The sequence below is a fragment of the Streptomonospora halophila genome (assembly GCF_039542725.1).
In the GTDB taxonomy this organism is placed as follows: Bacteria; Actinomycetota; Actinomycetes; order Streptosporangiales; family Streptosporangiaceae; genus Streptomonospora; species Streptomonospora halophila.
This window is the reverse complement of the sequence record NZ_BAABIK010000019.1, coordinates 1-112,723: the sequence shown is the minus strand read 5'-3', so window position 1 is coordinate 112,723 and position 112,723 is coordinate 1. Positions and strand designations below refer to the sequence as shown.

The window sequence follows — 112,723 nt, the reverse complement described above, 5'->3', positions numbered from 1 at the left end:
TCAGCGAGTACGGCATCTGCTCGTAGATCCACATCAGGCGCCCGAACCGGGCGGTCACCACGATCAGCACCTGCGGCGTGCCCGGCGTCGGCGCTGCGCGCAGCGCCGTGCGCAGCAGCCGCCGGACGTCGGGCCCGGCCTCCTGCACCAGCCGCAGCCGGTGCGCGTGCGCGTCGTAGTGGTACATCCCGGCGTCGAGCCCGGAGGCGAAGCGGACGACGGGGTACAGCTCCAGCTCGTAGACCGAGCCGCCCGAGGGATGAGGGCGGCTCGGGTACTCGACGCCCCCGCCGGCGCGCACCGAGCGCACGCGGGCGCACCGGTACAGCAGCTCACCGAGCTGGTCGACGGTGATCGGGTTGTCGTCGTCGTGGACCCGCCGCGACCGCCGGGCCTCGACGACGGAGGTCAGCGTCGGGTCATCGCGCCTCAGCGCCTCCAGGCTCGGCCGGTGCAGCGGGATTTCCGGTCCGGGGTAGGGCTCCGGGCGCGCGGGCAGGGGATCGAGGCTCCCGCGGGCCCACATCGTGCGGCCGTAGCCCTCCGCCGCGTCCGAGCGGTCGCCCATCCGCGAGCGGCGGTGGAACCACAGCTCGTGCGGCTGCCACTGGCGCAGCCGCAGCGCGGTCTCCTCCTCGTCCGCGCTCGGCACCGCCAGGCCGCTCCGCAGCAGGTCCGCCACCAGGCGCTTCCGAACGGCGGCCGCCGGCTCCACGGCGGAGAGCTCCGCGGCGCCGCCCGCACCGGCGAGGACCCCGACCGCCGCCTGGACCGCCGGGTCGCCCGTCTCCAGGCGGGCGCTCGCCAGCGGCGACTCGGCCACGAGCCGGTCGCTCTCGCGGCGCACCACGGTGAACCGGGAGAGCACCGCCCCGTCGCCGCTGCTGCCGGGGCCGGCCCCCAGCGGGCTCTCGGGCAGCAGGACATAGAGCGGCCGGCCGGCGTAGTGGACGGCGGCGGCCAGCCACCCGCCGTCCTCCAGCTTGGCGAGGAGCGCCTCGACCTCGCCCGGCCCGGCGTCCTGGGCGGCATCGGCGACCAGGTCCGCCGGCCGAAACGCCCCTTGGGCGAGGCGGGCCAGCACCTTGCCCTTCCACGGCGTGTCGGCGCCCAGCGACGCGTTGCGCCGCCGGGTGGCGACCCGGATCTCCCCGTCGCCGCGGGCGCAGGAGACCCCGGCCACCAGGCGCAGTTCGCGGTCGAGGCCGCTGGCATCCGGTGCCCGACTCATCGGGGCTCACCCCCCGCGTCCAGCACCGGCTCCGGCGGAGCCTGCGTGATCCGCTCCATCGCGGAGACGCCGTACAGGTCCTCGACGGCGTCGGCGGCGAGGTGGCACAGCAGGTAGCGCTCCACGGGGGTGACGCCGAGCTGGGTCATGAACAGGTAGGTGTAGTTCAGCATCAGCCGGTACAGGACGAACCACTCGGCCGACATCGACGCCATCACCGCCGGGTTGCGGTAGGCGGCGCGGTGGTAGGGGCTGGCGCCGACCAGCGGCGGAGGACGGCCGTCGGCGCCGGGCGCGAACGCCGTGCCGGAGGGCAGCCGCCCGGCGGCGAGGAGTGCGCGCCCCCGGCGGCGGAACGAGCTCATCAGCGCCGTCCACTCACCGGCGAAGCCGGCTCCGCCGGACCGGCCGTCCAGCGCCCCGGTGACCCGCGCGACGCGGTCGCGCAGGGAGGCGGCGTGACCGCGGTAGTGCGCGTCCCAGGACGGCCGCAGGCGGTGCGCTCCGGGGTGGGTGGTGAGGAACGCCTCGGCGTGGGACCGGAAGGACATGAAGCCCGTGGTGATGCCGACTCCCGACAGCGCATGCGCGGTGGCCACCATCAGGTCGAAGGCCAGCCCGAGCCGCGGCGTGCCCGCGGCGACCGCCTCGGTCATCCGGAAGGCCGGGTCGGCGGTCTCCGCGTGGAAGTCGGCCAGCAGGTCCGCCGCCTCCTCGCTGCCGAGCACGTGCGCGCGCCGTTCGAACGGGGCCTCGTGGATCGTGTTGTCCGGCCGCCACGGCAGCAGCGGCCGGTGGTCCTCCTCCAGCTCCGCCAACCTCCGGTGCTCCTCCAGGTGGTCCTCGGGCACCAAGGGTGCGCGCGAGGGGCACCGCGCCAGAAAGCCGCCGACGATCTCCTCCGCTGCCGGACGCACCAGTGCCGGCACCGCCGCGGGAGCGCACCGGACGTGCATCCGCACGTGCGGACCGAGCCGCCAGTGCCGGGTGAACGACGTCGCGGCGACCTCGGGCGCCAGCCGGCGGAAGAGCGGCCGGACGCCGTCGAGTACCAGGCGGTCCTTGTCACTCGCGTAGTACACGACGTGCAGGCTGTGCCACTCCACCCCGGTCCTCCCTGTCGTCCTCGCCGTCGGCCGCCTGCTCGGCGGCGAGCGCGCCGACGGCTTCGGCGGCCGCGCCCCGGATCTCGTCCTCGCTGTCCAGCAGCACGCCGATGCGGTTGCAGAACAGGTGCGCGCCGGTGTCCAGGACCTGGAAGGGGTCCGGACCGGATGTGCCGGTCCGCGCGCGCTCCACGTCGGCGCGCAGGGTTATCGCCGACCGGGTCCAGTCGACGAACGTCCCCGAGCGCGGCACGTCGCCGGCGTGCGCCGCCAGCGGGAGGAGGCCGCGCGCGACGCCGACGGCCTGGTCGCGCCGCTGCTGCCGGCGGGCGGACGGCGGCGTGCCGCCGAGTCCGAGAAGGTCGACCGACCGGGGCGCCGCGGACTCGGCCGTGCCGACCCGTGCGGCCAGGCGCCCCAGGTCGGGCTCGGCGACCAGCCAGGCGAGCAGCACGGCCGCGAAGGCGGCGGTCGTCCGCTGCTCGGAGGAGGCCCCGCCGGCCAGGAGGCGGAGGGCGATCCGGCTGGACTCGGCGAAGTGGTGCTCCACCGCCTCGCACGCGCCGCCGTAGCGGTCGTACTCGCGCCGGTAGGGCAGCAGCGCCACCGAGTTGTCGGGACGCAGATCCGTCTCGAAGGCCTCCGCGCGCTCCCGCCGGGCGTAGTAGGAGGCCATGTGCAGGTACCGGTCCCGGCGCATCGGCTCGCGGCTGGGACGCGCGCGGAAGTACCCGGCGAGTCCCTCCAGCACGGCCCGCTCCACGCGCGCCCGGTGGCCGCGCTCGGGCAGCAGCCGCAGACGGGCGTGCGGGCCGCCCTCCCAGTACCGCAGGAAGAACCAGCGCCGCAGCGCGCCCGCGGAGGCGAGTTCGGCGGCCAGGGGCGCGATCCCCTCGGTGACGAGGAGGTCCAGGTCGCCGTGGTAGAACGCGTGCGCGCTCACCCAGTCGGATTCATCCATTGCGCCTCCCCGGTTCGGAGATCTCCACGAGGAACTCGGTCACGGCGCCGCCGCCCGTGGTGCGCGCTTCGCCGGGGTCCGGAAGCGCCTCCTCGAACACGGCCATCGCCGCCGAACCGTCCAGCATCCGCTGGAAGGCCAGCACCAGGTACCAGTTGGCGAAGTCCACGTAGACCGGCTTGTGCGCCTTGTCGACCATCCAGGTCCGGCCGGTGCCCGCGCCGCCGCCCGGCTGCGCGGGGTCGGCCCACACCCGCACGAAGCACCGTGTCGGGACGCCGTGCTCGCGCAGCCAGCGGAGCAGGCGCAGCCAGTAGTCGGTCTCGGTCTCGCCGCCCTGGCGGCGCGGCACGTGCTGCATCGGGGCCGCCCACGCGGCGCGGCGCAGTATGGCGGAGCCGACCGCGACGCGGGGGTAGGCGGTGACCGAGGCGGGCGTCCGCGGCGGCGCGTCGGCGACGAGCGAGGCACTGGGGTAGGTGTAGAAGCTGCGGCCGAAGCACTGGGTCAAGAACTGCGCGGCGGCGGGCAGGAAGAGGTCGCCGAGCATCCCCAGGTGCAGCGGCACGACCTCGGTGCCGAGCGCGTCGCAGGTGAGCCGGACGAGGCCGGTCCGCGAGTCGTGGACCGCCACGCAGTCGCCGGGGCGGATGCGCCGGCGGGCGGGGCGGCGGCTCGTCGTGAACGGGTAGTCCAGTTCGTAGGGCGCGGCGGCGCTGCGCACGTTGACCGAGGACGCGAACCGCCCGCCCAGTTCGGCCATCGCCCGGCCGCCCGGCTCCGGGGACCCCGCCACGAGGTCGCCCGCCGCGCAGCCCGCCTGGTCCAGCAGGTGCAGGACACGGCTCCTGCCGCGCCCGTGGCCGTTCTGCACCGCGTTGAGCACCAGCGACGGCGCATCGCGGGCGCCGGTGGGTTGGACGTAGCAGGCGAGCGACTCCGCCGCAGCGACCCAGGGCGGCCATCGGGCCGACAGGGCGGCCAGGCGCGCCGGGTCCGCGAGCACGGTGCCGCACTGCGCGGCCGGGCCGGTGCCGCGGCCGCCGAGGACCGCGTCGCGGGCCTCGGCCTGGATGCGCGACAGCTTGCGGAGCCGGGGGAGGGTGCTCCCGGCCACGGGGCGGACGAGGTGGGCCTTGGCGTGCAGCAGCCGTACGACCTCGCGTGCCGCCGGTGTCTGCTCGGGCGCGCCGTCCCGCCGCAGCTCATCCTGCAGGGCCCGGTGCAGGGTGAGGACCGGCACCCGCGCCGCGGTGCCGAAGCGCTCGCGGAAGTAGGCCGCCAGCGCCAGGCGGAGCGGCAGGGACGGGTCGAAGGGGGCCAGCCAGCGGCGGAGCACGTCCAGGTCGAGCAGGGCGGGTTCCCAGCGCGCGAAGGAGCACGCCGCCGCCGGGTCGGTGTAGACGGCGTTCTCGTAGAAGGTCCACTTGGACGCGGCGGAGTCCGCCTCCGTCGCCTGCGCCGCTCCCGCCTCCGTCTCCGACTGCTCCCCGCTGTCGGCGTCCCCTTCCGACAGGCCTTCGACGCGCGCCGCGAGGTCGCCTATCGCGCCCATCAGGCGGCGCTGCCGCTCGTGGTGCCCGGTGAGATCGGCGACGGGGACGTCGCGGCGCGCCTCGGAGCGCACCCGCTGCACCAACGCAAGCACCCCGGCGGGGCGCTCGCCGCCGCAGGACGAGAGCCAGTCGGCCAGTTCCCCCAAGGGGTCGCCGGCCAGGTCGGAGACCGGCGACAGGCGTTCCACCAGGCCCAGGTCGACCAGCCCGGCGACGAACGAGTCCACGCTGTCGGAGGAGGCGCGGGCACCGCCGTCCGCGGCGACGAGCGCGTCGCGCAGACCGGCCCAGGTGGGCGCGGGGCGGGTGTCGAGGAGGTCCATGCACGCGCGCACGGCCGGTGTGGCGGGCATCGTCAGGACGGGCTCGGCCGGCCGGCGGCCCGCGAAGCTGACGTGGCCGTCGCGCACGGTCGCGCTCGGGTTGAGCCGCAGCCGCAGCGCGGGTGCCAGCCGGGGATCGGTGCACAGCGCCGCCACGAGCGTCTGCACCAGCAGGCCGTCCAGTTCCACCACGCTGCGCACGCGCCGCGTCCCGATGTCGCGGACGGCGGGACCGTCGGGGGTCCACACCCCCACGCCGGTGACCATGAACGTGCTGTACGGGCTCGTCTTGGCCGAGGCCCGGGCCACGTACTTCGCCAGCGCGACCAGCGACTGGCGGCGCGGCGGGTGCGCGTCGTCGCCGAGCCACTTGCGGACCTCGGCGTAGAGTGTCGGGCTGGACTGGGACAGGGCCCGGCGCAATCCGGTGTCCTCCGCCACCGCGCGCAGTTCGCCGCACTTGGCCGCCTCCTCCTCGGCGAGGACGGCGGGCAGTTCCCCGACGGCGCGCTTGAGTGCGCCGAGGTCGGCGGTCCAGCGGCGGATCCGGTCCGCGAGGGGCCGGGGGAGTACGCCCGCCACCTGCTCGTTCCACTCGGCCGGCCGCGGCGGCCGCGACCGGTGCAGCGCCCGGCGCAGGCCGACGACTCCGGGCTTGGGCGGGCCGCCGCCCAGCGTGCCGATGACGTCGTACAGGGAGTCGGCCAGCCGCCGCCCCTCGTCCTCCACCCGCTCACCGAGGCGGGCGGCTTCGTCGACGGCCGCGAAGGACCGGGTGAACCGGAGCGCGTCGAGGACCCGGACGGGCAGGCCGGCTGTCCGGACCACCGGCGGCGTCGCCACGCGGGCCCCGTTCGGCAGGACCGGGGCCTGTTCCAGCGCCACCGGGAGCTCCCGGTCGACCGTGTCCCGACTCATTCAGCGTCCCCTCGCAGGCGGGTACTCGGGTCGGCGCCGCCGGAGGGCGCCGGCGGCCGGACGACCGGCCGCCCTCTGGCCGCAGGAACCGGTGATCCCGAGGTGAGAGCCCTCACGACCACCGGGCTCCGCGAACCCGGGAACAGTGGAAACATCAGAGCGCGGATATCAACCGCGGCGCAGACCGGACCCGGCCGGTCAACAGGCGGGGCTGCTGCAGGCGCACATCAGCTCGTTGCAGATCGAGGACGCGCCATTCTCGGGAAGCCCGTGCCCCTCGGTCAGCGTCTCCAGGGTGAGGCCCTGGTCCGCGAGGTCGAATACGTCGACCGGGACCGAGCTCAGGTCGAAGTCCAGCTGCTCGGAAACCTTGCCCTTCCGCTTCGGGTCTGCCACTCCCAGCTCCTCTCGTTCTTCCTTCCTGGAACGGCAAGAACGCCGCTCCAGGGTAATTCCACCTTCGATCTGAAAACGTATCGAAGGAGGTTGTCTCAGGTCTGTTTCGAGCTTTTTCGGATGGCGGAGGGAGGGCGGAATCGAAATGCGCTTCGCACAGATTAGGTCGGCCCTTGATGGTGGTCAAGTAGGGCGATTGATATCGCGTCGGCGTGCGGTCGGCAAGCGGACCGCAATTGTGGTTTCGGGGGAGCGCGGTCCCGGCTGTGGCTTCTGCGGCGGCGGGGCAGCCGCCTACGGGCGCCGCAGCGGGGCCGGCTCCGTTGCGCCGCCCGCGCTCACGACGACCGGCGCCCGCGCTGGCGCCGGAGCCGTCGTCCCCGCCGGGCAGGGGCGGAGTGCGGGGGAGGAGAGGGGACACGGCCGAAGGGGGAGCGGTCCGCGGTAGCGGTCGGAGGGCACCGGCCGCAAATTTCGGACGACCCTGGGACGGTTCTTGTGCGCGCACATCTGCGCACCGGCGGTCGACGCGCTGAACCCGGCCCTCCGCCCCTGCGTAGCGCGCTCCAACCGACGGGAGGTCCGCTCGCCCGCGGTGGGCGGAGCCGGCCTTCGGGCGGCGTTGCGGACGGCGCCGGTACACCGGCGGGCGTGCCGGCGGTCAGGAGGTCCGCCGATCCGGGCGCGCGTGCCGCCGGGTCGGGCCGCACCGGCGCGCGGTCCGGGCGGACGGGACGGAGGCGGTTCCGGTCACACACCGCGTTCCGGCCCGCTCCCGCTTCGGCGAACCGGGCCTCTCCACGGCCGCCGCTGCGCTTTTCCGATGGATTCCGCTCCAGGCTGCGTACGCGCCTTATTGGGACGGGAATAGCGGCTATCCGGGGCCCGGGCTCCCCACCGCGCCGGTCCATCGGGGAGCCGTGACATTCGGTAGCGGGAGACCGCCGCCCCGGCCCCGGTCACCGACAGCGGCCCCTTCGGCGAGGGATTGACACGGGGTGGCGCCGAGTGCGTAACTTGGCGCATGGGAACCGTGCGAACGCCCGTCTCCGAGAAACGGATTCCTCCCGGCCCCCAATTGCCGCGTGTGGCGCAGACCGCGCTCTGGTTCAGCAACGCGCGGCGCATGCTCGCGCAGTGCCATGAACGCTTCGGCGACATATTCCGCATCCAGATCGCCCATCAGGGCACCTGCGTTTTCATCAGCGCACCGGAAGACGTGAAACGCGTTTTCACCGCGGCGCCCGAACAACTGCACGCCGGTGACGGCAACCGCTCGATGAAACCGGTCCTCGGCGACAACTCCGTGCTGCTGCTCGACGAGGCCGAGCACCGGGAGCAGCGCAGGCTGCTGCTCCCGTCCTTCCACGGCGAGCGCGCCCGGGGATACACCGGACTCATGCGCGAAATCGCCGCCGCCGAGATCGGCGGTTGGCCGCGCGGCCGCCCGCACCGCGTCCGCGCGGGCATGCAGGCGATGACGATGGAGTACATCCTGCACGCGGTCTTCGGCGTCGCCGACGCCGAACGCCTCAGCCCGCTGCGCGCGAACCTGCAGCGCCTGCTCACCATCGGCGCCGACCCGCGCCACGCCCTGTTCCTGCTCGTGCTGGGGCCCGACCGCCTCCGCCGCTTCCCGCCGTTCCGCCGCGAGATGGACGCGATCGACCGGCTGCTCTACGCCGAGATCCGCCGGCGCAGAGCGCGGCACGACCTCGCGGAACGCTCCGACGTGCTGTCGCTGCTGCTGCACGCCCGGCACGAGGACGGCTCGCCGATGACCGACGCGGAGCTGCGCGACGAGCTGGTGACCCTGCTGGTCGCGGGCCACGAGACCACCGCCTCGGCGCTGGTCTCGGCGGTGCGGGAGCTCATGCGGCACCCGGACAAGCTGGACCGGCTCACCGAGGAGCTGCGCGCCGGCTCCGACGCCTACCTCAAGGCGGTCGTGTACGAGACGCTGCGGTTGCGGCCGGTCATCTCGGTCATTCCCCGGACCCTCGTGCGGCCGATGCGCTTCGCCGGCTACGACGTACCCGCCGGAGTCCGCGTAGTCCCCGCCATCTACCTGCTGCACCGGCGCCCCGACGTCTACCCCGAGCCCGAGCGGTTCCTTCCGGAGCGCTTCCTGGAGCACCCGCCCGGCACCTACACCTGGATCCCCTTCGGCGGCGGAGCGCGCCGCTGTCTGGGTCGGGCGTTCGCCCAGCTCGAAATGGAGACGGTGCTGCGCGAGCTGGTCCTCGGCGCCGCGATCCGCCCTGTCCCGCCCAAGCCCGCGCGGTCGTCGCGGCGCCGAAGCGCCGCCGTGCCTCCGCATGAGGCCGAGGTCATCGTCACCTAGGGCGGCGCGACCGCCGCCGGCGCGCAGCGGCCCGCGGGGGCGGGCGCGGAGAGGGAGTGAGCATGCGACCGGCGCAACGCATCGGCTGGGTGCAGCACGTCAACGGCTGGACGGACTTCTGCGGCGTGCACATCGAGGTCGATCCCGGCGTCTTCGTGCCCCGGCGCCGCACGGAGTTCCTCGTGCAGCAGGCGGCCGCCCTGGTCCGAGACGGCGGCCGTCCTAGCGCGGGGGCGGGCGGCGAAGCGGATCCGGAGGAGGGGCGCGAGGCTGGTTCCGGGGCGGAAGCCGTCGTCCTCGACCTTTGCTGCGGTGCGGGTGCGGTCGGCGCCGCCGTGGCCGCCGCCGGCCCCGTCGAGCTGCACGCTGCGGACATCGACGCGGCCGCAGTGGCCTGCGCGCGCAGAAACATCGCCCCCCTCGGCGGGCGGGCCTACACGGGCGACCTGTTCACCCCGCTGCCGCCCGCCCTGCGGGGGCGGGTCGACCTCATCGTGACCAACGCGCCCTACGTCACCAGCGACGAGAGCGTCCGGCTCCCCCTGGACGTGCGCCTGTACGAACCCCGTGCCGCCTTCGACGGCGGAGCGGACGGCCTGGAGCTGCACCGCAGGCTCATCCCCGAAGCCGCCGCCTGGCTGGCCCCCGGAGGCAGCCTGCTCGCCGAGCTCCACCCCGCTCAGACCTCCCAGGCCGCGCGCCTGCTCTCCGCCGCGGGCCTGACCCCTCGTGTCAGCACCTCCCCGTCCCTCGACGCCACCGTGATCACCGGTACGAAGCGGTCCGAGTGAGCGGGCGGCCCCGCACCGCCGCGCCGCCGGGTCGGGTCACCGCGGCCCGGGCACTCGCGTTCCGACGCTGACCGGCCGGCGGCTCAGCGCGGGGGTAGTCGATGTAGCCGCGGTCGTCGCCCCGTCCTTTAATTGTTCGAGCAATTAACGCGCACGATGCTTGGTATGGTGAACAGATTGCAATCTCTCTGCACTGGAAAGTTGCTCAGCCAAGTGTGCAGTCAGTCTTAGACTGAACGGATGAGCATGCCGAACGACGCCGACACGGCCGCCGGTGAGGAGCCGCCCCGGGCGCGCGTCTCCGACGTGGGGCCCCTGAGCCACGCGATCTTCCGGGTGGCGCGCATTCACAAGCTGCTCGCCGGACAGCTCCTGCGCGAGGTGGGCCTGCATCCGGGGCAGGAGCTGCTGATGATGCGCCTGTGGGACGAGGGGCCGCAGCGGCAGACCGACCTGGCGGCGGTGATCGACGCGGACGCCCCGACCGTCACCCGCTCCGTGCGCCGGCTGGAGCGCGCCGGGTTCGTGCGCCGCTCACCCAGTCCGCAGGACGGGCGCGTGACGATCGTCGAGGCGACCCCCGCGAGCATGGGGCTGCGAGGGGCCGTAGTGCGCATCTGGGCGGAGCTGGAGCAGATGACGGCCGCCGACCTGGGCGAAGGCGACCGCCAGGAGGTGCTCCGCGCCCTCGGTGGCCTTGAGCGCAACCTCTCCGCCGCAGAGGAGGCTCGCGCAGGCGGTAGCTGAGGGCTGCCGCCCCCTCGGTTGTACGGACACCCGTGTCCTGCCGGGCCGGGCGCGCCGCCGCGGTCGTCGAGGCGCCCGGCCCGGAGCCCGCTGATGAAGGAGGCGAGTCCGCGGCACACGGCCGCGGAAAGGACCGGGAGCTCATCGGTCGTTGCACTTGGACGACGCGGAGTCGCGTTCGGCCTGGCCCACGGGGCAGATCTGCCCCCGGTTCACGCAGGCGCTCCGGTCGCACAGGCGGCACAGCCGATCGGCGTCGCCCGGCGCGCGGTGCAGGCCGTCCAGGAGCTTGGCCAGCAGCCGGTCCAGGTCGGCGCGTTCGGACTCCTCCAGGTGGTCCACCACCTCCTTGAGGGACTCGGTGCGGGCGGTGAGCAGCCCGCGGGCGGCCTGAGTCCCGGTCTCGGTGGGCCGGACCGCGACCCAGCGCCCCCAGGTGCGTTCGCGCCGCACCATCCCCTGGCGTTCGAGTCCTTCGACCATGCGGGCCGCCGCGGGCTGGCTGAGGCCGACGCGGCGCCCGAGCTCGGTGACGCTGAGCCCCGGGGTGCGGTCCAGGACCACCAGTGCGGCCGCGGCGCTCGGGCTGGTCGGCGCCGCGGCGGTGACCGAGGACAGGAACAGGTCGCTCAGTGCCAGGGCCGTCGCACCCAACAGGTTCGCTGTACGAGCTTCATCATGCATGACTCATGCATACCATGTGGTCGGCCTGCTGGAAAACCTCGGATTTGCCGAAGGCCGCGCAGTCCGGCGGCCGCCGGCGGCTCATCGGCGGGTGACCGAGGCCGCACGCGGACGACGGTGGTCCGCTTCGAGCGGGGACCGGCCGCGGGTCGCCGGCGGGCCGCAGCCCCGCGGCTCCGCGCCGCGTTGGGACGCTCGCGGCGGCGCAGCGGTCGTCCGCACACCGCCGCTAGCGGCCCGGTGCCCCCGGCCGCTCGCCGCCCGACGGTGCCACGCGCGGCCGGCGGCGAAAGCCGGGCCGGGGACGACGGCGGCCGGCCTCAGCCGGTCACGAAGGTCGTCACGCTCCGGGCGGGAAGTGCGCCCGTGAAGGAGCCGTTCGACACGCCGGCCGCGCCCTGGGGTGCGAGGTTCCTGTCCGCGTCCGTCACCCAGGACCACACGCGGGAAGCAGCGCCGTCTCCCAGGGTGAACGGCTGGCTCACCGGCGAGGAGCCCTTGTTGACGGCGACGATCACGATCTCGGAGCCGCCGCCCTTGTAGGCCGAGACGTAGACGCCGGACCGGGGCCTCGGCGTGGCGTCGACGCGCACGTATCCCGGGCGGACGAATCGCGAGAAGTGCACCATGTTGGCGCCGCGCTTGCTGATTCGGCCGTCCTCCCGCATCGGGCCGTAGCTGCGCCGGATGTACCACCACACATAGGCCTGGAACTCGGCGTTCACCAGGGCATGGTGTATGTGTTCGCCCACCTCGAGCGCCTGGGGCCAGAGGTCCGCCGAGTCGCTGCTGTTGGGATGGTAGACCTCGGTCATCCAGAGCTCCTTTCCCCGGCCCTTCTCCTCGAACAGGGGATAGGGGAAGTCCTCGTACCGCGTGCCGTAGAGGTGGGCGCCGAGAATGTCCAGATTGGCGAGCGCTTGAGGGTCGTTGAGAATCGGGTCGGAGAAGCTCTTCACGTACTGGAACGACTCCGGCGCGATGATCCGGGTGCCGATGGAGCCGGCGTTCTCCCGCAGGAAACGGATCATCTCCTGCGGCGTCCACCACGTCCAGTCGTGCGCGTAATCGGGCTCGTTCTGCACCGAGACGGCATGCAGGTCGACCCCGTTGTCCCGCATGAACGCGTGGAATTCGTTCAGGTGCTGCGCATAGGCGCCGTACATGTCGTGCCGAAGGCGTCGCGCGTCGGTCTGATCGCCGCGGACGAAGGTCTCCACCATATGGGAGGGCGGATTCCACGGCGACGCGATGACGGTCGCGCCGTGCTCGACCGCACGCCGGGCCGTGGCCACCTCGCCGCTCCAGTCGGCCCGGTTCTCGTGAACGGGGATCCGCAGCACGGAGAAGCCCATCTGCCCCTCGCCGTCGCCGAACGCCGTGTCCCGCTGCGCAGGTGTCAGGTCGTCGATCCAGGCCGTGTGGTTCATGCCGCCGAAGCCGCGAATCGTCTGCCGCTCCGCGAAGGGGTCGACGACCACCTCGGCGGCCGCCGCGGACGGTGTTCCGGCCGCCCGGGCGGCCGGCGGCGCGGCGACGAGCACCGGTAAGGTGCCCATCGCCGCCAGAACGCTTCTCCGACTCGTGTGTCCGGGCCTGGTGGCCGCGGATTCATCGCCGCGTGGCGTCATCGTTCCTCCGTAGGTTGGGGGTGGCCCGGGAGGGGCCGGGTGCGGCTGATCGTTTGTTGCCTGCAGTGGCTTCTGCGGTGTGGCCGCCCGGATCTCCGGGGCTGCCGGGGCCGCCCACTCCCGCTTTTCGAAACGGCGGTAATTCGAAAGTCTTCGGCGGGCTGTGTCATCGGGTGGTTCTTGCCGGCGGAAATGCCGTTGGTCTTGGGAGCGCTCCCAGTCGAACGATCGAACACCCGGTCCGGCGATTCGAATAACTCGCCGTCCGCACGACCGCACCTCGATCGGGCAAGGATACGAACCGGCACCCGCCTTTGCCTAGGAGCGCCGGCGAAATCCGGTAAAGCGGCGCCGGGTCAGCGGGGGCGTTTCCTCAGCAGTTCCGGTAGAAGGCCGTGCTCCCCGGGCGTTAGCGCGTGCATCCGGCGCGCTGGGATCGATGCGGCGGGCGCCTGGGCGCGCTTGGCGCTGAGGTGGCGCGCCGCGGCGACGGACTCCAGCAGGCCCTGGTTCCGAAATGGTGGCAGACGCTCGGCGTGGTGACCCGGCCTCCTCGCCCACGTCCCGGATGGACATGGTCTCCGCACCCTGGTGTCCCAGCCTTCCGGGCAGGGCGGGCGGCGCCGGCCGCCCGCGCCTGCCGAAGCGGCTGCGCGCGCCGATCGCGGGGGCCGAAGAGCCCGGCGGGGGAGGCGTCCTGCCGGATGCCTCCCGCGGCGGCGTCCGCCTTCCGCGGTTCTTCGCGGGGGAGAAGGGCTCCGGCGAGGCCGGTCCTCCTCCCGCGGAAGCCCTTCTTCACTGCGCGGTGGAACCCGCGGTCGTGCGCTGGGTGGAGGCCCCGGGTCAGCGCTTGCGAAAGAGTTTGGCCAGCGCTCGGAACGGCAGCGTGACCACGGTGATGACGGCGTGGGCTATGGCTCGTATGACGGACGCGACGGCGCCCGCGATTGTGCGTAGTACATCTGCGATTCGCGACATGTCCGTCGGCTACCCACAGCGCGGTTTCTCTATCGCCGCCGCAGGGGCCGTCGGAACCGCGGCACCGTTCACCGCACCCCGAGGCGGTGCTTAGCGGAGCAGCGGGGCAGTGCGTTCGGCGACGGTGGCGTAGTCCGGCTCGGTGGGTATTTCCGAACCGGTCGTGATGCCGCCGTCGCACAACGAGATTCCGGGCGAGTGGAACGTGCCGAGAGGATTCTTGCCGGGGATTCCGTAGACCTTGTAGTCGTACCGGGTCCTGACCATCGGAATCTCTCCGCCGCCGGATGTGAAGCAGACGTAGATCTGCTCGTCGGACATCGTGCGGTACTCGCATATCAGCGCCGGCCGGTACGGGAAGTCGGGGGGCAGGTGGGAGTCGAAGTTGCTCGTCATGTCGTGCATGCCGTCCTCGCCCACCGCGTACAGCACCGGGCCCTCGGGCGGGCGGGAGTCCAGGTCCGAGCTGCTGTGCGGCTCGTCGTCGCCGACGTCGTCGGGGCAGAACGCGGGCGGGGTGTGGAAGGCGTCCCCGAGGAAATGCACGCCGACGGCCGCGACGACGGCGGCCGCGAGTAGTCCACCCAGCCAACGCACGGGCCAATCATGGCAGACCGGACCGGCGGCTCGGCCGAACCACCGGATCGGATATCGCGAAGATGCGGATCACGAGACCCGTGAATGCGTGCCGCCGAACAGCGGGAAATGCCGTGACCTGGCATTCGTCCACTCGGAGATCCGTCCGGAAAGGCGCCACCGCCAAGGGCCGCACCGACCGTGCGGGCGCCGGCCCGGGCCGGCGCAACCGGCCTATCCCACGTGGCCGCGGGCGGAGGCGAGGAGTTCGGCGGCCCGCTCCTCCACCAGGCGGCGCACGGTCAGAGCCGACGGCGAGGGCTGGCTGCCGCTGCGCTGCACGAGGCAGATCTCGACCGGGTCCGCGCTGCGCAGCGGGATCCAGCGCAGCCCCGGAACGTCGGTGGACGTCTCGAACGGTGCGAGGACGCCGATCCCCGCTCCATGGCCCACCATCACCTTGACGAGCCGGGCCGACATCGCCTGTACGACGACGTCGGGCTCGGCGACGTTCTCGTGCAGCCGCTCCCACATCACGGTTCCGGACCGCATGGTGACGATCGGCCACGTCGCGAGGTCCTGCCAGGCGAGTTCGTCGCGCTGGGCGAGCAGGTGGTCCGTCCGCACCACCGCCCCCACGGGCGCGGTGAGCAGCGGCGATCGGCGGAGCCCGCTGGCGGCGGCCGCGGTCGGCGCGGATATCACCCCGAAGTCCAGGCCGCCGTCGAGCACGCGTGCCTCGATGTCCCCCGAGGAGCTCTCGGAAACGCTGAAACGCAGGTCGGCGTGCTCGTTGCGCAAGCGGGCGACCACAGGGGCGACGAGAGTCTCGGCGACGACGGAGATGGCGCCGATCGCCACCCGCCCCTGGTAGGCGCCACCGGAGTCCGCCGCGGCTCCCAGAGCGGCGTCCTCCGCGGCGACCAGGCGCGAGAGGGGGCCGATCATGGCCTGTCCGGCGGCGGTGGGGCGCACGCCGTGCCGGCTGCGGATCAGCAGGTTCACGTTGAGCTCCTCCTCGAGGAGGGACACCTGCTGGCCGAGCGTCGGCTGGCTGACGCCGCACCGCGCCGCCGCCGCCCGCAGGGACCCGGTCTCGACGGCCGCCAGAAGGTACCGCGCTCGCTCGACTCGCATCGCACCAGCATAAAGGCTCCGCCTATCACCTGGTGAAAGCGTTTCCGTCTTCCTCGCAGGTGGTGCGAGGGGTCAGGATCGATCCAGCGGTCCGCGTGTCCTGGATCACACTGCAATGTGGAAGGAAAAACCCTGATGCCGTCCCAACCGCTCGCAGGCGTCACCGTCCTCGACCTGTCCACCATCCTGGCCGGTCCGCTGACTGCGACGCTCCTCGGGGAGTTCGGGGCCGACGTCATCAAGGTCGAGCAACCGGGCACAGGCGACCCCGCCCGCCGATACCCCCCGCTGGACGGCGACACATCGGCGAGCTGGGCGCTGCTCGGGCGTACCAAGCGCAGCGTGACGCTCGACCTGCACCGCCCGGGCGCGGCCGAGATTGTCGGGCGCCTGGCACGCGAGGTCGACATCGTCGTCACCAACTTCCGCCCGGACACCCTGCGCCGCTTCGGCATCGACTTCGACGACCTGCGCGCCTACCGCCCCGACCTCGTCATGGTGCACGTCAGCGCCTTCGGCCGGACGGGACCCTACGCCGACCGCCCCGGGTTCGCCCGGGTCGCCGAGGGGTTCGCGGGCCTGACCTACCGGACCGGCGCCCCCGACGGCCCGCCGACGTTCGCCGGATACCCGGTCGCCGACGGCGTCACCGGGATCTACGCCGCGTTCGCCGCGCTGCTGGCCCTGCGCCAACGCGACCTGACGGGCGAGGCGCAGCTGGCCGACATCCCGCTGTACGAGCCGCTGCTGCGGATGATGGAGGACTTCATCGTCGACTACAGCGCGACCGGGCGGAGCGTGCAGCGCGAAGGGAACCGGAACCCCCACATCAGCCCCAACGACCTGTACCGCACCCGCGACGGCTGCTGGGTCGCCGTCCCGGCGTCGACGGACCGCATGTGGGAGCGGCTCGTCGAGGTGATGGACGCCCCGGACCTCGCGGTCCACTCCTCGATGGACGCCCGGATCGAGCACCGCGCCGAGGTCGAGGCCCGCGTCGCGGCGTTCGTCGCCGAACACGACATCGAGCCGCTCCTGGCGCGGCTGCACGCCGCCGGCATCGCCGCGGGTCCCGTGAACTCGGCCGACCAGGTGTGCGCCGATCCGCACATCCGCGACCGCGGCTCGATCGTCGAGGTCACCGGCGCCGACGGGCGCCGCAGGCTGGTCCAGGCGCCGGCCGGGCGGTTCTCCGGGTTCACCGGAAGCCCCGGCCGTCCGGCCCCGACCCTGGGCGAGCACACCGCCGAGATCCTGCACGACCTCCTCGGCCTGAGCCGGGACGAGATCGACGACCTGCGCGACCGCGGCGTCGTCTGAGCGAAAAGGACCCCCCATGACCATCGCCGACGTCTCCATCGTCGTCCTCCTCCTCCTCTTCGCGGCCACCGCGCTGCGCGGCTTCAACCTCGGGTTGGGAGCCTTCGCCGCCGCATTCCTCGTCGGCCTGGCCGCGGGGATTCCCTCGGAGGAGGTCACGGCCTTCTTCCCCGGCGACTTCTTCGTCCTGATCGTCGGCGTGACCGCGCTGTTCGCCGTCGCCAAGATCAACGGCACCCTCGACTGGCTGCTGGACGGACTGCTGCGGCTGGTCAGGGGACGGGTGGTACTCGTCGCCCTGGTCCCGTTCACCGCCGGTGCGCTGCTGGCGGCCTTCGGTACGCTCCCCGCCGCGGTCACGGCGATCGTCGCGCCCATCGCCCTGGGGCTGTCGGCGCGGTACGGCCTGCCCGCGCTGATGATGGCGGTCCTGGGCATCATGGGCATCGTCAGCGGCCTGCTCTCGCCCCTGGCCGTGTACGGTGCGACGGCCCGTCAGCAGGCCGCCTCGTTCGAGCTCGGCCTTCCCGAGCACGCGCCGGTCACCTTCCTGCTCAGCTCCCTGCTCGCCGGCGCCGTGGTCTGCGCCGGGGCACTGGTCGTCGCCCGCGTCCGCGGCATCCTGCCGACGGGGCCAAGCCTCGTGGCGGCCGACGGCCACGAGAGTCCGGCGGCCGGCGGATCCGGCGGCGCCGCTCCGGCGGAGGAGCGGGCCGCGGCCCCCGCCCCGCTGGTCCTGCTGGTGACCCTGGGAGGTATGGCGGTCGTCCTCGTCCTGTCGGTCGGCTTCGACATGAACATCGGCTATCTCGGCATCGTCGCGGCAGGCCTGCAGCTCCTCCTCCTGCGCATCGACCCGGGGCTCGCTGTGGCGCGGATGCCCTGGGGCGTCGTCCTGCTCATCGGAGGCCTGCTCACCTACATCGGCGTGATGCAGGACCTCGGCGCGTTCGAGCGCATCAGCGAACTGCTGACGATCGAGGGCTCGGCGATGCTCACCCTGCTCCTCCTGTGCTACATCGCCGGCATCACCTCGTTCGCGGCCAGCTCGATCGCGGTGTTCGTGACCACGATGCCGCTGCTGCCCGCCGTCGTGGAGGCGGGCGTCTCGCCTGTGGGCGCGGTGATCGCCGTGGCGCTGACCTCGGTCATGGTCGACATCAACCCGCTCGGCATCACCGGAGGCCTGATCCTCGGTGCGGCTCCGGAGGAGACCCGGCCGGCGCTGTTCCGCCAGCTCCTGGCCTACGGGCTGGTGTCTGTCGTGGTCGCCCCGCTGCTCGTCTGGGCTGCCTTCAGCTGGTGGTGATGGCGCCCCGCCCGAACGCGGGCGGGGCGCCGGCCCCCGGGCCGGCCGGTCAGGAGCGGGCCGCGTCCAGGAAGCGTTCGAGCTCGGCTTCGATATCGGGGCCGCAGGGCTGGAACACGATCTCGGTCACGCCCCGCGAGGCGAGGTCGTCCAGCTTGCGCCGGACCTCGCCGCGGGTGCCGCTGACGGTCACGTCCGTGAGCACCGAGTGGCCGCCCGCGTTCCAGGCCGCCAGGTCGGCTCGGTTCAACTCGACGCAGTGCCCCGAGTGCACGGCGAGGTGCCGCTCCTCACCGGGTTCCGCGTCGACGACGTCCAGCCACTGCGCTCCGCCGGGCAGCTCCCGCACCGCGTCGGGCCCGCCGAACTCGTAGGCGCCGTGGTAGGCCAGCGCCCACCCCGGCCCGCCGGCGGTGCGGGCGTGCTCGGAGTCCAGGGGCTCCCCCTCGTCGAGCACGGTGCCCCAGGTGAGGTAGGGGACCCACGTGTAGTCCTTCGCGAACTCGGGGAGCTGCAGGGTGGCGTAGAGACCGTCGGCGAGCTCCCGGGCCACCGCGTTGCCCTTGGGCCCGAGCGCCCCGATGAGGACGGGAACGTCGACGGGCCGGGCGGGGGCGTGCCCCTCGGGGTGGAGCATCCGCATCCGCCGGCCCTCCCACTCGACGGTCTCGCCGCGAAGCAGGCCGCGGTAGGCGCGTATGTAGGAGTCCATGTAGGACCAGCTGATCGCCGGGTAGCCCATGGCGCGCCGGCCGGTGAACCCGGTGCCGAAGGCGACCGCGACCCGGCCGGGCGCCAGTGCGGTGAGGGTGGCGGTCGCGGCGGCGTTGGCCATCGGATGGCGCAGGCTGGGTACCAGGACCCCCGGTCCGAGGCCGATCCGCTCGGTGCGTCGGGCGGCCAGCGCCAGGGTCATCCACACGTCGGGGCTCTGCTGCGGGGTGTCGTAGACCCACGCGCGGGTGTATCCCAGGCGTTCGGCAACGGCGATGTCGTCCGGCGAGCTCAGGGCCGTCGGGAAGGCGCAGGCGATGTCCATGGGGTTCCTCCGGCGATGACGGGTGGCGGGGCCGGTGCGGGCGTCAGGGCAGGCCGTCGTGCGGAACCTCGACGCGGACGGCCCGCAGCTCGGCCTCGCGGGCCGCGCGGCGCTCGTGCTCGGCGAAGGAGGGTGCCGTGCACAGGAACAGGGTGCGGCCGTCGTCGCCGCCGAGCATGCAGGCGAAGACCCCGGTTCCGGCGGGGACCTCCTCCAGGACCGCGCCGCCCTCGCCCACGCGCAGGACGCGGGCATGCAGGGCGTCGGCCACCCACACGGCGCCCTCGGCGTCCGCGCAGATGCCGTCGGGAGCGACGTCGAGCTCTTCCACGGCCTGTGCGACATCGTCGGTCTGCGGCGGCCGGCCGAACTGCGCCCAGACGCGCCGGTTGCCCAGACCGCCCTCCTCGTCGATGTCGAAGGCGGTCAACCGTCCGGCGAAGGTCTCGGCGACGACCAGAACGCCTTCGGGCAGGATCACCATGCCGTTGGGAAAACCCAGGTCCTCGGCCACCGTGGTGACCGTGCCGTCGGGATCGACCCGGGCGAGCGTGGTGTAGCGCAGCGGGGCTCCGCCCATCAGGTCGAAGCCGAAGTTGCCCACATAGGCGCGCCCCCGGTGGTCCACGACCATGTCGTTGAGCATGCCGGACACGGCGCCGGACAGGTCCGCGTGCACGCTGAGCCCTCCCGAGCCGTCGCGCACCAGAATGCGGTGGTCGCGCATCGAGGCGATGAGCGCGCGTCCGTCGGGCAGGAAGCCCAGTCCCGCCGGCTGGTTCGGGACCTCGGCCACCACGTCGGTGCCGCCGCGGCCGTCGGTCGCCACGACCTGGTTGGTGTAGAAGTCCGAGACCCACAGCCGGCCGTCGCGCCACCGCGGGCACTCCAGATAGGAGAAGCCGTCCAGTACCACGGTGATGTCTCGGCTCGACTGCTGACGTTCCATGGCCATTTCCCACCTCGATGTTCCGCGGCGGTGCAGCGCGGCCGCCGTCGGCGCCGGTTCGCCGCCTGCGGCTAGTTGTAACTAAGCGCATAGTTACCCTAAGTTGGGCCGGTGTCAAGAGGTGTTCGCCGGAGCGTGTCGAGGTCCGGCGTCCGGTCGCATCGGCGGCGGGCACCGCAACGTGGCATGGAGCGGAATCGGCATGGTCGCGAATCGGAAACGGCGCGGTGGCCCCAGCAAGTCGGTGGCCCCGCCGGCGGATCTCGCGGCGGGCGCGGTGGGGGAGCTGTGGAGCGACGACCTGCCGGAGGCGGCCCGCGCGCTGCTCACCTCGGCCGTGCTGTGCTTCAGCCGGAAGGGCTTCCACGCGACCACCACGCGGGACATCACGGCGGCCATCGGCCTGAGCCCCGGCGCGCTGTACGTGCACTTCCCCTCGAAGGAGGGCGTCCTGTTCGAGATCGTCCGGACCGGTCACGAGCGCGCTCTCGAAGCGATCCGGGCGCAGCGCGACGACGGCGACACGAGGGCGTACGTCGGACGGCTCGTCGCAGGCCTCGTGGCCTGGCACGCGCGTCACCACACGGTGGCCCGGGTGTGCCAGTACGAGCTCGCCGGCCTCGGCCCCGAACACCGCGCCGCGGTCCGGGAGCTGCGACGGCGCTTCACCGCCGTATTGCGCTCGGCGGTCACGCGGGGGGCGCGGGAAGGCGTCTTCGACGTTCCCGACGTCAACCGGTCCGTGCGCGCCATCGTGTCGCTCGGCATCGACCTGGTGCGCTGGTACAGCATCGAAGGCGCGGATTCGCCCGAGGTGCTTGCCGGCTATTACGCCGACCTCGCGCTGCGGATGCTCGGCACGGACGCCGCTGCACGGTGAGGGCGAGGCTGCCGATGCCTGCGCCCGGACAGCGCGGCCGGCGGCGCGCGGTGCGCCCCGACCGCCGGCGGCCGCCGGCGGTCGGGGGGTGCATGCCGCCGCGGCGTGGGACCGGCAGGAGGGACCCACGCCGCAGCGGTCGCACGGCGTCTATCTGGCGTGGAAGTCCACGACGTTGTCGTCGCGGGTGAACACGCCGAAGAACGCCCAGTTGCGGTAGCCGCCGTCGCCCTTGCGGACGAACTCGCCCTCGCCGCTGAACACGACCCAGTGGTAGTCGTGCTCGCTCGGCCAGAAGTTCTCGCAGGGCTTGGCGGTGGTGGTGCCCTCGGTCACCACGCCCTCGAAGTGGCTGGACTCCCGGGCGGTGGCCTTGTAGACGATGATGTTCTTCGAGGTGTCCGAGCCCCAGCCCTGCAGTTCGTCGATCTTGGTGCGCAGGTCGCAGGGGTCGAGATAGTCCGACGCCTGCGCGGCGGCCGGTGCGCCCGCGGCCGCGACGCCCGCCACCGCCAGCACCGCCGCCGTCCTTTTCATCGCACGCATTGCTCATCGGTCCTTTCGTCGCAGAGGGGCGTCGTCACCGGGGCAGGAACCGGACGTGGGTGTCGTCGCGCTCCCACACGCCGTAGAACGCCCAGTTGCGGTAGCCGCCGTCGCCCTTGCGGACGAACTCGCCACCGCCGCTGAACACGACCCAGAAGAAGTTGATGTCGTTGCCGATGACCGCGTCGCACTCCTGTGCGGTGGTGTGCCCCTGCGAGACGATGCCGTCGAAGTGGCTGGAGGCGCGTGCCGACTCCTTCCACACCATGATGTTGTACTGGTCGTTGGCGTCCCAGCCGCGCAGTTCGCGCAGCTTCACCCGCAGGTCGCAGGCGTCGAACGCCATGGTGGTGGCGGATTCCGCGACGGCGGGCCGCGGAGCGGCGATCGTCGCCGCGCCTGTCACGGCGACCACCGCCGCGGCGAAGGCGGCGATCAGCTTGGCGATCCTCATGTACTGGATTCCTCTCCGGGATCAGGGGCGGTGGAACCGGACGGTGTTGCCCTCGCGGTCGAACCAGCCGCGGAAGCCCCAGTTGATGTAGCCGCCGTCGCCGGTGTTGGTGAACTCTCCCGCCTCGGCGATCCAGAGTCCGTAGTTGATGGAGCCCCATCGGACGTTGGCGTAGAGCCGCTTGGACTCCAGCCGCTCCTCGTAGCCCTGGCTGAGGTTCATCAGGACCACGTTGTAGCGGCCGCCGCTGGCCTCGAAGGCCTCGTCGACGGCGCGGCGGACGAACTCGCCGCGGTTGTCCTCGTTGATGGCGCTGATGGCGCGGCCCACCTCGAAGCCGTTGGCACCGTCGTCGAGGTGCACGGTCACGGTCGGGCTCTCGGCGGCCTGGACGGTCGCCGGGGTCTGGTTCGGGCTCGCGGTCTCGGCCTGTGCCGTGCCGACCGCCGTGCCCAGTAGCGCCGCCGCGGCCAGCGGCGCGACGGCGAGTGCTGTACGGAACCTCACGTGTGCGCTCCTCTCGGCCGCGGGGTCAGGGCTTGCGGAAGTCGACGGTCATGCCGCTGCGGTCGAACCAGCCGCGGAAGGCCCAGTTGATGTAGCCGCCGTCGCCCTCGTTGGTGAACCGGCCGGAGTCGAAGACGAGCACCCGGAACGCCGGGTAGCCCGAGGCGTGGACCGTGCCGTCGTAGACGATGTTGTCCAGGTCGAAGGAGTAGGGGTGGTCGGCCTTGACGACCATCACGTTGTAGCTCTGGCCCGCGTCGTAGAACGCGCCCTCCATCAGGCTCTTCACGTAGCCGCTGCGGTTCTGGTTCCGCTCGATCGCGGTGACGGCGATGTCGAAGATCCGGCTGGAGATGTTGACGACCGCGCTGCCCAGGTCGATCTTGACGCCCATGGTCTTCGCCTGGGTGGCGGCGGTCTGCGATGCCGGTGCGGGTGCCTCCGGCGCGGCGGGCGCGGCCATCGCGGTCCCGGCCGGTACCAGAAGACCGGCGGCGGCGACCGCACCGACGGCCGCTGTGCTCATCCTCTTGAGAACAGGGGGCATGGTTCTCCTTTCGGATTTCCACGGCCCTGCGGGTTGGGCCGTGGCGGCCGATCGTACGCATTTAAGAGCCGTCAAGTCCAGACGATGATCCGCAAATCCTCCGGTTATCCCGGCAATGGCATATTAATGCTGCTCATCAGCTAGACCGGTGCGCTCCGGTGTGTGTCGCTCGTGCTTCGCCGGCCCGATGACCTGCAAAATTCGTCCGTTTCTAGAATCCTCCTCGGTAGTCGCGGCGAGTTACCGAAAGCGCTTTCCCGTGTGGCGGACCCCCGGTCGACCGTCCATCCGCAGCGTGGCCACCGAACGCGCATAGGGCGGTGTCGGTGCAGGTCACATTGGTCGTCAGCGCCTTGTCTGCGCCCGCTCCGGCGGGCGTGCCCGTGAATCCTCAGGAAAATACGTTTGAATCCGGATGGAACCGGAACGCGCGTGCCGGTGGGATTTCGAGGACGCCAAAATCCGCGGCCGACGCGAAGGCGGAGCGTGCCGTATGCGGGGATCGGTCGAGGTCGGAAACGGATTTTCGGGAAACTCCGACTGTCGGTCCGCGGTCACTCCCGTAACGCTCATATCTGCGGTTCCGAGTCCTCCGCGTGCATTGCGGCGGTCGTCTCCGCTGTGCATCGGGCCATTCTCCAGAGCCTGCTGACGGGCGGTTCTGGCCGCCGCGGAGAAGGCCGGCGGCTCCGGTGCGCGGTCGCCGGGAGCCGGCGAGCGCGGACCGGGGGCGGTAGGGGTACGCGGCCGGCGCTTGGGCGGTCTGCGCGCTCACCGACCCTTGACAACCTGGCAACAACGGGCACAATCAAACAGCAACCAACATGAAACCGAAGGGAATCGGGCATGTACGGGGCCGAGCGCCGGCAGTCGCTGGTGCGGAGGGCACGCCGGGACGGACGCGTCGACGTGTCGTCGGCCTCCGAGGAACTGGCCGTGACACCGGAGACCATCCGGCGCGATCTCGGGGTGCTCGAACGCCAGGGCGCGCTGCGCCGGGTCTACGGCGGCGCCATCCCCGTCGAACGCGTGGACTTCGAACCCAGCGTCACCCTGCGCGACCGCACCAGCGAGGCGGAGAAGGAGCGCATCGCCCGCGCCGCCGTCGACCGGTTGCCCGAGCGCGGCACCGTCCTGCTCGACGGCGGCACCACCACCGCCCGCCTGGCCGGGCTTGTCCCCGACGGCGTCGAGCTCACCGTCGTCACCAACTCCCTGCCCGCCGCCAACCGGCTCGTGGCCCGGCCCGGCTGCGAACTCCACCTGCTCGGCGGCAGGGTCCGCGCGACGACGCTGGCCTCGGTCGGCACGTGGGGCCAGGACGTCCTCGGCGGCCTCACCGTCGACGTCGGCTTCTTCGGGACCAACGGGTTCTCCGACGCACGCGGCTGCACCACCCCGGACCCCGCTGAGGCCGCCGTCAAAGCCGCCATGGTGCGCGCCTGCCGGCGCCGGGTGCTGCTCGCCGACCACACCAAGTACGGCGACGACCACTTCAGCCGCTTCGCCCACTTGGAGGAGATGGACGTCGTCGTCACCGACGGCGGGATCGACGACCGCGCCCGCGCGGAGCTCGCCGGTACCGGGGCCGACGTGGTGATCGCATGATCGTCACCGTCACCCCCAACCCCAGCCTGGACCGCACCATTGCGGTGGCCGGGCTGGCGCGCGGCGAGGTCCACCGCGGCCTGCGCGCCGACCTCGACCCCGGCGGCAAGGGCGTCAACGTCGCCCGCGTCCTGGCCGCCGCGGGGCGGCCCACCACCAGCCTGCTGCCGTGCGGCGGACCCGAGGGCGCACACTTGGGCTCCCTGCTGCGGGACGAGCGGGTGCCGGTCGTCGAGGTGCCCGTGCACGGCGCCACCCGCAGCAACGTCACCGTGGTCGAGGCCGACGGCACCACCACCAAGTTCAACGAGTCCGGCAGCCCCCTCGACAGCGGCGAGGCCCGCGAGCTCGTCGACCGCGCCGCCGAGCTGGCCGCCGGGGCCGAGTGGCTCGTCGCCTGCGGCAGCCTGCCCGCCGACGGCTCCGAGCACCTGCACGCCGACCTCGTGCGGGCCGGGCGTCGGGCGGGCGCGCGCACGGCCGTGGACACCTCCGGCCCGGCCCTGGCCCACGCCGCGGCCGCGGGCCCCGACCTGATCAAACCCAACCACGACGAACTCGCCGAGCTCGCCGGGCGGCCCCTCCCCACTCTCGGTGCCGTCCTCGACGTCGCCCGCGACCTGCGCGCCCGCGGTGTGGGGGCGGTCCTGGTCAGCCTCGGGGCCGACGGCGCATTGCTGGCCGAGGGCGCGGGCGCCTGGCACGCCCGCAGCGCCCCCACCGTGATCGTGAGCACCGTGGGCGCCGGCGACGCCCTGCTCGCCGGCTTCCTCGGCGCCGGCGGCGCCGGCCCCGAGGCGCTGCGCGCCGCCGTGGCGCACGGCGCCGCCGCCGTCGGACTCCCGGGCAGCCGCATGCCCGGTCCTCAGGATCCGCGCTCCGCCAGTGTGCGCGTCACCGCAGTCGACACCGCCCTCACCCTCACCGGAGCAGCACGATGACCGAGCTCGTCACCACCGGCCTGGTCGATCTCGACCTCGCGCCCACCGAACGCCGCGCCGCGGTGCGCGCCCTCGCCGAACGCCTGCGCGCTGAGGGCCGGGTCACCGACCTGGAGCGGTTCCTCGCCGATGTCGAAGCGCGCGAGCAGCAGATGCCCACGGGCCTCCCCGGAGGCATCGGCATCCCGCACTGCCGTTCGGCCGCAGTCACCGCCCCCACCCTCGCCATCGGCCGCAGCGCCGAGGGCGTGGACTTCGGCGCCGACGACGGACCCGCCCGCCTCATCTTCCTGATCGCCGCGCCCGAGGGCGGCGACACCGACCACATGGCCGTGCTGGCCGCGCTCGCGCGCCGGCTCATGCGCTCCGAGTTCACCGGCACCCTGCTGGCCGCCGACGATCCCGCCCACGCGGCCGACTACGTCCGTTCGGAGGTGGCGCCGTGAGGTTCGTGGCCGTGACGTCCTGCCCCACCGGCATCGCCCACACCTATATGGCGGCCGAAGCCCTCGAACAGGCCGGGCGCGCCGCCGGGCACGAGGTCTCCGTGGAGACACAGGGGTCGGCCGGCACCTCGGCCCTGTCGGACGCGGACATCGCCGCGGCCGACGCCGTGGTCTTCGCCGCCGACGTCGGCGTGCAGGGCCGTGAGCGCTTCGCGGGCAAGCCCGTGGTCGAGGGCACGGTCAAGCAGGCCGTCAACGACGCCGCCGGCCTCCTCGAACGCGCCGCCGAAGCCGCGGAACATGCCGACCCGGCGCGGAGCGGTCCCGAGCCCGCGGCCCCGGGCGGTGCAGGGCCCGGCCGGACGACCGCCGCAGGCGCCGCGCCGGACGCGGCGACGCCCGCGCCCGAGACGAAGGTGACCGCCGCCGGAGGGTTCGGGAGCAACCTCCGGCAGTGGCTCATGACCGGGGTCAGCTACGTCATCCCGTTCGTGGCCGCCGGCGGTCTGCTCATCGCGATCAGCTTCGCCCTGGGCGGCTACGACATCACCGAGGCCCCGCCGGTCACCGAGCACTTCGACGCGCTCAGCCTCACCAGCTGGGCCGCGCTGGCCAACCAGGTCGGCACCCTGGCGATGGACTTCCTCGTGCCGGTCCTGGCGGGCTTCATCGCCTACGCCATGGCCGACCGGGCCGCCCTGGCCCCCGGCTTCGTCGGCGGCGCGGCGGCCGTGGCCGTGGAGTCCGGGTTCCTCGGCGGCCTGTTCGCGGGTCTGCTCGCCGGCGCGGTGATCGCCGGACTGCGCCGAGTCCCGGTGCCCCGCGCCATGGCCGGGGTGATGCCGGTGCTCGTGCTGCCGCTCCTCGGGTCGGCCGTGGTCGGCGCCCTGATGTTCGTGGTCGTGGGCGAGCCCGTGGCGGTGGTCATGCAGGCCGTCACCGGCTGGCTCAACGGCCTGACCGGTACCAACGCGATCCTGCTGGGCGCGCTCATCGGGGCGATGATGGCCTTCGACATGGGCGGCCCCGTCAACAAGGTCGCCTACACCTTCGCCGTCGGCGGGCTCTCCACCGGCAGCGAGACCGCGCACGCGATCATGGCCGCCGCCATGGCCGCGGGCATGACACCGCCCATCGCCCTGGCGCTGGCCACCAAGATCAAGAGCGGCCTGTTCAGCCCCGCCGAGCACGCCAGCGCCCGGCCGGCCTGGCTCCTGGGCGCCTCCTTCATCACCGAGGGCGTGATCCCCTTCGCCGCGGTCGACCCGCTGCGGGTCATCCCCTCCATCGTCGTGGGTTCGGCCACCGCCGGGGCCCTGGCCATCGGTTTCGGCAGCACCCTCATGGCCCCGCACGGGGGCGTGTTCGTCCTGCCGCTGGTCGGCGCCCCGCTGCCGTACCTGGCCGCGATCCTCATCGGGATCGCGGTCTCCACCGCCGCCGTCCTGCTGGCCAAGAGCATCGGCCGCGGCGAACGGAACCCCGCCAGCGAACCGGTCGCGGCCACCGCCTGACTCCGACAGCCGGAAGGACCCCCCGATGCACCGACGTGTCACCATCGCCTCGCCCGTGGGACTGCACGCCCGCCCCGCGGCACTGCTGGCCGAAGCCGCCGCCCGGTACGAGGGCCCGGTCCGCATCGCCAAGGTCGACGACGGCGAGGCCGGGACCCCGGTCGACGCCGCCAGCGTCCTCGGTCTGATGGCGCTGGGCGCCCGCCACGGCGACGAGGTCGAGCTCACCGCCGACGACGGCCGCATCCTGGCCGAGCTGGCCGAACTGCTCGCCGACGACCACGAAGGCAGCCCCGCCGGTCGAGCGGAAGGAGGCCCCGGCTAGCAGGGACCGGGGAAGCGGTGCCGCGCACGCAAGCGAGGACGAGTACGTCGAAGTTTGAGGCTTTTCGGCGTTGTGGCGCGGTCATAGCGGTCGAACTCTCAATCGGCGCCTCAACGATATGATCCAGTCGTATGAGTCGTGCGTTCGAGGCGGGCGGCCGGCCCGTGAGGAGGGCCCGCACCCTCGCCCAGGTGTATCGCCGCTTCGGTGAGGTCGACGCCGCCGCGACCTCACCGCTGTACGAGCGCGTCGCCGTCGCCCTGAGCGAGTCCGACGAGGCGCTGCGCGCCATCGAGGCGGCGCCGGCGCGCAGGCGGCACCCGACGGTGGTCCTCGCCGCGCTGCACGATCTCGCCCTCGCCGGGCGCGCTCCGGCGCTCGCCGCGGCCTATGCCGCCGCGGACGGCGACGCCGCCGCCGCTGCGGCGATCGACACGCTGCTGCGGATGACTGACTCGGTCGCGGCCATCGCTGCGCGCCGGCGGACACGGCCCGACGAGACCGGACACTGCGCCGTGCTGTATCCGGCCGTCGCCGAGGCGGCGCGCCGGGCGGGCGCGAACGCGGTCGGCCTGATCGACGTGGGCTGTTCGGCCGGGTTCAACCTCAACGTCGACCGCGTCGGCATCACCTACGGCGACGGGCGGCCGCTGGGCGATCCGTCGTCTCCGGTGCAGACGCGGTGCTCGGTCGTGGGGGACCGGCCCGTCCCGACGCGGGCGATGCCCGAGGTCGTGGCCCGGGTGGGCGTCGACCCCGACCCGGTCGACGTGACCGACGCGGACGACGCCCGCTGGCTGCGCGCCTGCCTCTGGCCGGACCGGCCGGATCTCGCGGAGCGGCTGGCGAGGCTCGAAGCGGAGACGGCGCTGGCGGCGGCGGAGCCGCCGATCCTGCTGCCAGGCGACACCGTCGAGGCGCTGCCCGACGCCTTCGCCCGGGTGCCCCCGGACGCCCTGCCCGTCGTCACCACGACGTGGGCGCTCTCGCGCCTGCCGCTGGAGAGCCGCCTGCGCTTCCTGCACCGCCTCGACGAAGCGGCGCTCGGCCGGTCCGTGGCGTGGGTGTCGGCCGAGGGGGTCGGAGTCGCGCCGACGATACCGACACTGGGGGATCGCCGGGCCTCAGGCCACAGCATCCTCGGCCTGGCGGTGTTCGAGCACTCGGCTCTGCATGCCGAGGCCGTCGGCCGCTCCTGGTCGCGGGGCCGCCTCCTGTCATGGTTCCCGGACTCCTAACGCCCTGCGGGAGCGGCCGGGGGCGCGGGCGGGTGTGCGGCTTGGATCTGTGCGGCCGCCGGGCGAGGGTCCCTGCGGCGGATTCCCGGCGGCCCTGCCGCCCATGACCTCCGGAACGGCGCACAGCGTCGCAATTCGGCGGTCTGGACACGTTGTGGTGATACGTCACTACAAATAGCATCAGGCCGACCCCACCGGGTCACCGAGCATCAGCACCCTCACCCCCAGGGAGCCCCCCATGCTGAGACGCATCCTTACGTCCCTCCTGATCACTCTGAGCGCGCTGGCGCTGGTGGGCGCCGCACCGGCCGCCGCGTCACCCGCCGAGCGGTCGCAGCCGCTGCGCCAGACCGTCCTGCACTACGACGCCGGCCAGGCAGCGGAGTACACCTCCGCCGTCGCGGAGGCCGTGGACGTGTGGAACTCCAGCGTCGGCAACGTCCGCCTGGAGCCGGCCTCCGCCGGAGAGCGCGCCGAGATCCGCATCGTCGCCGACGACGGCTGGCCCCGCGCCCATCTGGGCCCGGTGCGCCCGGGCGGGCAGGTCACCGTCTGGATGGGCCGCGAAGGCACCGCCGAAGGCTACGACGCGGTGCGCATCGCCGCACACGAGCTCGGCCACAGCCTGGGCCTGCCCGACGTCAAGCCCGGTCCGTGCTCGTCGCTGATGTCGGGCTCCACCGGCGGCGTGGACTGCACCAACGCCTACCCCGACGCCTCCGAGCGCTCGCGGGTCGAGGCCAACTACGGCAGCGGCCTGGCCGGCCAGAGCGTCACCGACGGGCAGATTCTGGTCGACCGCGGCTGATCAGGCGCCCCGGCCAGGGGCCCGGCGGCATCGGGCGCCGGCCCGCAGTCGCGGGTCGGCGCCCAATGCGCCCGCATCCCCGCCGCACCGGCGCGGGATCGGCCCTGGCCGACGCGGAGCGCCCTCGGCAGCGGCCGACACCCGAGCCCGCGCCGCGGCCCGCGGTCTGCGACGACGCGGTCCTCCGCGCCGCCGTGCCGCCGGCACGCCGGGTGGTGACTCTCAGCGGGATCGTGCCCGACTCCGGCAATTCGGAGGGGAGGGCCAACGGCGATGAGTCCCGCCGCGGATTCCGGTCTGTCATTGCACAGGCCGACCGAGCCCACCCGAGGAGAGCACCATGGCCGCCACCTACACCTTCGACGTCTTCTCCAGCATCGACGGCTTCGGCGCCGCCGGCGGCGACTGGACCGGCTACTGGGGCAAGCAGGGCCCCGAGCTGCTCGACCACCGCCTCGCCTTGTACGGCGAGGAGCAGCGGATGGTCTTCGGGGCCAACACCTATCGGCTGTTCGCCCGGATGCTGGCCGAGAGCACCGAGGACTCCGATGTGCGCGACCCGTGGGTCACCCGGATGCGCAACCTCCCGGCGACGGTCGTCTCGACCACACTGGAGGGACCGCTCGACTGGCCGGACGCAACGGTCGTGAGCGGCGACGCCGTCGAGGTCGTCGCCCGGCTCAAGGAGGAGTCCGACGTGCCGCTGCGCTCGCACGGCAGCCTGTCGACGAACCGGGCGCTGATGGCCGCCGGCCTGGTCGACCGCCTGCAGGTGACGTTCTTCCCCGTGATCACCGGTCGGACCGGGCTGGACCCGCTCTTCCAGGGTGCCGCCGACTTCGACCTCGAGCTGGTCGAGAGCCGGACGCTCGACGGACACATCAACGAGTGCGTCTACCGGCCCACCCTGCATGCCTGAGTCCTTCCGTGCTTCACCCGCCAAGCAGCCGAACCGGGCGCGACGCCCGGCAGGGACGGTCGCCGGGCCTCCCGACTCGGACGGATGCCGCGTTCTGATCGGCGGGGCGCCGGATAAGCGAGCAGAAGCGGCGAAGCCGTTCCCCAAAGGCGGCATCGCCGCCGCCGCGAGCGATGCGCGCCGCGGCCGGGTGCTGACGCCGGCGGCCGGCCGACCGAACGGCCGGCCGCTGCCGCGCGCTCAGGCCGGTCGCGGGGCTTCCGGCGGTGCGGTCACGGGGAGAAGGCGCGGCTGACGGCGGTGGCCAGGCTGGTCCGGCGGCGGTCGTGGTCACTGCCGGGGTCGGCCGCGGTGGCGGCGTAGGTAAGGCTGGTCGGCGACCAGGTCATGGCCATGGAGATGACCATGGAGTGCACATCGGCCGCGGGCAGGGCGGGGTCGATGTGACCGCTGCGCTGGGCGTCGGCGATGGCCTGGAGCTTGGGCTCTTCGGCCTCCGCGGAGAACAGATGGCCGGCGGAGGAGCGCTCCAGGCGGGCCCAGGTGGCCAGGCGTACGAGTTGCGGATAGGCGAGGTAGGCGTCGTAGAGGCGGACGGCGTAGCCGGGCAGGTCCTCGGCGGTCAGCGGTGCGGCGTCGAGCACACCGGCGACCTGGTCGGCGAGGACGGCGTCGAACAGCTCCGCCTTGCCGCCGTAGTAGGCGTACATCTGCGCCTTGCTGACCCTCGCCTCGGCCGAGATGCGGTCGACGCGCGCGCCGGCGATGCCGTGAGCGGCGAACTCGACGGTGGCCGCGTCCAGCAGGCGCCGCCGACTGGCCTGTCCCTTGTCCATGCCTCCAGTGTAAACGAACTGGTTCGTTTGCCATCCGGACACGGCTGTTCTAGTGTCGACCGGAGCGAACGAACCAGTTCGTTTTTCTAGCGCAGGAGAGCAGCCATGACCGCCCCGCTCACTATGGACGCCGCCGAACGCCCGGCTCCCGCCTTCCTCGACGGCGAGGCCAAGCACCTGCTGATCGACGGCGCCTGGACCGCGCCGCGCTCCGCCGAGACCTTCGAGACCGTCGACCCCACCACCGGACGGGCGCTGGCCCGCGTCTCCTTAGCCGGGCAAGACGACGTGGACCTGGCGGTCGCCGCCGCCCGCCGCGCCTTCGAAGCCCCGTCGTGGGCGGACATCACCCCCTATCAGCGCAGCAGGGTGCTGCTCCAGATCGCCGACGTGCTGGAGGAGCACGCTGAGGAGTTGGCCGTGCTGGACTCGCTCGACATGGGCGGTCCGCTGTGGATGACCCGCTGGCTGGTGGAGCACTCGGTGGAGGTGTTCCGGCACTACGCGGGCTGGCCGACGAAGATCTACGGGCAGACGGCGCCGTCGGACCCGACGGTGTTCAGCTACACCCTGCGCCAGCCGCTGGGTGTCGTCGGCGCGATCACCGCCTGGAACGGCCCGGTCCTGCAACTGGCGTGGAAGCTGGGTCCGGCGCTCGCGACCGGCAACACCGTGGTCGCCAAGCCCGCGGCCTGGTCGCCGCTGTCAACACTGCGGATCGGTGAGCTGCTGACGGCCACGGACCTGCCGCCCGGCGTCGTCAACATCGTCACCGGCGGTGCCGCTTCAGGGGAGGCGCTGACGGGCCACGGCGACGTCGACAAGATCTCCTTCACCGGTTCGCTGACCGTGGGCAAGCGCATTCTGGAGGCGTCCAGCACGGACCTCAAGCGGGTGACGCTGGAACTGGGCGGCAAGTCGCCCACGATCGTCTTCGACGACGCGGACCTCGAGGCCGCCGCCAAGGGGGCCGTCGCCGGATTCGCCCAGGGCAGTGGTGAGGGATGCGTCGCCGGAAGCCGGATCTTCGTGCAGGAGTCCGTCCGCGATCGGTTCCGCGAGCTGCTCGTCCGGGAGATGCACACCTACACCCTCGGGGACCCCTTCCACCCGGACACGCGCATGGGGCCGCTGGCTTCGCGGCCGCATTTCGAACGGGTGTCGTCCTACCTGGAGGCGGCCCGCGAGGACGGAGGCTCTCTGGAGACGGCCGGCCGTACCGGTGATGGCCTGTACATGCCGCCCACGCTGGTCGAGGGCGTCGGCAGCGACGCCCGCGTGGTACGCGAGGAGGTCTTCGGCCCCGTGGCGTCGCTGATGACGTTCACCGACGCCGAGGACGCCGTCGCACAGGGCAACGACACCGTCTATGGCCTGTCCGCCTCCGTGTGGACCGCGGACCTCGAACGGGCCCACCGCACCGCCGCACGCCTGCGCGCCGGAACCGTCTGGATCAACGCCTTCGCCGACATGAGCGCCGGCACCGTGCCCTTCGGCGGTTTCAAGCAGTCCGGCATCGGGCGCGAGCACGGAATCGAGGTTCTGGACGCGTACACCGAGACCAAGACCGTCACGGTGCACTTCTGACTCCGGGCCGGCGGCCGGCGCCGCCCCCGGCCGCCGCCCCGCGGGTGCCAAGCGGCGCCCGGCGGCGGTCCGCTCGGCGCGGCGCGAGCGCCCGGCGGAGCAGCCCCACACCGCAAGCGGGAGCACGCCGACTCCGGCGAACAGCCCGAGCGCGGACAGCGGCGACCGGGCAGGGCGCAGGCGGTTCCCGTAGGTGGGGTGGCTGTGTGCGGAGGTTCGGGCACGGCTGAGCGATCCGGGAGATGCCCCGGTCAGCCTGATGCGGGCGGCGCCGAGGGGAGGCCGCAGAGCCGGTGGACGACGGCCAGCCCCTGCGCGGTGCCGCGCCAGTGGCGCCCGACGACCTGCGGCCCGGCCCGGCGGATCATCGAGCGCAGCAGCACGGCGACCACGACGACCTCGTCCACGAGTCCGATCACGGGCAGGAAGTCGGGCACCGGATCGATCGGGCTGACGACGTAGGCGAGCGCGACCCATCCGCGGAGCCGGACAGTCCAGGCCAGCGACCGGTCGGCCGCCAGGCTGCGCAGCAGGCGCAGCAGATCCGGCATCAGCCGCAGTCCTTCGGCCGCAGACATCCCAGCGGGGCGCATCACCACAAGGGCGAGGAGCAGCAGGGCCCAGGCGGCCAGCAGGGCACCGGCCACACCGGTCAGGCCGAGGAGGGCATCGGTCAGCACCCGCCCATCCTCTCCCACCCGCCCGCACGGCCGCCGGCGGACCGCTCATGTCCGTTGTCGTGCGGTCGGTGCGGTCGGTGCGGGCCCGGCGGTCAGAGCCGGTCCCGTCCTGCGCGTGCGCAGCCACACCACCGCCGCGATCGCGGCGACCGCGGCCGCGCGGGTCCGGATCGGCCGCATCGGCCGCACCGGCCGCATCGGCCGGGTCAGCCGGATCGGCCGGCGGGTGCTGAGGCGTCCGCACCGCTCCCGTACCCGGGGCCGCGCGGACCGCGTCGGCCGCGCCGTCCGACCGTGCGGGCGGAGGCGAGGGTGGAAGAGAGGGACGGCGGCCGTCGTTGTGGTCCATGCTCCCCTAGGGCGGAGCAGCGCCGTGACTGAGTGTCACGGATCACCGGTTCTCTCCGCGCCTCGTACGGCTCGGGCATGACATATGTCAGCGGTCGACGGAGTGCGCCGTCCTACTCGGGGTCCTTTACCGATCGGTGTACCATGGTGATGTATACCGACCGGTATACCTAATTCGGCGATGGGGGTGTGCGAGACCATGCGCGCAGTGCGGATCGCAGAGCACGGAGGGCCGGAGGTCCTGGAGCCGGTGGAGGCGGCCGCGCCTACGCCGCAGGCGGGGGAGGTACTGGTCCAGGTCAGCGCGGTGGCACTGAACAACACCGACCTGTGGACCCGCGAGGGCGCCTATGGCCGCCCGGGAGACCCGGAGGCGCTGTCGGGCTGGCGGGGTCCGATCGACTTCCCGCGCATCCAGGGCGCCGACGTTGCAGGCCGGGTCGTGGCGGTCGGGGCCGGGGCCGACGAGCGCCTCACCGGTCGGCGAGTGGTCGTCGACCCGGCGATCTACGACGCAGATGGGCCGGACGCGAACCCGATCGGCCTCATGGGGAGCGAACGCGACGGCGGCTACGCCGAGTACGTGACCGCTCCTGCGCAGCGCGTGCACGACATGGCGGAGTCACCGCTCACGGACGACCAGCTCGCGGCGCTGCCGACCGCCTACGGCACGGCGCTGGGCATGATCGAGCGGGGACGGCTGCGGGAGGGGGAGACCGTCCTGGTCTCGGGAGCGTCCGGCGGCGTCGGCCTGGCGCTGGTGCAGATCGCCCGCGCCCGCGGCGCGCGGGTGCTCGCCGTCAGCAGCGGGTCCAAGATCGGTCCGGTGCGCGAGGCGGGCGCACACGTGATGATCGACCGCGCACGAGACGTCCCGGAGCAGATCCGCGCCGCCGCCCCGGAGGGCGTCGACGTCGCACTCGACGTCGTCGCCGGGAATCTGGTGAGTGAGGGACTGCCGCTGCTGCGCGAAGGCGGCCGGTGGGTCGTCGCCGGCGCGCTCGGCGGGTACGACGTGGCCTTCGATGTGCGCCGCCTCTATCTGCACAACGCGCAGGTGATCGGCTCCGCGATGCACACGCCCACGCACTTCGGCCTTCTCATGGACCTGGCCCGTCAGGCCCGGATCCAGCCCGTTGTCGCCGCGGTGTTCCCGCTGCACCAGGCCGCTCGCGCGCAGGAGGAACTCGCCCGCAGGCGCCATGTGGGCAAGATCGTCCTGCACCCCTAGCGTCGCGAGCCGATTCCGCGCCACGCGTCCCCGGCGGGACCGTCAGGGGCGGCCCTACCCGGTGGTGACGGGGCGTTGCGGTCGTGGGTACGTCGGCATCGGCGTCCGGGGAGGGCACCGCTGGCGACGACCCATCCGACCGCCCCCACGGGCGGTCCCCACCGCGCCCGGGCTCGCCGGGGCGGACCCGGGGGCGGCGGCTCTGCGCTCCGCCGTTCCCGTGCCGCGGCTCACCGGCAACACCGCCGGGGCGCCGCCGGCGCCGTCCTCGCGGCTCTGCGCGGGGCGCCGTAGCCTTCACCGGCGCTGCCCGCTCAGAACCCGGTGCACGAGGTCGCCGGTGAGCGTGCCGAACCCGGTCGCCGCCCACACGCTGTCGTCCGCGGGCACCTCGTAGTAGGGCACCGTGCGCCCGTCGTGCTCGGCCGGCAGCACCGTCGGCCGGACCCGCTTGTCGACCGCCTTGGCGCACGCAGCACACAGCGGCACCCGGATGCTGCGGCTGCCGCCGAACTCCCGCCACTGCACCGGGCGGGTCCGGCTGCCGTGCAGCGGGTTGGCGTAGCAGGGGCGGCGCGGCGTGTCGCGCCCTGCCAGCGCGTCCTCGGCCAGGTCCAGCAGGACGAGCACGCCGACCGCCTCGGCCAGTGCGGGTCCGTCGGCCTTCATCCGGTCGTGGACCCGCGCGGCGGCATCACGCGCGTCCAGAGCGCGCGACAGGTGGCGCGGGGACACCCCGGTCGCCGCGCTGAGCCGCTCGCCGAGCTCGATGAGGTCGCGCTCGCCGCGCTCCATGAGGGCTTCCAGTTGCGCCCGGTCGGCGTTGTCGAAGGCGGCGTGCTGGGGAACGGCTGCGGAGGCGCGGCGGCGGCGCAGCAGGAGAAGCCCGACCCCGGCCGCCGGAAGCACCAGGGCCGCGAGCCCGGCCCACAGCACCCACGGGGGCAGGCTCGCGAGCCGGGAGGAGGTAGGCGGCTCGTAGTCGGCCGATGCCTTCTCGTAGGCGGCCGCGGGGTCCGCGGAGTTGGCGGTCTCCACGGCCGACTCCACCCGGTCGGCGATCGAGACCCCGTCGTCCTCCCGGTGCAGGGCATCGGAGGTCAGGGCACCGTAGAAGGCCTCATCCGAGCTGTCCGGGCCGAAGTCAGCGCCGGTCAGGCTGCCCTCGAAGGCCTGCTCGTAGGCCAGCATGTGCCGCGTGCCGCCGCCCATGCGGTCGTTCACGGCGGTCAGCAGCGCTTCGGGGTCGCCGTCCCAGGCGTCGCCCGTGGCCAGGGGAATCGCGACGACGTACAGGTCGAGCGGCCCCTGCGCGATCAGGTCCGCGATGCGCTCGCGCTCGGCCTCGGGAAAGGCGGTGTCGTAGGCGGGGTCCACGTGGACCGGGGAGTCGGCCAGGGACTCGGCGATCTCCTCGGCGGGGGTGGAAGCCGCACCGCCGGAGCCGGAGCCGGAGCCTGGACCGGAGCCCGGGCCGGAGTCCGGGCCGGAGTCCGGCGACGCCGCGGCGTCGGCTGCGACCGGGTTGAGAAGCATCGCCAGCGAGGTCAGCATCGCGACGGCTCGGACCCTAGCTGACATGGTGCTCCTTCAACAGTGCCTCGACCATGGAGGCGGGGGCGTCGGCGCCGAAGCGGTGGCGGATCCACGGGTCGTTCGGCTTGGAGTCGTAGGCGTGCGCGGTTCCGCCGGACCGCAGCCGCAGCACGCCGGCGGAACGCACCTCGGGGCGCAGTGCCGCGCAGCGCGCGCACACCTTGGCGTTGCCGTTGCGGCCCACCCGGGTACGGCTGCGTTCGGTGGCCCACGTGTGGAGCGGGTTCACCGCGCACGGCTCCCGCCGGGAGCCGCCGGCATCCTCCGCCTCGGCCAGCACCCGCCGTGCGAGGACCACCACGCCCAGCAGGTCCAGGGTCCGCGGTCGGCCGTCGAGGGTCAGCAGCGCGGCGTCGGCCTGGGGGAGCAGCGCCTCGGGCGGGCCGCCGTCGGGGCGCGCGAGCAGCGCGCGCAGCCGCGCGGTCTCGCGCCCCGCCAGGCGGCGCAGCGCGCGGTCGCCGACGACGGTGCCGCCGCCGCGCCACATCTTGCGGGCGTACAGCAGCAGCCAGACCAGGGCGATGGCCGCAGGGGCGACGAGCAGGCCGAAGGCGAAGAGCCCGGGGGCCACACCCTCCGCCCAGTAGCGCTCCATGCGCGGAGCCGGGATACCGAGTTCCTGCTCGGTGAACTGCGGCGTGTACGAACCGCCGCCGGTGAGTTCGACGTCGTCGAGCGCGGCGACGGCCTGATGCAGGGCACCCGCCGGGTCGGCCGCCTCGATCCGCTGCATCGCGAAGGCGAAGGAGTAGTCGGCCCCCAGACCGTGGGTGGCGGCCCCGACACCGGTGGCGCCGCCGACGTCCCGCCCGGCGACGAGGTAGACGCCTTCGCGCTCGGCCAGCGACGCCAGCGCGGCGGCGAGCACCTCGTGGTCGCCGCCGGACTCGTCGTCGGCGTCCAGCGGTACCACCGCCGCGTACACGGGCACCGGCGCCCGGCCGATCTCCTCGGCGACGTCGTCCAGCCCCTCGCGCGGCAGCCGGACCAGCGGGTCGACGTAGAGGGGGTCGTCGCCCAGCGCCCGGGCGACATGCGCCACGCGCCCGGTGGAGATGACGTAGGGCTCCTCCATACGGGCCGACTCCTCGGCGTCGGGCGTCTCGTGGTCACCGGCGGGCGCTGCGGCCACCCACCCCGCCGGCGCGCTCACCGCCCCCACGGCGACGGCCACGGCGCCCACCCCGACGGCCGCGGCCGGGCGGAGGCGCCCGCGGCGCGCCAGCCGCCAGACCTGCCACCCGCCGACGGCCACGGCCGCTCCGCCGACGGCTCCGACCAGGAACCCGAGGGTCTCGGGGCCATCGGGACGGCTCGGGTGCAGCCCGGCGAGGACATCCGCGCGGAACGGCCAGGGCCGCTCGCGTTCGGCCTGCAGTTCCTCGGCCGCGGCCGGGTTCTCCAGCGCTGCGACGATCACCTCGGCCACCTCGGTCGCGGGGTCGTCGTAGCGGAGCCCGGGGTCGGTGAGCGCCACGTGCAGCGCGGTGTCCGTGTCGGCCTCGACCCCGTAGGACTCGATCTCCAGCACGCTGCCCTGCGGCCCCATGACCGCATACACCCCGTCGGAGCCCAGGCGGTCGTGCAGCGCCGGCGCGATCTTCTCGTCCCCGACCGCTGAGCCCGGCCCGAGGAAGGGGGTCACCACGATGTAGTACGGCAGATCCAGCCTGCCGAAGGTGGTGTGGAGCTCGTTGGTCATCTCCTCGGGCTTCAGCGTTCCGCCGACGGCTCCGTCGACCACGACCGCGGCACCCTCGGGCTCCTCCGCGAGCAGTTCGGCGTAGTGCTCGGCCGGCGTGGCGGGCGGCTCGACGTCGGCTTGGGCTTCGCCCGGGAGCAGGGCGAGGAAGGCGAGCGCCGGCAGAGCGGGGATGGCCGACAGCTGCCGGAGGGATGGGGGAGAGGCGGTCACCGGGTCATCGTAGCCAGTCCTCGTCCCGTTCCCCGGCCGGGCCCCGGGGAGCGCAGGACCCTCGGCGGTGCCACCTTGCGAGGCGCTCGCCGCCGCCCTCATAGCCCCCACCCGCGAGGTGTGGCGCCCCGGGGCACGGTCCAGGCGACCGGCGCATCGCCACACTCGGTTCGGCGTGGTGGTCGCCGCACACCGCGACCGCCCGCGCCGCCGCCTCGGCCCTGAGCCGTCGATCGGATCGGGACCGGCGTCCGCACCGGCCCAGAAAGGCGCCATCTCCGGTCGCCGACCGCTTCTGAGGCGTCCTGCAGGCGCAGCGTCGGTTCCAGTGCGACGTCCTCTCGGTCCGCGTCCGGCGGCAGGCCGCCCTCGGGTGGTGCCGCGCGGACGATTCCGACCGCAGACGCGGCTTCCCGCCGCCCCCCATGCCCGTCGACTCTCTACTCACCTCTCGGGTGTCCGCGTCCGCGTCCGCGTCCGTGCTCCCGGTCGCGTCGCGGGGGCGGGGCTAGGGTGGGATCATGATCGCGATTGACTCTTACGAACTGAACGACGGCGGTTCGCTTCCGGTGGTGGGTTTCGGCACGGTCTCGCTTCGCGGTGACGACGGGGTGGCCGTGATGCGCACGGCTCTGGAGTCCGGCTACCGGCTGCTCGACAGCGCCGTCAACTACGGGAACGAGGAGGAGGTCGGCCAGGCGGTGCGCGCCTCCGGTGTGGCGCGGGAGGACGTGCTCATCACCACGAAGATCCCGGGGCGGCACCACGAGTACTCCTCGGCCGTGGAGTCGGTCGAAGGCTCGCTGCGCAGGATCGGGTCCGACTACCTCGACCTGTGCCTGATCCACTGGCCCAATCCGAGTGTCGGCAGGTACCTCGAAGCGTGGCGCGCCTTGGTGGACCTCCGCGAGCGGGGCCTGGTGCGCTCCATCGGCGTCAGCAACTTCACCGAGCGGCACCTGCGCGCCGTCATCGACGACACCGGTGTCACACCCGCCGTCAACCAGATCGAGCTGCACCCCTACTTCCCGCAGGCCGCGATGCGCGAGGTCAACGCCAAGCTGGGCGTCCAGACGCAATCGTGGAGCCCGTTGGGCAAGCGGAGCGCCCCTTTCTCCGAGCAGCCGGTCTCCCAAGCCGCGGCCGCGCACGGCGTCACGCCGGCGCAGGCCATCCTGCGGTGGCAGTTGCAGCTCGGCGCGCTGCCCATCCCGAAGTCGACGGACGCGCAGCGGCAGCGGGAGAACCTCGACCTCTTCGGCTTCGAGCTCACCGATGCCGAGGTCTCCGCGATCAGCGGCCTGGCCCGCGACGACGGGCGCCTGTTCGGCGGAGATCCGGACGTCCACGAGGAGATGTAGCCGCTGGACGGCGGCCGGGCCCGGGGCGGGGTGCGTGCCGTGCCCGCACCCCGCCCCGGCCCCTGCGGTGGCGGTGGCGTGCCGAGATCGTCCGGGCGGCCGGCCGGTCGGTCGCGTTCGCGTGGTCGGGCTGTCAGAACGCGGCGATGGGGTTGACCGGGATGCCGGGCAGGGCACGGATGCGCGGCGGGGCGACGGTCAGCGGGGAGCTGTAGCGATGGAACTGCGCGCACCGCGCTGCGAGGTCGTCGAGCGCGACCGCGTCGACCAACGGCAGCCTTGGCGCCGTGGCAGCGAGCCTGCGCCGCAAAGCGTGCTCGATTCAAGTGATTCCGTGGGCATCGGGCTTTCAGTCTTCTAATTCAGTCGTCGCGTCGCTATCATCGGGTTGATCCGACGACTGGAGGATCATGCCGACTCCACGGCCGCTCATGCCCGCGGAGACGGCCAGACATGAGCGAACATGGCTGGCCTTCCCGCCACCGAACGACACCTTCGGCGAGGAGGGCGCGCCGACGCTGGAGCAGGCGAGACGGCGCTGGGCGGACGTCGCGAACACCGTCGCGCGCTACGAGCCGGTGACCGTGGTCGCCGGGATCGGGCAGGGCGCGGCCGCCAAGCCTCTCCTCGCGCCCTCGGTGACGGTGGTCGAGCTGCCCCTGGACGACGCCTGGATGCGCGACAGCGGTCCCACCTTCGTCCGCGACCCGCTCAGCCCCACCGGACTCGGCGCCGTCGACTGGGTGTTCAACGGCTGGGGCGCCCAGAGCTGGGCCGGTTGGGAGCGGGACGACCACGTCGCCGGGCAGGTCGCCGCGCTGGCGGGGTGCCCGGCGCAGCGGAGCCGGCTCACGACCGAAGGCGGCGGCTTCCACGTCGACGGCGAGGGCACCGTGCTGCTCACCGAAACCGTCCAGCTCGACCCGGACCGCAACCCCGGCTGGAGCGCCGCCGACGTCGAGGCCGAGGTGCACACCAGGCTCGGCACGACGAAGGCGATCTGGCTTCCGCGCGGGCTGACCCGCGACTACGACGAGTTCGGTACGCGGGGGCACGTCGACATGGTGGCGACGTTCGTGCGCCCCGGAACGGTCGCGGTGCACATGCAGACCCATCGGGCGCACCCGGACTACGACGTCACCGGCGAGATCGCCGAGCTTCTGCGCGACAGTACCGACGCCGAAGGCCGAACGCTGGAGGTGATCGAGGTAGCGGGACCGACGGTGCTCGAGGACGGCGACGGCCGCCCGGTCGACTACTCCTACATCAACCACTACGTCGCCAACGGCGTCGTCGTCCTGGGCGCCTTCGACGATCCGCACGACGCCCGCGCAGCCGATGTGCTCGCCGCCGCCTACCCCGACCGCGCGATCGAGCTGGTCGACGCGCGCGAGATCTTCGCCAGCGGCGGCGGCGTCCACTGCATCACCCAGCAGCAGCCCGCCGGCCCGCCGGTCGACCCGTGACCAGCTCCTGAGAGGGGAACCGATGCAGCTGATCACCGCCGAATCCACGGATTCCCCGGCCAGGGTGGCGGAGCCGAGCCGCGCCCCGCTGACCGTCGGGCTGGTGCAGACGCGCTGGCACACCGACCCTGCCGAGCACCTCCGGGCGCTCACCACCGGCATCCGCACGGCCGCCCGCGCCGGTGCGAGCCTGGTGTGCCTGCCCGAGCTGACGCTTTCGCGCTACCCCGCCGATACGCGGCCGACCGGCGAGGCCGCCGCGGCGGCCGAGGACCTGCAGACCGGTCCGACCTACTCCTTCGCCGCCACGGCCGCGGCCGACGTCGGCGTCGCGGTGCACGCATCCCTCTTCGAACGCGCGGACGGACCGGACGGCCGCGGCTACAACACGGCGATCCTGGTCCACCCCGACGGCACGCTGCTCGGCCGGACCCGCAAGCTGCACATTCCCGTGACCGCCGGGTACTACGAGGACCACTACTTCCGCGGCGGGCCGGCCGAGCCCGATCCCCACCCCGTTGTCGAACTGCCCGTGGCCGGCGCGCAGGAGCCTGCGCGCCTGGGCCTGCCGACCTGCTGGGACCAGTGGTTCCCCGAGGTCGCCAGGGCGTACTCGCTCGCCGGCGCCGAGATCCTCGTCTACCCGACGGCCATCGGCTCCGAGCCCGACCACCCCGGTTTCGACACCGGGCCGCTGTGGCGCCGGGTGATCGTGGGCAACGGCATCGCGAACGGCACGTTCATGGTGGTGCCCAACCGGTGGGGCGACGAGGGCGTCATCACCTTCTACGGCTCCTCGTTCATCTCCGACCCCTACGGCCGCGTGCTGGTGTCGGCACCGCGGGACGCCGACGCCGTGCTCGTCGCGCCGCTCGACCTCGACCAGCGCCGGGACTGGCTGACCCTGTTCCCCTTCCTCGCAACGCGCCGACCCGACGCCTACGGGATCTTGACCAGGACGGACCGGGCGCATGGAAAGTGACCCTTCCGCCAGGAGCCGGAGCGGCGACCGGCCGTCAACGAAAGCCCCGATCACGGCGGTTGGGCTGCGGAGGGCCCGCCCCGGGCCGGCCGGCCGCGGCTCCTCCCCGGCGGCACCGGGCTGATCATCGGCGGAGCACGGCATCCATGGCGGCCACGTCACAGCACGGTCGCCGCCGCCTCCCCGGCCCTCCGCAGCGGCGCCCGCCGGGGGAACCGGGGAACACCGCACCGGGCAGTCAGCGGTGGCAGGCGGCGAGCGCGGTCAGGACCACGTCGACGAGCCGCGGTTCGGGGTAGGGATCGACCGGTTCGCCGGCGGCCGTGAGGGTCTGCGGGCGGGCGTAGGCGAGGCCGACCAGGCAGTCCAGGGCGAGGTCGACGTCCACGTCCACGGGAAGTTCGCCCCGTTCCACCGCCTTGTGCAGCATGGCGGCGCCGGCCGCGCGGCGGGGTTCGCGCAGCGCCGCGTAGAAGGAGTGTGCGAGGCGCGGGTTGCGGACGGCCTCGGCCCCGAGGTCGGCGATGATGCGGGTCGTGCGCATGTCCTGCCGGAACGCGGTGGCGTGCGCGACATAGTCGCTGACGTCCCCGCGCAGGGACCCGGTGTCGGGGATGGGCACGGCATGCCCGGCCAGGTCGGCCACGATGTGTTCGACCATCTCCTGTTTGGACGCCCAACGGCGGTAGAGGGCGGCCTTGCCGACCCCTGCGCGCCGGGCCACCGCCTCCATGGACATGCCGAGGTAACCCGACTCGGCCAGTTCGTCCCGGACGGCCGCTGTGATCGCGTCCGTGACGCGCTCGCGCAGCTGCGCTCCTCCGCTTGCCGGTCGTGATCGGCTCCGTTCGTTCATTACCGCAAGTCTAATCCGAGACGGAACGGTTGCGTTCCGAGAAGCGGTACGCCTAGGCTGCTGAATGGAACGAAACCGTTCCGTCTTGTTGGTTTCAGGTGCGCTGGGAGCCGTCGTGGACATGGTGGACGCGGTACCGGATACCGATGTACTCGTGGTCGGTGCCGGCCCTGCCGGATTGGCGCTGGCCTGCGCGCTGCGCCTGCAGGGGGTCTCGGTTCGCGTGGTGGACGCGGCCCCGGGACCGGCGTCGACCTCGCGGGCCAACATCCTGCACGCACGCGGGGCCGAGGTGCTGGACCGGCTCGGCGCCCTCGGCGAGCTGCCGGAACGTGCGCTGACCGCATTGACCGTCACGCAGTACCTCGACGGGCGCTCGGCGATCACGGTCCGCTTCGGTGACCACGGACTGGGCACCGCCCGCCCGGCGCTGTACGTCTCGCAGGCCGACATCGAGGCGGAGCTGCGGCGCCGATTGCACGAGCTGGGCGCCGGCATCGACTGGGGTACCGCTCTGGTCGACGCCGCCCAGGACGGGCACGGCGTGACCGGCGTGCTCGACGACGGCCGGACGGTGCGATGCCGGTGGCTGGCCGGCTGCGACGGGTCCCACAGCACCGTCCGCAAGCTGGCCGGCATCGGGTTTCCCGGTGTCCGCCTCACCGAACCGTTCCTGCTGGCGGACGTGCACGCCGACATGCCGGTCGATCGCGCGGGAGGGCACGGCTGGCCGCACCGGGACGGCCCGTTCTTCGCCGTGCCGATGCGCGAGGTCGGCCGTGCGCACGACCTGTGGCGGTTCATGGTCTACGACCCGGCCGGCGGCGACAGTGTGCAGGGCGAGCAGGAGGTCCTGGAGCGGATTCGCAGGCTGGTGCCCGAGCGCACCGGACGAACCGACATCCGCATCGAGCACGCGGTCTGGACCTCGGTCTTCCGCGTCCACCGCCGACTGGCCGATACCTACCGTCGGGGCCGGGTCCTCCTCGTCGGCGACGCGGCCCACATCCACAGCCCGCTCGGCGGGCAGGGCATGGTCACCGGCATGGGCGATGCGGAGAACCTCGCCTGGAAACTGGCACTGGTCGTTCGCGGGCTGTCCGCGGACGCGCTGCTGGACACCTACGAGGCCGAGCGCCGCCCACTGGCGACCGGCGTGCTGGCGCGGACCACGACCGCGACCCGCCTGCAGGTCGGTGACACTCCGCTGATGCGGTTCCTCAGGAGGCGGGTGCTGGTGCCGCTCGCCGCGATGCCGTCCGTGCAGCGGCGGGCCAGCCGCCTCGCGTCCCAGCTGTGGGTCACCTACCGCAACGGCCCCTTGGCGCGCGGCACCCGTTACCGGTCGGGAGGCCGGCCGCGCCAGGGCGACCGCGTCCCGGACCTGCCCTGCACCCGTCCCGACGGCACCCGCACCCGCCTGCACGCCGAACTCGGCGCGCAGTGGGCGCTGCTGGCCCCCGCTGGAGACGGCGCGGACCATCTCACCGAGGCGCGCGGACGCCTCGGCGACGCCGTCGCGGCCCTCGACTTCGAGACCCGCCACGGTCGGCGGGAGCTGTGGCTCGTGAGGCCGGATGCCCACCTGGCCTGGCGCGGCGGCCGCACTGAGGCGTCGCGCCTGGCTCGGTGGCTCGACGAGAGCATGCACCCGAACCGGTCGGGCTGACCGAATCGGCGGCCGCCAGTCCGCGCGGCCGTGGCCGGGCCGGTTGTGCCGGTGATGGGGACGGGCTATTGTGAGTCATGTAGACGTACTAGTAACCCTACATAGTGAACGGGGAGACGATGTCCGTACCGCTGTACACCGCGACCGCCACGCCGACCGGGGACGGCCGCGCAGGAGGCCGCGCGGTCACCGACGACGGCCTGCTCGATGTGACGCTCGCCCCGCCCGTCCCGATGGGCGGCCTCGGCGGCGCGACCGACCCCGAGCAGCTGCTCGCCGCGGGCTGGTCGTCGTGCTTCCATTCGGCACTCAAGCTCGTGGCCTCGCAGCGCAAGGTGTCCTTGTCGACTCCACCGTGGCCGCCGAGGTCTCGGTGACCGCCACGGAATCCGGCGGATTCGCCCGGAGCGCCGCGCTGCGGGTGCACATCGGCGGCGGGATCGCCGTCGAAGCGGCCGAGAGCCTCACCGCCGCGGCACACGAGGTGTGCCCGTACTCCGCCGCGACGCGCGGCAACGTCCCCGCCGTCCTCAGCACCACCGCCGCCTGACGGCCTTGCACAGAAACAGAGAGAACATCATGACCGTGTCCGAGACCGCTTCCCTGTCGACCTACGGCAGCGCGCTGCGGCGCCTGTACCTCATCCGGTTCGCGTTCGCCGTCGTCTGGGCGGCGCTCCTCTTCCTCGCCTCGACCATGACGGGCCCCCTTCTGGCGGTCGTGCTGGTCGCCTATCCGCTGTTCGACGCGGGAGCCGTCCTGTGGCAGCTCCGCGCCGACCCGGACTCCGGGCGGTCGAAGGCCGCGGGGTGGATCAACGTGGTGGTCAGCGTCGTCGTGGCCATCGCCCTCGGTGCGGCGTCGACCGTGGCCGTCGCCGCGGCGCTCGGGGTCTGGGGTGCGTGGGCGATCGGCTCCGGCATCCCCCAGCTCGTCACCGCCGTCCGCAGCCGGCGCTATGGCGGCCAGGTGCCGCAGATGCTCAGCGGCGGCATCTCCGTGCTGGCCGGAGCCTCGTTCCTCGCCCAGGCCGTCCAGGGCGGCGGCAACATCGCCGGTGTCAGCGGCTATGCGGTCCTCGGCGGCATCTTCTTCCTCATCTCGGCGATCCGCCTGGGTCGCACCGCCAAGGAGATCTGACGCATGGACACCACACGGCACCGCGAACGCGCCGGCGGCCGACGGGCACGAGGCGGCCGTCTCCGTCCGCACCCCGGCCCGCCTCGCCGAGGCCGCGCAGGCGCCCGGTCGAGTACGTCGAAGGCACCGGAGCCTCCCACACATGCCGGCACCGCCGTCCAGGTTCTGCCTGGTCGGCAGCCCGCGGCACGTGTGAGCGGGGCTCCGGTCCTCACGCGAACGGTCGCTGCACACCGCCTAGTAGTAGAGCAGCGCCCGGTCCCAGTCCTCGTGCGCGGCGAAGAGGCTGCGCGGCTTGATGACGTCCTGCGACCGGGTGAGCGCCTCATACGGGACGAGTGTCCTCGGGGCGAGCGGGCGCGCGTCGACGGGTACGCCCAGTCTCCCGCCGACGGCCGATTCCACTGCGGCCCGGGCGGCTTCGCGGTGCTCAGAGGCGACCTCGAACTCCAGCGTCAGGCGCTCTGCGCCGGTCCGGGCCCTCCAGAAGACCACCCCGTACGCGGCGGGGAGCGAGAACACGGCCTCCTCCAGATCGTGCTGAGTGACGGGGGTGCCCGCGACGCTGTGGTCCAGGGCGGCCCGGCCGAGGACCCGCACGGTCGGCAGCGGCCACGCGCAGGAGCACCCGGCGTAGGACACCTCCACGTCGTCCTCGAGGTCGTACCGGAGCAGGGGCATCGCCTCCCGGTACAGCGGTGTCACCACCAGGTGCCCGCTGCCCTCCGGTGACGAGGCGCCGGTCGCGGGGTCGACGACCTCGAACAGCACCCGGTCGGCCCACAGGTGCAGGTTTCCCGCCGGGCACTGCCCCGCGAGACTGCCCGTCTCCGTTGATCCGAACTCCTCGACGACCGGCACTCCCCAGATGTCGCTGATGCGGCGGCGCCGGGCCGCCGTCAGCGGGTCTCCGCCGACGAACAGCGCCCGGAGCCCGGGGAAGTCGGTGCGCGGGTCCAGGCCCGCCGTCTCGGCGGCGGCCGCCCACAGCAGCGTTTCGGTGGCCATCGACCAGGTGAGGCTGACCTCCAGTTCCCTGATCACCTCCACGGTGCGCGCGAGCGGTGTGGCCGCCGAGCGGTTGTCGGCGGGCACCACGGTCGCGCCCCGCGACCGTGCGGCCGCGTGCGCGAGGTGGCCGGTGAGCATCAGGGCATAGGGAGTGCGCACCAGGAAGGTGTCCTCGGCGGTGATTCCCACCCACTTGCGCGCGTACCGCTCCACGAGGTCGTCCCAGTCCTCGCGGGTGTAGTAGGACGGGGTCGCCTGCCCCGCCGTCCCGCTGGACTCGTGGTAGGTGGCGAGCCGGCTCCGGTCGACGGCGAGCATCCCGAAGGGCCGGCCCGCGCGCAGGTCCTGCTTGGTGGTGAGGGGGAGGCCGCTCAGGTCCGCGGCGGTCGGAAAGGCGCCCGCGGTGGCGAGCCGGTCGCGGTAGAAGGGTGATGCGGACGCCCACTCCATCACTCGGGGGAGCCGCTTGCGTTGGATCTCGGCGAGTTCGTCGAGGGTGTTCCACCTGAGGTCGAACGGCGGTTCGGCGGTCATGGCCGGCTCCTTCACTGCTCGCGGCAGAACTCGGCGATCGGGTAGCCCACGTGCCGGTCCTCGGTGGGCAGGTAGCCGAGCACCGTGTCGCCGGGCTTGAGCTCGGTGGAGTTCAGCACCCGATCGCCCGGCCCGAGGACGCGCACGTGCCAGTCGTCCTGCAGGATGAGGTTGGCGACGGTTCCCTCGGGCGAGACCGCGTTGACCGACAGCAGCGGTCGGCTCTCGATCTTGACGCGGCCGACGGTGACCATCCGGGTCCGTCCCGCGGTGTCGACGGCCATGACGGAGCCTCCGGCGCGCAGTTCACTCAGATAGTTCGTATGCCCGTTCTTCGACAGGGTGTAGGAGTGGATGGCCCCGGCGTTGACGCGGAACGGACGGGTGGGCATGTAGGGCAGCGGGTGGGTCTCGCTGACGCACAGCACCATTCCCTTGGACGTGGAGCCGACGAGGATGCCCTCGTCCTCGCCGAAGTAGGTGCAGGTGTCCACGCAGGCCCGCTCGCCCATGCCGACGTGGGCGACGTCGGTGACCTCCAGCTCGACGAGTCCGAGGTCGGGCACCTGGGCGGAGGCGGCCTCCCGCAGCCGGGTGGCGCCGCCTACGGAGCCGGGGGCCATCATCACGCCGTCCGACCCGTGCTCCAGGACGCCGAAGATGATCTCGGCCTCCTCCACGTCGCCGGCCCGGGTGATGATGCTGCCCTCGGCGCGGGCGGCGGCGGCCAGCACGATCTCCAGGGGGATCTTGGTGGGGTCGCGGAAGTCCAGGAGGCTGAACGCTTCGGTTCGAGCGGCCTCGCATGCGGCCTCGAGTGTGGCCGGATCGACGATCTCCACGTAGACGCCGAACTCGACTCCGGGGTGGTGCTCGGCGAGCTCGCGGGTGGTGATCCCGCGGGCGTGGTCGACCACCACCAGGTCGGCGCCGGTGAGGTCCTCGGGCAACGCCTCTCCCAAGGCGAGGTAGACGCGCTTGACGGTAGGCGGCAGCTGTACCAGGTCGTCCAGGTCGTCGCTGACCACGGCGTCCACGCGCTGGTGGACGGACTCCTCCATGATCGCCTTCGCGAGCTCGCCGGTGCCGCGGACGTCGATCCAGCAGAGTTTCATGTCGTGCTCCTCGTGCATTGGTGGGTGGGACCGGTTCCGGAGAAGGGGTTCATACGGGCGCGAGGGAGGTCGCGGGCTCGCCGCTCCGGGCGAGTCCGAGGAGGTCGTGCAGTAGCCGCACGGCATCGGCCGTGCGCTCGCGGGGCACCACGGCCGAGGCGCGCAGCGGCGATGCGGACACCCAGGAGACGGGTATGCCGGCCTCGCGCAGCGCCCGGAGCGCGGTCGCGGCGAGACCGGGCATGTTGTGCGTGCTGTCGGCGACGAGAGAGACCTTGCCGACGTGTTCGTCCACGGCCAGCTCTGCGCCGGCGGCGGCCAGTCGCGACCGCAGTGCGGGGATGATTTCGGGCAGGTCCTCGGTGCGCAGGGTGCAGCCCAGGCGCAGCCGGTCCTGGCTGGGCAGGGTGTGTCCGACGAGGTCGACGCGTACGGAGCGCTCGGCGAACAGGCGCAGCAAGTCGGAGGCCAGCGCCGCGGTCCCGGAGCCGCCGCGTATCAGCAGGCGCGCGGTGTCGGGGTCGTGGGCCAGCGCCGCCACCGGCGGCGCGTCCGTCGCGGGGGTGCCGCCGACGAGCGATCCCGGTCCCCGCCCGGAAGCGTGGCGTACGCGGATCGCCACCCCGCGTGCGGCGGCGAGCTCGACGGAGCGGGAGTGCAGGACCCGGCTTCCGGCGTAGGCCATCTCCGCCATGACCTCACCGGGCACGTGCGCCAGGATGTGCGCGTCGGGGACGATGCGGGGGTCGGCCGTGTAGACGCCGTCGACGTCGGTGCGGATCTCGCAGAGCGGTGCGTCCAGCGCTGCGGTGAGCGCCACGGCGGTGGTATCGGACCCGCCCCGCCCCAGCGTCTGCACGTCTCCGCCGCGGCCCTCTCCCTGGAAGCCGGCCACCACCACGGTGGCGCCCCCGTCCAGGTGGTCGCGGACGCGTACGGGGGAGAAGGCGTCGATCATGCCCTCCCCGTGCCGGCCTTCCACGGTGATTCCCGCCTGGGGCCCGGACAGCGAGACGGCGGGCACCCCCAAGCGGTGCAGGGCCAGAGCCAGCGTGGCCGCCGAGGCGTTCTCACCGGTGGCCAGGAGCTGGTCCACCTCCCGGCACCCGTGCGCGGTGCCCAGTTCGCGCGCCGTCCTCAACAGGTCGTCGGTGGTACCTCCGCGTGCGGAGACCACGACCACGAGGGGGCCCTCCGCGTGGTGCCGGTCGCGGACCCGTTCGGCCACCCGCCGGACGTCCTCCAGCGACGCGAGCGAGGAGCCGCCGTACTTGTGCACCACCGCGCCCGCGGGTGCACCGCCACTGCGATTTCGACCGTCCACGGATCTCCCTCAGTCGCCCTGCTTGCGGCCAGGAGCAATCCTGGTCCGCGGCGGCGGGCCGGGGCATCACGCAGAACCGTGAATCGGCTGCCCGGTGGGATGTGGTCAGGCGCAGGACGCACGGGCCAGCACGAGGCGGGCGAGCTCCACCCGGTTGCGGACCGCGAGCTTGCGGAAGCTGCTGCGCAGGTGGCTGTCGACGGTGTGCGGGGACAGGAACAGCCGCTCGGCGACCTCTTGGTTGGTCAGGCCGTCGGAGACCAGCAGCGCCACCCTGCGCTCCGAGTCGCTCAGCCCCTCCCACTCCCGCCCGCAGCCGGGCCGGCCGTTCAGGGACGAGCCCTCCGCCGAAAGCTTGCGCATCGCGTTCGCGGAGCGCTCCATCGAGCCGCGCGCGCCGCACCGCCGGTAGTCCTCGTGCGCACCGGCCATCAGCTCCACAGCGCGGGCCGAGTCCTCGCCCAGCGCGGCAGCCTGCGCCGCGTCCTCGCCCGCATGCGCGCGGGCGAGGACGCGGGGGCTGTCGGTGTAGCGCTCGACCGCCGCCTCCAGGAGCCGCCGGTCCTTTCTGAAGAGGCCTTCGGCATGGCGGGCGGCGCCTTCCAGGGACGCCACTCCGGGATTGTCCCGCGCGAGTCGGAGGCTGGTGCAGACCACCCGCTCGGCCGCATCGCGGCGGTCCGCCGCGAGGGCGAGGCGCACCAGTCCCGCGGCGGCATCCGGCGAACGCAGCAGCAGAGTCGCGTTCTCGGGCACCCGGTCGTAGATCGCGGCCGCGACGGCGAAGCCGCTCGGTGCCGTGGTCTGGTACGCGGTCGCCAGCGCCAGCCCCAGCGCCGTCTCCTGCCAGCGCGGGCATGCGGGCGCCTGCTCACCGGCCAGGACCCGGTTGAAGTACTGGGCGGCGGTGTAGGCCTCGCCGCGCAGCAGGTGCATCTGGCCCAGGAGGGAGCGCACTTCGCGGCCCAGCTCTCCGCTGGGGTCCGCCCCGGGGTCCACGCCCCGGCACACCGCCTCGGCCCGGTCCAGCTCGCCCCGCCACAGCAGCAGTTGGGCGCGCCCCGCCTCCCAGAAGACGCGGCCCGGGTCACCGGCGAGGGCCTCCTCGCGCTGCACCATGTCGACGACGGCCAGGGCGTCGTCGAACTCGTCCCTGGCGGCGAGCGTCACCGCCAGGACCAGCCGGGCCGTCCGTTCCACCCCCGACGCGTCGGGCGAGGACTCGGTCACGCTCAGGGTCCGGCAGGCCAACCGCTGGGAGGCGGCCAGGTCGCCGTCGCCGAAGGCGAGCCGCACCCGGACGAACTCCGCGCGGGCCTCGGCGGACCGGCTGCCGGTGCTGCGGGCCAGCTCCACGGCCTCCTCCGCAGCGGCGGCGGCCTCCGCCGACCGGCCGTGCTCCAAAAAGGAGGTCGCCTGGACCGCCTGCAGCCCCGCCTGGGCCGCCGAGCCGGGCTCGACGGCCTTCAGGGCGCGCTCGACGTGGTGGGGGAAGTTGAGCATCGAGGCGAGCTGGGGCGAGGCCTCTTGGACGACGGTCAGCGCCGCGCACAACTGCGACGCGGAGTCGATGGACTCCAGGACGGTGGTGATGACGTCGTGCGCCTCCGTGAGCCGGCCGCGGGCTGTCAGCAGGTGGACGGTGTCACCGAGAGCCCCCGCCTCGACGTCGCCGGCCGCCAGAGAGCGGGACAGGTAGGCCGCCAACTCCGTTTCGGTCTCGGCGCAGTGGACCATGTGCCGCACCACCTCGGTTCCCCCGCGGTCGCCCTGCTCGCGCAGCATGGCCGATGCCTCGCGGTGGAGCGCGTGGCGAGCGGGCGGACTGATCGTCAGGTACACCGACTCGAGCGTCAGGTCGTTGGCGACCTCCAGCCTGCCGTCCCGGCTGACCATGACCTCGTTGGCCAGGGCCTCCTCCACCGCCGGGATGAGCGCGGCCGCCTTGGCGTCCAGCAGGCGGGCGGCCTCGTGCAGGCTGAAGGGCCGCTCAAGCACCGCGCCCACCTGGAGCAGAGGGTGCACGGCAGGGGACAGCTTATGCAGCCGGTCGACCACCCTCCGGTGCACCGAGCCCGGCAGGTCGGCCACCTCCAGCGGTAGGCCCTGGTCGAGGGCCGCGGGGTCCTTCAGCGCCGCCACCACCTGCATGAGCAGGGCGGGGATGCCCGAGCACTTCTCCTTGAGGCCCAGTTGGGCCCGGGTGGGCTCGCCCAGCGCGCGGCGCAGCAGGTCCGCGACCTCGTCGTCGGCCAGCGGCCCCAGACGCAGCAGGCTGCCCTCGCCTCCGGTGAGCTGCTGCAGCACTTCGGCGACCGAGCCGCGGTCCGACATGGGGCACCGCGCCACGAGCCAGAGAATCGGTTCGCCGCGCGTGTGCTGGGTCAGGGTGGGCAGGATGAGCGCCGTCATCTCATCGCTCCAGTGCATGTCGTCCAGGACGATCACGAGCGGCTGGCGCCGGGCGTGCTCGGTGAGGGCCGTGGCCAGGCGGAGGGAGAAGTCGAACACGCAGCCCGAACTCCCCGTGCCCGTCGGCGGCGACCGGTGGAGCTCCGGACGCCCGACGAAAAGCCTCATCAGGGTGCTCCACGGAGCGACCCGGTCCAGCCGGGTGGCCGTCCCCCGAAGGACGAGCATGCCCAGTTCCTCCGCCTCGCCCGCGAGCTGCGACACGAGGCGGGTCTTGCCGATACCGGGCGGCCCTTCGACGGTCACGTGCCGCCCGTCGCCGTACAGCGTCTCTTCCAGTGCTCTGCCGAGTTCGTTCAGCTCGTGGGTGCGGCCGGCAAGCGTGTCCATGGAGGAATCCCCGGTTCCCTCTCCTGCGCATTCGAACGGCCCCGTCACGATAAGTGCACGGGACAACACGGTGCAGTAGGCATTATTGAAACGATGCGACGATGTCTCGGTTCTAGGTGATGGACGCCTGCGGAACACAGTATGAAAAACCGCTATCGCGAAGTCGATTGCGGCGTCGTCCCGAAGGCGGCTAATTGATCTTGAAAAGCGAGTCCACGAGTTTGTCGGCCCACGTGGAGTCGTATTCCTCGAAGTAGGGGAATCCTCCTTCGGGCGGCGGCGCGGTCCAGTGGTAGCGCACACCCGGGTTGTGCTCGGCGAAACCCTCGGCGAACACGTGGGCGCTCCCCTGGATGTGCGGCCCCCGGGCCGTTCGCCACTGCTCGAAGACCTCCGCGCGCCCCCCGCCTCGGGACAGCTCCTGCTCCAGCGCCGCGGCGTCCACCGCGGGGCACTCCTCGGCGACCTCCAGCACGACCGGCAGGATGCTCACGCACCGGCCCTGCTCGTACAGGGCCCGCCGCAGTGCCGTGTCCAGCTCGTCGCTTGCGGAAAGGCCTCCCACCCGGGGGGACTTCGCGGCTTGGACGGCGTCGAGGGCGGGCAGCGTCGTCACCGGATAGGCCGACTCGGGCCCCGGCCACAGCCGCCAGCGCAGATGCGGCAGCCGGGCGGCGATGACCACGAGCTCCGACTCCACGATGTACTTCGGCGTGGGCATCCGGTTGAACAGTTCGAGAGGGAACGCCCGGTGGTCGACGGTCAGGTCGGCGCCGCGTTCCCGCGCCCTCGCGTGGAGGGTCTCCAGCGCCAGAGTGGCCCAAGGGCACCCGATGTCCGACCACACCGTGACCACGCTGGACTGCGTATTCGCAATTGAGTTCCGGTCACCCGGTGTGCTGTCAACTGAAGGCATGAATATCCTCGGTAGGTCGCGGGCCGGGGGGCGCGGGCCAATGCTAGGGGACAGCGTATGCCGCCACCCCCATTATGGCCACCCTCGGCCACGCCAGCCTTGATTGCGGAAATACCGAAGCCGATCACGGGAATACGTGATGGCGACTCAGCGCGCGCGCCGAAACAATTGCGGAGATCCGCGGACGCTGAGGAGTGAGAAGTGGACATCGGAAACGATCGCACGCCGCACGAGGCCGGCATTGTGGTGGTAGGCGCCGGTCCCGTGGGGACGACGCTGGCCTTGGAGCTGGCCCGCCAGGGTGTGCCGAGCACCCTGGTGGAGCGCCACACCGCACGTTCGCCCTATCCCAAGATGGATTTCCTCAACGGGCGCAGCATGGAGCTCCTGCGCCGCCTCGGCGTCGTGGAGGAGATCCGCGACCGAGGGGTGGGCCCCGAGCACGCCTTCCGGTTCCAGTGGAGCCGGACCTTCGCCGAGGAACCCCTGATGACCTGGGAGTACTCCTCCGTTGAAGAGTTGTGCAAGCGCAACGCCGAGGTCAACGACGGAACGAGCGCACTGGAGGCCTATCAGCGCCTTCCGGGCAACATCCTGGAGGAGATCCTGCGGGACCGGGCCGCCGCGCATCCCCTGGTGGACCTGCGCATGGGCACGAAGGTGGTGGACCTCGACCAGGACGCCGACTCCGTGCGCGTCCGGCTCGACGACGGCCGCGAGCACACCGTGCGAGCCGACTACGTCGTCGGCTGCGACGGGGCGGGCAGCGTCGTGCGAGGGGCCGCGGACCTCACGCTGAGCGGGGAGGGGCCCGGGGGCAACCACCGCGACGTGTACTTCCGCAGCTCGGATCCGCTGTTGCGCCGCCACGGCCACTTCTTCCTGGCCGTCGTGGCAAGCGGGATCACCCTGGTCTCGCGGGACGAGAGCGACACCTGGACGGCCTTCTTCCCTGTCAGCGAGCAGGAGGAGGCGGCCGACCCCCTGGACGTCATGCGCCGCCGCATGGGCGTGGAGCTGCGGGTGGAGGAGGTCCTGCACACGGCCATGTGGAAGGGCGCGATGGCCGTCGCCGACAGCTACCGCGACGGCCGGGTCCTCATCGCGGGCGACGCGGCCCATCAGTTCTACCCCACGGGCGGGCACGGTGCGAACACCGGTATCGGCGACGCCGTCGACCTCGCCTGGAAGCTCGCCGCCCAGACCCACGGGTGGGCGGGCCCCGGCCTCCTGGACAGCTACGAGGCCGAGCGCCGGCCCGTCGCCCTGTTCAACCGGGAGATGTGCGCCAACCTCCTGGAGGTGTGGGGCCGGTTTCCGCGGCTCGCCGCCTCCGGCGCCACCCGCGAGACGCTCGCCGGATTCCTCCGTGAGGAGGAGCACCAGGTGGAGAACCTGGCCATCCATTTCGACTACCGCTACGCGCACTCGCCGGTTGTCGTCGGCGAGGAGGGCACCGAACCCGCCTGGTCCTGGCGCCACACCACGCCCTCGACCTGGCCGGGATCGCGGCCGCCGCACGTCTTCCTCGCCGACGGGTCGGCGATCTTCGACCACCTCGGTGACGGCTTCACGCTCGTGGACTTCACCCCCGACGGGGCCGGGGCCGCCGCCGTGGATGCGGCGCGGGCATCGGGAATCCCGCTGCTGCACCGTCGCGTGGACGACCCCAACGGCCGCGCCGTCTGGGAGCGGGACCTCGTCCTGCTCCGTCCCGACCAGCACGTGGCCTGGCGCGGGACGGAACCGCCCGGCGACTGGCGCGCGGTTCTGGACACCGCGCGCGGCGCACCGCGCCGTTGACGGCGCCGCTACGACACGTCCGAAGGAGCCTTCCATGACCGATCGCCGAGCCCCGACGCCGGTCGTCGACTTCCACGTCCGCCTGGCTCCGGTCGCCGGGGCCGCGGAGCGGCTGCTGCGCCGCATGGACGCCCTGGGAATCGAGCGGGCCGTGGTCTGCGCCGGCGGCGTCCTCCCGCTCTTCGACCTCTCCCGGCAGCTCGTCGAGGGAGGCCGGACCACCGGCGACCCGGACAACGGCGCGGTGCTCGCCGCAGCCGAGCGGAGCGGAGGACGGCTGGTGCCCGCCTACTTCGCCAACCCCCACCGCGACGCCGCCGCCTACCGCGACGCGGCCCCGCACTACCGCGGCCTGGAGGTCTCCCCGGCGGTCCACGGGGTGGCGCTGACCGACGACCGCCTCGCCGGCCTGCTGGACGCGGCCGAAACGGCGGGACACAGCGTCTACACCGTCTGCCTGGAGCGGGAGGGCTGCCGGGTCGCCGACCTGGCCCGCCTGGCCGCCGCCCGTCCGGAGGTCACCTTCGTGCTCGGCCACACCGGCGTCGGCAACATCGACCTCTACGGGATCTCCCTGGTCGCCCCGTTGCCCAACGTGCTCGTCGAGACGTCCGGCGGCTACACCTGCGCGGTCGCCGAGGCCGTGGCGGTTCTCGGCGCCGAGCGGGTGCTGTTCGGCTCGGAGTACCCCTTGCAGGACCCCGCGGTGGAGCTGGCGAAGCTGGACGCCCTCGACCTGGCTCCCGCCGACCGGAGGCGCGTCACCCGCGACAACGCCCTGCGCCTGCTCGGTGCGGCGCGCGAGGAGGCGGCACGATGACCGCCGAGGCCGCCGCCCAGGAGGGGTTCGAAGCGGCGGGCACCGTCACCGGGGTCACCCACCGCACCGATATGGCCCGCGTCCTGGTGCGCGGTGTGATCCCCGAGGCCGACCCGGTGGCCGGGGTGCTGACCCTGCTCGCAGAGAGCGGAGCCGGCGTCGACCTCGTGGCACGGACCGGTCCGGCCGAGGACGAGACCCGCGTGGGACTGGCCCTGCCCTGCGCCGACCTGGACCGGGTGCGGCCCGCCCTGGCGGGCCTGGCGCGGGATCCGAGGCTTGCGGTCGAGGTCCACGAGGACGTCGGCGAGGTCGCGGTGGAAGGAATGGGGCTGCTCAACCGCCCGCACGTCACGGCCGGGCTGCTCTGCGCGCTGGCCGGCGTCCCCCAGTACTGGCTGGCCATCTCCCAGACGCGCACATCGGCGGTCGTGCCGCGGACGGAGGTCGGTCCCGCACTGTCCCGCCTGCGCGAGGCGCTGCCCACGCTGACAGACCCGAACCAGACAAGGAGCACCACCGATGTTCGCTGACTACGGCTTCGCGCGGCGGATGCGCCTGAACCGGCTCGCACGCAACGCGATCGGGCGCATGATGATCGTGCCCCTCGACCACTCCGTCGCCGACGGTCCGCTGAAGACGGGCCGAACGCTCAACAGCCTCGTCGGAGACCTTTCACGAAGCAGCGTGGACGCCGTCGTCCTGCACAAGGGCAGCCTGCGCCACGTCGACCCCCTGTGGTTCGGCAGCACCTCTCTGATCGTGCATCTGAGCGCGAGCACCGCCCACGCCCCCGATCCGGATGCCAAGTACCTGGTGTCGAGTGTCGAGGAGGCGCTGCGGGTCGGCGCGGACGCGGTGAGCGTGCACGTCAACCTCGGATCGGAGGACGAGGCGCGCCAGGTCGCCGACCTCGCGGCTGTCGCCGAGGCCTGCGACCGCTGGAACCTGCCCTTGATGGCGATGATGTACCCGCGCGGCCCCCGCATCGCGGACCCCCGCGACGCGGCACTGGTCGCCCACAGCGCGAGCCTGGCCGCCGACCTGGGGGCCGACATCGTGAAGACCGTCTCCACCGCCACCGAGGAGGAGATGGCCGACATCGTCGACGACTGCCCCATCCCCATCGTGGTCGCCGGCGGCCCCCGCCTCGCGGACGACGAAGAGCTGGTCGAACACGTCCGAAGCGTGCTGGCCGCCGGGGTGGCGGGCGTGGCGCTCGGGCGCAGCGTCTTCCATTCGCCGGACCCGGCCGCCACCGCCCGCCGCATCGCCGACGTCGTGCACCGCGGGGTCGGCCTGAGCGAGATCGCCGGGGTCTAGCCGCGGTTTTCGCCCCTCCGCGTCCCCGCCCGCCGGATCCCCTGAACCCGCCTCCGGCATCTCCCCGAAACACGTGATGTGCGCTGAAGAGCGCTTCCTGAAGGCTGGTGACCGTGACATCCGGAAAAGCAGAAGAACGTACCGGACGAAGAATCATCGACCGAGCGCTCTCCTCGGAAGCGGAGCCGTTCGCCATCGTCGCCCGTTGCCTACGCGGCGGCCGGCGGGTGGAGGCGTTCGACGGCGAGCTCCGCGAACTCCGCACGATCGACGAGATCCCCCTTCCCGCCGCAGCGCAGCGCGGCCACCGGTACGACTCACTGGTCCTGCTGCCCTTCCGCCAGCTTCGGGAGCGCGGCTTCACCTGCACGGACGACGGCGAGCCGATCCTGCTGCTGCAGGTCGCCCGGCACGGTGAGCTGGGCGCCGAGGACCTGGAGCGGCTCGCCGAGCTCCCGGTGTCCTTCGACGGAGAGGGGGCCTTCGACACCTCCGACGAGGAGTACGAGCGTCTCGTCGGCCGGGTCCTCGCCGACGAGATCGGGGCCGGGTCGGGCTCCAACTTCGTCATCCGGCGGACCTTCTCCGTGCAGGTCGAGGGGGACCGCCTCCGGTTCGCGCTGGGGCTCTTCCACCGCCTGCTGAAAGAGGAGAGCGGCGCCTACTGGACCTTCGTCGTGCACACCGGCGAGCGGATCTTCGTCGGGGCGACGCCCGAGCGCCACGTCAGCCTCGACGGCGGCGTGGCCTCGATGACCCCCATCAGCGGCACCTACCACTACCCCGAACAGGGCCCGGACCTGGAGGGTGTGGTCGAGTTCCTCGCCGACCGCAAGGAGACCGACGAGCTGTACATGGTCGTCGACGAGGAACTCAAGATGATGGCCGGGGTCTGCGAGGACGGCGGCCGCGTCCACGGCCCCTGGCTGCGGCCGATGGCGCGCCTGGCCCACACCGAATACGAGATCCGCGGGACCACCGCGCTGAATCCGCGGCAGGTGCTCCGGCGCACCATGTTCGCACCGACCGTCGTCGGCAGCCCGCTGGAGAACGCCTGCCGGGTCATCACCCGCTACGAGCCGGCGGGCCGCGGCTACTACAGCGGCGCCATCGCCCTGCTGGGCGCTGACGATGCCGGCTACACGCTCGACTCCGCGATCATGATCCGCACCGGCCGGATCGACCCGGACGGGCGGATGAGTCTGGGTGTGGGCGCCACCCTGGTCCGCCACTCCGCGCCCGCGCGGGAGACGGCCGAGACGTGGGCCAAGGCGGCCGGGCTGCTGGGCGCCGCGGGACCGCGCAGACGGAAGGCGGTGGACACCCGGGGCGTCTTCGACCACCCGCGGACCCGCGCGGCGCTCGAAGCGCGCAACCGCGACCTGTCGGGCTTCTGGCTCGCTGACAGGCAGGCACCCGCATCGGAGGCGCCGCCGCCGCTGCTGGACCGAAGCGTCCTCGTGGTCGACGCCGAGGACTCCTTCACCGGCATGCTCGCCCACCAGTTCCGCTCCCTCGGAGCACGGGTGCAGGTGGTTCGCCACGACCTGGTGGACCGGGAGGCGCCGGCCGACCACGGGCTCGTCGTCGTGGGTCCCGGACCGGGCGATCCCTGCGACGCCTCCGACTCCCGCATCGCCGGCCTTCGGAGGCTGACCGGCGACCTGCTCGCCGACGGCCGTCCGTTCCTGTCGGTGTGCCTGGGCCACCAGGTGCTGGCCTCGGTGTTGGGCCTGGACGTGTGCCGCCGGGCGGTACCCGACCAGGGAAAGCAGCGCCGGATCGACCTGTTCGGCAGGTCCGCCACGGTCGCCTTCTACAGCACCTACGTGGCGGTCTGCCCGGCGGACGAGGTCGTCGGCCCCACCGGCCCGGTGCACGTGAGCAGGGAACCCACCGGCGAGGTGCACGCTCTGCGCGGGCCGCACTTCGCCTCCATGCAGTTCCACCCGGAGTCCCTGCTCACCCCCGAAGGCCCCGAGCTGATAGCCGAGTCGGTGCGCCATCTGCTCGATCCCGTGGGAGGAACCCGTGCCTGATACACCGGCCGTCACCACCGAGGCCGCCCGCGCGCCCGCGGAGCGGGGGACCGGCGGGCCCTGGTTGTGGCTGCCGGCCCAGCAGCAGCCCGCCTGGTCCGGGCACGGCGACCTGGGGTGGGTGCGGGACCGGCTCTCGGAGATACCCCCGCTGGTCGGCGCGGACGAGATCGACACCCTCACCGCGGACCTGGCGCGGGCGGCCGCCGGCGGCGCCCGAATCCTGCAGGCGGGCGACTGCGCGGAGGACCTGCGCGAGTGCACGCCCGCGCACCTCCGCGCGAAGACGTCCGTCCTCGCGGGCCTCGGCGGGCACCTGCGCCGCCTCAGCGGCCAGCCGGTGGTCGAGGTGGGGCGGATCGGCGGCCAGTTCGGCAAGCCCCGCTCGTCGCCGGTGGAGACCGTCGACGGTGTGGAGGTCCCCGCCTTCCGCGGCCACATCGTCCACTCCGAGACGCCGACGCCGGAGGCGCGGCGGCCGGATCCGCTGCGGATGCTCCGGGTCCACGCCGCGAGCGCGGCCGTGGCCGACCGGCTCCGGCGGGAGCGGGTGCGGCGCGGCCGCGGACGCAGCGCCGGACCGGGGCCCTGGACCAGTCACGAGGCCCTCGTCCTGGACTACGAGGCGCCGCTGGTTCGCAGGGAGGCCGACGGACGGCTGCTCCTCGGATCCACCCACCTCCCCTGGCTGGGAGACCGCACGCGCGGCCTGAACGCCGCCCACCTGGCGCTGCTGGGCGCCGTCGCCAACCCCGTCGGCTGCAAGATCGGCCCCGCGGCGACCCCCGAGGACGTCGCCCGCCTCTGTGCGCGGCTGGACCCCGACCGCGCCCCCGGCCGCCTGGTGCTCATCGTGCGCATGGGCCGCGCACGCGTCGCCGAGCACCTGCCCGGCATCGTCCAGGCCGTCCGGCGCGGCGGGCACCCGGTCGTGTGGCTGTCCGACCCCATGCACGGCAACACCGTGCACGCGCCCGACGGGCGCAAGACCCGCCATCTCGACGACCTCGTCGCCGAGGCGCGGGCCTTCCAGAGCGTGCTGCGCCGCCATCGGCAGCACCCGGGCGGCTTCCACCTGGAGGTCGCCGCCTCCGACGTCACCGAGTGCGTGGGAGGGACGGTGGGCGGGACCGCAGCGATCGGACGGCGCTACACCACCCTGTGCGACCCGCGGCTGAACCCGGAGCAGGCACACGAACTCCTGGCCGCCTGCGTGTGAGACCCGTCCGGCCCCAGGCACCGTGCGCTACGGCAGGAAGGACAGACAGGACATGAGGTATGCGGAACTGAGCGGGCGGGTCGCCCTGGTGACCGGTGCGGGGCGGGGGATCGGCGCCGCAGTGGCGCGCGGGCTCGCCGAGCAGGGTGCCCGCGTCGTGGCCTGCGACGTGGACGCCGCCGGACTGCGCAGGCTCTCCGGCGAGGCCGCTGCGGACACCGGCCGCATCCACCCCCACACCGTCGACGTGACCGACGCCGACGACACCGAACGCCTGGTCAACCACGTCGAGGCCGAGTACGGGCCGATCGACGTGCTGGCCAACGTGGCCGGCGTGCTGCGCACCGACGACCTGGTCAAGCTCGACACCGCGGACTGGCGGGCGGTCTTCGACGTCAACACCCACGGCGTCTTCCACGTCTCCCGCGCGGTCGCCGGCCGGATGGTCTCGCGCGGGCGCGGCTCGATCATCACCGTCGCCTCCAACGCGGCACGGGTACCGCGGGCGGGCATGGGGGCCTACGCCGCGTCCAAGGCGGCTTCGGCCATGTTCACCCGCTGCCTCGGCCTGGAGCTGGCCGAGCACGGAATCCGGTGCAACATCGTGAGCCCCGGGTCGACCGACACGCCGATGCTGAGGTCGATGTGGCACGACGAGCGCGACCGTGAGGCCACCCTCAAGGGCTCCCTGGAGCGCCATCGCATCGGCATCCCGCTGCAGCGGCTGGCCCGCCCGGAGGACATCGCCGACGCGGTGCTCTTCCTGGTCTCCGACCGGGCCCGCCACATCACCATGCAGGACCTGCAGATCGACGGCGGCGCTGCGCTCGGCGCCTGACCCGCCGGCGCCCGCCTCGCGCGGCGCCGGCGGGAGAGGCCACGCACACCACTCGCGGCCGACCGGCCGCCAACCGACAGAGGGAGACCCATGAGCATCCCACGCGGCCTGACCTATCCGATGCCCGACCACCAGCCTGCCAACCAGGTCTCCTGGCGGCCCGACCCCGAACGCGCCGCGTTGCTCGTCCACGACATGCAGAACTACTTCGTGGACTTCTTCCGCCCCGGGGCCTCGCCGGTCACCCGGCTGCTGGCCAACTGCGCCCGGCTGCGCGAGGCCGCCCACGAGCAGGGGATCCCGGTCTACTACACCGCCCAGCCCGGTTCGATGACCCGCGACCAGCGCGGACTGCTGCACGACTTCTGGGGTCCGGGCATGACAGCGGAAGGCGCCGGGCCCGACGCCCCGCGCGCGGTCGTGCCCGACCTTACTCCGCACGCGGCCGACACGCTGATCACCAAGTGGCGCTACAGCGCCTTCGCCTATTCCGACCTGGGGGAGCGGCTGCGCGCCCAGGGGCGGGACCAGCTGATCGTCTGCGGGGTCTACGCCCACGTGGGCTGCCTGATGACCGCCTCCGACGCCTTCGCTCGCGACATCGAGCCCTTCCTGGTGGGCGACGCCGTCGCCGACTTCTCCGCCGAGGACCACCGCATGGCCCTCGACTACTGCGCCCGCCGCTGCGGCGCCGTCCTGCCCACCGACCGGGTGCTCGCCGACCTGGCGGCCCGGACGGTCGCGGTGGAGAAGTGAACGCCGGAAGCGGCGGTGCGGCCGCCGACGCGGGTGCGCGCCGCCGCATCGTCGTGGCCGTCACCGGGGCCACCGGGGCGCCGCTGGCCGCGCGCCTGCTGGAGGTGCTGGCCGCACTGCCGGATATCGAGACCCATCTGGTGATGAGCCGGTGGGCGCGCGCCACCGTGGAGCTGGAGTGCGGCCACGGTGCGGCGCGCCTGAGCGAGCTGGCCGACGCCGCCTACGCCCCCGATGACCAGGCGGCGCCGATCTCCAGCGGCTCCTTCCTCACCTGCGGGATGGTGGTCGTGCCCTGCAGCATGAAGACGCTCGCCGGCATCCGCACCGGGTACGCCGACGGGCTGATCCCCCGGGCGGCCGACGTTGTGCTCAAGGAGCGGCGCCGCCTGGTCCTGGTGACGCGGGAGACCCCCCTCAACGAGATCCACCTGGAGAACATGCTGGCCCTGAGCCGCATGGGCGCGGTGGTGCTGCCCCCCGCCCCCGCCTTCTACAACCGGCCCCAGACCGTGGAGGACGTCGTCGACCACATCGTCGCGCGCGTACTGGACCAGTTCGGTATCAGCGTGCCCGCGCAGCGGTGGGAAGGGATGCGTTCCGCCCGCCGGGCCCGGGAGTCGGCGGTCCGGCCGGTCTCGGCCGTCGACGCGTGAGAGGACGGACATGACCCACTACGACGACTTCCGCGCGTTCCTCGACGCGCTCGACGGCGCCGGCCGGCTGGTGCGGATATCCGAACCGGTCGACGCGGAGCCCGACCTGGCCGCTGCCGCCACCGCTGCGGCCCGCCTCGGCGACCGGGAACCGGCGCTGTACTTCACGTCGGTGAACGGGTTCACCGATGCGCGTGTGGCCCTCAACGCCCACGGCTCCTGGGCCAACCACGCGATCGCGCTGGGCATGGAGCCGGACACCCCGGTGCGCGAGCAGGTCGCGGAGCTCACCCGGCGCTGGGACGACTTCCCCGTTGCACCGACCCACCGCGAGGGCGCGCCGTTCCTGCAGAACACGCTGGAGGGCTCCGACGTCGACCTGTTCCGCGTCCTCCCGCTGTTCCGCGTCAACGAGGGCGACGGCGGCTTCTTCCTGGACAAGGCGGCGGTTATCAGCCGCGACCCGGACCACTGGGACGACACCGACCGGCAGAACGTCGGCATCTACCGGCTCCAGGTCAAGGGTACCGACAAGCTCGGCCTGCAGCCCGGCACGATCCACGACGTCGCCCAGCACCTGCGGCACAGTGAGGAGCGCGGGGAGGACCTGCCGATCGCCATCGCCGTGGGCAACGACCCCGCCGTCACCATCGCCGCCTCGACCCCCATGGCCTACGACCAGTCCGAGTACGAGATGGCCGGCGCGCTGCGCGGGGCCCCCGTTCCGCTCGCCAAGGGGCCGCTGACCGGGCTCGACGTGCCCTGGGGCGCCGAGGTGCTGCTGGAGGGGGCGGTCCTCGGCCGCAGACGCGAGTTCGAGGGCCCCTTCGGCGAGTTCACCGGCCACTACTCCGGAGGGCGGGCGATGGCGGTGATCCGCGTCGACCGCATCTCCTACCGCACCGACCCCGTGTTCGAGCACCTGCACCTGGGGCGGCCCTGGACCGAGATCGACTACCTCATGGGGCCCTCGACCTGCGTTCCGCTGTTCAAGCAACTGCGGGAGGACTTCCCGGAGGTCGTGGCCGTCAACGCGATGTACACCCACGGGCTGGTGGCCATCGTCTCGGTCCGCCCGCGCCAGGGCGGTTTCGCCCGCGCGGTGGGGCTGCGGGCGATGACGACCCGGCACGGCCTGGGGTACTGCAAGATCGTCATCGTCGTCGACGAGGACGTCGACCCCTTCGACCTCCCGCAGGTCATGTGGGCGCTGTCGACCAAGGTCAACCCGGACGAGGACATGGTGCACCTGTCGAACATGTCGATCCTGCCGCTGGACCCGTCCTCCTCGCCGGTGGGGATCAGCGGCAAGGTCGTCATCGACGCCACTGCCCCGGTCGAGCCGGATCGCAGGGGCCGGCACGGCCACCCGGTGCGCGACCATCCCGAGACGCAGCGCTGGCTGCGCGTGCTCCGTGCACGGATCAAGGAGAGGTGAGGAACCCGTGACCTGCCCCCGCTGCGGCGACAGCACGTGCGCCGTGATCGCCTCCTCCCCGGTGCCCGGCGTCTGGGACGTGGGGTTGTGCCCGGTGTGCCACTACACGTGGCGCAGCAGCGAGCCGCCCCGGCAGTCCGACCCGGGCGCCTTCGCTGAGGAGTTCCGCCTCACCGCCGAGGACGTCGGCGCGGCCGTGGAGCTGCCGCCCGTTCCGCCGCGCCGCGCGGACCGCGGCTGAGCGGCTCCGGGCGAACGGGGCGGGCGATCGCCCCGCCCGCCCCGAAGGCCTCAAGGGCGGATGTTGTGGTTGAAGCGGAAGAGGTTCGCGGGATCGAAGCGCCGCTTGAGCTCCACCAGGCGACGCAGGTTGCCCGGCGTGTAGGCGGCCGCCACCCGGTCGGGGGCGCTGAGGAAGTTGAGGAACACCGAGCCGGCCGCGTGCGGTGCCAGGCGCCCGGCCAGCCGCGCCGTCTCGGTCCGTGCCGCCGGATGCGCCTCCGGGGTGAGCCGGGGAGCGATCGCGATCACCGAGAAGGGCGCGTCGCGGTGCCCGGCCGGACTGGTGTCCGCGGCGAGGCGGGCGGGCGCTCCCGACCAGTTGCGAACCTCCACGACCGAGACCGGGGACGCGGGGGAGAAGCAGGTGGCCGTCAGTTCCTCGATCACCTCGTCCGCGAGCACGCGGAAGAGGTCCGTGTGCTCCTCGCTGACCTGGGCCTCCGGCTGGGGGTCCGACAGCGCGGTGAGCTCGTCGAAGCGCATCGGCCGCAGCCCGCCCAGCAGGGGAGTGCCGGCGGCCGCACATAGCCGGTCGACGTGCCGCCGGCACCGCCGGTCGTCGGAGAGGACGCACACCCGCAGGGCGACCACGCTGCGGCCGCGCAGCGGCTCCGGCAGGTCCGCGGAGTCGGGCAGCCGCAGCAGCACCGCGGCGGTGACCACGTCCTCGGGTTCGTCGGCGGCCGACGCCCGGTAGGCGTCCAGGATCGCGTGCGCGCGTTCGCCGGGGTAGAAGAGCACGCCTCCGCGGACGCTTTTGACGGGGTGCAGGCGCATCTCCAGTTCGGTGGCCACGCCGAAGTTGCCGCCCCCGCCGCGCAGCGCCCAGAACAGCTCCGCCTCGCGGTCGGGGCCGACGCGCAGCACGCGGGCGTCGGCGGTGACGACCTCGGCGCCCAGCAGGTTGTCGGCCGCGAATCCGTGGCGGCGCGTCAGCCACCCCAGTCCGCCTCCCAGGCAGTATCCCGCCACGCCCACCTCGGGGGACGTGCCCGAGACGGGGGCGAGCCCGTAGCGCGCCGCCGCCGCGACGACCGCCCGCCACCGAGCGCCGCCGCCCACCCGTGCCGTCCGGCTCTCCGGGTCCACGCTGACCCGGGCTACACCACCGGTGCGCAGCAGCAGGCCGCCGGACTGCCCGCGCACGGCGCCGTGGCCACCGCACTGGACGCCGAGGTCGTGCCCGTGCTCACGGCAGAAGGCGACGGCCCGCCGCACGTCCTCGGTGCAGCAGGCGTCGGCGACGAGGTCGGGCCGCGGTGCGACGTTGCGCCGCCAAGGCAGCCAGGCCTCCGCGTCCCGCCCCGCCTCGCGGACGGCGCCGCAGAAGCCGGAGCGCAGTCCGGCGGCGCGCGGCGCGCCGGCGGTGGCGCTGTCCGCGCTCACGACGTGGCCGGTCCGGGCGTCTCGACCAGCGGCTCGATGTGGTGGCCGCGCCGGCGCAGCCGCGCGTCGCGCATCGCCGGCGGCCGGTAGTGGGAGTCCGCCGGGTTCAGCACCGTGCCCGGGGGGACGATCTCGTCGATGCGGTCCAGGAGTGCGTCGTCGAGGGTGGTCCCGGTCGCGGCGAGCAAATCCTCCATCTGCTCCATCGTGCGGGCGCCCAGAATGACGGAGGTGACCTGCGGGTGTGCGGCCGCGAACGCGATCGACATGTGGACGAGCGACAGGCCGGCGTCCTCGGCGAGCTTCGTCAGTTCGGTGACGGCCTCGCGCTTGCGGACGTTGCCGGGCAGTGCGGGGTCGAAGTTGCGGCGGTGCGCGGCCTGCCGCCCCCGCGTCAGGTCGATCTCCCCCTGGAAGCGGCCGGTCAGCCACCCCTCGCTGAGCGGGCTCCACGTCATCACGCCCATGCCGTAGCGGGCGCAGGTGGGCAGCACCGCCGTCTCGGCGGAGCGGTTCAGGATCGAGTACGGCGGCTGCTCGGTGCGCAGCCGCACGTGCCCCCGCCGCTCGGCGACCCACTGCGCCTCGACGATCTGCTCCGCGGGGAAGGTGGAGGACCCCGCGGCGCGGATCTTGCCGGAGCGCACCAGGTCGCTGAGCACGCCCAGGGTCTCGTCGATGTCGGTGTGCGGGTCGGGGCGGTGCACCTGGTACAGGTCGAGGTGGTCGGTTCCCAGGCGGCGCAGGCTGTCCTCGACGGCGCGGGTGATCCAGCGGCGCGAGTTGCCCCAGGTGTTGGCGTCCTCGCCCATGGGGTAGTGCACCTTGCCGGCCAGCACGACGTCGTCGCGCACCCCCTTCAAGGCCCGTCCCACGATCTCCTCGCAGGCCCCGCCGCCGTAGACGTCGGCGGTGTCCACGAAGTTGACGCCGGAGTCGAGCGCCCGGTGGATGACCGGAGCCGCGTCCTCGTACGTGGTTCCGCCCCACGGGCCGAACATCATCGTGCCCAGGCAGAACGGGCTCACCTTGATTCCGGTACCGCCGAGAGCGCGCAGGCGCATGGTTCCTCGCTCCTTGTGGTCGCTGGGGAGGGCGCCTCCACGCTCGCAGAGGGCGGACTCCGCGCACCTCACGCGTTCGCGCCATCCTCCTCGGCCGCCGTGTCCGCAACGGACGGTGCCGGCGGCGGAGCGGGCCGCACTGGCGCGGATGCGGGATGCCTTGGCGGTCCGGCCGGTGTGAGGCTGGCCCCGGGCGGCCGACGCCCCCTTCGACCGAGCGGAAAGGACGCCCATGAGCGCCGACAGCACAGCCGGGGACCCCCGCGGGCTCCGGTTCGAGATCACGCACCGCCTCCGCCCCGTCGATCCGCTCGCCCCGGGGTTCGTCGTCTTCGACACCGACCGGTCCCCCGAGGCGCTGAAGGGCGAGGACAAGTCGCGGGTCCTCACGGGCCGCTCGCCGGCGGCCCCCTTCGGGGCCGTCGTCGCCGACGTGGCGGCCCATGAGCCCGGAGGCACCGTCGCGCTGGGACTGGGCAGCGGCGAGGAGGGATCGGCGGACGGCGTCATGGTCGTCTACGACTCGACGGCGGGCCGGACGCGCCTGGAGGTCACCGTCGAGGGAGTCACGACCGCCGTGGAGGGCGCGCAGCTCCAGCTCACACCGCCCTACCAGTTCGCTGTCGCGGTCACCGGCAACGCGGTGACCGCTCTGGTCCGGCCCGAGGGCGGGGAGTGGGGGGAGCCCGTGGTGGGGGAGGGCCGCAACGTGCGCCATCTGGTCGATCTCCGCGACCCGGACCTCCTGGCGCGGTGGGAGTACGCGTTCGCCGCGCCGGGGACCCGGCTGCGCCGGGTCCGTGCCGGGTACTTCGGCCAGGTGGGCATCCGCGATCCGCAGCTGGTGACCCACGCGGACGGGCGGCCCTACACGCGCAGCGGCAGCTTCTTCCTCACAGCCGGATGCGCGGGGATGGGGTTCGCACAGGAGGCCCACTGGGCGGTCTGGGAGTTCGACCCGCGGGCGCCCGAGCGCATGCGGCAGGTCGCCAAGCTCTTCTTCACCCACGACGGGGTGGTCACCGGAGACAACGCCGGACACGTGGTCTACGACGACGAGCGGGAGCGCTTCGCGCTGGTCGTGTGCGGCGGCGACCTGCCGACACCCGGAGTGCACGTCCGCTACGCCCAGACGGCCGAGGACGTGCTCAGCGGTGTACACGTGCTGCCCAACGAGCGGTTGCCCGCGCCCTCGACACTGAGCGCGTGGGAGCCCTCCCTGGCCAGGATCGGCGGGCGCTGGCACACCCTCTACGCCGACGTGGTCCGGTTCGCCCCTGATCTGGAGTTCCATCCCGTCCTCGCCGCCGCCGAACCGGGGGCCGAGCTGGGTGAGCCCATGGACGTGCAGGCCCGGGACCGCTCGGCCCGGCGCACCGAAGGGTGCGTGCTGCGCCGGGCGGGGGCGCGGTGGTGGGCGCTGGCCACGGACGACGCCGAACGGCGCTACAAGGTCTACGACCTGGACCTGCGCCAGCTGGGCGCCCTCGACGCCCCGTACGTCTCGGGTGGCCCGCACCCGCAGGTGTTCCCGGTCTCGGAGGAGCCCGGCGCCGACTGGGTGGTGGTCACCTTCGACGGCAGCCAGTACGCGCCGGACGTGCTCGGTTACGGTACCGAGGGCGAGCTGGTCGTCATGCGTGCTCCTGGAGCGCGGTGATCCGCTCCTGCAGGCCGGCGTTGACCTTGCGGTTGAACTCCAGCAGCAGGCTCCGCTGCTCCTCGGTGCAGCTTTCGATGACCTCGGTGTAGGCCTGGTCCAGCGCGTCGAAGGTCCGGGTCAGCCGCGCGTAGGCGCCGTCGCGGAGGAGTTCGACGAGGACCTTTCTGCGGTCCTCCTCGTCGCGGCGGCGCCGGACGAACCCCGCCTTCTCCAGCCGGTCCACCGCCGCCGTTATCGCGCCCCCGCGCGAGAGCCCCGCGTGCGCCGCCAGCTCACCGGGGCTCATCGCGCCGTTCTTGTCGAGCGCTCCCAGGCAGTTCACGTCGGTGATGTTGATGCCGAGGTGCCCGGCGACCGCCGCGTGGAAGCGCACCGCGAGAGCCGCCCCCACGCGCAGCTCCTCGTAGAGGGCGCCGACGTCGCTCGACCGCCGTGTACCCGGTGTTGACACCGTGCTCACCCCTCAAATAATCTCTCCAGAACAGAGAGAGTCGATGTCCGTTAATCTCTCTTATTGTATATCTCTCTATCCTATCCTCCAGTGCTGGAGTCCACCATGACGGAAGTACCGTCCCCGTCGGCGGCCAAGAGCTCCACCCGGTGGATCGTCCTCGGCGTCGTCCTCATCGCCCTGTTCATGGACCTCGTGGACGCGACGATCGTCAACATCGTTCTCCCCCGCATGCAGAGCAGCCTGGGCGCCGAGTACTCGGCGGCCCAGTGGATCCTCGCGGGCTACTCGCTGACCTTCGCCCTGGTCCTGGTCACCGGCGGCCGCCTGGGCGACATCCTGGGCCGCAAGCGGTTGTTCCTGGCGGGCATGGCGGTCTTCACCGTCGCCTCGGTGGTGTGCGGCGCGGCGCCCGTCGCCGAGGTCCTGATCGCCGGGCGCCTCGTGCAGGGCGTGGGCGCCGCCCTGATGGTGCCGCAGGTCATGTCGGTCATCATCGTGCTGTTCGACCACCGCGAACGCGCCAAGGCCTTCGTCTTCTACGGCATCACGCTGAGTCTGGCCAACGTCAGCGGCCCTGTGCTGGGTGCCGTGCTGACCGAGGCCGACCTCTTCGGCCTGGGTTGGCGGAGCATCTTCTACGTCAACCTGCCGCTGGGAGCCGCCGCCATCGCGCTCGCCCTGTGGCTCATGCCGGAGAGCAGGGCCGTCAATCCGCTGCGTCCCGACCCCGTCGGCATCGTGCTGATCAGCCTGGCCATGTTCGCGATCATGTACCCGCTCATCCAGGGGAGCGAACGCGGCTGGGACACCGCGACCTTCGTCATCCTCGCCGCCGCTGTGCCGCTGCTGATCGCGTTCGCCGCGCATCAGCGCCGCCGCGACCGCCTCACCGGCTCGGCCCTCGTGCCTCCGTCGCTGTTCGCGCGCCGCTCGTTCACGGCCGGCACCGTCGTCATGTTCGTGCTGTTCTCCGGTCTGGCGTCGCTCTTTCTGGTCCTCACCTACGATCTCCAGCTCGGCCAGGGCTGGTCGCCCCTGCTCACCGCCGCCGCCATCGTCAGCTGGCCGATCGGCATCACCCTGATGTCCGGCGTCGCCCAGCGCTACGCCACCACCCACGGGCGCCGGGTCATCGGCATCGGCCTGGCGGTCATGCTCGTGGGCGCGGTCACCCTGATCGCGGTGCTGTCGACCGTCGGCCCCCAGGTCACGTGGTGGCAGGTGGCGCTGCCGGTTCTGGCCACCGGTCTCGGCATGGGCATGTGCGTGCCCATCCTGGCCAGCGTCGTCCTCGCCGACGTGCCCGCAGACAGCGCCGGAGCCGGCTCGGGCGTGGCCAACGCGGTCATGCAGCTGGGCACCGCATTCGGCGTGGCCGTGGTCGGAGTCCTCTTCTTCTGGCTGGCCACGACGGGTGCGCCGGTCGACCCGGCCGTTCCGGCCCACCGCCAGGCGTTCTCCGACGCCGCCGCCGTCACGCTGTGGTACAACGCGGGAGCCTTCCTGGTCGCCCTGCTCCTGGTGCCCATGCTGCCCCGGGCGGCCCAGCCCGAGCCCGGTGCCGCCCCCGAGGCCGAGGACCGGTCCGGTCCTGAGCCGCGTCCCGAGGTCGGGGCCGAACAGGCCTGACGGCGCACGTACCAGCGCTTCCCGGGGGCGCGCGCCGGAGCCGCCGCGCGCCCCCGTCCGCGCGACCCCGTCCGGCCCGTCCGCGCTCCGTCCGCGCGAAGTCACGGGAACACGTGATGTGCCCCTCCACCGGGGTCGGCACTGTGGAGAGCGCCAACGGCCTCGGCCTCCGCCACACCCCCCGGTGGGAAAGGATGACACCGTGACACCTCCGCTCGACATCAACGAGGAAGTCCGCGACGCGCTCGCCGACCGGCGCCCCGTCGTAGCCCTGGAGTCGTCGCTGATCGCGCACGGTCCGGGATACCCGCTCAACGTCGAGATCGCCACCGGCATCGAGAAGGCGGTCCGCGACGCCGGGGCCGTCCCCGCGACGATCGGCATCGTCGACGGCCGCTTCGTCGTCGGCATGGACGACACGACCATCGACCGCTTCGGCCGGTCCGGCGACATCGCCAAGGTCAGCGCGCGCGACTTGGGGCTGGTCCTCGCGCGCGGCGACCTCGGAGCCACGACCGTCGCCTCGACCATCGTGATCGCCCAGCTCGCCGGGATCCCCGTCTTCTCCACGGCCGGCATCGGCGGCGTCCACCGCGGCGTCCAGCAGACCCTCGACATCTCCGCGGACCTGCAGCAGTTCACCCGTACGCGGATCGTCGTGGTCTGCGCCGGCGCCAAGAGCATCCTCGACCTGCCCAAGACGGTGGAGTACCTGGAAACCGCGGGGGTGCCGGTCCTGGGCTACCGGTTCGACGAGTTTCCGGCCTTCTACGCGCGCAACTCGGGCATCCCGGTCACCCGCGTCGACGAGATGGAGACCGCGGCCCGCGCGGCCCGGCTGCACTGGGACCTCAACGGGGACAGCACCGTGCTGCTGACCGCCCCGATCCCCGAGGAGGACGCCCTCCCCCAGGAGGACATCGACAACGCCGTCGGTGACGCGCTGACCGAGGCCGAGCGCTCCGGGATCACCGGAAACGCGCTCAGCCCGTTCCTCATGAAGGCCGTCGTCGAGGCGACGGGCGGGCGCAGCGGCAAGGCGACCAAGGCCGTACTGATCAGCAACGCCCGCCTCTCCGGAGAGCTGGCCGTCGCCATGAGCGCCACCGGGGAGCAGGGATGAACGAAGCCGCCATCTTCGACCTCGACGGCACCCTCGTCGACAGCCCCGCCGCCATCACCGAGATCACCGGCACGATCCTGGGCGAGATGGGGGCCGAGTGCACCCCCGAGGAGATCCGGGCGACCGTCGGCAAGCCCCTTGACCAGAACCTGGCACGGCTGATGCGCCTGCCGCCGGGCCACCCCGATATCGACACGGCCACCGCGCTGTACCGGGAGCGCTTCGGCGCCTACGTACGCGAGCACGCCGCCGCACTGCTCTACCCGGGTGTCGCCGAAGGACTGGGAAAGCTGCGCGCGAACGGAGTGCTGACCGCGGTCGCCACCTCCAAGACCCTGGACGGCGCCCGCAAGACTGTGCGGCTCACGGGCCTCGCGGAGAGCTTCGACGTCCTGGTCGGCCACGACCTCGTGGCCGAGGGCAAGCCGGCTCCCGACATGGCTGTACACGCCGCCGAGCTGCTCGGCGTCGAGCCGCAGCGGTGCACGGTCGTGGGCGACACCGCCGGCGACATCCGCATGGGCAGGCAGGCCGGCATGCGAACGATCGCGGTCACCTACGGCGTCGGCGGGCGCGACGAGCTGGCGTCGGCGGGCGCCGGCGCATGCGTCGACTCCTTCGCCGAGGTCGTGGCGTCTGTGCTGGTGACCGCATGAGTGCGCCCGACCGCGCCGAAGCCGCGGCTCGCGCCGCGGCGGTGCGGACGATCTACGGCTACATGAGCTCACAGATCATCCGGACCGCGGAGGAGCTGAGGATTCCGGATCTCGTCCGGGACCGGCCTCTGGACGTCGGCGAGATCGCCGACGCCACCGGGGCCCACGCTCGTTCGCTGCATCGGCTGCTGCGCGCCCTGGTGACCTTGGAGGTGCTCACCGAGCCGGAGGCCGGCCTGTTCGGGCCGGGCCCCCGCGGGGGCTTCCTCGCCGACGGCGGCGAGCACTCGCTGCGCAGCATCACGCGCCTGTTCACCGGTGCCGAGTTCGCGGACTCCTGGCGGGAGCTGCGGCACAGCGTCATGACGGGCCGTGCGGCGTTCGACCGGGTGCACGGCACATCGTTCTACGAGTACCTCGGCGCCGAATCCGAGTTCGCCCGACTGTTCGGCGAGGCCATGGCCGAGAACGCGCGTTTCGAGGCGCCCCGCATCGTCGCGGCCCACGACTTCGGCCGCTACAGCAGCATCGTCGACGTCGGCGGCGGCGACGGTTCCCTCCTCACGGCGGTCCTGGCCGCGAACGTCGAGACCGCGGGCACTCTCCTCGAGACACCGGAGGCGGCGGAGCAGGCGCGCGTCCTGGTGGAGAAGCGCGGCCTGAGCGGGCGCTGCGAGGTCGTCGAGGGCGACTTCTTCGCACGCGTGCCGCCGGGGGCGCAGGCCTACCTCCTCAAGAGCGTCGTGCACAACTGGAACGACGACGCCTGCGTGCGGATCCTGCGCACCTGCCGGCACGCGATGCGAAGTGACGGGCGGCTGCTGCTGATCGAGCCGGTGCTGTCCGAGCGGACGGACCCCGATGCCGACATGGCGCTGGAGAGCGCCCTCAGCGACGTCAACATGCTCGTCCTCACCGCCGGGGGAGTCGAGCGGACGCGCGCGGAGTTCGAGGGCGTCCTGGGCGCCTCGGGGTTCCGGCTCGACGGGATTTCCCCGCGAATCGAGGGCACCGACTTTCGGGTGATCGAGGCACTGCCCCTCTGAGCAGGCCCGGTATTCGGGTGGTCCGACGCTGCTCCGCCCCGTCGGCATCGCGCCGGCGGGGCGGCCCGTCACGCAGAGGGTGCGGCACGCCAGCTCCGACACGGCGACGGTGCGACCATCGACCGGAGGAGGCCGGGGGGACGGCGGCCGGGCCCGGGTGACCACCGGTCCGGCGTCCGGGGCCCTGTGTCGGCACGTCCCTTCACGCAGTCGGTCGACGTTTCGCCATCCGCCCTCCCGCCGTTGTCTCTGGCATCATCCCGGCCATGGATTATCAGGGGCGGTATCGTCGCGCAGCGCTTGAAACGGGCATCCCGGACGACGAGATCAGTGTGTTCACCCGGCACCTCCGGTTGTCGATCCGGCTGATCGAGGGTTCCCGTGGTTCTCCGGTCGGGCGGTTCGGTGGATTGCCCCGGCTGCCGGTGGGCATGGACTGGCCGTCCGACGGAGTCGGTCCGCTGCCGTTCATCTTTTCCGTCGACTGTGCGGCTTTGCCGAGAGTCGACGGCTTCGACCTGCCCGCGGATGGGGAGCTGCTCTTCTTCCTGGACCACGAGCAGGACCACCTGGACGACACCGGGAGGTATGCGCGCGTCGTGTATGTCAAGGACGGCACCGACACCGCGGTCGCAGATCCCCCCGACTCCGAGGTCGTCGGCGAGCAGTATGACGTCGGCGCCACGGTCTGCGCCGAGCTGCCCCCGTGGTTCGAAACCGACGAAGACGAGGATGAGGACGAGGACGACCTGTCGCCCTTCCAGCAGCAGCTGGCCCGCGGCCTGGAGCGGGACATGCCGCACCTGGACGAGCTCTGTGCTCTGGCCCGCGGCCTCTGGCGCGACGAGGGGCTCGCCAGCGCCTACATCGGCGGGTATGCCGACGATGACGTGATCTCGAGCATTGCGGAGCAGACGCTCGCGGGGCGCGAGAAGGCCGGTGAGATCACCATCCCGATGGCGCAGTGGTATTCGCATGTGGAGAAGGAGAAGCACCGGCTGGCCGGCGAATGGATGTCGCTCGCCCGCTTCCGCGTGCCCGACGAGTTCTACTCCGGGGGTTTTGTGATCCGCCACGACGATCTGGCCGCCGCTCGGGTGGACAAGGCGCTTCCCGTGACCGAGTTCAGCGAATAGAACCCCGGCGGCGCCGAATGCGGCGCCGGATCCGCGCCGCCTGCGCCGACCGGCCGCTGGAGGACCGGTGGCGGCGGGTCGCGGGTCGCCTCAGACCGGGGGCGCGGCCGGGTCGGCGGAGCGGTTGCCGCCGCGCCTTCCGGGTGCCGCCGGGTCGGCCGCGCGGGCGCGCACGAGGTGCTCGGCGACCTCGCGCAGCTTGCGGTTGGTGTTCTGCGAGGCCCGGGACAGGGCGGCGAAGGCGTCCTCGGCCGGGAGCCGGTTCCGCTCCATCAGCACCCCGGTGGCCTGGCCGATGACCTCGCGGCTCTCCAGCGCCGCGCGCAGGTGCGCGCGTTCGTGCGCCGCGGCCAGCGCCGCGCCCGCGTGCGCGGCCACCAGGCCCGCGATGCGCTCGTCGTCGGCGGTGAAGGCCGACACGGCCGGGGAGAACAGCAGCAGCGCCCCCTGGGCGCCCTTCTGCGTCAGCGGCAGCGCCAGGACGGAGCCGACGCCGCGATCGAGGGCCCGCGGCGTGAACTCCGGCCAGCGTGTCTCCCGGTGCAGGTCCGCGCGCACGGCGGCGGCGTCGTCGACCGCCTGCACCGAGGGACCTTGGCGGCACCAGTACTGCAGGGTGTCGGTGCGCCGCGCCGATTCGCCGGTCGCGGCGGCGGAGCGCAGGCCCGTGCGCTCCTGGAGGGAGAGCGCGGCGTGGTCGGCGCCGGGCACCAGGCGTACGGCGGCGGCGACGATGTCGGCGCGTACGTCCGCCACGTCCCGGCGCTCCTGCAGGGCGCGGGCGAGCGCGGCCAGTTCGGTGGCCAGGTCCCGTTCCGGCTGCGGCGGTGTGCTCACCGAGATCTCCCCCTTGATCGGTCTGCGTGGCGGTGTGCGGTGGTGCCGTGCTCGCCGGATGCCCGCCGTGTCCTGGGCGAAGGCAACGTGTCGGGCTCGGGTCCGCGATTCGATCGCGCATACAAGGTGTGCCCGGTCCGCACAGTACCCGGGAAGCGGCGTCTGCCCCATCGACCGCACCGATCGGCGCCCCGCGGGCGGAGCGGCCGCCCGAACGCCGCGCGGCGCGGGGGCCGTGCGCCCGGCGCTCATCGGAGGGGAGGGGCGCGGTCGACCGGGGGCGACGCGGGCGCATCCGCGCCGGCACTCCACGGCCGGCGGCGGCAGCGAGGAAGGGAGATCTCCACCCGTAGGCCGGCGCCGTCGATGTCCGGCCGCACGCTCCGGTGCCCGCGGTAGCAAGGCGGAGCGACAGGTCAGGCAGCTCGTCGGGCAGCGAGGGCTTGCAGGACGCCGCACTGCGCCGTCCGTCCGGCGCAGCGGCGCAGGAGCACGTCGGCGGCGCCCGCCATGGCGCCGGAGGTGGATGCACTCCCCCGGAAGGATGCAGGCGCTCATCCGCGAACCCCGGCTACGGCCAGTTCCGCGAGGTCGGAGACCACGACTCCTGCGCCGCGCGCCAGGAGCTCCGCCGCCCGCCCGGAGCGGTCGACGCCCACGACCAGGCCGAATCCGCCGAGAGCTCCCGCCTCGACACCGGCCGGGGAGTCCTCGACCACGGCCGTGCGGGCGGGTGGCACGCCCATGCGGCGGGCCGCCTCCAGGAACAGGGCGGGATCGGGCTTGCCGGGAAGCCGGAGCCGTTCGGCGTCGCGCCCGTCCACCCGGACGTCGAAGAGGCCGGCGGCGCCGGCCGCCTTGACGATCGCCGCGCAGTTGCGGCTCGCGGAGACGATCGCCGTCGCGATTCCCGCGTGTCGCAAAGTCGTGATCAGCTCGATCGTCGAGGGGTAGGCGGTCACGCCGTAGGTGCGCACGTAGTCGAGGAAGCAGCGCTCCTTGCGGTCGCCCAGCGCCTCCACGGTCATGGTCCGCGCGTCGGCGCAGGGGTGCTCCCCGGGCAGTTCGATCGCGCGCGATGCGAGGAAGGCGCGTACGCCGTCCAAGCGCGACCGGCCGTCGACGTGGGCCAGGTAGTCGCCGCGAAGGTCGAAGGGCACGAAGGCCTCGCCCCTGGACCGGGCGTGCGCGCGCAGGAAGTCGTCGAACGTGCGCTTCCACGCCGCGGCGTGCACGGAGGCGGTGTCGGTGACGACCCCGTCCATGTCGAACGCCGCGGCCGTGATCTCCTCGGCCGCGATCACCGCGTCACTGGTGGTCTCCACGTCGCCTTCTCTTCCCGGGTGCCGCGGGCCGCCGGGACCGTCCCGCCGGCGGCCGGTCCACGGCCGCGCCCTGCAATCCGTCCACTCCGCGTATCCAGTCCATCCCGGCTCCGCCCGCCCCGCCAGGGGCGTCGGGCGCGCCGAGCGCGGCGGAGGGCCGGGTCCGCCGGGACCTGCGGCCCTCCCGTGCCGGGACCGCGGGCACTACCGCTGCCGGGCCGCCGCATGCTTCCCGCTTCCGTGGTCGCCGTTTCAGCGCAGTGCCGGGTAGCGGCGGACGAGGGACAGTCCGGCCCACCGGCGGCCGAGGCCCGCGGTGTCGCCTGCTTTCATCAAGGCGAGGCCGACCATGGTCAGCGCCATGATGAGGTGGTCGTCCATGAACGGGTTGTTCTCGGGAGGCAGGACGGCGCTCCACATCAGCACCAGCATCAGCGTTCCGGCGGCCGCGCCGATGCGCATGCCGACGCCCAGCAGGAAAGCCAAGCCGATGCCCAGCAGCCCGGCCATGAACAGCCAGTCGGCCCACGCCGCCCCGGCGAACGATTGGTAGAGCCCGGCGAGGGGGCCCGCGGTGGCCTCGGCCAGGAACCCTTGGGTGGGGCTGCCGCCGGCGGCCCAGGCGCCGTCCGCGGGTGTGGCGAAGCCCAGACCCAGCAGCTTGTCGAGGAAGGCCCACAGGAAGGTCCAGCCGATCGCCAGCCGGACGGCGGCGAAGACCCGGCGCGCCGACCGGGAGTCGAGGACGTGGCGGGCGCGGTGATCGGCGCGGTCCGGGATCGGGGCGGGACGCCGGGCCGGCGGGCGGTCGATGTTCTGCGATGTCATGTCCGTGTCCTTTCGAGGGGTCTGCGGTGGCGGTTCCAGAGAACGCCGGATCCCCCTCGGGCGGCAGGGGCGGGCGCACCGCCGCGCCGGGGCGGAGGTCCCCTCAGCGGCGGGACGTCGGCCCGCCGGCCGCGCCGCGGGGCGGAGGCGCCGCCCCGCCCTGCCCGCGCGTGTGCCGCCCGCCGACGCGGCGGCCGGTGATCCGCTCGGGCTCGAAGCGCACCCACACGTCGCGTTCGCCCCCGGCCCAGGGCCGCACGGTGTGGTGCGCGCGCAGGCGGGCCAGCCGGGCTTCGTCGTCGACGGTCTCGGCGCGCCCGGTCGCGAGCACACTCCAGCCCTCGCTCGTGCCGCCGTCGAGCCGGTCGACCTGGAAGCTCATGGGCCCGGGGGTGTGGCGGGCGATGACGCCGCCGGCGGCGGTGCGGAAGACCACCGCGCCCTCGCTGAGCGTGTAGTTGACCGGCAGCACCAGGGGGGCGGCGCCGGCGGTCTCGGTGAAGGCCACGCGGCCCACCCCGCCGGGCCCGATCAGCTCCAGGCACTCGCGGGTGCCCAGCGGCCGGATCGCGGGGTCGGGGGCCGCGGTCGCCGCGTGGCCGGGCGGGGTGTCGGTGTCGGCGCCCAGCAGCTGCTCGGGGGAGGTGTGCAGGGCCTGCGCCAGCCGGTACAGCGCCTGCCGGCTGAGGCTCCCGGGATGCTCCTCCAGGTAGGCGACATAGCCGGGGTCCATGCCGGCGGACTCGGCCACTTGGTCGCGCGAGAGTCCCAGTTCGGCCCGGCGCCGCGCGACGCGGCGCCCGAGGTCGCCTCCGTCACCCTGGTGGGGTTCCTTCATCGCTCTGCCTTTCCATCGACTCTCGGCGCAGGTCATCGTGCCCCGCCACGCGCATGGTCACGCGCCGGGCGGGGCGCGACCAAGAGGCGTCGGGGCTTCGGCCCCGGACCCAAGGTCCCGCCGCGGGCCCCCAGAGGAGGGATCAAGGCCCTGCAGCGGCGGGTACGAGGACGCTACCCGCCCGGCGGCGCCCGGACACAGACTCGTGGTGGACCGACGAGGTCGGCCGGCCGCGCCGGCGCCCGACCGCCGGGAGGGCGGCGGAGGCGGCCGCACCGCAGGCACCCCCAAGCCGCAGCAAGGCTCGGCGGCACCGCCGAGGCACGGATGAGAGGACCACAGGATGAGCAGCGACAGCAGCCCGAACGCACGCCCGACCGGCACCGCCGCGGCGCCCGCGGAGGTCGTCGTCGGGGTCGACGGCTCCCTCGGGAGCCGGACGGCGCTGGACTGGGCCGCCGGGGCGGCCGCCGACCGCGGTCTGGGCCTGGTTGTCCTGCACGCCCTCAACATGCCCCTGTTCGCCGTACCGCTGGGGCGAACAGCGCGGATGACACCGTCGCAGGAGACGGCCGACCACGCCGCCCGGCTTCTGGAGGAGGCCGTCGCGCACGTGGCGTCGGAACATCCCGAACTGGGCGTACGCACCGAGGTCTCCTCGCTCGAAGCGTCCCGCGCCCTGCTCGCCGCGGCGCGCACGGCCGCGATGGTGGTCGTGGGCTCGCGCGGCCTGGGCGGCGTCGCCTCGGCGTTCCTGGGCGCGGTGAGCATCCGGGTCAGCGCCCATGCGCCCTGCCCGGTGGCGGTGGTCCCCGAACCCGCGCACGCCGAGCAGGGCGGCCGCGGCGCGGCCGGAGAGGACCGGCGGAGCGTGGTGGCGGGACTGGACGGCTCCGACGACGCGAAGGTCGCGCTGCGGACGGCCTTCGCGGAGGCGGCGCGCACCGGCGCCCCGCTCGTGGCCGTACACGCGTGGTCGGTCCCGGCGCCCGTCGACGCCGCGCCGTTCTCGGCCGCGGGCTATGCCGCCGACCGCGAGGACACCGCCGCGCGCGCCGACAAGTACGTCCGCACACTGGTGGAGGCGGCGCGCACGACCGAGACGGACGGTGTCCCGGTCCGCGTCGTGGCGGTCGAGGACCATCCCGCGCACGCGCTGCTGGCGGAAGGCCGCGGCGCCGCCCTCATCGTGGTGGGTTCGCGCGGGCGCGGCGGGTTCGCGGGACTGCTCCTGGGCTCGGTGAGCCAGGCGGTGCTGCACCACAGCGCGGTGCCGGTCCTCGTGGCCCGGCCCCTGCCCGAGGGCGCCGGCGGCTGAGCGGGCGCGGGGGGAGCACGCGGACCGGGCACGCACACCCGACCGTCGATCAGCCGAGGTCGTCCTCGTCGATGGGGGCGCGCCAGGACAGCAGGGTGCCGCCGCCGGGGCGTGGGCTCGCCTCGAACACGCCGCCGCAGCGGGCGGCGCGGTCGGCGAGGTTGAGCAGTCCGCTGCGGCGGCCCTCCTCGGGGATGCCGACGCCGTCGTCTTCCACCTCAACCGAAATGCCGTCGTCGACGACGACGCGGATCTGTGCGCGCGAGGCTTCGGCGTGGCGGGCGATGTTGGACAGCGCCTCGCCGAGCACGGCGATCACGTGCTCGCCGACGTCGTCGGGCACCCGGCTGTCGATCGCGCCCTCCAGCCGCAGGTCGGCGGAGAACCCCAGCGGTTCGGTGGCGGCGTTGACCGCGTCCAGGATCTGGTTGCGCAGCCAGCGGCGGTCCTCGCCGACCTGCTGCAGGGCGAAGATGGTCGAGCGGGTCTGGCGGATGGTGTCGTCGAGGTCGTCCACCGCCTGCTGCACCCGCTGCGCCGGCCCCGGGTTGTCGATCCGGTTGACGCAGCCCATCAGCGACATCGCGATCGCGAACATCCGCTGGATGATGATGTCGTGCAGGTCCTTGGCGATGCGGTCGCGGTCCTCCAGGACGGTCAGCCGCTCGGCGTCGCTGCGCGCCTCGGCCAGCTCCAGGGCCAGGGCCGCATGGCCGGCGTAGGTGTGCAGCATCCGCACGGTCGTCGGGGGGAACGGTTCCGAGCCCGCGGTGCGTCCCAGGACGAGCACGCCCCGGGTGGTGTCTCCCGCGCCCAAGGGCACCAGCAGCGCCGGCCCCAGCCCCAGCCCTTCCAGCAGCGGAGCCGGTTCGGCAGCCGGTTCGCTGATGTCGGTGAGGACGGGCTCCTCGCTGCGGAAGACCCGTCCGGTCAGGGAGCCCTCCGCCGGGGTGGAGCGCCCGAGGATCAGGGCGGTGCCGGCGCCTTCGGCCACCTGGACCGCCAGCCGTTCGCCTTCCTGCTCGGGGGAGGCGATGGCGACCAGGTCGGCGTCGGACATGCGGCGCGCCTGCTCCGCGATCAGGTGCAGGACCTCGTCGGTGCGGGCTCCGCGCAGCAGGCGCGTGGTGATCTCGTCGGAGGCGGCCAGCCACATCTCCCGGTGGCGGGTCTCGTCGTAGAGGCGGGCGTTCTCGATGGCCACGCCGGCCGCGGTCGCCAGCGCGACGACGATGGCCTCGTCGTCCTCGCCGAAGTCGGCGCCGTCGGCCTTCTCGGTCAGGTAGAGGTTGCCGAAGATCTCGTCGCGCACCCGCACCGGCACGCCGAGGAAGCCGCGCATAGGCGGGTGCCCCTGCGGGAAGCCGGCGGACTCGGGGTGGTCGGCCAGTTCCTGCAGGCGCAGCGGGCTCGGTTCTTTGATCAGCAGCCCGAGGATGCCGCGTCCGCGGGGCCAGTGGTCGATGGCGGCGATCTGCTCCTCGTCCAGGCCCACCGGGATGAACCGCTCCAGCTCGCCGTCGCGGCCGACGACGCCGAGGGCGCCGTAGCGGGCGTCGACGAGGTCCATGGCGGCCTCGACGATGCGGCGCAGCAGCGTCTCCAGGTCCAGTCCGGTGCCGATCATGACGACGGCGTTGAGCAGGGAGTGCACCCGGTCCCGGGTCAGCATCACCGCGCTGAGGCGGCTTTGCAGTTCCGCGAGCAGCTGGTCGAGCTGCATCTGCGGAATCAGCATCGGTGTCGGCTCGGTCTCGTGGTTCTCACCGGTCAAGAGTCACCTCCGAGGCCGGGACGGCTCGCTGCGCCGGCGGCCGTACTCTCTGCCCGACTCTACTGAGGTGTCCCCGCATTCCGGAACGGGCTTTCGGTGCTGATTGCCACGGACGGCTATTCTGCGATGATCCGGTGTCATCGCGGCGCCGAGCGCTCCGGTCCGCTCCGTCGACGACGGACCGGAAGAACGCGCCACCGCGGTCGAACCCCTTCGGTCCCGAACCACCGGCCGGCCTGACCGCGGGCGGGCAGGGCCACGCCGCCGAACGTGCGCTCGCCGGAGACCCCCCATGCCGAACGGCACCTCGGCGCCGCGCCCGCGATTCGCCGCCCGCCACCCCGCAGCACGCCCGCCACCGCGCGCCGTATCCGCGCCGCCCGCCCGCAGCAGCGGTATGCGGCCGAACAGGTCGACGCGCGTCTCGGTACGTCCGCGGTCGATGCCCCGAAGCAGCCCTTCCGCGACCACCGCTTGCCACACGAACCCGGTCGGTGTCGACGACATGGACGGCGCGGAAGGGCGGCCGCATGCCCGCGCGGATCGGGGGTGCATCCGCAGGCGGACGGTGGGTGCGAGGGGGCGCCGGGTGGGAGTGCGTGCGGAGGTAGCGCCGCGCCGGTTCGAGGGGAGGAGCGTTCCTATCTCATCGTGGTGGGGGGTCGGTGGGTGTGGCGGTGTGGGGGAGGGTGCGCCCGAGGCGCAGGATCATCTGGGGGTGGGCGCCGTCGCAGAGGCGCGTCGTCGTGAAGGCGCGCAGTGCGGGCTCTTCCAGGGGCTGGGTGTGGAAGGCGGCTGAGACCCCCTCCGCTGCGGCCGCCAGCAGTACGCGCTGCAGGGCCTGGCCGGCGGCGAGCCAGGCGGCGCGGGTGTCCTCGGTCGTGGTGAGCAGGGCGAGGGTGCCGGTGACCGCTCCGGGGGAGTCGGGCATGCCGGGGATGCGGCTGTGGCCGTGGTCGCGTCGGGGGAACAGGGCGTCGGATCCGTCTCCGTCCGGGTCGGTGGGGAAGTCGTGCGCAGCGAAGTCGGGGCTTGGGGCGGCCGTGCGTAGCCGATTGGCGGGTTGGTGGGGGTGGGAGTGCTCGTGGCGGTGCAGGTGCTCGGCGGCGCTGACCAGTCCGGCGAGGCAGCGGATGAGCGGTTCGGTGGTCAGCGGCTGCAGTGTGGCGCCTTCGGCGGCCGCGGCGGTGCCGAGTCTGCGGACGAGGGCGAGGTCGTCGATGTCGGCGGCGAAGAGTCCGCGGTGGGTGCGGCGGCGGCCGATCGCCCGCGCGTGGGTGCGGGCTTCGTCGTCGGGTTCGCTCGCCCGCCCGGCCGCGATCTCGGCGAGTCGCCCGGGCCGGTCGGGGTCGGGCAGGATCGCGACCTCGGGCGTGCGGCCTTCGGCGCGCATTGCGGCGCGGACGTTGTAGAGGGCGGCTCCGCAGCTGATGAGGAGTTCGCGGGCTTGGGGGTCGGCTGTGTCGAGGCGCTGGTCGGTGTCGGCGATCAGGGCGATGCGGTCGCCTTCGTCGCTGAGGATCCAGGGCCGGGTGTTGGCCACCGAGGGTGCGCGTTGTCCGGCTTGCAGTGCGGCGCGCAGCGGCGGGTGGGCGGCGGAGTGGGGCTTGCGGGTGTCCATGGCCGATCAGCTCCAGAGGTCCACGGTGGCGGCGCGACGGCCCTCACGGTCGGGGGCCTGTGCGTCCGCCCTCGGATCCGCTCCGAGGGCGAGCGCGGCGGGTTGCTCACAGTCCTGCGTAGGGCATTAGGAGGTCGTCGACGTGCCAGGTGATCCTGTTGTCGACGGAGACGACGCCCTCGATGCGGTTGACCAGCCGGGCCAGGGTGTGGCCGGTGCTGCGGTGGTGGACCGACCCGGTCAGGGCCACCGTGCCGTCCTTGACCGCGGCGGCGATGTCGGTGCCTTGGACGGTGGCGGCGAGGTGGTCGATCTCCTCTTGGACGGCGGCGGCGATCGTGTCGTCGTTCTGCAGGAACACGCGCAGCAGGTCGCGTCGGCTGATCATGCCGACCAGGGCGCCGGCGGCGTCGACCACAGGCAGCCGCTTGACGCCGCGGCGCTCCATCAGCCGGGCGGCCTCCACGACCGCCGCGTCGGGCCGGGTGGTGATCGCGGGGTGTGTCATGAGCTGTCCGGCCGTGGTGGCCACGGCCTTCTCGTCGGCGCGTTCCACGAGCACTCCGGCGCCGGTGAGCCGCGAACGCAGCCGGGCGCGCAGGGGCGGCCAGTAGTTGCTGTCGTGGTCGGTGTCCTTGAACTCCTCCTTGTGCAGGAGGTCCTCCTCGGAGACCACGCCGAGGATGCCGCCGTCGGCGTCCACGACCGGTAGGGCGCTGACGCCCTGTTCCAGCAGTGCCTGCACGATCTCCTTGTAGCCGGTGTTCTCGGTGACCGAGGCGACCCCGGTCGTCATGACGTCGGCGACCGTACTTCGCATCGTCTTCTCCTGTTCTGTGTTCCTGAGCGGCGCCCGTGACTCGGGTGCCGCCGGGTTCGGTTAGACCGCGCCGGCCGAGCCGGCAGCGCGGTCGGGCTCGTCGCGCCGGACGGACCCGCCCGGGGGCGCGAACACGATGGAGCGCACGCCGGGGACTGTCTGCTCCAGCGCCTCGACGCCGCGGCGGGTCCGGGCGTCCGCGGCGCCTGCCACGCGGACGACGCCGTCGCGGACGCTCACCTCCAGATCCTCCGCATCCGGGGCGCTCCGGCCGATCGCGGCGCGGACGTCGGCGAGGACGTCCTCGTCGGGGCGCAGCAGCAGCCGCACGACGTCGCGGCGGCGCACCAGGCCGACGACCGCCCCGGCGCGCAGCACCGGCACGCACCGGATGCGCGTCTCGACCATGCGCCGGCTGAGCTCGCACGCGTCGTCGTCCTCGGCGGCGGTGACCACGGCGCGGGTCATCGCCGCGCCGACCCGGTGGGCGGCGGGCACGGGCGGGGCGTCCAGGCCGCGGGCGTAGCCGCGGTCGTCGGTCCCGAAGTGGTCGGCGAGCAGGTCGCTCTCGGTGAGGATGCCCGCCAGCTCGCCGCCGGCCCCGGTGACGGGGGCGCTGTCGCAACCGTTGTCGGCCAGCAGGCGGGCGGCCTCGCGCACCGGGGTGTCCGGGCCCAGCAGCACTTCCGGGGCCGACATCATCGCGTGCACCAGCGTCCTTCCCGTTCCTCCCGTCGAGGCCGTGCCCGGTCCGGCGGCGCTTCCGCGGCCGTCTCGTCCGCCGGAGCCGGGCCGGTCACCGCGGGTGAGCCGCTCGACGGCCGCGGAGAGCTCGGCCACTGTGGCCTCCAGGTGCCGCACGCGCGCTTCGAGGGCCGCGGCCTGCGGCGGCGTGTGGTCTTCGCCGATCTGGCGCATCGCGGGCCTTTCATCTCCCGGTGTGCGGGCTCGCCGGTGCGGGCCCGACTCGTCGTCTGCGGGTGCGGCGACCGCACCGGCAGCGGAACCGCGTACGGCGGCCGGCACCGCGGGTGTGTTCCGTGCGGTCACGGCCTCCTTGTCACCGTTTCCTCCTGCCTCCAGGCTCCGCCGTGCGCCGCCGAGCCGACAGTGCCCACGGGCCTGTCGGGGGCGGACCTTCGGCCCGGAGGCCGGCGACCTCCTTCCGTCCGCCGGCCCGGGGCTTCCGCCGGGCGGGGGAAGGGGTGTGCCGGCATCGGCGGTCCGCTGGAAGGGGGACGGAGGTCCCGGCTCCTCGGGACCTCCGCTGCGGGCGGATCGGGACCCCCGCTCGTCAGCCGAGCAGTCCTCGGCTGACGAGCATGAACACCGCCCACACCGAGAGCGCGGTGATCACGGCCGTCTCCCGCCAGGCGAGGCCGGGACGCGCCTGGATGGCGTAGGACATGAGCTTGATCGGTGGCGCGGGGGTGTCCTCGGGGCTGTGCTCCGGCGGGAGCGGCCGGTTGAACCGGTGGAAGAACAGCTGGATCAGGGTCATCCCGACGAGGAGTCCGGTGACGAAGCTGAGGTAGCGCATGTCGGTGGCGAACAGCAGCAGCACCAGCACGACTGACAGGGCCAGCAGGACGCCGTCGGCGATCGCGAGCTTGCGCGGCCCGCCCGCGTAGTAGGAGGCGATGCGGGCGATCCGGGTCTGATATGGCACGACCAGCCAGACCCCGAATTTCGCCAGGCTCTGCACGGTGATCAGCAGGAGCAGTATGACCAGGGCGAGTTCCATCTCGGAGTCCCCTTCCCCTTCTGTCAGGTTCGGTCGTGTTCGGCGGGCGGGTCGAACCACTCCGCCAGTGACGCCGGGTCGGCGATGGCGATCGAGCCGTCGGGCAGGCCGAGGGCGCGCTCCAGGGCCGAGGAGTAGGCGGCGACCGTGTGCTCGATGTCGCCGGCGTCGGCCCGGCCCGCCTCGAAGGCCAGGAACAGCCGGGCCAGTTCGTCGTTGAGGTCCTGGACCAGCGTGATCAGCAGCCGGCCGGTGTGTTCGGGGGAAGGCGCGGTGAAGACGCCCTGCCGCGCTCCTTCGCGGACGATCGCCGCCAGCAGCGGCGTGTGGCGCTCGATGATGTCCGCGCGCACCTTGTGCCGGGTCAGCACGTTGGCGTCGGACTGCCAGATGCGCAGTGCGGGGACGAGGAGCCTTCGCTGGGGCAGCTTGAGCGCGGCCAGGGTGGCGAAGTAGGTGCGCAGGCGGGTGAGCGCGTCGGGGCCGGAGGCGTCGACGGCTGAGCGCAGCCGTTGCAGCAGGTCGTCGCCCATGCGCTCGACGACCGCCCACAGCAGCTCCTGCTTGGAGCCGAAGTAGTGGTAGAAGGCGCCGCGTGAGGAGTTGGCCTCGTCCAGCACGTCGCGGACGCTCATCCGCTCGTAGCCCGTGGTCGCGATGAGCCGTTGGGCGGCGTCGAGGAACTCCTCGCGGCGGCGGGCGTGCGACTCCTCGTCGACGGTGCGTGCCATCTCGCTCCGATTAATAGACCGTCTGTCGGTTTATTTTTGCGCGGTGCAGCGGCGGCCGTCAAGCGCGCCGGTCGGGGTCCAGTGGGCACCGCCGCCGACCGGGCCTCGGGGCGGAAGGACACCTTCCTGTTTGGAACTTTTGACGTTCTTGCTATTGCAGAAGTAGCGCGGCGCACGCCGCCGCGGGTGAAGGACAAGGTGCCGAACGGCGGGGGCGGGCGCCCCAGCGGGCCCCTGGCCAGGATGGACGAGTCCTGGCGGTCTTCGTGCGGGGAGTCGGGTGGAACCTTGGCGACCGCAGCGCCGCTCCGGGCGCTCACCACGCCGCACGCCGGGGAAGCGCTCGCAGTAGGCCCAGCGGCGACGCGGCCGGGCTCGTCCCTCCCGATTGCGGCCTGACCGATGATTTTCGCGCGCCGTGCCGGTCTGTACGCCGAATACCGACTCACGGAAGGCTGACGCCATGCGGAAACTGACCTTCGCCATGAACCTGAGCCTGGACGGCTACATCGCCGCGCCCGGCGACGATCTCAACTGGAGCGTGCTGAGCGACGAGCTGTTCCAGTGGTGGTCCGACCGGGTGGCCGCGACGGGCCTTGCGCTGTACGGGCGCAGACTGTGGGAGACGATGAGCTCCCACTGGCCGACCGCCGACAAGGAGCCGGGGGCCACCCCGGCGACGATCGAGTACGCCGGCCGCTGGCGGGACATGCCGAAGGCGGTGTTCTCCTCGACGACCGCCACGGTCGACTGGAACACCCGTCTGGTCACCGGCGACGCGGTCACCGAGATCACCAGGCTCAAGGCCGACGACGGCGGCCCCATGGACATCGGCGGTGCCACACTCGCCGCGACGGCCATGCGGGCCGGGCTGATCGACGAGTACGTCCTCGTAACCCATCCGGTCCTGGTGGGCGGCGGCACGCCGTTCTTCACAGCCCTGGACGACTGGGTGAGCCTGAGCCTGGGGGAGACCCGGACGTTTCCCGGCGGCGTGGTGCTGACCAGGTACGAGACCCGGCGCTGAGCGCCCGGCGGCGGAAACCTGGTCCTGTCGAGCCTGGGGGAGTGGTCGCGCCGTATCTCTGTCCGGCACCGTCTTAGGCCGCCGTCTTCGCCGTCACCGCGCTGATCAGCCTTCGGATGCGCGATCGGAACCGACCAGCCGCGCCACGGGCAGATGCGGAGCCGAGCAGGAGTTGCCGAAGCGATCGACGACCAGCTGTGGCGTACAACCGGAAAGCGCTACGCGCTGGACGCCCAGGGCGGCTTCACGTTCCGGGATCGCGTCGATCGTCGGGAGTGTTCGCGGTGGGGCTGAGATGGGGCCGAGCTGAAGCTACGACAGGACCCAAACCCACAGCGCGGCCGATGAGTTTGCGGCTCCCGGCCGGTCCAAGCTCGAGACATCCTAGGAAAGGACACTGCCATGTCGGAGCTTCTCGTCGACTTCATCACCTCCCTCGACGGCCACGCATCGGGAGAGGGATGGCCCGGGTTCTGGGGTCTCGAGGGTCCGGAGTACCTCGCATGGCTCGGGGAGCAGCCCGAGGCCACCTACCTGATGGGCGCGAACACCTACCGCCTGATGTCGGGCTTCGCCGCAGGCGACGTCCCGAGTGGCCAAGACGAGTTCAGGCCCGAAGAGGAGGCGTCCGTCGACGAGCTCACGCAAGCCTCCAAAGTGGTTTTCTCCTCCTCACTCGGTGAGCCACTGACGTGGGCCAACTCCACGCTCGTCCGCGACGACGCCGTCGAGGCGGTCCGCGCCATGAAGTCGAGTGGCTCGGGGCTCCTCAGCACGATCGGCAGCCTCAGCCTGTGCCGGTCCCTGCTACGAGCCGGACTTGTCGACCGCTTCCGGGTCGTGATGTTCCCGGTGATCACCGGGGCCACGGGCGAAGAACGCATCTACGACGGCTATCCGGACGTTGCCCTCGAGATGATCGAGCACCGCACCTTTGACGGCCGCATCCAGTTGGTCGAGTACCAGCCCCGCGTGCTCGAGCACCCGCCGCTCGGCGCCCCCGCGTGATGCCGCCCTGTCCGCCGGTCTGGAGGGCGCCAGGCCGGCGCGGGGGGCGCGGAGCGATACCTGACAGGGAGCGAAAGGCCAACGTCCGGGCGCAGGTTGGCGCCTTCTCGGAGTAGTGAGCGGCGAGGAAGGGGAATGGGCGCTGATCGCCGCGGTCAGACCCGGCCACGACGGATCCTCCCGGCGCCCAATGGAGCCCATCATTACTCGAAAGAATCGATAGGACGGCGCGAGGACCGGGTAGCGGGTTTTCCATGTTGCTGGTGAGGCCACCGGGCGTCTACCGAGTGCAGGAAGACACGTCGTTGCTGCATGCTGTGCTGCGTCGGCGCGGCCATGTCGCCGGGCGCTCGGTGCTCGATGTCGGTTCGGGTACCGGGGCCCTGGGCATTGAGACCTTCCGCGCCGGTGCGGCCAGCCTCACCGCGATCGACTTGTCGCGGCGCTCGGTCCTGGCGAGCTGGCTCAACAGCCGGTTGCGCGGGATCCCGGCGACGGTCCTGCGCGGTGACCTGTTCGCACCCGTGGCCCCGCGCCGTTTCGACCTCGTGCTCGCCAACCCGCCCTACGTGCCCGCCGACGGCCCGCCGCTCCGCCACCGGATGGCGAGGTGCTGGGACGCGGGGCCGGACGGGCGGCTCCTACTGGACCGCATCTGCGCGGGGGCCTCCTCGGTGATCAGTGACGACGGCGCGCTCCTGCTCGTGCAGTCCGAGCTCGCCGACGAGCAGGCGACGTTGGACCGGCTCGCGGTGGCCGGACTGGTGGCTGAGGTCCTCGCGAGGGCCCGCATCCCGTTCGGGCCGGTGCTGCGGGCACGCGCCCCGGCGTTGCGTGCCCGCGGACTACTCGGCCCCGACCAGGAAGAGGAGGAACTCGTGGTCATCGAGGCGCGCCATGGCTGAGGCCCGTCGCCGGGTCATCGTCACCGGCGAGGGCCCGATCCTCGTCTACGGCCCGGTCGACGTGGAGATGCCCGACGGAACGCGCGTGCACAGCGACCGGGTGGTCACCGCGCTGTGCGCGTGCGGCCGCAGTCGGCACCGCCCGTTCTGCGACACCAGCCACCGTCGTCGCGTACGCGACGACGAGGGGAAGGAGCATGGCCCATGACGACGACGATGCCGGAGGCTCCGACGCTTCCCGCGCCGCGCGGCCCGGTCTCCGAGGCGGTCCTGGCCGTGCTGCGCGGAGACCACCCCGCACTTCCCGCCGTCGACGGAACCGCACCTTACGGTGAGGACCTCCAGCTGGCCCTCTACTGCTGCTACGAACTCCATTACCGCGGGTTCCGAGAGGCCGACCCCGACCGCGAGTGGGATCCGGCTGTGCTGGGGATCCGCGCGGAGCTGGAGGGGCTCTTCCTCAGCGCGCTCAGGGACGACGTGCCCGCCGGCGCGGACGTCGGGAGCGAGCTCGACGCACTACTCGTCGAACACGTCGACGCGTTCGGCGTCTCCCACCACCTGCGCCGCAACGGGCAACTGTGGCAACTGCGCGAGTACGTCGCGCACCGCTCGCTCTACCACCTGAAGGAGGCCGACCCGCAGACCTTCGTCATCCCGCGCCTGGACGGCCCGCCGAAGGCCGCACTCGTGACCGTGCAGCACGACGAGTACGGTGCCGGGATCCCCGAGCGGGCGCACTCCCGGCTCTTCGCCGACATGATGACCGAGCTCGGCCTCTGCACGGACTACGGCGCCTACCTCGATTCCGCCCCCGCCGAGATACTGGCCGAGGTCAACCTCATGTCGCTGTGCGGGCTCCACCGCGGGTTGCGCGGGGCGCTGATCGGGCAGTTCGCCACCATCGAGCTCACCTCCTCCCCCGGTTCGGACCGGCTGGTCAAGGCCATGCGGAGGCTGGAGTGCAGTCCGGCCGCCCTGCGGTTCTACGCCGAGCACGTCGAGGCCGACGCGGTGCACGAGCAGCTCGTCCGGCGCGGGGTGATCGCGCCGCTGCTGAGCGCCGAACCCGAGCTGGCCCCCGACGTCGTGTTCGGGATCCGCGCCAGCATGCTCCTGGCCGCCCGATCGGATGATCTGCTGTTGCGCCACTGGAACCGCGGCGAGTCGAGCTTCCGTGACGGGGCGGACGGGAGGAAACGTTGAGACCATCGGGACCGGAGGAACGCGCCCGTGTCGTCCCGCTCGCCGACCAGAGGGGTACGGTGCCAGATGACGTGGTGGTGCGCGACACTCTCCAGCAGACACCGCCTCGGCTGCCGCCCTGGCTCGGCTACGACGCGGTCGGCTCCGAGCTGTTCGAGCAGATCACCGAACTGCCTACGTACTACCTGACCCGCGTGGAACGCGAGCTGCTGGAGCGTCACTCCCCGGAGATAGCCGAGCTGCTCGCCTGCGGGCGGATCGCGGAGCTGGGCAGCGGAAGCGCGAAGAAGACACGGCTGTTGCTGGAAAGCTGCGTGCGCTTGCGCCAGACGACGTACCTGCCGATCGACGTCGACCGGAGCATGCTGGCCTCCAGCGGCGCAGCGTTGTGCTCGGAGCTGGAATCCCTGGAGGTCATCGGGTTGTGGGGACGCTACGAGGCTGGTCTCGACTGGCTGCGCACCCACCCCGGCCGGCCGCTGGCGGTCACCCTCCTCGGCAGCAGCTTCGGCAACGCCACGCGCGGGGAGCGCAACGCGCTGCTCGGCGAGATCGCCCGGACTCTCAACCCGGGTGAGAGCTTCCTGGTCTCCGCCGACCTGGACAAGGACCGCGAGGTCCTGGAAACCTGCTACAACGACCCCGCAGGGTACTCCGCCTTCGCCGACTTCCGGACCAACTACCTCACCCAGCTCAACCACCGCTACGGCGCCGACTTCGTGCTCGACGACTTTGTTCCGGAGGCCCGCTACAACGGGGACACCTCCACGGTGGAGGGACTCCTGCACGCCCGGACCGACCGGGCGGTGTCCCTGCCAGGGCTGGAACTCACCCTGCGCATACCGCGCGGGGGGTTCTTGAACGTCGGCTACTCGGTGAAGTTCGACGGCCGACAGCTGGCCCGCGAGGTGGAGGCGCACGGTTTCGGCCTGCGGGCCCAGTGGCGGGACTCCGAGGCGCGCTACGGCCTCTTCCTCTTCCGCCGTAGTAGTACCGGATCTCCCGCGGAGTCGTGATGCCGTACCGGCGCTCAGGACCCCCGTACCGGTCGGTGCGACTGCTGTGGTGGTGGTCCAGGTGCCTCTGCAGCGGATCGGCATCCGGTAGGGCGATGCCGTCGGCGGTCAGGTGGTAGTGGCGGAACCGCTCATCGCCGTCAGAACCGGGGGCCAGGGTGATGAGTCCGCGATCACGGGGGTCCTTGCCGGGCCGGCCGGGGCTCCGGCAAGTCCGGGGGAGGTCGGGGGACTACCGGCCTTGACCTGCACCATCGACACCGGCTCGGGAGTGCGCGGACGCGGGCGCGCTCGTGTCCGGGGTAGATCGGAGGTCCCCATACCTCTGGTCCACCACGGAGAGCAGGCCCGCCCATGCCCCCCGCCACTTCCCGGCGGTGGTTCGACTCCGCGGTTCGGGGTAGCCGGGCGCCCATGAGACTCGGCAACATCATCCGCCGCCTCGAACAGCAACGCCGGCTGGACCGGATCGTCGACGCGGCACGCCCACTCGCCGATCGACTGTCCGGTAGCCGGTGGGGAGACGTGCTGCACGGCGTGCAACTGGGCCACCCGGCCCACCCGTTGCTGGTGCAGGTCCCGATCGGGGCGTGGACGTCGGCCGCCGCCCTCGACATGCTGCCGAACACCCAGCGTTCGGCACATCGGCTGGTCGACCTGGGGATCGCCGCCTCAGTACCGGCCGTGCTGGCCGGACTCGCCGACTCAGCGCACCAGCATCGGCACCACCAGCGGGTGGCACTTGTGCACGCGGCAAGCAATGGGACGGCTCTGCTGCTTTATGCCGCCTCCTCGGTGGCGCGGTGGCGCGGTCGGCACACTCTGGGGCGCGGGCTCGGCCTGGCCGGGTTCACCGCTGTGGGGATGGGCGGCATGCTGGGAGCGCACATCTCCTATGCCCTGGCGGGTGGTGCCAGCCACGCGGCGCATGCCGTGGACCGGATGCCGGCGGACTGGTGGGAGATCGGCCCCCTGGCGGAACTGCCTGAGGGGCAGCCAGTGCGGCGCGACGCGGGCCCGGTGCCGGTGGTGGTAGTGCGCGAGGGCCGTGAGGTGCATGCGCTCGCGGACTCCTGCGGCCATATGGGCGGACCGCTGTCGGAAGGGGCGATCGCCAACGGGTGCATCACGTGCCCGTGGCACGGGAGCCGCTTCCGGCTGCGGGACGGCACGGTCCTGAACGGTCCGGCAACGGCACCCCAACCGGTCCTGCGGACCCGCGTGGACGGTTCGGGAACGGTGGCCGTGGCCCGCCCGGACGAAGCAGAAGTGGTGGAGCGGCTGCCGTCGGCCGTCACCGACGCGCTGCCTCACCGAGCACGCAGCCCCCGCGGCCCATAACCAGTACCCGCTCGCTAAGGGCGCGCGTGGCGGTCGGCCCCGGCCCCTTCCAGGTGCCCGGAAGCGGACGGGACATGCTGTCGCGGCAAGTCGGTGTTCAGACGGTTCAGGCGCTCCAACCGGAGGGGCTCCAAGACGCTCCGACCCGACGCGGAGTCGGCGATGCTGCGGTCGCGCCCGGGCACGCGGAGACCCGCAGGCAGTGGGCTTTCGGTGGCGTCCCGCCCCAGCCCGTGGCTCGTTCCATGGGAGCCTCCGCCCAGCATGAGAATCCACGTCGCGGGCCGAAGCGGTCCGCCCGCGCCCGCGGCCACTGCGCGAGACCGGCGGGACGCTGGCCAAGCCCCCGCGCACCGAGACCCCGGCCGGCAAGCGGTAGGTGCAGCTGCCGCCGTTCCTGGACGGGCTCTACCGGGGGCTGCTCTCCGACACGGTCGGCGGGGCTTTCGTGTTCACCGGCCCTCAGGGGCAGGCAGTTGCGGCGCGGTGCGTTCCAGGTCCGGTTCTGGCGCCCGGGTTCACCTTCAACGAGGGCCGCCACACCCACCGCACTTGGCTGGCCGAGGAGGGGGTGCCCGAGGTCGCGCGGGCCGCCCGGCTGGGGCACCGGGTGCGGGGGATGGGCGAGGTCTACGACCACGTCACCCCGGCGATGAAGGAGAAGGTGCGCACCGTGTTGGACGCCCGTTGGCAACGGAGCCTGCACACCCTGAAAGAAGCAGAGCGGGAGTGGGTCGTGGAGACGGTTCCGCGGCTCGGTGAGTACTACCGTGCACCCGGCGAGAAGAGGGCTTCGTGGGGGAGTGGGAGACGATCGTCTCCCGGTTCTCTCCACGCTTCCGGTTCCGAAAAGGGAAAAGGCCGCCGAAGCGGCCTCTGACCTGCGGTGTTGCTGGTGGGCGATACAGGATTCGAACCTGTGACCTCTACCGTGTCAAGGTAGCGCTCTAACCAACTGAGCTAACCGCCCCAAGGGTGGTGACTGGAGGTGGAGACGGGATTTGAACCCGTGTAGACGGCTTTGCAGGCCGCTGCCTCGCCTCTCGGCCACTCCACCGGACTCATGGCGGGGGCTGTGGAGGACCCCCGGATGTCTCCGAGCGGACGACGGGATTCGAACCCGCGACCCTCACCTTGGCAAGGTGATGCTCTACCAGCTGAGCCACGTCCGCGTACGATCAGGCGCCGATCCCCGTGGATCCGCGCCGTCGTTCGGTTAGAACTTTAGCGGAAAGTCGGCAGACGGCAAATCGGCGGGCGGGTTGACAGGGGAGGCGTCCAGGGCCGCAGATATACAGGGGGCGTGCAGGGGCGAGACGTCGGCGCTAGCCGGAGGAGTGCGATGGTCCGGTGCGGGAACGCTGTGATGCCGTGGGCGCAGGCGCGCGAGGAGGCGCGCCGGCTCGGGGCGCGGGGCGGGTGTTCCGGCGCGCGCGCCGTCGCGCTCGGCGGTGCCCTCGGCGCGGTGCTCGCCCGCGACCTGACGGCGCTCGTGGGCGTGCCGCCCTACGACGCGGCCGCTATGGACGGCTACGCGGTGGCCGGCCCCGGGCCCGAGTGGACCGTTCTGGGCCGGGTGCTGGCCGGAGCCGTCGGGGCCGCCGAAGCGGTCGGGCGCCTCCGGAACGGGCAGGCGGTCGAGATCGCCACCGGCGCGCAGGTGCCCGAGGGCGCGGACGCCGTCCTGCCCTACGAGCGCGCCGTGGTCGCCCCGGTCGGCGGCGAGCCGCCGGACGGCCGGGAGCGGGTGCGCGGCGAGATCGCTCCCGGCAGGCACGTGCGCCGGGCGGGGGAGGACACGTTCGCGGGCGAGACCGTGAGCCCTGCGGGGACGACCGTCACCCCCGCGCTGGTCGGCCTGGCCGCTTCGCTGGGTCACGACACGCTCCTGGTGCGCCGCCCGCGGGTGGACGTGCTGGTGACCGGCGACGAGATCGCGGCCTCCGGGCGTCCGGGCGCCGGGCGGGTGCGGGACGCCATCGGCCCGATGCTGCCGGGCATCGCCGCCTCCTCCGGCGCCGAGCTGGTGGGGGAGCCGCGGTTCCTGGAGGACGGGCTGGAGCCGATGTCGGCGGCGCTGCGTGCTGTCCGCGACGCGGGTAGCGACGTGCTGGTGGTCTGCGGGGCCTCGTCCAAGGGCCCGGCCGACCATCTCCGAGCCGCGTTGTCCGCGGTCGGCGCGACGGTGGTGGTCGACGGCGTCGCCTGCCGCCCCGGCCATCCGCAGCTGCTGGCCTACCTCGGGCGTCCCCAAGCCTCGGGCGGGTTCGGCGAGCGGCCGAGTGCGCCCGCCGGTCGGAGCGGTGCCGACGACGTGGCCGCGGCATCCTCCGGCGGTCCGGGGACGGTCGTGGTCGGACTGCCCGGCAACCCCAACGCCGCCCTCGCCGCCGCCGCGACCCTGCTCATCCCCGCTCTGCGCGCGATGGCCGGCGGCCCGGAGACGGACACCGCGCTGCCGCCGTCGATGCGGGTCAAGGGCGCTGTGCACCCGCACGCCCACGACACCCGCCTCGTGGCGGTGCGCGTGGCCGGCGGCCAGGCCGAGCCGGTCGGCCACGACCGGCCCGGCAGCCTGCGCGGCGCCGCCCTCGCCGATGCGTACGCCGTGATCCCGCCGGGCTGGAGCGGACCCCACGCCGCCCTGCTGTGGCTGCCGCGCTGACGCGCGCGCCAGCCCGCGGCGCACGGCGCCGCGGGGCGCCGCTGTACGCATCTCCGGCTGCGGCCGGAGTCAGCGCGTGGGGAACCGCGGCTTCCTGATCCTCCACCGCGGCGCCACCGCGCGTGTGCCGCCGGATCGGGATCGGTCTCGGCGCCGCGCACGCTCCCGCACCTCAGCGGCTCGCGGGGGCCGATCGGCCGTGCCGCGGAAGTGGTCTCGGGCGCTTCGGTGCCCCCGACTGGCCTAGACTCGGACCCGAAAATCGGTACTCGCAAGGGCTCCGACGTGTAGCCGACGAAAGCCGCGGACCAATGACCTCGTCCCACCTCGACAAAGGCGTGCTGGCCAATCCGGTGCAGCGTCCGGCACCGCTGCGCGACACCGTCTACGAGACGCTGCTGGAGCTGATCACGCGGCGGCGGCTGCCGCCCGGACGCCACCTCGTCGAGAACGAGCTCGCCGAGCAGCTGGGCGTCTCCCGCCAGCCGGTCCGCGAGGCGCTGCAGCGGCTCAGCAACGAGGGCTGGGTCGACCTCCGCCCGGGCTACGGCGCGTTCGTGCACCAGCCCAGCGAAAGCGAGGCCGACCAGTTGCTGGCCGTGCGTTCGCTGCTGGAGACCGAAGCCGCCCGGCTCGCCGCGGGCGCAGCCACCCCCGAGGGGATCGAGCGGCTGCGCGAGCAGTGGCGCGCCGGCATGGAAGGCCTGGAGCGCGGCGACACCGACGCGATGGTCGACAGCAACGCCGCGCTGCACCACGGCATCGTCGAGATCGCGGGCAACCAGGTGCTGGAAGGGCTGGCAGGACAGGTCGCGCGGCGGGTGCGCTGGTACCACGGGCTCGTGGTGCAGCAGCGCGGCCGCGAGTCCTGGAAGGAGCACGAGGCCATCATCGAGGCGATCGAGGCCGGCGACCAGGAGCGCGCGGCCGACCTCATGCGCGAGCACACCGAGGCCACCCGGCTCGCCTACCACGACCAGGCCCTCGACGGCGTCGACGGGCCCGAGGACGCCGAGGACGCGGAGACCGCCGGCGCCGCGGGGCAGCACGCGGGATTCTGACCGCCGCGAGCACCCCGCAGGTCGGACATACCGCACCCCGGTCGGTGGCGGCGGCGCCCGCGGGCGTCCCGCCGCCGCGGAACCGGGCGCGTGGCCGCACGGTGGGCGGCGGCTGCCTTGCCTGGTCCGGTACCGGCGGCACGTGCGGCCGGCGCTGCTTCGGGGTGGGAGCGAGCTTCGGGTAGGGAGCCGGTGGGCAGATGCGCATCGGGCGCGCCGGGCGGGTGTCCGCCGGCCGCGGCGGCGTACCGGCCGCCTGATCGGTCTGCCGCGGTGGAGGCGGCCGGTGGGAGCCGGAACCGTCGGCTGCCGCCCGCTGCCGGGTGCGTCCTCGGTGTGCGGGGGCCGACCGGTTGCCGTGCGCGGCTCCGCCGGCTGCACGCTCCGGAACGTCGGGTGATTTCGGGCGCACGACTGGCGCGAATGTGGTCTAAGACACCACAATGTAGGTCGGCCTCTCCGGCTGGAGGGGTGGCGATGGCGCGCACGGTGCCGCATCGGTCGATGCCCGGCCCGTCGTTGACGCCGGGGCCGGACAACCCCTGGGTCCGGCCCCGGTCGACATCGCATGCGGATGGGGAACGGGGATGCTGATTCGGCAGTTCGAGTACCTCGTCGCCCTGGCGCGCGAGCGGCACTTCGCGCGCGCCGCGCTCGCATGCCACGTCTCGCAGCCGGCGCTATCGGCCGGTATCCGCAAGCTGGAGGCCGAACTCGGCGTGCCCATCGTGCGGCGCGGCCACCGGTTCGAGGGCTTCACCCCCGAGGGGGAGCGGGTGCTGCGCTGGGCGAGCCGGATCCTGGAGGAGCGCGACCGCCTCACCGCCGACGTCGACACCGTGCGCGAGGGACGCATCGGCACCCTGCGCGTCGGGGTGCTGCCCGAGGCCGCCGCCGCGTTCGGGCACGTCGCGGCACCCTTCGGCGCCCGCCATCCGCGGGTGGCGCTGAGCGTGCGCACCATGTCCGCCGCCGAGATCCAGCGGACCCTCGCCGACGGCGGCCTCGACTGCGCCACGCTGCGCACCTCCGTGGATGCGGCACGCTCGCGCGGGCGGGCGGTGCTCTACCGGGAGCGCGCGGTCCTGCTGACGGCCGACAGCGGGCGCTTCGCCTCCCGCGCGGCGCTGGACTGGCCGGAGGTCGCCCACGTGCCGCTGTGCCGCCTGCTGCCCGATCCGCTGTGGCCGCGCGCTGCCGAGGCCGTGGCGGCGGCCACCGGCGAGGAACCGGCGGTCCGGGTCGAGGTCGACTCGCTGCCCGCCCTCTTCGAGCACATCAGCCGGGGAGGCGGCTGCGCGGTGGTCACGCACTCCTGGCTCGCACCCGGCGGGATGCCCGCCGATCTGCGCGCGGTCCCGCTGGCCGAGACCGACGAGGCGACCGGGATGGCCCTGGTGATCGCCGAGCACCATCCGGAGCCGCTGCTGGCCGCCGACCTGGCGGCCTTCGCCCGCTCGGTGCCGCTGCAGGGGCGCCTCGACGCCGTGCTGCCGCAGTCGGCCGAGAGCGGCCTGGTGCCCGAACCCCGGGACTCCGACGGCGGCGGACGTCCTCTGCGTGACACCTGAGGAGCACCGGGCGGCCGCGCCGCCAACCGGGATGCGGGCGGCCGTCGGGGGCGGTTGCCGGCCGCCGCTGGGAACGAGGTCGGCGCTGAGGCAGGGCCCGGCGAAGCCGAGCACCGTAATATGCCCACCGCGATCAGCGGCACGGGCAGGACCGGCCCGCCGGCGCGGCCCAGTCCCGTGCGCCGCCGCGGAAGTGTTCAAGAGCGGGCCGCTCTGCCCTTCCCGAGCAGGTCGGCGAGGATGGCCGGCCTGGTGCGGCGGCTGTCCGCGCGCGCCGACGAGGAGTTGCCGAGGCGCGTTCGAGCCCCGAAGGGGTCGCGCTTGCTCCTGCGCACCTCGCAGCCCGGCACCGCTGCGGAGGCCGAGCTGTACCGGTCCGTCATCGCCGCGCTGTGGTGCAGCGAGGGTTTGCTCGTGGAAGCTGGGGAGCCGTGGTGCGGATGTTCACCCACTGGTCGCGACTGCCGCACGAGGAGCCGGGCGCCGCGGTGCCGGCCGAGACGCCGGCCGAGGCCATCCGGTCGGTCGGGGACGCCTTTGCCTCTCGGCCGCCGCCGGACCGACTCCGCGCTGCTCTTACCGGGTGGTGGAGCGCCTCGCCGCCCGGGCCGACGCCGCTCGGGGCCCGGGCGCAGTCGGCGGGCGCGGGGCGACGTGCACTCCTGAGGGCGCGCCTGCTGCGCGGGAGGCGGCCCCGTCGCCCGCCGCGGCTCCAGAGGCCTGAGTTTACTCGTGAGGAAGCCTGTGACCTGCAGAAATACCAAGTCGTTCGGGCGTGTCCAGGGAGTGTCAAGAATCGACCACTATCGTGGTGTGCATGGCTTCCAACGACCACCGCGCAGGAAAGAGTCAAAGCACCCTTGATCCGGACCGGGTCGAGCGGGGGTCGGGCGGTGAAGCGGAGTCGGCCAAGTCTGGCTCGGGCAGCAACGGGGCGCCCGTCCAGTCGGTCGACCGGGCGATCACTGTTCTGGAGATACTCGCTCAGCACGGCGAAGCCGGGGTCACCGAGATCGCGGCCGAGCTGGGCGTACACAAGTCCACGGCGTTCCGGCTCGTAGGGGCCCTGGAGCGGCGCGGACTCGTCGAGCAGCCGGGGTTGCGCGGCAAGTACCAACTCGGGTTCGGCATCATCCGGCTGGCCGGCACCATGGCCGCCGGACTCGACCTCACCCAGCAGAGTCGGCGCGTCTGCGAAGATCTCGCATCCGATCTCGGTGAGACGGTGAACATCGCCATACCCAGCGGAGACATGGTCGTCAACATCGACCAGGTCCGCGGGGCCTCGGCGATCGTCAGCCAGAACTGGATCGGCCGGCAGAACCCCCTGCACACGACCTCCACCGGCAAAGTGCTGCTGGCCTACATGCGGGTCCCCGACCAGCGTCGGGTACTGCGCGGGCCACTGGAGCGGCTCACCCCCCACACAATCACCGACGCCGACTCCCTGCAGGCCGAGATCGACGAGATCCTCCAACGGGGATTCGCCAAGGCGGTCGAGGAGCTGGAGGTGGGCCTCAACGCGGTAAGCGCGCCGATCCGCGGGCTCACGGGCGAGGTCATCGCCGCTCTCAGCGCGTCAGGCCCCTCGTACCGGATGGAGGAGGACAAGCTCCCCGCCATCGGCGAGGCGGTCTGCAAGGCCGCCGTGGAGATCTCGATCCGCATGGGACACATGGAAACCGCCGACTCCTGACCTGCACCGGCCCGCCGCCGGCCTACTCTCGCGAGTCGGACTCGCGGCCCAGCGCGCCGGCTACGATCCGGGCGGCGCGCTCGACGACCTCCTCGACGGGGGGTGCGATATCGAGCGTGGCGCCCGGTTCGTCGTCGGCGAGGGGCTCCAGGGTGGACTTCTGGGAGCGCAGCAGGGTCTCGGGCATGAAGTGGCCCTTGCGCTCGCGCAGCCGCGCGGCGATGAGCTCGATGGACCCGTCCAGGTGCAGGAAGCGGACGTCGGAGGCCGCCGCGCGCAGCACGTCGCGGTAGCTGCGCTTGAGTGCGGAGCAGGCCATGAGGGTCGACTCTCCGCGGCCGTCGTGCTCGGCGATCCACGCGGCCAGCGACTCCAGCCACGGCTGCCGGTCCTCGTCGGTGAGCGCGGTTCCGGCCGACATCTTGGCGACGTTGGCGGCGGGGTGGAAGTCGTCCGCCTCGGCGAAGGGCAGGTCCAGGCGCTGCGCGAGCGGCTCGGCGACGGTGCTCTTGCCCGTGCCCGAGACCCCCATGACGACGAAGTGCGTGCCGTGTGCCATTCCTTGCTCCAACCGTGCGGATCTGTGAACGCGCCCTGTACGCGTCCTAATAGTGTTACCAATGAATCGCCGACGTGCTGCGGGCGCCCCCGTGCCCTCGCAGCCGCTGCAGGGCCGAAGGAGACACATGAGCGCCGCCCCCGATCACCGGACCCTGCACAACCGCGTCCTCGCGGAGGTCGGGCCCGCCATCGCCGCGGGCGAATACGAGCCCGGGGCCGTTCTTACCCTGGACCGGCTGGCCCAGGGCTACGGCGTGTCCCGGACCGTGGCGCGCGAGGCCGTGCGCGTCCTGGAGTCCATGCGCCTGGTGGTCAGCCGCCCGCGTACCGGAGTGCGGGTGCGCCCGCCCGAGGAGTGGAGCGTCCACGACCCCCAGCTGATCCGGTGGCGGCTGGCCGGACCCGGCCGGATGGGCCAGCTGCGCTCGCTGACGGAGCTGCGCGCCGCCGTGGAGCCGCCCGCCGCCGCCTTCGCCGCCCGCCGCGCGACCCCCGCCGACCGCGAGTTCCTGGTGGAGCTGAACGGGCGCATGGTCGCCACCGGGCGCAGCGGCGACCTGGAGGCCTTCCTGCGCCTGGACATCGAGTTCCACCGCAGCATCCTGGAGATGTCGGGCAATGAGATGTTCGCCGGGCTCACGGGCGTGGTCTCGGAGGTGCTGACCGGCCGCACCGAGTACGACCTGATGCCGCGCCGGCCCCGGCCCGAGGCGCTGCGCCTGCACACCCACGTCGCCGACGCGATCGGAGGCGGCCTGGCCGATGTGGCCCAGGCCGCCATGCGCGCGATCGTCGACGAGGTCGTGTCGGCCCTGGAGGACGAGGAGGCCGCGGACTGCGGCTGAGCGGGGGCCGTCCTCCAGGGCGCCTGCCGGTCTACAGGACCAGGCTCAGCAGCGCCGCCAGCACGAAGCCGACGGTGCCGATCAGCGTCTCCATCACCGTCCACGTGCGCAGCGTGGTCTTGACGTCCATCCCCAGGAACCGGCCGACCAGCCAGAACCCGGAGTCGTTGACGTGGGAGAGCACGGTGGAGCCGCAGGCGATCGCCACGACGATCAGCGACAGGTCGATGGTGCTCAGGCCGCCGGAGGAGGCCACCAGCGGGGCGATGAGCGCGGCCGTGGTCGTCAGCGCGACCGTCGCCGACCCCTGGGCCACGCGCAGGCACGCCGCGATCACGAACGCGGCCAGGATCACCGGCATGCCGGTGGACTCCAGGCTGTCGGCGAGCGCGTTGCCGATGCCGCTGATCTCCAGCACACCGCCGAACATGCCGCCGGCGCCGGTGATGAGGATGATCGAGCAGACCGGCGCCAGCGAGTCGTTGGCGAGCTTCTCCAGGTAGGAGCGGGAGAAGCGGCCCGGGGCGAGCGCCACCATGGCCACCACCGTGGTGATCAGCAGGGCGATGGGCGTCTGGCCGATGAGCACGGGCGCCTGGACCCAGAGGGCGTCGCCGGGCACGGCGCCGGTGGCGCTCAGGGTGGTCAGGCCGGTGTTGGCGAAGATGAGCAGCATCGGCAGCAGCAGGATGCCCAGCACCGTCGCCAGGCGCGGTGCGTCCTGGGGCACGGAGTCGCCGGCGGGCGCGGTCCGGGTGGCGGTCTTGGCGGCGGTACCGCCGCCCGTGCCGCCGGAGGTCGGCTCCGGGGCGGCGTCGCCGCCCTCGGGGGAGGCGGCGCCGAACTCGGCGGGGGCGGGCAGGTGGAAGCGCCGACCGGCGTAGAGCGAGTAGAGGTAGCTGGCGATGTACCAGGTCGGCACGGCCAGCACCAGGCCCACGATCAGCGTGACGCCCATGTCGGCGTCGATCTGCCCGGCGGCGGCCACGGGGCCGGGGTGCGGCGGCACGAAGGCGTGCATCACGGCGAAGGCGCCCGCGGTGGGCAGCGCGTAGAGCAGCACGGAACCGCCGAGGCGGCGCGCGACGCTGAAGACGATCGGCAGCATGACGATCAGTCCGGCGTCGAAGAAGATCGGGAAGCCGAAGATCAGGGAGGCGACGCCCAGTGCGAGCGGCGCGCGCTTCTCCCCGAAGGCGCGGATCAGGGTTCCGGCGAGCACACCGGCGCCGCCGGTGACCTCCAGGAGCCGGCCGATCATCACGCCCAGGCCCACCAGTAACCCGACGCTGGCGAGCGTATCGCCGAAGCCGTAGAGCATGGTGGGCACGACGTCGTCCAGCGGGATGCGGGTGGCCAGCGCGACGCCCAGGCTGACCAGGACGAGCGCGACGAAGGCGTGCAGCCGCGCCCAGATGATGAGTGTCAGGAGCACGGCGATCGATGCGGCCGCTATCAGCAGCAGCGGCACCGTGCCGTATGCGGGGTCAATCGGTTCCACGGGTTCCTCCGGGAATGGGGACGAGGCCGGCGCGCGATGTGACGTGCGCCAAGACGGCTGGCGGCAATGGTAATACCATTTGTGAGTACGTGTGATCCTCCCCGTTCGGAATTGTTATCCGACGCGGCCGTCGGCCGTCGGCGCCGGTCGCGGGGCGGTCGCCCGCTCAGGGCGTCGGCATCCCCGGCGCGGGCGGGCTTTCAGCCCCGCGCCAGCCGCAGGGTGAGGATCTGGAACGGGCGCAGGGCGAAGGCCACCCAGTCGCCGGAGACCTCGATCGGGCTCTCCTCCACCGGCTCCTCCAGCAGGTCCACCGCGACCGCGCCGGCCAGCGGGAACGACGCGCGCAGCGCGCCGCGGGCGCGCGCCCCGTGCGCCTCGTACAGCCGCACCACCACGTCGCCCGAGCGGTCCTCGGCCAGCTTCACCGACTCGGCCACCACGCCCGCGCCCTCCGCCGCCACCAGCGGCGCCACGTCGGCGCCTCCGGGCACCGCGCGCTCGGGAAGGTTGAGCCGGTAGCCCTCGCGCACCGCATCGGCGACGCCGGCGCCCGGCACCAGCGCGTAGGAGAAGGCGTGCCGGCCCTGGTCGGCCTCGGGGTCGGGGAAGCGCGGCGCCCGCAGCAGCGACAGCCGGAGCACGGTGGTGGTGCCGCCGTCGCGGCGAACGGCGCGGTCGACGTCGTGGCCGTAGGTGGAGGCGGTCGCCAGCGCGTGGCCGTAGCCCGGCTCGCCCGCGCGCACCCACCGGTGCCCGCAGGCCTCGAACCGGGCCGCGTCCCAGGAGGTGTTGGTGTGGGCCGGGCGGTGCACATGGCCGAACTGGATCTCGGCCGCGACCTCGTGCGCGCGCACGTCCAGCGGGAACGCCGCCTTGAGGAAGCGCTCGCGCTCGTGCCAGTCGACCTCGGTGGTGAAGTCCACCCGCACCGACCCGCGCTCCAGCGCGACGACCTGGCGGGCCGTCGAGGAGCCGAAGGAGCGGACCGCCTCCACCGCCGCCCCCTCGGGCCCCTCGCGCAGCACCCGCACCGAATCGGCGGCGGTGACGTCGGAGGCGATGCGCCGGTAGAAGGCGTCGACATCCCAGGCGTCCCACGCGTTGGGCAGGTCGCGGTGGATCTGCAGCAGGTTGGCGGCCGCGCCCGGCGCCAGGGCCTCGCGGCCGGTCGCCGCCTCCACGACCGACGTGACCAGACCCCGCGCGTCCACCGCCACCCGCAGCAGCCCGTTGTCCAGCACGTGGCCCGCCGTCGGCGATCTCCTCCAGCTCCGCCGTGATCTCGGCGTAGGCCCGCGCCGCCTCGCGGTGCACCCAGGCGATCGAGGTGCCCGGCAGGATGTCGTGGAACTGGTGCAGCAGCACCCGTTTCCACAGCGCCTCCAGCCGCTCGTAGGGGTAGCGGTAGGCGCCGGGGTCCGCGCCCGCGGTGCGCACGGCCGCCGTCGCCGCCCACAGCTCGGCCTCGCGCAGCAGGTGCTCGCTGCGCCGGTTGCCCTGCTTGGTGCGCGCCTGGCTGGTGTAGGTGCCCCGGTGCAGCTCCAGGTACAGCTCGCCCAGCCACACCGGGGCCAGGTCGGCGTACTCCGCCTCGGCGGCGGTGAAGAACGCCGCCGGGCTCTCCAGGCGCACCCGCGGAGAGCCCTCCAGGTCCGCCGTGCGCGCCGCCCGCGCGAGCATCTCGCGGGTGGGTCCGCCGCCGCCGTCGCCGTGGCCGAACGGCACCAGCGAGCGCGAGGCCGGTCCGGCGTCGCGGAACCCGCGCGCGGCGTGCGCCAGCTCGTGCCCGGTCAGCTCGGCGTTGTAGGTGTCCACCGGCGGGAAGTGGGTGAACACGCGGCTGCCGTCGATGCCTTCCCACCAGAAGGTGTGGTGCGGGAAGGCGTTGTCGGCGTTCCACGACAGCTTCTGGGTGAGGAACCAGCGCGACCCCGACAGCCGCACCAGCTGCGGCAGCGCGGCCGAGTAGCCGAAGGAGTCGGGCAGCCACACCTCGCGGGTGTCGACCCCCAGCTCGTCGCGGAAGAACCGCCTGCCGTAGGCGAACTGGCGGGCCAGCGCCTCGGAGCCGGGCATGTTGGTGTCGGCCTCCACCCACATCCCGCCCACCGGTGCGAACCGGCCTGCGCGCGTGTGCTCGCGCAGCCGCGCGAACAGTGCGGGGTGGCTCTCCTTGAGCCAGGCGAACTGCTGGGCCTGCGACATCGCGTAGACGAACCCGTGGTCCTCATCCATCAGCGCGGTGGCGTTGGCGACGGTGCGCGCGACCTTGCGCACCGTCTCGCGCAGCGGCCACAGCCACGCCGAGTCGATGTGGGCGTGTCCCACCGCCGAGATGCGGTGCGCGCTCGCCTCGGCCGGGTCGGCCAGCACCGGTGCCAGCAGCTCGCGGGCCAAGGCGGCCGTGCCGGCCGGGTCGGTCGGGTCGAGCACGTCCAGTGCCCGTGACAGGGCGGTGCGGATGCGCGCCCGGCGCGGCGACCTCTCGGGCAGCTCCCGCATCAGCTGGCCCAGCACCTCGGCGTCCATGCTCAGGCCCCACACCTCGGCGTCGAAGACCGCCAGGTCGGCCCGGCGCAGCCGGTACAGCGGGTCGGCACCGGCGGTGGCCGGATCGCCCAGCGGCGTCGGGGCGAAGCCGTCCGGCCCGAGGACCACCGGGTTGGCCGCGGCCTCCACCCGCAGGTCGACCCGCTCGCCGCCGCGCGCCGGCGCGGCGACCCGCACCCACCGGTTGCGGGGGTTGAGCCCCTTGAGCGGTGTGCCGTCGGGGAGGTGCACGAGCCCTTCGGCGCAGAACCCGGGCCGGTCGGGGTCGAATCCCAGGTCCAGGACCGCCTCCACCGTGCGCTCCGCCCACTCGGCGGGCACCCGGCCGGTGAAGCGGAACCAGGTGGTGCCCCACGGCGGTCCCCACGCCTGCCCGACGGCGGCGGGGGAGTAGGGCGCCGCGACGCCCTCGGCGGCCGGAACCGGCCCGCCGGGGGCGTCCCAGCGCTCCACGGTCAGCGGGACGGCGGCCGAATAGACCGCGGCCCACAGGCGTTCGCCCAGCACACGGGTGAGGCGGCGGTCGAGTCGGGCGTACTCGTCGTGCATGCGGCGCTCCGTCTGCCTGGGCGGCGGCCTTCCGGTACGCTCTCCGCCCCCGACCGGGAAGTCAAGGTGCACGCCGCGCGGTTCGATACGTTGGACCGCGCGGCGCGGCGCACGGGTGGTGCCAGCACCACCCCCGGTTGAAGGGGCGGCCGGACTGACGCGGCGGTGCCCGGTCGAGCAGACTGAAACCGACGGGACACCGGCGTAGGAGAACGGGAAGAGCAGGGCGGATGCACAGGCTGATCAACCAGGTACGCCCGTACCCGTGGGGGGCGCGGACCGCCATCCCCCGGCTGCTGGGCATCGAGCCCGACGGGCGGCCCCAGGCCGAGCTGTGGCTGGGGGCGCACCCCGGCGCGCCCAGCACCGTCATCACCCCCGAGGGCCCCTCCTCCTTCGACGACGTCATCGCCGCCGCACCTAAGGAGATGCTGGGCGAGCGCACCGTCGAGCGGTTCGGCGAGCGCCTTCCGTTCCTGCTGAAGGTGCTGGCCGCAGAGGAGCCGCTGTCGCTGCAGGTCCACCCCGACTCCGCCCGCGCCCGCGCGGGCTTCGCCGCCGAGGAGGCCGCCGGCATCCCGGTCACCGCTCCCCACCGCAACTACCGCGACCCCTTCCACAAGCCGGAGCTGGTCCTGGCGCTGGAGCCGTTCGAGGCCCTGTGCGGGTTCCGCGACCCGGCGGCCGCGCGCGCCGACCTGGACGGGCTGACGTGCGAGTTGGCCGGGCGGCTGCGCGCCGACCTCGCGGCCGACGGTGTGCACACCGCTCTGCGCGCCGCGCTGACCCGACTGCTCACGCTGCCCGGGGACGTGCGTGAACAGCTGGTGGGAGCCTTCGTGGCCGAGTGGAAGCGGCTGGGCTCGGGCGCCCACCACGACACCATCGTGGAGCTGGCCGAGCTGTACCCGGGCGATCCCGGAGCTGTCGCGGCGCTGCTGCTCAACCGCGTCAGCCTGCGCCCGGGCGAGGCGCTGTTCCTGCCCGCGGGCAACGTCCACGCCTACCTGCGCGGTACGGCGGTGGAGGTCATGGCCGGCTCCGACAACGTGCTGCGCGCCGGGCTGACCGGAAAGCACGTCGACACCGCCGAGGTGCTGTCGGTCGTGGACTTCTCCGTGCTGCCCATCCCCTTCACCGGTCCCGTGCCCGACCGCGGGCGCACCGAGTTCCGCCCCGGTGTCGCGGAGTTCGCGCTGGCCACCGCCGGGCCGGGGCCCATCAGCACCCGGCTGGACGGGGGCGCACCCTCGGTGGTGCTGTGCCTGGACGGATCGGCCGACCTGGTCGCGGAGTCCGGCGAGGTCCTGGCGCTGGGGCGCGGCGAGTCGGTGTTCGTGCCGGCGTGCTGCGGGCGGGTCACCGTGCGCGGGGACGGCCACCTGGTGGCGGCCACGGTCGGCGACTGACGCGCCTGCGCGGGGACGCCGCGGGGCCGTGCGCGCCGCGGGGCGCGGGTCGCCGGTCCGCCGGGCCGCCGGTACGCTGAGACATTCATCCCGACCCTGGCGAGGAGTGCCCCATGACGCTCGAACGTCCGCGAGTCGACGTCGCGCCCGGTCCGCCGCCGACCGATCTGGAGGTCGCCGACCTGGCCATCGGAGAGGGCGGTCAGGCCGGGCACGGCGCCACCGTCGACGTGCACTACGTCGGTGTCTCCCACTCCACGGGCAAGGAGTTCGACGCCTCCTGGAACCGCGGCGAGCCGCTCAGCTTCGTGCTGGGCGGGCGCCAGGTGATCGAAGGCTGGGAGCAGGGCGTGCTGGGCATGCGCGTGGGCGGCCGCCGCCGGCTGGTCATCCCGCCCCACCTGGCCTACGGCGACCGGGGCGCCGGCGGCGTCATCAAGCCGGGCGAGACCCTGGTGTTCGTGGTGGACCTGGTGGGCGTGAGCTGAGGGACCGCGCGGCCGGTGCCGCCGGCGCGGGCCGGCGGCACGGCACCGACGCGGATGCCGCCCGCCGGCGCATGCGCGGCGCGCCCTAGCGCAGCGTCCCGCCCACCGTGACACGGCCCTTGAGCAGGTCGCGGGCGATGGTGCGGCGCTGGATCTCGTCGGTGCCCTCGAAGATGCGCAGCAGCCGCAGGTCGCGGTACCAGCGCTCGATGGGCAGCTCGCGCGTGTAGCCCATGCCGCCGTGGATCTGCATCATCCGGTCGACGATCTCGTTGGCCTTGACGCCGCCGAACAGCTTGGCGATCGACTGGGCGTGGCGGGAGTCGCGGCCCTGGTCGACCTGCCAGGCCGCGTGCAGCACGAGCAGCCGCAGCGCCTCGATCTCGGTCTCGGAGTCGGCGATCATCCACTGGATGGCCTGGCGCTCGGCGATGGCGGCGCCGAAGGTCCGGCGGGTCCGGGCGTAGTCGAGGCTCATCTGGAGCATCCGCTCGCAGCCGCCCAGCGCGCGGGCCGGCAGCAGATAGCGGCCCTTGCCGATCCACTGCATCGCCAGCTCGAAGCCCTTGCCGACCTCGCCCAGCACGTTGGCCTCGGGCACGCGCACGTCGTCGAAGACCAGCGAGGCCGGGCGGCGCTCGCCCATGGTGTCGATGGGCTCGGAGGTCCAGCCGGACTCGCGGTCGGCCAGGAAGCAGGTGACGCCGCCGTCGGCGCCGAGCTCGGGGTCGGTCACCGCGAAGACCAGCGCGAAGTCGGCCTCGCAGCCGCCGGTGATGAACGTCTTCTCGCCGTTGATCACCCACTCCGGTCCGTCCTTGACGGCGCGGGCGCGGATCGCCTTCGCGTCGGAGCCGGCGCCGGGCTCGGTGATGGCGAAGCACGAGCGGCGCTCGCCGGCGATCGTGGGCAGCAGGTAGCGCTTCTGCTGCTCCTCGTCGGCGTGGAAGAGGATGTTGTCGGCCTCGCCGCCGAACTTGAAGGTCAGGAAGGTGCGGCCGAGCTCGGTCTCGATGAGCGCGGCGGTGACCGCGTCCAGGCCCATGCCGCCGTACTCCACGGGGGTCTGCACACCCCAGAAGTCGGACTTGCGCGCCAGCTCCCGCAGTCCGCGCGCCTCGTCGGCGTCCAGCCCCGGTGCGGCGCCCTCGCGTTCGCGGCGCAGCACGTCGTTCTCCAGCGGCATGATCTCGCGCTCGACGAAGGTGCGCACCCACGCCCGGATCTCCCGCTGCTCCTCGCTCAGCCCGAAGTCGACCATCCGCCCCAGCTCCCCAATTTACCTAACACTGTTCGGTTTTGAGCGTAGGTGCTGCCCGCGTCCGCGCGCAAGCCGCCCTCGCGGCCGCGGGGGCGGCGCGGGCCGGCGGGCGCCCGCGCCCTGCGCGCACCCGTGCGGCGTGGCAGGATCGCCTCAGGCCGAAGCGCCGCCGAACGCGGCGCGAGCCCACGACGGGAGGACACGTGGCCCGACCCAGGACGCCGATGCTGAGCGTGAGCGGCATCCGCAGCGCCGCGCTCGCACTCATCGACCGCGACGGCCTGGAGAGCCTCTCCATGCGCAGGCTGGCCCAGGAGCTGGACGTGCAGGCGGCCTCGCTCTACAGCCACTACCGCACCAAGGAGGACCTGCTCGCCGACATCGCCAACGAGATCATGGCCGAGGTGGACGTCTCGGGGTTCGAGTCCGGCGACTGGCGGCGCGGCCTGACGGTGTGGGCCCGCTCCTACCGCGCGGCGCTGGCGGCCCACCCCCACCTGGTGCCGGTCGTCGCCGCGGGACCGGGCCGCCGCGAGGCGGCGCTGCGCCGCGCCGACGCCGTCCACGGCGGGCTGGTCGCGGCCGGCTGGCCGCCGCGCCACGCCACCATGATCGGCGCCTCGACCAAGTACCTGGTGGTGGGGGCGGCCATCAACTCCTTCGCCCGCGGCTTCGACGCCGACGTGCAGGTCTACCGCGACCGCTACCCCAACCTCTCCCAGGCGCACCGCCTCGCCGAGCACGCCGCCGAGATCGACGCCGACAGCTTCGAGTTGGCGCTGTCGGCGTTCCTCGACGGCCTCGGCCAGACCTTCGCCGGGTTGGCGCGCGACGCCGGTACCGGTGCGTAGCGCGAGTGCTACCGCGGCCCGCCGGTGCCGGGCGGCGCCGCAGGCAGCGGCGGGCGGTCGGCGCCGATGCGGGTGCCCGCAGCGCCGTGCACCTGCCCCGGCGCGACGGCGGCGCGGCTACTCCAGGCCGAGGCGGGCGGCCGCGGCGTCCCACCCGGCGGTGCCGGCCGGCTCGTAGCGGCGCGGGCGCTCGGCCGCGTGGACCAGGCGCCGCAGGTCGCCGTGGGAGGCGCCCGGAAGGGCCGCGCGCGCCTGGACCACCAGGTTGCCGATGGCGGTGGCCTCGACCGGCCCCGCCTCCACCGGAAGGCCCAGCGCGTCGGCCGTCCACTGGCACAGCAGCTCGTTGCGCGCGCCTCCGCCGACCAGGTGCACGACCTCGATGTCCCGGCCGGCCAGCGCGCAGGCGCGCCGCAGCGTGTCGCGGTGGGCCAAAGCCAGGCTCTCCAGGACGCAGCGCAGCAGGCCGCCGCGGTCCTCGGGCACCGGCTGGCCGGTCGCGCGCAGGTGCTCGGCGATGCGCGCGGGCATGCCGCCCGGCACCAGGTAGCGCGGGTCGCCGGCGTCGATCAGGGCGGCGAACGCGGGCGCGGATCCCGCCTCCTCCATCAGCCCGGGCAGCGCGGAGTCGTCCAGGCCCCAGTCGCGCAGGCACTCCTGGACCAGCCACAGCCCCATGATGTTGCGCAGGAAGCGGGTCGTGCCCTCGACGCCCAGCTCGTTGGTGAAGTTGGCCGCGCGCGCCGCCTCGGTGGTCACCGGCGCGCCCAGCTCCAGGCCGGCCAGCGACCAGGTGCCGCACGAGACGTAGCCGAAGCGCTCGGTGCGCGCGGGCACCGCGGCCACCGCCGATGCGGTGTCGTGCGAGGCGACCGCCGCGACCTCGGTGCCGGCGGCCAGACCGGTGTGCTCGGCCGGTCCCGGCAGCAGGGTGCCGATGCGCTCGCCGGGGGCGCGCAGTTCGCCTAGGAGCGCGACGTCGATGCCGGCCGCCTCGGCCAGCGGCGCCGACCAGCGGCGGGTGGCGACGTCGAGCAGTCCGGTCGTCGAGGCGTTGGTGACCTCGGTGCCGCGCTCGCCGGTCAGCCAGTAGCCCAGCAGGTCGGGGATGAGCAGCAGTGCGTGCGCGGAGCGCAGCTGCGCCGTGCCGCGTGCCGCCGCGAGCTGGAAGACGGTGTTGAAGGGCAGGTACTGCAGCCCGTTTCGGGCGTAGAGCTCCGCGGCGCCGAACCGCTCGACGAAAGCGGGTGCGGCGCCGTCGGTGCGGGTGTCGCGGTAGTGGTGGGGCAGCCCCAGCAGCGCGCCGGAGTCGTCCAGCAGGCCGTAGTCGACGGCCCAGGAGTCGATGCCGACCGAGCGCGGGGCGTGGCCTGCGACGGCCCGCAGGCCGTCGAGCACGCCGTTGTAGAGCCCGCCGATGTCCCAGTGCAGCCCGCTGGGCAGGCGCAGCGGGCGGTTGGGGAAGCGGTGCACCTCGGTCAGCGCGAGCTCGTCGGGGCCGACGCGGCCGACGACGACGCGCCCACTGGAGGCACCGAGGTCGACAGCGGCGAAGACGTCGGAGTGGGACACGGCGGGCCTTTCCGAGTAGGGGCGGCAGGGGAGGGGCGGCAGGGCCGCCGGTCGGTCTGTGCGGGGAGCAGCGCAGGGGCGGGGTGCCCCGGGCGGGTGGTGCGGGCGGGCGCGGAGGGAGCGGGGCGGCCATCGGGGCCGGCGGGCGACGGCCGTCCACAGCCGCGGAACCGGAGTGGCGGACGCGGGCCGGCGCGGGCTTTACTTGAGATCAGGGGGTCCCCCCGCGAGCGCGCCCCGCCCTGTCCGCTCGGCGGGGCGGCGGCTGGGCCTGCCCGGAGTCGGACGGTCCGCGCCGCATCGCCACGCCGCCCCACCCCGCCCCGGCCCCCGACGCGCGTGCGCGGTGCGGCGGGGGCCGGAGCGAAGTCG

Annotated in this window: 102 protein-coding genes, 3 tRNA genes and 1 pseudogene (1 of these 106 cut by a window edge); 57 read left to right on the top strand and 49 right to left on the bottom strand. The window is 73.2% G+C overall.

The genetic code is table 11. The features are described from left to right. The 5 genes from ABEA15_RS16995 to ABEA15_RS16975 form a co-directional block, all read right to left on the bottom strand. A protein-coding gene (locus ABEA15_RS16995) for a SagB family peptide dehydrogenase (RefSeq protein ID WP_345557475.1) crosses the window boundary here: on the bottom strand, positions 1-1,231 show its 5' portion. The gene continues 182 nt to the left of window position 1, outside the view; only the first 1,231 of its 1,413 coding nucleotides appear in the window; its start codon is at positions 1,229-1,231; the stop codon falls past the left edge of the window. Beyond that, positions 1,228-2,337, bottom strand: a complete 1,110-nt coding sequence (locus tag ABEA15_RS16990) for a thiopeptide maturation pyridine synthase (protein ID WP_345557473.1) — start codon at positions 2,335-2,337, stop codon at positions 1,228-1,230. The genes ABEA15_RS16995 and ABEA15_RS16990 overlap by 4 nt, the downstream gene beginning before the upstream one ends. Beyond that, complete coding sequence (locus ABEA15_RS16985; protein WP_345557471.1) at positions 2,297-3,298, bottom strand: lantibiotic dehydratase C-terminal domain-containing protein; 1,002 nt, start codon at positions 3,296-3,298, stop codon at positions 2,297-2,299. The genes ABEA15_RS16990 and ABEA15_RS16985 overlap by 41 nt, the downstream gene beginning before the upstream one ends. Beyond that, on the bottom strand, positions 3,291-6,095 hold the full coding sequence (locus ABEA15_RS16980) for a lantibiotic dehydratase (RefSeq protein ID WP_345557469.1): 2,805 nt from the start codon (positions 6,093-6,095) through the stop codon (positions 3,291-3,293). Before ABEA15_RS16980 ends, ABEA15_RS16985 begins: the two co-directional genes overlap by 8 nt. Before the next feature lie 198 nt (positions 6,096-6,293). After that, complete coding sequence (locus ABEA15_RS16975; RefSeq protein ID WP_311547452.1) at positions 6,294-6,491, bottom strand: thiomuracin/GE37468 family thiazolyl RiPP peptide; 198 nt, start codon at positions 6,489-6,491, stop codon at positions 6,294-6,296. Positions 6,492-7,515: 1,024 nt separating this feature from the next. On the opposite strand from ABEA15_RS16975, the gene ABEA15_RS16970 reads away from it, so the two are divergent. The 3 genes from ABEA15_RS16970 to ABEA15_RS16960 all read left to right on the top strand — a co-directional run bounded on the left by ABEA15_RS16970 (position 7,516) and on the right by ABEA15_RS16960 (position 10,373). Next, positions 7,516-8,835: a cytochrome P450 gene (locus tag ABEA15_RS16970; RefSeq protein ID WP_345557467.1), complete on the top strand. Its 1,320-nt coding sequence runs from the start codon at positions 7,516-7,518 to the stop codon at positions 8,833-8,835. 62 nt (positions 8,836-8,897) lie between these two features. Then, positions 8,898-9,626 carry a methyltransferase gene (locus ABEA15_RS16965; protein WP_345557466.1) on the top strand — a complete coding sequence of 243 codons (729 nt, stop codon included), beginning with the start codon at positions 8,898-8,900 and terminating at the stop codon, positions 9,624-9,626. 240 nt (positions 9,627-9,866) lie between these two features. Continuing rightward, positions 9,867-10,373 carry a MarR family winged helix-turn-helix transcriptional regulator gene (locus tag ABEA15_RS16960; protein ID WP_345557464.1) on the top strand — a complete coding sequence of 169 codons (507 nt, stop codon included), beginning with the start codon at positions 9,867-9,869 and terminating at the stop codon, positions 10,371-10,373. Positions 10,374-10,514: 141 nt separating this feature from the next. Here ABEA15_RS16960 and ABEA15_RS16955 read toward each other — a convergent pair whose 3' ends face one another. The 5 genes from ABEA15_RS16955 to ABEA15_RS16940 form a co-directional block, all read right to left on the bottom strand. Further along, a complete protein-coding gene (locus ABEA15_RS16955; RefSeq protein ID WP_344144861.1) occupies positions 10,515-11,057 on the bottom strand; it encodes a MarR family winged helix-turn-helix transcriptional regulator in 543 nt (180 codons plus the stop codon). Positions 11,058-11,377: 320 nt separating this feature from the next. Next, positions 11,378-12,688: a glucuronoarabinoxylan endo-1,4-beta-xylanase XynC gene (gene xynC, locus ABEA15_RS16950; RefSeq protein WP_345557462.1), complete on the bottom strand. Its 1,311-nt coding sequence runs from the start codon at positions 12,686-12,688 to the stop codon at positions 11,378-11,380. Positions 12,689-13,531: 843 nt separating this feature from the next. Then, entirely contained in the window at positions 13,532-13,666 is a 135-nt protein-coding gene (locus tag ABEA15_RS25655; protein WP_386699640.1) for an LPFR motif small protein, read from the bottom strand. Positions 13,667-13,756: 90 nt separating this feature from the next. Further along, entirely contained in the window at positions 13,757-14,263 is a 507-nt protein-coding gene (locus ABEA15_RS16945; protein WP_345557460.1) for a hypothetical protein, read from the bottom strand. Between the two features lie 213 nt (positions 14,264-14,476). Continuing rightward, a complete protein-coding gene (locus ABEA15_RS16940; RefSeq protein WP_345557458.1) occupies positions 14,477-15,379 on the bottom strand; it encodes a LysR family transcriptional regulator in 903 nt (300 codons plus the stop codon). A gap of 135 nt (positions 15,380-15,514) precedes the next feature. Between ABEA15_RS16940 and ABEA15_RS16935 the strand changes: the two genes are divergently transcribed. Further along, on the top strand, positions 15,515-16,699 hold the full coding sequence (locus tag ABEA15_RS16935) for a CaiB/BaiF CoA transferase family protein (RefSeq protein WP_345557456.1): 1,185 nt from the start codon (positions 15,515-15,517) through the stop codon (positions 16,697-16,699). A gap of 16 nt (positions 16,700-16,715) precedes the next feature. Continuing rightward, on the top strand, positions 16,716-18,008 hold the full coding sequence (locus ABEA15_RS16930) for an SLC13 family permease (RefSeq protein ID WP_344144851.1): 1,293 nt from the start codon (positions 16,716-16,718) through the stop codon (positions 18,006-18,008). A 49-nt stretch (positions 18,009-18,057) separates the two neighbouring features. On the opposite strand, the gene ABEA15_RS16925 is transcribed toward ABEA15_RS16930, so the two are convergent. Both ABEA15_RS16925 and ABEA15_RS16920 read right to left on the bottom strand, forming a co-directional pair. Further along, positions 18,058-19,047, bottom strand: coding sequence for an LLM class flavin-dependent oxidoreductase (locus ABEA15_RS16925; protein WP_345557455.1), 990 nt, complete (start codon positions 19,045-19,047; stop codon positions 18,058-18,060). Positions 19,048-19,090: 43 nt separating this feature from the next. After that, entirely contained in the window at positions 19,091-20,002 is a 912-nt protein-coding gene (locus ABEA15_RS16920) for an SMP-30/gluconolactonase/LRE family protein (RefSeq protein WP_345557453.1), read from the bottom strand. Positions 20,003-20,117: 115 nt separating this feature from the next. Here ABEA15_RS16920 and ABEA15_RS16915 point away from each other — a divergent pair, with 115 nt between their 5' ends. Beyond that, positions 20,118-20,876, top strand: a complete 759-nt coding sequence (locus ABEA15_RS16915) for a TetR/AcrR family transcriptional regulator (RefSeq protein ID WP_345557452.1) — start codon at positions 20,118-20,120, stop codon at positions 20,874-20,876. Positions 20,877-21,026: 150 nt separating this feature from the next. Here the strand turns inward: ABEA15_RS16915 and ABEA15_RS16910 are convergent, their stop codons facing one another. The 4 genes from ABEA15_RS16910 to ABEA15_RS16895 are packed head-to-tail and all read right to left on the bottom strand — an operon-like array spanning position 21,027 to position 22,930. After that, a complete protein-coding gene (locus ABEA15_RS16910) occupies positions 21,027-21,422 on the bottom strand; it encodes a hypothetical protein (RefSeq protein WP_344144841.1) in 396 nt (131 codons plus the stop codon). Between the two features lie 34 nt (positions 21,423-21,456). Further along, the gene (locus tag ABEA15_RS16905; RefSeq protein ID WP_344144839.1) at positions 21,457-21,876 is read right to left on the bottom strand and encodes a hypothetical protein; all 420 of its coding nucleotides are present in this window, start codon (positions 21,874-21,876) and stop codon (positions 21,457-21,459) included. 21 nt (positions 21,877-21,897) lie between these two features. Beyond that, a complete protein-coding gene (locus ABEA15_RS16900; RefSeq protein WP_345557449.1) occupies positions 21,898-22,383 on the bottom strand; it encodes a hypothetical protein in 486 nt (161 codons plus the stop codon). Between the two features lie 25 nt (positions 22,384-22,408). After that, entirely contained in the window at positions 22,409-22,930 is a 522-nt protein-coding gene (locus ABEA15_RS16895) for a hypothetical protein (RefSeq protein WP_344144835.1), read from the bottom strand. An 846-nt stretch (positions 22,931-23,776) separates the two neighbouring features. On the opposite strand from ABEA15_RS16895, the gene ABEA15_RS16890 reads away from it, so the two are divergent. From ABEA15_RS16890 to ABEA15_RS16855, 8 genes are all read left to right on the top strand, one after another. Then, positions 23,777-24,538, top strand: coding sequence for a DeoR/GlpR family DNA-binding transcription regulator (locus ABEA15_RS16890; RefSeq protein WP_344144833.1), 762 nt, complete (start codon positions 23,777-23,779; stop codon positions 24,536-24,538). Continuing rightward, positions 24,535-25,479: a 1-phosphofructokinase gene (gene pfkB / locus ABEA15_RS16885; protein WP_345557447.1), complete on the top strand. Its 945-nt coding sequence runs from the start codon at positions 24,535-24,537 to the stop codon at positions 25,477-25,479. The genes ABEA15_RS16890 and pfkB overlap by 4 nt, the downstream gene beginning before the upstream one ends. Then, positions 25,476-25,925, top strand: a complete 450-nt coding sequence (locus ABEA15_RS16880; protein WP_345557445.1) for a PTS sugar transporter subunit IIA — start codon at positions 25,476-25,478, stop codon at positions 25,923-25,925. Before pfkB ends, ABEA15_RS16880 begins: the two co-directional genes overlap by 4 nt. Next, positions 25,922-27,439 (top strand): PTS fructose transporter subunit IIC, encoded by a 1,518-nt coding sequence (locus ABEA15_RS16875; protein WP_345557443.1) that lies wholly within the window; start codon positions 25,922-25,924, stop codon positions 27,437-27,439. The genes ABEA15_RS16880 and ABEA15_RS16875 overlap by 4 nt, the downstream gene beginning before the upstream one ends. A 25-nt stretch (positions 27,440-27,464) precedes the next feature. Next, on the top strand, positions 27,465-27,764 hold the full coding sequence (locus ABEA15_RS16870; protein WP_345557441.1) for an HPr family phosphocarrier protein: 300 nt from the start codon (positions 27,465-27,467) through the stop codon (positions 27,762-27,764). Between the two features lie 131 nt (positions 27,765-27,895). Continuing rightward, positions 27,896-29,002, top strand: coding sequence for a DUF2332 domain-containing protein (locus ABEA15_RS16865; RefSeq protein WP_345557439.1), 1,107 nt, complete (start codon positions 27,896-27,898; stop codon positions 29,000-29,002). Between the two features lie 238 nt (positions 29,003-29,240). After that, positions 29,241-29,810 (top strand): snapalysin family zinc-dependent metalloprotease, encoded by a 570-nt coding sequence (locus ABEA15_RS16860; protein WP_345557437.1) that lies wholly within the window; start codon positions 29,241-29,243, stop codon positions 29,808-29,810. 340 nt (positions 29,811-30,150) lie between these two features. Continuing rightward, complete coding sequence (locus ABEA15_RS16855; protein ID WP_345557435.1) at positions 30,151-30,729, top strand: dihydrofolate reductase family protein; 579 nt, start codon at positions 30,151-30,153, stop codon at positions 30,727-30,729. Between the two features lie 272 nt (positions 30,730-31,001). Here the strand turns inward: ABEA15_RS16855 and ABEA15_RS16850 are convergent, their stop codons facing one another. After that, positions 31,002-31,565: a TetR/AcrR family transcriptional regulator gene (locus ABEA15_RS16850; RefSeq protein WP_345557433.1), complete on the bottom strand. Its 564-nt coding sequence runs from the start codon at positions 31,563-31,565 to the stop codon at positions 31,002-31,004. A 105-nt stretch (positions 31,566-31,670) separates the two neighbouring features. Between ABEA15_RS16850 and ABEA15_RS16845 the strand changes: the two genes are divergently transcribed. Further along, positions 31,671-33,152: an aldehyde dehydrogenase family protein gene (locus ABEA15_RS16845; protein WP_345557431.1), complete on the top strand. Its 1,482-nt coding sequence runs from the start codon at positions 31,671-31,673 to the stop codon at positions 33,150-33,152. 251 nt (positions 33,153-33,403) lie between these two features. Here the strand turns inward: ABEA15_RS16845 and ABEA15_RS16840 are convergent, their stop codons facing one another. Next, positions 33,404-33,832, bottom strand: coding sequence for a YkvA family protein (locus ABEA15_RS16840; protein WP_345557429.1), 429 nt, complete (start codon positions 33,830-33,832; stop codon positions 33,404-33,406). 547 nt (positions 33,833-34,379) lie between these two features. On the opposite strand from ABEA15_RS16840, the gene ABEA15_RS16835 reads away from it, so the two are divergent. Continuing rightward, complete coding sequence (locus ABEA15_RS16835) at positions 34,380-35,411, top strand: zinc-binding dehydrogenase (protein WP_345557427.1); 1,032 nt, start codon at positions 34,380-34,382, stop codon at positions 35,409-35,411. 297 nt (positions 35,412-35,708) lie between these two features. Here ABEA15_RS16835 and ABEA15_RS16830 read toward each other — a convergent pair whose 3' ends face one another. Together ABEA15_RS16830 and ABEA15_RS16825 are read right to left on the bottom strand one after the other, a co-directional pair. After that, complete coding sequence (locus ABEA15_RS16830) at positions 35,709-36,992, bottom strand: hypothetical protein (protein ID WP_345557425.1); 1,284 nt, start codon at positions 36,990-36,992, stop codon at positions 35,709-35,711. Beyond that, positions 36,982-38,922 carry a hypothetical protein gene (locus ABEA15_RS16825; RefSeq protein ID WP_345557423.1) on the bottom strand — a complete coding sequence of 647 codons (1,941 nt, stop codon included), beginning with the start codon at positions 38,920-38,922 and terminating at the stop codon, positions 36,982-36,984. Before ABEA15_RS16825 ends, ABEA15_RS16830 begins: the two co-directional genes overlap by 11 nt. Positions 38,923-39,443: 521 nt before the next feature. Here ABEA15_RS16825 and ABEA15_RS16820 point away from each other — a divergent pair. Beyond that, positions 39,444-40,283, top strand: coding sequence for an aldo/keto reductase (locus tag ABEA15_RS16820; protein WP_345557422.1), 840 nt, complete (start codon positions 39,444-39,446; stop codon positions 40,281-40,283). 133 nt (positions 40,284-40,416) lie between these two features. Here the strand turns inward: ABEA15_RS16820 and ABEA15_RS16815 are convergent, their stop codons facing one another. Beyond that, entirely contained in the window at positions 40,417-40,554 is a 138-nt protein-coding gene (locus ABEA15_RS16815) for a hypothetical protein (RefSeq protein ID WP_345557420.1), read from the bottom strand. Between the two features lie 139 nt (positions 40,555-40,693). On the opposite strand from ABEA15_RS16815, the gene ABEA15_RS16810 reads away from it, so the two are divergent. After that, positions 40,694-41,749 carry an agmatine deiminase family protein gene (locus ABEA15_RS16810; RefSeq protein WP_345557418.1) on the top strand — a complete coding sequence of 352 codons (1,056 nt, stop codon included), beginning with the start codon at positions 40,694-40,696 and terminating at the stop codon, positions 41,747-41,749. Between the two features lie 22 nt (positions 41,750-41,771). Then, positions 41,772-42,731 carry a nitrilase-related carbon-nitrogen hydrolase gene (locus ABEA15_RS16805; protein ID WP_345557416.1) on the top strand — a complete coding sequence of 320 codons (960 nt, stop codon included), beginning with the start codon at positions 41,772-41,774 and terminating at the stop codon, positions 42,729-42,731. A 238-nt stretch (positions 42,732-42,969) separates the two neighbouring features. On the opposite strand, the gene ABEA15_RS16800 is transcribed toward ABEA15_RS16805, so the two are convergent. Further along, the gene (locus tag ABEA15_RS16800; protein WP_345557414.1) at positions 42,970-43,587 is read right to left on the bottom strand and encodes a TetR/AcrR family transcriptional regulator; all 618 of its coding nucleotides are present in this window, start codon (positions 43,585-43,587) and stop codon (positions 42,970-42,972) included. An 85-nt stretch (positions 43,588-43,672) separates the two neighbouring features. Between ABEA15_RS16800 and ABEA15_RS16795 the strand changes: the two genes are divergently transcribed. From ABEA15_RS16795 to ABEA15_RS16780, 4 genes are all read left to right on the top strand, one after another. Further along, entirely contained in the window at positions 43,673-45,256 is a 1,584-nt protein-coding gene (locus ABEA15_RS16795; RefSeq protein WP_345557412.1) for an FAD-dependent monooxygenase, read from the top strand. A gap of 119 nt (positions 45,257-45,375) precedes the next feature. Further along, entirely contained in the window at positions 45,376-45,633 is a 258-nt protein-coding gene (locus tag ABEA15_RS16790; RefSeq protein ID WP_345557410.1) for an OsmC family protein, read from the top strand. Further along, positions 45,630-45,806 carry an OsmC family protein gene (locus tag ABEA15_RS16785; RefSeq protein ID WP_345557408.1) on the top strand — a complete coding sequence of 59 codons (177 nt, stop codon included), beginning with the start codon at positions 45,630-45,632 and terminating at the stop codon, positions 45,804-45,806. Before ABEA15_RS16790 ends, ABEA15_RS16785 begins: the two co-directional genes overlap by 4 nt. A gap of 35 nt (positions 45,807-45,841) precedes the next feature. Then, positions 45,842-46,396, top strand: coding sequence for a hypothetical protein (locus ABEA15_RS16780; protein WP_425579405.1), 555 nt, complete (start codon positions 45,842-45,844; stop codon positions 46,394-46,396). A 237-nt stretch (positions 46,397-46,633) separates the two neighbouring features. Here the strand turns inward: ABEA15_RS16780 and ABEA15_RS16775 are convergent, their stop codons facing one another. The 5 genes from ABEA15_RS16775 to ABEA15_RS16755 form a co-directional block, all read right to left on the bottom strand. Continuing rightward, positions 46,634-47,941, bottom strand: coding sequence for a phenylacetate--CoA ligase family protein (locus tag ABEA15_RS16775; protein WP_345557404.1), 1,308 nt, complete (start codon positions 47,939-47,941; stop codon positions 46,634-46,636). A gap of 11 nt (positions 47,942-47,952) precedes the next feature. Continuing rightward, entirely contained in the window at positions 47,953-49,056 is a 1,104-nt protein-coding gene (locus ABEA15_RS16770; RefSeq protein WP_344144789.1) for a 3-dehydroquinate synthase II family protein, read from the bottom strand. Between the two features lie 49 nt (positions 49,057-49,105). After that, on the bottom strand, positions 49,106-50,380 hold the full coding sequence (locus tag ABEA15_RS16765; RefSeq protein ID WP_345557402.1) for an aspartate kinase: 1,275 nt from the start codon (positions 50,378-50,380) through the stop codon (positions 49,106-49,108). Between the two features lie 105 nt (positions 50,381-50,485). Further along, positions 50,486-53,182 (bottom strand): ATP-binding protein, encoded by a 2,697-nt coding sequence (locus tag ABEA15_RS16760; RefSeq protein ID WP_345557400.1) that lies wholly within the window; start codon positions 53,180-53,182, stop codon positions 50,486-50,488. A gap of 190 nt (positions 53,183-53,372) precedes the next feature. Continuing rightward, positions 53,373-54,038, bottom strand: coding sequence for a DsbA family oxidoreductase (locus ABEA15_RS16755; protein ID WP_344144783.1), 666 nt, complete (start codon positions 54,036-54,038; stop codon positions 53,373-53,375). A 261-nt stretch (positions 54,039-54,299) separates the two neighbouring features. On the opposite strand from ABEA15_RS16755, the gene ABEA15_RS16750 reads away from it, so the two are divergent. From ABEA15_RS16750 to ABEA15_RS16700, 11 genes are all read left to right on the top strand, one after another. Continuing rightward, a complete protein-coding gene (locus tag ABEA15_RS16750) occupies positions 54,300-55,901 on the top strand; it encodes an FAD-dependent monooxygenase (RefSeq protein ID WP_345557398.1) in 1,602 nt (533 codons plus the stop codon). 34 nt (positions 55,902-55,935) lie between these two features. Further along, on the top strand, positions 55,936-56,721 hold the full coding sequence (locus ABEA15_RS16745; protein ID WP_345557396.1) for an amidohydrolase family protein: 786 nt from the start codon (positions 55,936-55,938) through the stop codon (positions 56,719-56,721). After that, on the top strand, positions 56,718-57,254 hold the full coding sequence (locus ABEA15_RS16740) for a hypothetical protein (RefSeq protein WP_345557394.1): 537 nt from the start codon (positions 56,718-56,720) through the stop codon (positions 57,252-57,254). The genes ABEA15_RS16745 and ABEA15_RS16740 overlap by 4 nt, the downstream gene beginning before the upstream one ends. After that, on the top strand, positions 57,244-58,044 hold the full coding sequence (locus tag ABEA15_RS16735) for a 2-amino-3,7-dideoxy-D-threo-hept-6-ulosonate synthase (protein WP_345557392.1): 801 nt from the start codon (positions 57,244-57,246) through the stop codon (positions 58,042-58,044). Before ABEA15_RS16740 ends, ABEA15_RS16735 begins: the two co-directional genes overlap by 11 nt. 227 nt (positions 58,045-58,271) lie before the next feature. After that, positions 58,272-60,083: an anthranilate synthase family protein gene (locus ABEA15_RS16730; RefSeq protein WP_345557390.1), complete on the top strand. Its 1,812-nt coding sequence runs from the start codon at positions 58,272-58,274 to the stop codon at positions 60,081-60,083. Next, the gene (locus ABEA15_RS16725; RefSeq protein ID WP_345557388.1) at positions 60,076-61,302 is read left to right on the top strand and encodes a 3-deoxy-7-phosphoheptulonate synthase; all 1,227 of its coding nucleotides are present in this window, start codon (positions 60,076-60,078) and stop codon (positions 61,300-61,302) included. The genes ABEA15_RS16730 and ABEA15_RS16725 overlap by 8 nt, the downstream gene beginning before the upstream one ends. A gap of 52 nt (positions 61,303-61,354) precedes the next feature. Beyond that, a complete protein-coding gene (locus tag ABEA15_RS16720; RefSeq protein ID WP_345557386.1) occupies positions 61,355-62,140 on the top strand; it encodes a 2,3-dihydro-2,3-dihydroxybenzoate dehydrogenase in 786 nt (261 codons plus the stop codon). A 90-nt stretch (positions 62,141-62,230) separates the two neighbouring features. After that, positions 62,231-62,896, top strand: a complete 666-nt coding sequence (locus ABEA15_RS16715) for an isochorismatase family protein (protein ID WP_345557384.1) — start codon at positions 62,231-62,233, stop codon at positions 62,894-62,896. Then, positions 62,893-63,552 (top strand): UbiX family flavin prenyltransferase, encoded by a 660-nt coding sequence (locus ABEA15_RS16710; RefSeq protein WP_345557382.1) that lies wholly within the window; start codon positions 62,893-62,895, stop codon positions 63,550-63,552. The genes ABEA15_RS16715 and ABEA15_RS16710 overlap by 4 nt, the downstream gene beginning before the upstream one ends. A 10-nt stretch (positions 63,553-63,562) precedes the next feature. Next, on the top strand, positions 63,563-64,990 hold the full coding sequence (locus tag ABEA15_RS16705; protein WP_345557380.1) for a non-oxidative hydroxyarylic acid decarboxylases subunit C: 1,428 nt from the start codon (positions 63,563-63,565) through the stop codon (positions 64,988-64,990). A gap of 7 nt (positions 64,991-64,997) precedes the next feature. Next, a complete protein-coding gene (locus ABEA15_RS16700) occupies positions 64,998-65,231 on the top strand; it encodes a non-oxidative hydroxyarylic acid decarboxylases subunit D (protein WP_344144761.1) in 234 nt (77 codons plus the stop codon). Positions 65,232-65,281: 50 nt separating this feature from the next. Here the strand turns inward: ABEA15_RS16700 and ABEA15_RS16695 are convergent, their stop codons facing one another. Together ABEA15_RS16695 and ABEA15_RS16690 are read right to left on the bottom strand one after the other, a co-directional pair. Then, a complete protein-coding gene (locus tag ABEA15_RS16695; RefSeq protein ID WP_345557378.1) occupies positions 65,282-66,658 on the bottom strand; it encodes an FAD-binding oxidoreductase in 1,377 nt (458 codons plus the stop codon). Beyond that, positions 66,655-67,722: an aldo/keto reductase gene (locus ABEA15_RS16690; RefSeq protein WP_344144757.1), complete on the bottom strand. Its 1,068-nt coding sequence runs from the start codon at positions 67,720-67,722 to the stop codon at positions 66,655-66,657. The genes ABEA15_RS16695 and ABEA15_RS16690 overlap by 4 nt, the downstream gene beginning before the upstream one ends. Before the next feature lie 232 nt (positions 67,723-67,954). On the opposite strand from ABEA15_RS16690, the gene ABEA15_RS16685 reads away from it, so the two are divergent. Next, the gene (locus ABEA15_RS16685; protein WP_345557376.1) at positions 67,955-69,382 is read left to right on the top strand and encodes a hypothetical protein; all 1,428 of its coding nucleotides are present in this window, start codon (positions 67,955-67,957) and stop codon (positions 69,380-69,382) included. Here ABEA15_RS16685 and ABEA15_RS16680 read toward each other — a convergent pair. Continuing rightward, on the bottom strand, positions 69,357-69,845 hold the full coding sequence (locus tag ABEA15_RS16680; protein ID WP_345557374.1) for a MarR family winged helix-turn-helix transcriptional regulator: 489 nt from the start codon (positions 69,843-69,845) through the stop codon (positions 69,357-69,359). The genes ABEA15_RS16685 and ABEA15_RS16680 overlap by 26 nt on opposite strands. 96 nt (positions 69,846-69,941) lie before the next feature. Between ABEA15_RS16680 and ABEA15_RS16675 the strand changes: the two genes are divergently transcribed. The 5 genes from ABEA15_RS16675 (at position 69,942) to ABEA15_RS16655 (ending at position 75,429) form a co-directional block, all read left to right on the top strand. Further along, on the top strand, positions 69,942-71,468 hold the full coding sequence (locus ABEA15_RS16675; RefSeq protein ID WP_345557372.1) for an MFS transporter: 1,527 nt from the start codon (positions 69,942-69,944) through the stop codon (positions 71,466-71,468). A 202-nt stretch (positions 71,469-71,670) separates the two neighbouring features. Further along, the gene (locus tag ABEA15_RS16670; RefSeq protein WP_344144749.1) at positions 71,671-72,591 is read left to right on the top strand and encodes a pseudouridine-5'-phosphate glycosidase; all 921 of its coding nucleotides are present in this window, start codon (positions 71,671-71,673) and stop codon (positions 72,589-72,591) included. Beyond that, on the top strand, positions 72,588-73,247 hold the full coding sequence (locus ABEA15_RS16665; protein ID WP_345557370.1) for an HAD family hydrolase: 660 nt from the start codon (positions 72,588-72,590) through the stop codon (positions 73,245-73,247). Before ABEA15_RS16670 ends, ABEA15_RS16665 begins: the two co-directional genes overlap by 4 nt. Then, positions 73,244-74,293, top strand: coding sequence for a methyltransferase (locus tag ABEA15_RS16660; protein ID WP_345557368.1), 1,050 nt, complete (start codon positions 73,244-73,246; stop codon positions 74,291-74,293). The genes ABEA15_RS16665 and ABEA15_RS16660 overlap by 4 nt, the downstream gene beginning before the upstream one ends. 266 nt (positions 74,294-74,559) lie before the next feature. Continuing rightward, the gene (locus tag ABEA15_RS16655; RefSeq protein ID WP_345557366.1) at positions 74,560-75,429 is read left to right on the top strand and encodes a DUF1963 domain-containing protein; all 870 of its coding nucleotides are present in this window, start codon (positions 74,560-74,562) and stop codon (positions 75,427-75,429) included. A gap of 90 nt (positions 75,430-75,519) precedes the next feature. On the opposite strand, the gene ABEA15_RS16650 is transcribed toward ABEA15_RS16655, so the two are convergent. From ABEA15_RS16650 to ABEA15_RS16635, 4 genes are all read right to left on the bottom strand, one after another. Next, the gene (locus tag ABEA15_RS16650; protein ID WP_345557364.1) at positions 75,520-76,266 is read right to left on the bottom strand and encodes an ANTAR domain-containing protein; all 747 of its coding nucleotides are present in this window, start codon (positions 76,264-76,266) and stop codon (positions 75,520-75,522) included. Positions 76,267-76,820: 554 nt separating this feature from the next. After that, entirely contained in the window at positions 76,821-77,591 is a 771-nt protein-coding gene (locus ABEA15_RS16645) for an HAD family hydrolase (protein ID WP_345557362.1), read from the bottom strand. A gap of 252 nt (positions 77,592-77,843) precedes the next feature. Beyond that, the gene (locus tag ABEA15_RS16640) at positions 77,844-78,419 is read right to left on the bottom strand and encodes a hypothetical protein (RefSeq protein WP_345557360.1); all 576 of its coding nucleotides are present in this window, start codon (positions 78,417-78,419) and stop codon (positions 77,844-77,846) included. A 103-nt stretch (positions 78,420-78,522) separates the two neighbouring features. Then, positions 78,523-79,257 (bottom strand): helix-turn-helix domain-containing protein, encoded by a 735-nt coding sequence (locus ABEA15_RS16635; protein ID WP_345557358.1) that lies wholly within the window; start codon positions 79,255-79,257, stop codon positions 78,523-78,525. A gap of 343 nt (positions 79,258-79,600) precedes the next feature. Between ABEA15_RS16635 and ABEA15_RS16630 the strand changes: the two genes are divergently transcribed. Further along, on the top strand, positions 79,601-80,575 hold the full coding sequence (locus ABEA15_RS16630; protein ID WP_345557356.1) for a universal stress protein: 975 nt from the start codon (positions 79,601-79,603) through the stop codon (positions 80,573-80,575). A gap of 49 nt (positions 80,576-80,624) precedes the next feature. Here the strand turns inward: ABEA15_RS16630 and ABEA15_RS16625 are convergent, their stop codons facing one another. The 6 genes from ABEA15_RS16625 to ABEA15_RS16600 all read right to left on the bottom strand — a co-directional run bounded on the left by ABEA15_RS16625 (position 80,625) and on the right by ABEA15_RS16600 (position 87,265). Beyond that, on the bottom strand, positions 80,625-82,313 hold the full coding sequence (locus ABEA15_RS16625) for a sensor histidine kinase (RefSeq protein WP_345557506.1): 1,689 nt from the start codon (positions 82,311-82,313) through the stop codon (positions 80,625-80,627). A gap of 682 nt (positions 82,314-82,995) precedes the next feature. Next, positions 82,996-83,970 (bottom strand): Acg family FMN-binding oxidoreductase, encoded by a 975-nt coding sequence (locus tag ABEA15_RS16620; protein ID WP_345557354.1) that lies wholly within the window; start codon positions 83,968-83,970, stop codon positions 82,996-82,998. A gap of 106 nt (positions 83,971-84,076) precedes the next feature. Next, positions 84,077-84,790, bottom strand: coding sequence for a CBS domain-containing protein (locus ABEA15_RS16615; protein WP_345557352.1), 714 nt, complete (start codon positions 84,788-84,790; stop codon positions 84,077-84,079). A 60-nt stretch (positions 84,791-84,850) separates the two neighbouring features. After that, a complete protein-coding gene (locus tag ABEA15_RS16610; protein ID WP_345557350.1) occupies positions 84,851-85,708 on the bottom strand; it encodes a CBS domain-containing protein in 858 nt (285 codons plus the stop codon). Positions 85,709-86,084: 376 nt separating this feature from the next. Continuing rightward, complete coding sequence (locus ABEA15_RS16605) at positions 86,085-86,534, bottom strand: hypothetical protein (RefSeq protein ID WP_344144725.1); 450 nt, start codon at positions 86,532-86,534, stop codon at positions 86,085-86,087. Between the two features lie 23 nt (positions 86,535-86,557). Continuing rightward, positions 86,558-87,265, bottom strand: coding sequence for a TetR/AcrR family transcriptional regulator (locus ABEA15_RS16600; RefSeq protein ID WP_345557348.1), 708 nt, complete (start codon positions 87,263-87,265; stop codon positions 86,558-86,560). A gap of 463 nt (positions 87,266-87,728) precedes the next feature. On the opposite strand from ABEA15_RS16600, the gene ABEA15_RS16595 reads away from it, so the two are divergent. From ABEA15_RS16595 to ABEA15_RS16560, 8 genes are all read left to right on the top strand, one after another. Then, a complete protein-coding gene (locus tag ABEA15_RS16595) occupies positions 87,729-88,292 on the top strand; it encodes a dihydrofolate reductase family protein (protein ID WP_345557346.1) in 564 nt (187 codons plus the stop codon). A 402-nt stretch (positions 88,293-88,694) separates the two neighbouring features. Further along, the gene (locus tag ABEA15_RS16590) at positions 88,695-89,300 is read left to right on the top strand and encodes a dihydrofolate reductase family protein (RefSeq protein ID WP_345557344.1); all 606 of its coding nucleotides are present in this window, start codon (positions 88,695-88,697) and stop codon (positions 89,298-89,300) included. A 254-nt stretch (positions 89,301-89,554) separates the two neighbouring features. Beyond that, positions 89,555-90,205, top strand: coding sequence for a HemK2/MTQ2 family protein methyltransferase (locus ABEA15_RS16585; RefSeq protein WP_345557342.1), 651 nt, complete (start codon positions 89,555-89,557; stop codon positions 90,203-90,205). Next, positions 90,198-90,413, top strand: coding sequence for a CDGSH iron-sulfur domain-containing protein (locus tag ABEA15_RS16580; RefSeq protein WP_040270383.1), 216 nt, complete (start codon positions 90,198-90,200; stop codon positions 90,411-90,413). The genes ABEA15_RS16585 and ABEA15_RS16580 overlap by 8 nt, the downstream gene beginning before the upstream one ends. Next, positions 90,410-91,411 carry an iron-containing redox enzyme family protein gene (locus ABEA15_RS16575; RefSeq protein WP_345557340.1) on the top strand — a complete coding sequence of 334 codons (1,002 nt, stop codon included), beginning with the start codon at positions 90,410-90,412 and terminating at the stop codon, positions 91,409-91,411. The genes ABEA15_RS16580 and ABEA15_RS16575 overlap by 4 nt, the downstream gene beginning before the upstream one ends. Beyond that, the gene (locus tag ABEA15_RS16570; RefSeq protein WP_345557338.1) at positions 91,408-92,427 is read left to right on the top strand and encodes an L-histidine N(alpha)-methyltransferase; all 1,020 of its coding nucleotides are present in this window, start codon (positions 91,408-91,410) and stop codon (positions 92,425-92,427) included. Before ABEA15_RS16575 ends, ABEA15_RS16570 begins: the two co-directional genes overlap by 4 nt. A 414-nt stretch (positions 92,428-92,841) precedes the next feature. Then, the gene (locus tag ABEA15_RS16565) at positions 92,842-93,768 is read left to right on the top strand and encodes a Rieske (2Fe-2S) protein (protein ID WP_345557336.1); all 927 of its coding nucleotides are present in this window, start codon (positions 92,842-92,844) and stop codon (positions 93,766-93,768) included. A 379-nt stretch (positions 93,769-94,147) separates the two neighbouring features. After that, positions 94,148-94,648: a site-specific integrase gene (locus ABEA15_RS16560; protein WP_345557334.1), complete on the top strand. Its 501-nt coding sequence runs from the start codon at positions 94,148-94,150 to the stop codon at positions 94,646-94,648. A 13-nt stretch (positions 94,649-94,661) separates the two neighbouring features. Here the strand turns inward: ABEA15_RS16560 and ABEA15_RS16555 are convergent. The 3 genes from ABEA15_RS16555 to ABEA15_RS16545 all read right to left on the bottom strand — a co-directional run bounded on the left by ABEA15_RS16555 (position 94,662) and on the right by ABEA15_RS16545 (position 94,940). Then, a tRNA-Val gene (locus ABEA15_RS16555) sits at positions 94,662-94,738 on the bottom strand. Positions 94,739-94,751: 13 nt separating this feature from the next. Next, positions 94,752-94,825 (bottom strand) — tRNA-Cys (locus tag ABEA15_RS16550). A 42-nt stretch (positions 94,826-94,867) separates the two neighbouring features. Continuing rightward, positions 94,868-94,940 (bottom strand) — tRNA-Gly (locus ABEA15_RS16545). Between the two features lie 194 nt (positions 94,941-95,134). Between ABEA15_RS16545 and ABEA15_RS16540 the strand changes: the two genes are divergently transcribed. From ABEA15_RS16540 to ABEA15_RS16525, 4 genes are all read left to right on the top strand, one after another. Continuing rightward, on the top strand, positions 95,135-96,433 hold the full coding sequence (locus tag ABEA15_RS16540) for a molybdopterin molybdotransferase MoeA (protein WP_345557332.1): 1,299 nt from the start codon (positions 95,135-95,137) through the stop codon (positions 96,431-96,433). Positions 96,434-96,744: 311 nt separating this feature from the next. After that, positions 96,745-97,494 carry a GntR family transcriptional regulator gene (locus tag ABEA15_RS16535; protein ID WP_344144702.1) on the top strand — a complete coding sequence of 250 codons (750 nt, stop codon included), beginning with the start codon at positions 96,745-96,747 and terminating at the stop codon, positions 97,492-97,494. 587 nt (positions 97,495-98,081) lie between these two features. Further along, complete coding sequence (locus ABEA15_RS16530) at positions 98,082-99,065, top strand: LysR family transcriptional regulator (RefSeq protein ID WP_345557330.1); 984 nt, start codon at positions 98,082-98,084, stop codon at positions 99,063-99,065. A gap of 817 nt (positions 99,066-99,882) precedes the next feature. After that, complete coding sequence (locus tag ABEA15_RS16525) at positions 99,883-100,761, top strand: IclR family transcriptional regulator (protein ID WP_344144698.1); 879 nt, start codon at positions 99,883-99,885, stop codon at positions 100,759-100,761. 22 nt (positions 100,762-100,783) lie between these two features. Here the strand turns inward: ABEA15_RS16525 and ABEA15_RS16520 are convergent, their stop codons facing one another. Next, positions 100,784-101,320 (bottom strand): gluconokinase, encoded by a 537-nt coding sequence (locus tag ABEA15_RS16520; protein WP_345557328.1) that lies wholly within the window; start codon positions 101,318-101,320, stop codon positions 100,784-100,786. Positions 101,321-101,447: 127 nt separating this feature from the next. Between ABEA15_RS16520 and ABEA15_RS16515 the strand changes: the two genes are divergently transcribed. Continuing rightward, on the top strand, positions 101,448-102,167 hold the full coding sequence (locus tag ABEA15_RS16515; RefSeq protein WP_344144694.1) for a FadR/GntR family transcriptional regulator: 720 nt from the start codon (positions 101,448-101,450) through the stop codon (positions 102,165-102,167). A 31-nt stretch (positions 102,168-102,198) separates the two neighbouring features. Here ABEA15_RS16515 and ABEA15_RS16510 read toward each other — a convergent pair whose 3' ends face one another. The 3 genes and pseudogenes from ABEA15_RS16510 to ABEA15_RS16500 all read right to left on the bottom strand — a co-directional run. Further along, entirely contained in the window at positions 102,199-103,668 is a 1,470-nt protein-coding gene (locus ABEA15_RS16510) for a GntP family permease (protein WP_344144692.1), read from the bottom strand. Between the two features lie 200 nt (positions 103,669-103,868). Beyond that, positions 103,869-104,912, bottom strand: coding sequence for a glycoside hydrolase family 38 C-terminal domain-containing protein (locus ABEA15_RS16505; RefSeq protein ID WP_345557325.1), 1,044 nt, complete (start codon positions 104,910-104,912; stop codon positions 103,869-103,871). 70 nt (positions 104,913-104,982) lie between these two features. Further along, positions 104,983-106,770: pseudogene (locus ABEA15_RS16500) on the bottom strand (alpha-mannosidase); the annotation flags it as partial. A 230-nt stretch (positions 106,771-107,000) separates the two neighbouring features. Here ABEA15_RS16500 and manA point away from each other — a divergent pair. Then, the gene (manA, locus tag ABEA15_RS16495) at positions 107,001-108,179 is read left to right on the top strand and encodes a mannose-6-phosphate isomerase, class I (protein WP_344144688.1); all 1,179 of its coding nucleotides are present in this window, start codon (positions 107,001-107,003) and stop codon (positions 108,177-108,179) included. A gap of 113 nt (positions 108,180-108,292) precedes the next feature. Further along, positions 108,293-108,667, top strand: coding sequence for an FKBP-type peptidyl-prolyl cis-trans isomerase (locus tag ABEA15_RS16490; protein WP_344144686.1), 375 nt, complete (start codon positions 108,293-108,295; stop codon positions 108,665-108,667). 85 nt (positions 108,668-108,752) lie between these two features. On the opposite strand, the gene ABEA15_RS16485 is transcribed toward ABEA15_RS16490, so the two are convergent. After that, positions 108,753-109,928, bottom strand: coding sequence for an acyl-CoA dehydrogenase family protein (locus tag ABEA15_RS16485; protein ID WP_344144684.1), 1,176 nt, complete (start codon positions 109,926-109,928; stop codon positions 108,753-108,755). A 203-nt stretch (positions 109,929-110,131) separates the two neighbouring features. On the opposite strand from ABEA15_RS16485, the gene ABEA15_RS16480 reads away from it, so the two are divergent. Next, positions 110,132-110,779, top strand: coding sequence for a TetR/AcrR family transcriptional regulator (locus ABEA15_RS16480; protein WP_344144682.1), 648 nt, complete (start codon positions 110,132-110,134; stop codon positions 110,777-110,779). A 117-nt stretch (positions 110,780-110,896) separates the two neighbouring features. Here ABEA15_RS16480 and ABEA15_RS16475 read toward each other — a convergent pair whose 3' ends face one another. Further along, positions 110,897-112,351: a rhamnulokinase gene (locus ABEA15_RS16475; protein ID WP_345557322.1), complete on the bottom strand. Its 1,455-nt coding sequence runs from the start codon at positions 112,349-112,351 to the stop codon at positions 110,897-110,899. Positions 112,352-112,723: the final 372 nt, after the last annotated feature.

Excerpts from the sequence above, each read along its gene's own strand:
- ABEA15_RS16985 (WP_345557471.1), bottom strand. The coding sequence starts at position 3,298 with ATGGATGAATCCGACTGGGTGAGCGCGCACGCGTTCTACCACGGCGAC.
- ABEA15_RS16980 (WP_345557469.1), bottom strand. The coding sequence starts at position 6,095 with ATGAGTCGGGACACGGTCGACCGGGAGCTCCCGGTGGCGCTGGAACAG.
- ABEA15_RS16970 (WP_345557467.1), top strand. The coding sequence starts at position 7,516 with ATGGGAACCGTGCGAACGCCCGTCTCCGAGAAACGGATTCCTCCCGGC.
- ABEA15_RS16965 (WP_345557466.1), top strand. The coding sequence starts at position 8,898 with ATGCGACCGGCGCAACGCATCGGCTGGGTGCAGCACGTCAACGGCTGG.
- ABEA15_RS16960 (WP_345557464.1), top strand. The coding sequence starts at position 9,867 with ATGAGCATGCCGAACGACGCCGACACGGCCGCCGGTGAGGAGCCGCCC.
- ABEA15_RS16955 (WP_344144861.1), bottom strand. The coding sequence starts at position 11,057 with ATGCATGATGAAGCTCGTACAGCGAACCTGTTGGGTGCGACGGCCCTG.
- xynC (WP_345557462.1), bottom strand. The coding sequence starts at position 12,688 with ATGACGCCACGCGGCGATGAATCCGCGGCCACCAGGCCCGGACACACG.
- ABEA15_RS25655 (WP_386699640.1), bottom strand. The coding sequence starts at position 13,666 with ATGTCGCGAATCGCAGATGTACTACGCACAATCGCGGGCGCCGTCGCG.
- ABEA15_RS16940 (WP_345557458.1), bottom strand. The coding sequence starts at position 15,379 with ATGCGAGTCGAGCGAGCGCGGTACCTTCTGGCGGCCGTCGAGACCGGG.
- ABEA15_RS16935 (WP_345557456.1), top strand. The coding sequence starts at position 15,515 with ATGCCGTCCCAACCGCTCGCAGGCGTCACCGTCCTCGACCTGTCCACC.
- ABEA15_RS16930 (WP_344144851.1), top strand. The coding sequence starts at position 16,716 with ATGACCATCGCCGACGTCTCCATCGTCGTCCTCCTCCTCCTCTTCGCG.
- ABEA15_RS16925 (WP_345557455.1), bottom strand. The coding sequence starts at position 19,047 with ATGGACATCGCCTGCGCCTTCCCGACGGCCCTGAGCTCGCCGGACGAC.
- ABEA15_RS16920 (WP_345557453.1), bottom strand. The coding sequence starts at position 20,002 with ATGGCCATGGAACGTCAGCAGTCGAGCCGAGACATCACCGTGGTACTG.
- ABEA15_RS16910 (WP_344144841.1), bottom strand. The coding sequence starts at position 21,422 with ATGCGTGCGATGAAAAGGACGGCGGCGGTGCTGGCGGTGGCGGGCGTC.
- ABEA15_RS16905 (WP_344144839.1), bottom strand. The coding sequence starts at position 21,876 with ATGAGGATCGCCAAGCTGATCGCCGCCTTCGCCGCGGCGGTGGTCGCC.
- ABEA15_RS16895 (WP_344144835.1), bottom strand. The coding sequence starts at position 22,930 with ATGCCCCCTGTTCTCAAGAGGATGAGCACAGCGGCCGTCGGTGCGGTC.
- ABEA15_RS16890 (WP_344144833.1), top strand. The coding sequence starts at position 23,777 with ATGTACGGGGCCGAGCGCCGGCAGTCGCTGGTGCGGAGGGCACGCCGG.
- pfkB (WP_345557447.1), top strand. The coding sequence starts at position 24,535 with ATGATCGTCACCGTCACCCCCAACCCCAGCCTGGACCGCACCATTGCG.
- ABEA15_RS16880 (WP_345557445.1), top strand. The coding sequence starts at position 25,476 with ATGACCGAGCTCGTCACCACCGGCCTGGTCGATCTCGACCTCGCGCCC.
- ABEA15_RS16870 (WP_345557441.1), top strand. The coding sequence starts at position 27,465 with ATGCACCGACGTGTCACCATCGCCTCGCCCGTGGGACTGCACGCCCGC.
- ABEA15_RS16865 (WP_345557439.1), top strand. The coding sequence starts at position 27,896 with ATGAGTCGTGCGTTCGAGGCGGGCGGCCGGCCCGTGAGGAGGGCCCGC.
- ABEA15_RS16860 (WP_345557437.1), top strand. The coding sequence starts at position 29,241 with ATGCTGAGACGCATCCTTACGTCCCTCCTGATCACTCTGAGCGCGCTG.
- ABEA15_RS16855 (WP_345557435.1), top strand. The coding sequence starts at position 30,151 with ATGGCCGCCACCTACACCTTCGACGTCTTCTCCAGCATCGACGGCTTC.
- ABEA15_RS16850 (WP_345557433.1), bottom strand. The coding sequence starts at position 31,565 with ATGGACAAGGGACAGGCCAGTCGGCGGCGCCTGCTGGACGCGGCCACC.
- ABEA15_RS16845 (WP_345557431.1), top strand. The coding sequence starts at position 31,671 with ATGACCGCCCCGCTCACTATGGACGCCGCCGAACGCCCGGCTCCCGCC.
- ABEA15_RS16835 (WP_345557427.1), top strand. The coding sequence starts at position 34,380 with ATGCGCGCAGTGCGGATCGCAGAGCACGGAGGGCCGGAGGTCCTGGAG.
- ABEA15_RS16830 (WP_345557425.1), bottom strand. The coding sequence starts at position 36,992 with ATGTCAGCTAGGGTCCGAGCCGTCGCGATGCTGACCTCGCTGGCGATG.
- ABEA15_RS16820 (WP_345557422.1), top strand. The coding sequence starts at position 39,444 with ATGATCGCGATTGACTCTTACGAACTGAACGACGGCGGTTCGCTTCCG.
- ABEA15_RS16810 (WP_345557418.1), top strand. The coding sequence starts at position 40,694 with ATGCCGACTCCACGGCCGCTCATGCCCGCGGAGACGGCCAGACATGAG.
- ABEA15_RS16805 (WP_345557416.1), top strand. The coding sequence starts at position 41,772 with ATGCAGCTGATCACCGCCGAATCCACGGATTCCCCGGCCAGGGTGGCG.
- ABEA15_RS16800 (WP_345557414.1), bottom strand. The coding sequence starts at position 43,587 with ATGAACGAACGGAGCCGATCACGACCGGCAAGCGGAGGAGCGCAGCTG.
- ABEA15_RS16790 (WP_345557410.1), top strand. The coding sequence starts at position 45,376 with ATGTCCGTACCGCTGTACACCGCGACCGCCACGCCGACCGGGGACGGC.
- ABEA15_RS16775 (WP_345557404.1), bottom strand. The coding sequence starts at position 47,941 with ATGACCGCCGAACCGCCGTTCGACCTCAGGTGGAACACCCTCGACGAA.
- ABEA15_RS16770 (WP_344144789.1), bottom strand. The coding sequence starts at position 49,056 with ATGAAACTCTGCTGGATCGACGTCCGCGGCACCGGCGAGCTCGCGAAG.
- ABEA15_RS16760 (WP_345557400.1), bottom strand. The coding sequence starts at position 53,182 with ATGGACACGCTTGCCGGCCGCACCCACGAGCTGAACGAACTCGGCAGA.
- ABEA15_RS16745 (WP_345557396.1), top strand. The coding sequence starts at position 55,936 with ATGACCGATCGCCGAGCCCCGACGCCGGTCGTCGACTTCCACGTCCGC.
- ABEA15_RS16740 (WP_345557394.1), top strand. The coding sequence starts at position 56,718 with ATGACCGCCGAGGCCGCCGCCCAGGAGGGGTTCGAAGCGGCGGGCACC.
- ABEA15_RS16735 (WP_345557392.1), top strand. The coding sequence starts at position 57,244 with ATGTTCGCTGACTACGGCTTCGCGCGGCGGATGCGCCTGAACCGGCTC.
- ABEA15_RS16720 (WP_345557386.1), top strand. The coding sequence starts at position 61,355 with ATGAGGTATGCGGAACTGAGCGGGCGGGTCGCCCTGGTGACCGGTGCG.
- ABEA15_RS16715 (WP_345557384.1), top strand. The coding sequence starts at position 62,231 with ATGAGCATCCCACGCGGCCTGACCTATCCGATGCCCGACCACCAGCCT.
- ABEA15_RS16705 (WP_345557380.1), top strand. The coding sequence starts at position 63,563 with ATGACCCACTACGACGACTTCCGCGCGTTCCTCGACGCGCTCGACGGC.
- ABEA15_RS16690 (WP_344144757.1), bottom strand. The coding sequence starts at position 67,722 with ATGCGCCTGCGCGCTCTCGGCGGTACCGGAATCAAGGTGAGCCCGTTC.
- ABEA15_RS16685 (WP_345557376.1), top strand. The coding sequence starts at position 67,955 with ATGAGCGCCGACAGCACAGCCGGGGACCCCCGCGGGCTCCGGTTCGAG.
- ABEA15_RS16675 (WP_345557372.1), top strand. The coding sequence starts at position 69,942 with ATGACGGAAGTACCGTCCCCGTCGGCGGCCAAGAGCTCCACCCGGTGG.
- ABEA15_RS16665 (WP_345557370.1), top strand. The coding sequence starts at position 72,588 with ATGAACGAAGCCGCCATCTTCGACCTCGACGGCACCCTCGTCGACAGC.
- ABEA15_RS16660 (WP_345557368.1), top strand. The coding sequence starts at position 73,244 with ATGAGTGCGCCCGACCGCGCCGAAGCCGCGGCTCGCGCCGCGGCGGTG.
- ABEA15_RS16655 (WP_345557366.1), top strand. The coding sequence starts at position 74,560 with ATGGATTATCAGGGGCGGTATCGTCGCGCAGCGCTTGAAACGGGCATC.
- ABEA15_RS16640 (WP_345557360.1), bottom strand. The coding sequence starts at position 78,419 with ATGACATCGCAGAACATCGACCGCCCGCCGGCCCGGCGTCCCGCCCCG.
- ABEA15_RS16635 (WP_345557358.1), bottom strand. The coding sequence starts at position 79,257 with ATGAAGGAACCCCACCAGGGTGACGGAGGCGACCTCGGGCGCCGCGTC.
- ABEA15_RS16630 (WP_345557356.1), top strand. The coding sequence starts at position 79,601 with ATGAGCAGCGACAGCAGCCCGAACGCACGCCCGACCGGCACCGCCGCG.
- ABEA15_RS16625 (WP_345557506.1), bottom strand. The coding sequence starts at position 82,313 with ATGCTGATTCCGCAGATGCAGCTCGACCAGCTGCTCGCGGAACTGCAA.
- ABEA15_RS16620 (WP_345557354.1), bottom strand. The coding sequence starts at position 83,970 with ATGGACACCCGCAAGCCCCACTCCGCCGCCCACCCGCCGCTGCGCGCC.
- ABEA15_RS16615 (WP_345557352.1), bottom strand. The coding sequence starts at position 84,790 with ATGCGAAGTACGGTCGCCGACGTCATGACGACCGGGGTCGCCTCGGTC.
- ABEA15_RS16610 (WP_345557350.1), bottom strand. The coding sequence starts at position 85,708 with ATGCGCCAGATCGGCGAAGACCACACGCCGCCGCAGGCCGCGGCCCTC.
- ABEA15_RS16605 (WP_344144725.1), bottom strand. The coding sequence starts at position 86,534 with ATGGAACTCGCCCTGGTCATACTGCTCCTGCTGATCACCGTGCAGAGC.
- ABEA15_RS16600 (WP_345557348.1), bottom strand. The coding sequence starts at position 87,265 with ATGGCACGCACCGTCGACGAGGAGTCGCACGCCCGCCGCCGCGAGGAG.
- ABEA15_RS16595 (WP_345557346.1), top strand. The coding sequence starts at position 87,729 with ATGCGGAAACTGACCTTCGCCATGAACCTGAGCCTGGACGGCTACATC.
- ABEA15_RS16590 (WP_345557344.1), top strand. The coding sequence starts at position 88,695 with ATGTCGGAGCTTCTCGTCGACTTCATCACCTCCCTCGACGGCCACGCA.
- ABEA15_RS16585 (WP_345557342.1), top strand. The coding sequence starts at position 89,555 with ATGTTGCTGGTGAGGCCACCGGGCGTCTACCGAGTGCAGGAAGACACG.
- ABEA15_RS16580 (WP_040270383.1), top strand. The coding sequence starts at position 90,198 with ATGGCTGAGGCCCGTCGCCGGGTCATCGTCACCGGCGAGGGCCCGATC.
- ABEA15_RS16575 (WP_345557340.1), top strand. The coding sequence starts at position 90,410 with ATGACGACGACGATGCCGGAGGCTCCGACGCTTCCCGCGCCGCGCGGC.
- ABEA15_RS16565 (WP_345557336.1), top strand. The coding sequence starts at position 92,842 with ATGAGACTCGGCAACATCATCCGCCGCCTCGAACAGCAACGCCGGCTG.
- ABEA15_RS16540 (WP_345557332.1), top strand. The coding sequence starts at position 95,135 with ATGCCGTGGGCGCAGGCGCGCGAGGAGGCGCGCCGGCTCGGGGCGCGG.
- ABEA15_RS16535 (WP_344144702.1), top strand. The coding sequence starts at position 96,745 with ATGACCTCGTCCCACCTCGACAAAGGCGTGCTGGCCAATCCGGTGCAG.
- ABEA15_RS16530 (WP_345557330.1), top strand. The coding sequence starts at position 98,082 with ATGCTGATTCGGCAGTTCGAGTACCTCGTCGCCCTGGCGCGCGAGCGG.
- ABEA15_RS16525 (WP_344144698.1), top strand. The coding sequence starts at position 99,883 with ATGGCTTCCAACGACCACCGCGCAGGAAAGAGTCAAAGCACCCTTGAT.
- ABEA15_RS16520 (WP_345557328.1), bottom strand. The coding sequence starts at position 101,320 with ATGGCACACGGCACGCACTTCGTCGTCATGGGGGTCTCGGGCACGGGC.
- ABEA15_RS16515 (WP_344144694.1), top strand. The coding sequence starts at position 101,448 with ATGAGCGCCGCCCCCGATCACCGGACCCTGCACAACCGCGTCCTCGCG.
- manA (WP_344144688.1), top strand. The coding sequence starts at position 107,001 with ATGCACAGGCTGATCAACCAGGTACGCCCGTACCCGTGGGGGGCGCGG.
- ABEA15_RS16490 (WP_344144686.1), top strand. The coding sequence starts at position 108,293 with ATGACGCTCGAACGTCCGCGAGTCGACGTCGCGCCCGGTCCGCCGCCG.
- ABEA15_RS16485 (WP_344144684.1), bottom strand. The coding sequence starts at position 109,928 with ATGGTCGACTTCGGGCTGAGCGAGGAGCAGCGGGAGATCCGGGCGTGG.